Raw genomic sequence first — 111922 nt, forward strand, 5'->3', positions numbered from 1 at the left:
GGTGACGCGGCCCGAGCCCGCCTCCCATTTCGGCCGGGCGCCGATCAGCGCCAGCGCCTGGGCGATGTCGTCGCCGCCGGTGCGCATGTTGGCCGTGCCCCAGCAGGTCAGCACGACAGCGGCCGGATACTCGCCCTCGTCCTGGAAATGCCGCTCGACCAACCGCTCGGCGCTGGCCGCGCCGATGCGCCAGGAGGTTTCGGTCGGCACCGCGCGCACATCGACGGAGTAGAAGTTGCGGCCCGTCGGCAGCACGTCGGGGCGCCCGCGCGTTGGCGCGCCGGACGGGCCCGGCGGTACGAAGCGCCCGGCAAGACCGGCAAGAACGCCGGCGGTTTCCGCCTCGCCCGAGGCGGTGACGGCCGGGCGGATGCGGGTCTCGATCTCCTCCAGCACGGCGGCGGTCGCGTCAAAGCCGTCCGGTGCGGACCCCGTCTCCACCAGCCGGGCTGCCAGCAGTTCCAGCCGCTCCACGGTGTCGCCGCAGCTGCGCCAGGGGCTGCTTGCCACCTCTTCGAGCAGCACCGGGCGCGGGCCGTCGAAGGGCAGTTCGTAGGCGCAGGCGAGCGGGTCGAAGTCCTCCAGCCCGAGATCGCGGGCAAGCGCCCGGGTGATGCCCTCATTCGCCGGCCCCTCGCCGCGCGGCACCCGCACCAGCGCCACCAGAAGCGCGGTCAGCAGATCGCCCTCCGGCGCGGCACCCAGCACATGCAGCCCGTCGCGGATCTGCAGCTCTTTCAGGTCGCACAGATGCGCGTCGAGCCGCGCAAGCCGCGTCTCCTCGTCCATCTCGCTGGTCAGGCCGATGTCGCGGTCGAGGCCGTGCCGCTCCGCCGCCTCGAGAATGTCGCGGGTCAGCACCTTCAGCCGGCGCGGGTCGACGCCCTGCGCCAGGTAATACTCGTCGAGCAGCACTTCCAGCTCGGCGGCGACGCCATGACTTTCGGCCCGCGCCAGCGGCGGCGTCAGATGATCGACGATGACGGCGGAGGTGCGGCGCTTGGCCTGCGCCCCCTCGCCCGGATCGTTGACGATGAAGGGATAGATGTTGGGCAGCGGCCCCAGCACGGCTTCGGGGAAACAGTCTTCCGACAGCGCCAGCGCCTTGCCCGGCAGCCATTCGAGATTTCCGTGCTTGCCCAAGTGTACCACGGCGTGGACACCGAATGTCCCGCGCAGCCAGATGTAGAACGCGAAATAGTGGTGCGGCGGCACCAGGTCCGGGTCGTGATAGGTCGCCTTGGGATCGATGTTGTAGCCGCGCGCCGGCTGAATGCCGACAACCGCATTGCCGAAGCGCGTCACGGCGAGGCGGAATGCCCCCTCCTCCACATGCGGATCGTCTTGCGGCTCCCCCCAGCGCGCGGTGACCGCCTCGCGCACCGCCCGCGGCAGCCGGGCGAAGGCGGCGACATAGTCGGCGAGCGGCAGCTCAGCGCCGCCAAGGCGCACGCGGCGGGCGGCGATGTCGTTGGTCGGGCCGTCGCTGATCCGCGCCATCAGCTCGGCAGAGCCCTGCGGCGCGCCGTCGATGCGGTAGCCCTCGGCGGCAAGTGCCTGCAACAGGCGGGCGCAGGAAGCCGGCGTGTCGAGGCCGACGCCGTTGGCAAGGCGTCCGTCCTTGTTGGGATAGTTGGCAAGGATCAGCGCCACCTTACGCTCCGCCGCCGGGGTCGCGGCGAGACGGGCGATCCGCGCGGCCTGGGCGGCGACGAAGGCCACCCGGTCGGGTTTCGGCACGAAGCGCATGGTCGCGGACTGGGTGAGCGGATCGTGCGGCGCCTGCTCCTTGAACGACACGGCGCGCGTCAGAATGCGCCCGTCCACCTCCGGCATCACCACATGCATGGCGAGATCGCGGATCGACAGGCCCTGGTCGGCGTCGCGCCAGCCCTCTTCCGAGGACGAAGAGAACACCACCTGCAGCACGGGCACGCCAGGTGCGTCGAGCGGCGTTCCGCTGTGCACCTCGCCGGCCTTCGACACAGCGAAGGCGGTGGCGTTGAGCACCACGGCGGGCGGCGCGTCGGCAAAGAGCGCGGCCAGGACAGAGGCGGATTCGGCCTCCTTCAGTGAGGAAACGAAGATCGGCAGCGGGTTGATGCCCTCGCCCGCCAGCGCCTCGCACAGGGCCTCGACCGGCGCGGTCGCCGCGCTCTGCATCAAGGCCTTGTAGAAGACGATTGCCGCAACGGGGGCGGCAGGATCGGCCCAGGTCGCCCGCAGCTCGGCCAGCGTCGGGCGTGCCCGGCCGGGCAGCAGCAGGCCGGCGCGCGGCAGCGGGCGCGGGGGATCGGGCTCCTCCGCCCCATCCAGCAGATGCGCGGCGTAGCGCAGGAAGTTGCCGAGATTCTCCGCCCCGCCCTCGGCGAGGTAGCGCCACAGGTGCCTCACCTCGTCGACCGGCAGCGTGGAGCGGGCGGCAAGGTCCGCGTCCCAGCGGTCGTCGCCCGGCATCACCGCCAGGTGCAGGCCGTGGCCGCGCGCCGCCTCGGTCAGCCGCTCGACGCCATAGGGCCAGTATTCCGCCCCGCCGAGCAGACGCAGCACGACGAGCCGCGAGCCCGCCACCGTCTGCTCGGCATACATGTCGACCGAATAGGGGTGCGACAGGGCCATCAGGTTGGCAAGACGCAGGCTCGGCTGCTCCGCCCCGCCGCCCGCCGCCACGGCAGCGAGCGAGGCGAGTTCCGTATCGGCTGCCGACAGCACGACGACATCGGCCGGCGACTGGCCGAGATCGACCGCCTCGTCGCCCTGGTCGATGCGTCCGCTGCGTCCTGCGAGAATATGCATGCCGTCTCCTGCCCTGCGCCTAGCCTGTCGTCCGGATCAGGCCGCGAGCGCGCTGGCGAGCAGGCCCTCGACACGGGCAAGGTCGAAGCCGGCAAGGCCGATCACCACGACGCGGCCGGGACCGCGTGCATCGCGCGCGAACCACGCTTCGACGCGCGGGCCGACCGCCTGCACCATGGCAGGTGCCGCCTTGCCCTCGATGCCGACCGCTCCCTTGATGCGCAGGACGCCCGGCACCGCCATGGCGGCGGCAACGCGCGCTTCCAGGTCCTTCAGCGAGGCGAGCGGGGCGAGCTCGACCACATGGCTGACGAAGTCGTCGTGGTCGTGATGATGGTGGTGGTGGTGGTGGTGATCGTGGTCATGGTCGTGATCGTGATCGTGATCGTCGTGATCATGGTCATGGTCGTCGTGGTGGTGATGCTCGTGATGGCTCTCGCGGCCGTGCATGTCCTCTTCCGCGGCGCTGGCACGGCCGAGCAGCACGTCTGCGGCAAGCATGCCCTTTTCCGCCGCGACGATCTCCACCGCCGCGCGGACGCGGCCGGCGACTTCGGCGCGCACGCGCTCCAGCGTCGCCGCGTCGACGAGATCGGCCTTGTTCAGCACCACGAGATCGGCGCAGACGAGCTGGTCCTCGAACAGTTCCTCCACCGGGCTGTCATGGTCCAGCGCCTCGTCGGCGGCGCGCTGCGCGGCCAGCGCCACCTCATCGCCCGTCACGCGCCCTTCGGCGACGGCCGCCACGTCCACCACCGTCACCACCGCATCGACCGTCACACGGGTCTTGACGCTCGGCCAGGAGAAGGCGCGCACCAGCGGCTGCGGCAGGGCAAGGCCCGATGTCTCGATGACGATGTGGTCCGGCGCCTCGTCGCGGGCGATCAGCATTTCCATGGTGGGGAGAAAGTCGTCGGCGACGGTGCAGCAGATGCAGCCGTTGGTCAGCTCCACCACCTCTTCCGCCGCGCAGTCCGGATCGGCGCAGCCGTCGACCAGCGAGCCGTCGAAGCCCATGTCGCCGAATTCGTTGACGATGAGCGCGATGCGCTTGCCCTTCGCCTCGCGCAGGAGGTTGGAGAGCAGCGTCGTCTTTCCGGCCCCCAGGAAGCCGGTGACGATGGTGGCCGGGATCTTGCCGGCGGTGCGGGGCGTGGATGCGGTCATAGGCGAATCTCCGGCTGAAGGTGGGACGGCTTGAGAACGAGCGGCAGGCCGGCGGCGACGAGCACCGCGACATCGGCGACTTCCGCGATGCGGCGATTGAGGCGCCCCTGCTCGTCGCGAAAGCGGCGGGCGAGCGCATTGTCGGGAACGATGCCCGATCCGACCTCGTTGGTGACGAGAACGACGGGACCGGGCGCTGCGCGCAGCGCCTCGGCAAGCCGGGCCGTTTCCGCTTCCGGATCGGCCTCGGCGAAAATCAGGTTGCTGAGCCACAGCGTCAGGCAATCGACGAGGATGGCGCTTTGCGCCGTGCTTTCGGCGGCGATGACGCCGGCAAGGTCGCGCGGCTCCTCGATGGTGCGCCAGCCGCCGCCCCGCTGGTCGCGGTGGCGGTCGACGCGCTGGCGCATCTCGTCATCGAAGGGTGTGCAGGTGGCGACATAGATGCGCTCGCGCTGCGCTGCGCTCACCAGCCCTTCGGCATAAAGGCTCTTGCCCGAGCGTGCGCCGCCCGTCACCAGCACGGTGCGGGCCGCAACAGGGGCCGGGGCAGGCAGGGGATCGGATGCGGGAGCATGGCTCACGCGCAGGTCTCCCCGCGGCTGGATATGCCGGGAGAGCTGAAGCGGCGGGCGCCCTTCAACGGGAACATTCTGGCCTCCTGCCGTCCACCCGACGGCGCGTGACGTTTCGGGCCGGGCCCCGTGGGGGCCCGGATGATCCGGCTCGTCTCCTGGCTCGCGGGTCGTCGCCTTGTCCTGCCCTTCCCGGACCAAAAGGCCCAGTGGTTCATGCAGGAAGACTCGCCGCTCACAGTTGCGGGGGCAGCTGCGGATTCGGGAGCCCGACTTGGGTCCTCCCCCACCGCATTCCGACTTTCCCCTTTCATCGGACTTCGTCCGTCAGAAAGGACCGGAGGATGACGACTCATAGCCTGCCGAAGGGCCCCGCGTCCAGCAGCGAGGCGGAAAGGCCTTGCACGCCTTCCCTTGCGGAGTATTTGCCGGCGCACGCGAAAAAGCCCCGATAGCCGCGCCCCGCCCCGACTGTGGAAAAGTTTTGCGACAAAGGGCTTGGCAAGCGGCGGCGCAGTTTGCTATACGCCTGCCACCGACGCGGTGCATCTGCCCCGCGTGATTGGTGATCCCCGGTAGCTCAGTGGTAGAGCAAGCGGCTGTTAACCGCTTGGTCGCTGGTTCGAATCCGGCCCGGGGAGCCACTCTTTTTAGTTCCCTCAAAAATATCCGATCTTGCCGCCACCGCACGACGCAACGCGCCGCGCGGCAATTTGCGTTTGCCTCACCCCTCGCGGTTCAGCTGCCAGATCGAGAAGTTCAGCGCGGCGGCGAAGGTGACCCAGGCGAGATACGGCACGAGCAGCAGCGCCGCGAACATGTGCACCGGCCAGAACAGTAGAATCGTCGCGAGAATCGACAGCCACACCAGCACGATGTCGATCATGCCGAGGTCCGGGCGGTGCAGGCCGAAGAACAGCGGCGTCCACACGCCGTTGAGCGCCAGCTGAATGCCGTAGACGGTGAGCGGCAGGGCCGCGCCTGCAAAGCCCGCCTCGCGCCAGACCAGCCAGCCGGACACCGCGATCATCACGTAGAGCATCGTCCACACCGGGGCGAACAGCTTGTTGGGCGGGCGCCAGGACGGCTTCTTAAGGCGTTCGTACCATTCGCCGGGGCGGAACAGCGCCCCGGTCAGGGCGGCGAGAAAACAGGCTGCCAGAAACCCCAGAAGAGCCGGCAGGGTCGACGAATCCATCAGCTTTGCCTCGAACGTTCACGAACCATTGTGCTCGGGGGCGAGCCCCTCTTGCCAAGCCAACGCATCGCGGGCTGGCCAAGTTCCCCCTCATTTATCCTCGGCGAGCGTATGGGCAACCAGCGCGTTGGCATGACCATGGCCGAGCCCGTGGGTTTGCTTCAGCCAGGCCACCAGTTCCATGTGCTTGAGACCGGACTGCGAACGGATCAGGGCCTTCCATTCGGCGATGGGCCGGCCGTAGGTCTTCTCGATGGAGGGGAAGTAGGAGGCCGGCCCCTTCACCGGCGGCGTTTTTCCGGACAACGACATAGCTGGCTTCCTTGCCTAAAGATCCCGCTGGCGGATCGTGTCGGACGGGTGAATGCAGACCAGCTCCAGCTGATCCGTACCCACGTTGAGATAGCGATGCGGCACATCGGCCGGCGCAACGACGATATCCCCGGCAGAGGCGCGCAGCCGCTCGTCGCCGACCAGGAACTCCGCCTCGCCTTTCCGCACCACCCAGGTCTCGCGATAGGGGTGGACATGCAACTGCGATCCGGTTCCCGGCGCACTGTCGGTGGCGAACATGGACACCGGCGCGCCGTAGTCCTTGCCCTCGAACCGGACCGTCGGGCTTTCGCCCGGAGCCGGCGGGCGGTGGCGGCGGACGGAGATATCGGGCCGCCCGGCCTCTTTGGCCGAGGCGTGAGCACTGGCTGTCATGGCAATCCCTCCTGCATTTATCTTGACGCGAAGATACTTCTGGAGATTTGTCTTTGCGTCAAGATAAATATCTTGATATCGAGAGACCGAACTCGAAGCTGCCTTCGAGCAGCGGCAGGGACCGGGAACTGGAGCGGAGACTGCCATGGCGGATCATGTCGACAGGCTGAGGGCGCAGTGGGCGCGGGAACTGCCGGATCTCGACACCGAGCCGATGGCGATCCTCGGCCGCGCGCGGCGGCTGACGCTGCTGGCCGGTGCCAGCATCGAGAAAACCTTCTCAGGCTTCGGCCTCGACCGGGGCGAGTTCGACGTGATCTCCACCCTGCGCCGGTCAGGGCCTCCCTACCGGCTCACGCCGACGGACCTTTATTCGACGCTGATGATCTCCTCCGGCGGGCTGACGCATCGGCTCGGAAGGCTGGAGAAGGCGGGGCTGGTCGCGCGCGAGAAATCGGCGAGCGACGGGCGAAGTGTCGAGGTCGTGCTGACACCGGCCGGCATCTCGCTCGCGGAAGAGGCGTTCCGGGCGGACATGGCGAACGAGGCGCGGTTTCTCACAAGCCTCGCCCCGGCCGAGCGCGAGGCTCTGGCCGGGTTATTGCGCGCGCTTCTGGAAGAGCTGGAGGCCGCGGAAGCCAAGGCCTGAGCGACCCTGACCGGCGCCCTGCCCTCAAGCCGCGGTCAGGCGCAGGCGCGTTGCCCAGGGATCGGCAATAACGAGGCCCTCGCTCCCCTCCCCGGCAAGTTCCAGCCCGGCCTTGCGGGCCGCATCGGAGATCGCACCGATCCTGCCGGCGTCGCGCAGGACGATCTCCAGCTCGGCCAACCCGGTGCATCCGTCCTTTCGCGGTCCCGCGCCCCGGCTGTTCCAGATGTTGCCGGCCAGCTGATGGTGATAACCGCCCGAACCGTAGAAGCTCGCGCCGGGATAGCGCGCGGCGATGTCGAAGCCGAGCAGCCCGGCATAGAAGCCATCGGCCTTGTCGGTCGCCCCGACCTGCAGGTGCACATGGCCGACGATGGTGCCGGCCGGCGCACCCTGCCACTGCGTCCCTTCGGCGGCGTCGAGCAGCGAAGGCGCATCCAGCGGATCCGTCGACATGACGATGGCGCCCGACGCATCCGTCCATCTGGACGGGGCGCGGTCGGCGTAGATCTCGATGCCGTTGCCTTCCGGATCGGCGAGATAGATCGCCTCGCTCACCTTGTGGTCGGACGCGCCCTGCAGGCGCAGGCCGCGCGCGGCAGCAAAGGCGAGCCAGCGGCCAAGGTCTGCGCGCGTCGGCAGCAGGAATGCGGTGTGGAACAGGCCCGCCTCGGAGCGCGGCGCAATCTCGAGCCCCGCATCGCCGCGCAGGCGCAACAGCGGCACGCCGCCAGCGCCCAGCAGCATCTCCGCACCGTCCGTGCCGAGGTCTTCCAGACCCAGGATGTCGCGATAGAAGGCGGCAACGCGCGCGCTGTCGCGTACGGCCAGCGTGACGAGGCCGACGCGCAGGGGCGCTGCGGCCATGTCGAAACGGTCGGCTTGCGCGCCGGCCCGGATGTCGAGGGTGGTGGCGGACATGACTGTCTCCAGGTCTCAAGGCGGGCTATGGGCCCGCAGTCTGTGACCTGGAATGTGCGCTTCACATCGCGCAATTACAATCCGCCGTTTCCTTACAGTATCGTTCACGTATCGGAAACAGTCGCCCCCCCCCCCAATTCCGCTGCTGCGGCTTATGCCGCGTCGAAGCGGGCGAGGAAGTCGCGCACCGAGCTTCTCAGATTGCCGGCCTCGCGATGCACCGTGCGCGACAGCTCGCGCACCATCGCCGCCTCCTTGCTGGTCTCGCCGATGGCCGAGGACATCTCGCCCATCGTGTCCGCAACCTCGCTGGTCCGGGTCGAGGCCTGCTGCGCGTGCTGGCTGATATCACCGGTGGCCTGCCCCTGCTGGTCGACGGCCTCGGCGATCGAGCCGGTGAAGCCGTCCACGTCGTGCATGGTGCGGGTGATCTCGCCGATGGCGGCCACCGCCTCCTCGGTCGATCCCTGGATCGCGGCGATCTGCGCCCCGATCTCTTCGGTCGCCTTGGAGGTCTGCGTGGCCAGTTCCTTCACCTCTGCCGCAACGACCGCGAAGCCCTTGCCGGCCTCGCCGGCGCGCGCAGCCTCGATGGTCGCGTTGAGGGCCAGCAGGTTGGTCTGTTCGGCAATCGCCTGGATCAGCGAGACGACCTCGCCGATCTTGCTGGCACCGGCGGCAAGCCGCGACACCGTCTCGTTGGTGCGCTTGGCGTGGTCGCTCGCCCGCGACACGACCTCGGTGGTGGAGGTCACCTGCCGGGCGATTTCGGAAATCGAGGAGGACAGCTCCTCCGCGGCGGCCGCCACGGTCTGCACATTGTCCGAAGCGTGACGCGACGCGGCGGTCGTGCGCTCCGAAAGCTCGCCCGAGCGCACGCTCATGGTCTCCAGCGTGTCGACGGCCTTCATCAGATCGCCGGCCGCCCCTTCCAGGGAATCGAAGAACGCGCGGGTCGTCTCGTGGAAGGACTGCGCGGTGCGGCGCTCCAGCTCGCGCTGCTCGCCGGCGCGGCGCTGCTCCTGCTCGGCAGCCTCCTCGGCCAGGCGTCGCTGGTGGATCACGCCCTCGCGGAACCGGGCCAGAGCCTCGGACAGGCGCCCGAGTTCGTCGCCCGATCGCCACGTCGGTGCAGGAGCCTCGGTATCCCCATCGGCATAGGCGCGCGCCAGCCGGTCGAGATCGCGCAGACGCATCGCAACGGCCCGATGCACGAAGACGGTGCCGGCGAGAAACACGAGGATCATCGCGGCGACACCGCCGAGACTGACGGTGCGCGCCCACTCGGCTTCCGAACGCAGCTTCGCAAGGCTCACATCCATCGAATCGTGGATCAGCTCCTCGGCCTCGTCCGCGCGGGCGATGAAGCTCTCGAACGTTTCGTCGAAGATCTCGTCGGCCTTCGACCCGGCCGCCCCCGCAACCCCGGAGGCAAGGCCGGCATGGCGTTCTCGTGCGACCTCCTCGAACGTGTCGATCTTGGTGGCGACATCCTCGACGATCTCGCGGACCGCCGGATCGGTGGTCGCGATGAAAGTCCCCTCGTCGTTGCTGCCGCCTTCCAGGATGGCCCGGGCATAGAACCGGGCTTCGTCGATCAGCCGCCAGACCTCCTCGACGCTCTCGCCCTGGTCGCCGGACATGATCTCCTCGAACAGGAGATGGGCATGGGTGGCGGAGAGCTTGATCTCCATCGCCGCATCGGCGAGCGGCGCCTCGGCCTCGCCCAGGTCGACGCCGTTCTCGCCGACCCGCTGGGTGGCGTTGAAGGAGACAAGACTGCTGATGACCGCGACCCCGATCAACAGGGCCATCGTGGCACCGATCTTGTGAGCGACGCTGAGGCTGAACGTTCGGCTGCGCATTGCGCTCCTCCAGATGCGGACGTGACCTTGCGGCGATATTGGCGGGCCGACATGAACGCTAGGTAAATTTGCTGATACAGAAAAAAGAGGACTGATTTGACGGGAAGATTTATCGAATAGCCGCGACAGCCTTCGAATCTCTTCACAGAAACGCAGGTCCAGGGACGGCGAAATACGTCTTCGCGCCGCTGAAGGGACATGCGCAGACAAGGGTTGTGCCGGCCCCGTTTTCGCCGCTAATCCGGGAAAGGATCCAACCGAGCGCGCACCGCGACAAGGATGCGCGAACGACCTGGCAGGAAAGGCAGGACAGGCATGGCACGAACCACAAGAACAACCGCAGCAGTCCTTCTCGCCTGGAGCCTTGCCGGTACCGCGCTGACGCCGGCCCTTGCGCAGGACGAGACCTGGTCGGCGAAGGTCATCGGCAGCGCCGCCTACCGCGAGCGGATCGCCATCGGCAGCGATGCGGAGCTGGTGGTCGAACTGCGCGAGATGGGCGCGCTCGACCCGGCTGTCGATTCCGGCTCCGTGCGCCTGCTTGCGGAAAACCGTCAAAAGCTGGAAGGCCGGCAGGTGCCGCTCCCCTTCTATCTGAAGGCAGAAGGCGCCAGCCTCGTCCCCGGCACCAGCTATGCCCTGCGCCTGCAACTCACCAATGGCGATGGCCCGGGCTGGGTGTCGGCGCCGATCGCGGTCGAGATCCCGCAAGCGGCCACCGGCAAGGTCGAGATCGAGGCCGGCGACGTGCTGCTCGTGCGCAGCCTGCCCGTCCAGGCCACGGCACGCCTTGCCTGCGGCGACGAGACGGGCCGCCTGCAGCACAAGGGCGAGATCGCCGTTCTGGACTTCGGCGGCCAGACGCTGGCTCTCAGGCAGACGCCGGCCGCCAGCGGCGTGCGTTACGAAGCGGCGGACGACGCCACCACCGTGCTGTGGACCAAGGGGCCGGAGGCGAGCTTCACCTTGCGCGGACAGGAGCAGCCGCCCTGCACGCTGGAGATCGAGGCGCCCGAGATCGCCTCGGGCATGGATACCCTGCCGGGCGGCGAATGGGTGGTGGAGGACATTTCGAGCAGCGGCATCATCGACAATTCGCGCGCGACGCTGATCTTCGCCGCCGACGGCCAGCTCAGCGGGCGCGCCACCTGCAACAGCTACGGCACCCGCTTTGCCACCAATGGCGACCGGATCGCCATCGACCCGCGCGCGATCTCGACGATGATGGGCTGCGCCCCGGCCCTGATGAACCAGGAGCGCAAGTTCCTGGACACCCTGCCGAAGCTCACCGGCTGGCGCATCGACGAGACCGGCGCCCTGCTGCTGGAAGGCAGCGACGGCGCCTTGGTGAAGGCCCGCCGCGACGGCTGAACAGGCGCGGTTTACCTGCTGCTGGCGCGCCGCCGCGCGGACAGGCGCGCCCGCACCGCCTCGGCCGCAAGGCCCGCGGCAAAGCCGGGGAGCACGCCGAGGCCGAACGTACCGAGAGCCGTGGCGGCGATCACCGGGCGACAATCGGGCCGGGCATCGAACAGACGGCGGCTGAACGCAAGATCCCAGGCAGCGTAGAGCAGCAGCGCGCCGGCGACCGGCGCGGGGATGCGGGCCAGCAGCTCCACCACCGCATCGCCCGACAGCGCGGCGGCCGCACACAGCGCCGACAGCAGCAGCGGAGCGAGCATGCCGCGCGCGCCGAAGCGGTGATGGCCGGAAATGCCACCCGCACCGTGGCACATGGGCAAGGCGCCGAGCGGCGCCATCACCAGATTAACGAGGCCCGAGGTTGCCGCGAGCCGGCGCTCGCTCACATGCCGTGCCGCATCGCCATGCAGCGAACGCGCAACGGCTGCGGCCACGACGACCGCGTTGAGCAGCGTCAGCGGCAGTTGCGGCAGCACGCCGAACGTCACCGCATCCAACAGCGACGACGTCTGCCCGGCCCCGTCCGCCGATCCGCCGGCGGCAAGCAGCGTCAGGCCGGGCGCGGCAAGCCCATCGCCCAGCAGCGGGCCGAACGCAATGGCGGCGACCACAAGCATGAGGGCCCAGGGCCCGCGCGGCAGCACGAAGCTCAGCGCCAGCACGGCGACGGCCGCCGCCCCCAGCAACCACTGCCCGCCGATCATCCGCAAGGCCAGCGCCCCCAGCAGCAGGCCGAGGCCGGCCTGCAATCCCGTCACAACCGACTGCGGGATGGCGCGCGCCGCCCGCACCAGATGCGGCGTGCAGGCGAAACCGACCAGCAGCGCGCCGAGCAGCGCCCCGCCCCAGGCGATCTCGACGCCGGCGACAGTTCCCGTCAGGATCGCCACGCCGAATGCCTTCATCGGCTGCACCGCGATGGGCAGGCGATAAACCAGCGCCACCATCAGATAGGCGATGGCGAATCCGGCGAAGACCGGCGCCGGCGCAGCGAGGCCCGCGACCAGCACCAGAACCACATAGGGAAGGAACGTGCCGAGGTCGCCGCAGGCGCCCGAGGCCTCGGCCAGCACATGCGCCAGCCCCTCGCGCACGCGACCTCGCTGCGGCGCCATCGGCGCCACACCCACCTCAACTGCGCTTTTTTGTGCATTTTCGTGCATTATTTTCTTTTTTCTTGCGCGATCTCACAGCAACTGGCCAACAGCATCCCGAAGATTCCGCGGGAATGCAACGTTCTCCGCATTTTTGATCATGAGATTTGCCATAGGGCGTCGCTCGCCAGTGGATTTTTCGATCTTTTTGTGTATTTCTTCCCATGAGAGGGAGAAATCACAGGCATGCAGAACTTCGCGTCCGTTTTGGGCGACGCGGTTGCCCTGATCCTGTCGGGCGACGCGGACCTGATGGAAATCATCGCACTGTCCTTGCGCGTCACGATCACCGCGGTGATCGTCGCCTGCGTGATCGGCCTGCCGCTCGGCGCCGTCGTCGGCGCGTTCCGCTTTCCCGGGCGCATTCTCGCAACCGTCCTGCTCAATTCGCTGATGGGCCTGCCGCCGGTCGTGGTCGGCCTCATCGTCTATCTGGCGCTGTCCGCCTCCGGTCCGCTCGGCCCGCTCGGGCTGCTCTACACGCCTACGGCGATGGTGATCGCCCAGACCATCCTGGTGACGCCGATCGTCGCCGCCCTCACCCGCCAGGTGATCGAGGATCTCGACCGCGAATATTCCGAGCAGTTCCGCTCGCTCGGCGTCGGCCCCTTCACCCGTGTCAGTGCGCTGCTGTGGGACGCGCGCTACAGCCTGCTCACCGTGGCGCTGGCCGGCTTCGGCCGGGCGGTTGCGGAGGTCGGCGCGGTGATCATCGTCGGCGGCAACATCAACCACGTCACCCGGGTGATGACCACGACGATCGCGCTGGAAACCTCCAAGGGCAACCTGGAGCTGGCGCTGGCGCTCGGCGTGGTGCTGCTGGTGATCGCCGTGCTGGTGAATGCCGCCGTCATGGGCCTGCGGGCCTCCGCCGCGAGGGCTGCCTATGCGTGAGGCGGGAGCATTGGCACGCGCGGACGGCGTAGCCGGCCCGGACCTGCACGAAGCGCCCCCGGCGCCCGCCCTGCTGGACGCGCGCGGCCTGCGGCTGGAGGTCGGCGGAAAGCGGCTGATCGACGGTATCGACATCCGCATCGGCCAGGGCCGCAAAACCATGATCATGGGCGCCAACGGCGCCGGCAAGAGCCTGTTGCTGCGGCTTCTGCACGGGCTGATCGCACCCTCTGCCGGCCAGATGACCTGGCGCGGCGGCCCGCTCGACAAGAGCGCCCGGCGCGCTCAGGCGATGGTGTTCCAGCGCCCGGTCATGCTGCGCCGGTCGGTGCTGGCTAATCTCGCCTTCGCGCTCAAGGTGCGGGGCCTGCGCGGGGCGGCGCGCCAGGCGCGCATCGACGAGGCGCTGGACAAGGCACGGCTTTCCGACCTCGCCCGCAGCCCGGCGCGCGTCCTGTCCGGCGGCGAGCAGCAGCGCCTCGCCCTTGCCCGAGCGCTCGCCTGCGATCCCGAGCTTCTGTTTCTCGACGAGCCGACGGCGAGCCTCGACCCGGCCTCGACCCAGGCCATCGAAAGCCTGATCGCCGACGCCAGCCGGCGCGGCGTCACAGTCGTGATGGTGACCCATGACCTAGGCCAGGCCCGGCGGCTGGCAGACGACATCGTCTTCCTGCATGCCGGCCAGGTCGCGGAGAGCGGCCCGGCCTCGCGGGTGCTCTCCACCCCCCGTTCCGAAGCCGCCCGAGCGTGGCTGGAAGGGCGCCTTTTCCTCGACGGACAGGGCGCGCAAAGCTGACCAACAATACAGGGAGTTTCAACATGCTTCGTCGTCAGTTTCTGACACTCGCGGCAGCCGGCCTTCTGGCCACGAGCCTTGCCGCCCCGCTGCATGCGGAAGAGAAGTTCATCGTGGTGCAGTCCACGACCTCCACCCAGAACTCGGGCCTGTTCGAGTTCATGCTGCCGAAGTTCCAGGAGAAGACCGGCATCGAGGTCCGCGTCGTGGCCGTGGGCACCGGCCAGGCGATCAAGAACGCGGCCAATGGCGACGGCGACGTGCTGTTCGTCCATGCCAAGCCGGCGGAAGAGAAGTTCGTTGCCGACGGCGACGGCGTGAAGCGCTTCGACGTCATGTACAACGACTTCGTCATCGTCGGCCCGCCGTCCGATCCGGCCGGCGTCGCCGGCTCCAGCAATGTCACCGAGGCGCTGAAGAAGATCGCCGAGGCCAAGGCTCCGTTCGCCTCGCGCGGCGACGACAGCGGCACCCACAAGGCCGAGCTGCGCCTGTGGAAGGCGGCCGATGTCGACGTCAAGGCGGCGTCGGGCGGCTGGTATCGCGAGACCGGCTCGGGCATGGGCGCGACGCTCAACACCGGCACCGGCATGGGCGCCTACATCATGACCGACCGCGCCACCTGGATCTCCTTCGGCAACAAGGGCGAGTACAAGATCGCCGTCGAGGGCGACGAGAAGATGTTCAACCAGTACGGCATCATCCTTGTGAACAAGGAGAAGCACCCGAACGTGAAGGCCGATCTCGGCCAGCAGTTCGTCGACTGGGTGATCTCCGACGAGGGCCAGCAGGTCATCGCCGACTACAAGATCGACGGCCAGCAGCTGTTCTTCGCGAACGCCAAGCCCGGCAGCTGAGGCGGATCCCGCACAACGCCCCATCCCCGGCGCGGGGTCCGTCCCGCGCCGGTTTCGTTTCCCTCGGCCCGCCCTTGCGGTCAGGGCCCGGCCTTGAGGCTTTGCTTATGCGCCGCACCCTCGCCGCCACGGTTCTCGCCGTTTCCGCCACCCTCGCTTCCGGCACGCCCTCCATGGCAGACACCGCTCCCGTCCATCTGCATGCGGCCGGCAGCCTGAAGTCGGCCATGACCGACATTGCCGATGCCTTCGCCAAGGCATCCGGCACCGAAGTCGAACGGGCATTCGGTCCCTCGGGCCTGCTGCGCGAGCGGATCGAGGGCGGCGAGAAGGCAGAGGTCTTCGCCTCGGCCAACATGGCCCATCCCCGGCGCCTCGCCGAGGCGGGCAAGGCCGCCCCAGTGGTCCTATTCGCCCGCAACCGGCTGTGCGCCCTCGTCCAGCCCGACGTCGAGACCGACCGCGACGGGCTGCTCGCCACCATGCTGCGCGAGGACATCCGCGTCGGCACCTCCACGCCCAAGGCCGATCCCTCCGGCGACTACGCCTTCCAGGCCTTCGACAAGGCCGAGGCCGTTACGGCGGGTGCCACCGAAACGCTCAAGGCCAAGGCCCTGCAGCTGACCGGCGGCAAGGACAGCGAGCCGGCCCCCGAAGGGCGCAATCCCTATGGCTGGGTGATGGAAAGCGGCAAGGCCGACATCTTCCTCACCTATTGCACCAACGCGCTGCTCGCCCGCAACGAAGTGGAAGCGCTGAAGATCGTGCAGCTGCCGTCGACGCTGGCGGTCGGCGCGGATTACGGCCTGACGGTGATGGACGGGGCCTCTGGCGACGCCTGGAAACTTGCGCTCTATATACTGTCGCCGGCCGGTCAGCAGATTCTGGCCGACTACGGTTTCGACGCGCCGGGCACGCTCGACTGACACCGGGCGGGCGGCCATCGCCCGATGGAGGGCGCATGACCAGGGGCGAACGAGAGGGGAGCCCGAAATGACGCAGCCTGCCCGCTTCCCTGTCTTTGTCTTTGCCTCCGCCCTTACCCCTGTCCTGGCTCTGATGGCGGCGCTGCTGGCCGTCCTGATCGCGGACGCTCCTGCCTCGGCAAGAACCGTCGTCGATTCCGCCGGCCGCACCGTCGAGGTGCCCGACACGGTTTCGCGGGTCTTCGCCGCCGGCCCGCCCGCCTCCATCCTCGTCTATGCGCTGAAGCCCGAGGCGCTGCTCGGCTGGCCGCGGGCGCTGCGCCGCGAGGAGCGGCCCTATATCGCCGAGGCCTATCGCGACCTGCCGGAGACCGGCCGGCTGACCGGGCGCGGCGGCGAGGCGAACCTTGAACGGGTTCTGGCGCTGAAACCCGACCTGATCATCGACTTCGGCTCCGTCCGCGACACCTATGCCGACCTTGCCGACCGGGTGCAGGTGCAGACCGGCATTCCCTACATCCTGATCAACGGCCGGTTCGACGAGACCGCGAACTCCCTGCGCCTCGTCGGTGAGGCGCTCGGCGTGCCGGAGCGCGGCGAGGCTCTGGCGCGCGACGCGGAGAAGACCTTCGCTGCGCTCGATGCCGCGCTCGGCGCGGTGCCCGAGGCGGAGCGTCCGCGCGTTTACCTCGCACGCGGTCCCGACGGGCTCGAGACCGGCATGAAGGGCTCGATCAACACCGAGATCATCGAGCGGGTCGGCGGGCGCAACGTCGCCGAGGCGCCGGGCCAGTACGGGCTGGTGCAGGCCTCGCCCGAACAGGTGATCCTCGCCGACCCCGACACGATCATCACCTGGGACCGCACCTTCTTCGAGGCCGTGTGGTCGAGCCCGGTGTGGTCCGGCATCACGGCGGTGCGCGAGGGACGGGTCTATCTGTCGCCGACCGCGCCCTTCGGCTGGATCGACCGGCCGCCCTCCCTCAACCGGATGATGGGCCTGAAATGGCTCGCCGGCCTCTTCTACCCCGAGCGGTGGGCCGGGAACCTGCGCGAGGAAACCCGCGCCTTCTATCGGCTCTGGTATCATGTCGAGCTGTCGGACGCCGAACTCGACACGCTGCTGGAATGGGCGAACGGGCGCGCGCCTTGAGGCCCCGGTCCGGGCTTGCCGTTGCCCTGCTGGTCGCCGCGCTGCCGCTGCTGGCGCTTGCGGCCCTGCTGATCGGCCCCTTCCCGCTGTCGCCCGGCGAAGCGCTCGCCGTGCTGTGGCGCGGCGCGACCGGCACGCTTGCCGAGGGCGACCGGGCCGCGACCGTCCTCCTGTCGATCCGCCTGCCGCGCGTTGCTGCCGCGCTTCTCGTCGGTGCCGCCCTTGCCGCGGCCGGTGCCTGCTACCAGACCCTGTTCCGCAATCCGCTGGTCTCGCCAGACATTCTCGGCGTCTCGGCCGGCGCCGGGCTCGGCGCGGTGCTCGGCATCTTCCTGTCGCTGCCCGTCGCAGCGATCCAGCTGATGGGCTTTGCCGGCGGGCTTGCCGCCGTCGCCCTTGTCGGTTTCGTCGCCGCGGCCGTGCGCACGGGCGACCGGACGCTGGTGCTTGTGCTGGCCGGCGTCGTCGTCGGCGCGCTGACCGGTGCGGCGACCTCGCTGCTCAAGGTGCTGGCCGATCCTTACGACCAGCTGCCGGCCATCACCTTCTGGCTGCTCGGCTCGCTGGCCGACATCAAGGCCGAAGACGTCCTGCCGGCCGCGCCCGTCGTGCTGCTGGGGCTGGTGCCCCTGGCGCTGCTGCGTTGGCGCATCAACGTTTTGTCGCTCGGCGACGAAGAGGCCCGCTCGCTCGGCATCGAGGCGGGGCGCCTGCGCCTTGCCGTGATCTGCTGCGCCACGCTGGTGACCGCGAGCGCGGTTGCCATTGCCGGCGTCGTCGGCTGGGTCGGCCTGGTCATCCCGCATGTGGCGCGCATGCTGGTCGGCCCCGGTTTCGGCACGCTGCTGCCGGTCGCAGCCCTCCTCGGCGCGGCCTACATGCTGGTCGTCGACACGCTGGCGCGCACCGTCTCGGGCGCGGAAGTGCCGCTCGGCATTCTCACCGCCGTCGTCGGGGCGCCGTTCTTCCTGTGGCTGCTGGCGCGCGGGCGGAGGGCCTGGGCATGAGGCTGGCGACCCGCGCGCTCGCCACCGGCTATCGCGGCCGCTCCGTCGGGCGCGACATCACGCTTGCCGCCGGCCCCGGCGAGGTCCTGTGTCTGCTCGGCCCCAACGGCTCGGGCAAGACGACCTTGTTCAAGACGCTGCTCGGCCTCATCCCCTCACAGGGCGGCGAGGTGCTGCTCGACGGCACATCGCTTGGCCGGCTGCCGCGCGCGGAGATCGCCCGCAAGATCGCCTATGTGCCGCAGGCGCATGCGATCCCCTTCGCCTTCCCGGCGGAGGAGGTGGTGCTGATGGGCCGTACCGCCCGGCTCGGCACCTTCGCCCAGCCGGGGCCTCGCGACCGTGAGGCCGCACAGGCCGCGCTCGCCCGTCTGGGCATCGCCGACCTCGCCCCGCAGGATTACACGCGCCTGTCCGGCGGCCAGCGCCAGCTCGTGCTGATCGCCCGTGCCCTTGCCCAGGAAACACCGCTGCTGGTCATGGACGAGCCGACCGCCAGCCTCGACTTCGGCAACCAGGCGAAGGTGCTCGCCGAGATCGCCGGGCTCGCCGGCGGCGGACTGACGGTGATCCTGTCGACCCACGATCCCGACCACGCCTTTGCGGTGGGAACGCGGGTGGCGCTGTTGCACGAAGGCAACGTCCTGGCGGAGGGGGCTCCGCAGGAAACGCTGACCCCGCAGGCGCTGTCCACGGTCTACGGCGTCGAGGTCACGGTGGAGCGCACCGCCTCCGGGCGCACTGTCTGCCTGCCGAGCCTTGCCGGCCCGCAGGCGCGCCCCGGCGCGTGATCCGCCTGTTCAGCAGACGTGAAAGACCGCCCAGGCTTCGCCGAGCCTGAACTCACGGAAACGTGAGATTAACCTCGCCATCTTTTCGCCCGGCACCTGCCGCATTTGCGCCCGGTTTGAAACCCGTGCGATTCCAGCGCGTTGCCCTCGCGTCCTGTGAAAGTATGAAAAAAACGTTTCCGCGGGAACCGCACAGGTGTGATGCGCGTTACTGTTTTGTCAGGATGTTTGAGAGACGTTTGGCTACGCTTGGCCTAGAATATTTGGGCGATGAGTACCAAATCTCAAGCTTAGCAACATTCAGGCGGTTACCGACCAAAGAACTCGGGACCGCCCAGCCTTGGGAGGCGACGAATGTTTGAACTTGCAAAGAATATCGTTGCGGGAAAGTCACGCAGTGTGACTTCGCGGCACGGTGCTGCGCATGTTGGACTGGCCATTGCGGCGGTGATCGGTATCGCTGCGGCGGTGACCGCATCCGAACTGCGCGCTGAATCCGCGGAGACGGTCCTCCAGAAGAGCGACCGCGAGACTTTCCTCATTCCCGAGGACCGCCTGGCGGTCACGCTCGGCACGCCCCAGGGCACCGACGGCGAGAGCTCCTACGCGATCTGGGTCGGCGAGGTCGAGCGCAACGGCCGCAAGACCGCCTGGGTCGAGCTGATCGACGAGCACGGCGAAGTCATCTACGACAGCGAAGTCGCGCAGAACGAGACGCACCTCTTGCCCGATGGCCGCGCCGTCGTCGTGCGCGCCATGACGGACCCGCAGGACGGGGAGACGCGCGTCGCCAAGACCGACCAGTCCCGCGTTGCACCCGACGCCCGCCTGGTGGTGACCCGCCGCGTCGTCGACGACCCGAACCTGCAGACCACGATCGAGTTCATCGAGGAGACGCCCCGCTCGGAACCAACCGCGATGATGCGCATCGCCGCGTTCGGTAATGCCGTGTGGACCGCCCTCATCGCCAGCCTCGGCGCGGCTGCCGACAGTGTCGCCGTCGCCTGGAACTGGATCACCGAGCCGTTCCGCGCCTGAGGGAACCGCATCACGACCGACCGACTGACCGGCCCGAGCCAGAGCAATCCGCTTCCCCGCGTGTCCGGCTCCGGACCATGACTGCCACGACCCGAAAAACGGCTGCGTCCCCCGGCGCAGCCGTTTTTCGTTTCTGGCCGCCGGCCTGCTCGCATTTCCTGCCGGCCCAGCAAAAAGTGCTGATCCATCAGGCCCTGAAAGGCGTAACCAGGAGCACAGACCCGCTGAAGACGGAACATTCGCCATATGCCCTCAAAGGACAGTCCCTCCCCGATTGTCGTCTGGTTCCGCGATGACCTGCGCCTCGACGACAATCCTGCGCTTGCCGCAGCCGTTGGAGAGGGGCGCCCCGTCATTGCCCTTTACGTGCTCGACCAAGGCAAGGACGCGCCGCGCGCGCCGGGAGGCGCATCGCGCTGGTGGCTGAACCTGTCGCTGAAGGCGCTGGCCGAGGACCTTGCTAAGGTCGGCGTGCCCCTGGTCCTGCGCAAGGGACCCACCCCCAAGACCGTGCGCCAGGTGGTGTCCGAGGCCAGTGCCGGGCGCATCGTCTGGAACCGGCGTTACGACGCGCCCGGCATTGCCATCGACACGGAGCTGAAGTCCGCCTTGCGCGACGACGGTCTCGTCGCCGAGAGCTTCAACGGCGCGCTCTTGGCCGAGCCGTGGGACGTTCAGACCGGCGAGGGCCAGCCTTACCGCGTGTTCTCCCCGTTCTTCCGGGCGATGAACGCGCGCGGCGCCCCGGCCCAGCCGACGGAGTTCAAGGCCCCCTCCACGCCCCTGCCGCAGCCTCCCGCGCTTGAGGGCGAGGAGGTCGATGTGCTGCTTCCCCTGCCCTCGCGTCCGGACTGGGCTGGCGGCCTGCGCGAGACCTGGACGCCGGGCGAGGCCGGTGCGCGCAAGCGGCTGGAGGCGTTTCTCGACAACCGGCTGCGCCGCTATGCCGACGAGCGCGACATGCCGGGCGAGGACGCGACGTCCCTGCTGTCGCCGCATCTGCGCTTCGGCGAGATCTCGCCCCGGCGCATCTGGCATGCGGCCGGCGACCGCGCCGCCGCGCGCGAGGAGATCAGCGACAAGCAGCTGGACAAGTTCCGCGCAGAGCTCGGCTGGCGGGAGTTTTCCTACCATCTGCTGTTCCACTTCCCCGACATCGGCCACGCCAATTTCCAGCCGCGCTTCGACGCCTTTCCCTGGCGGTCGGATGCGGAGCAGTTCCGCCTTTGGACCAAGGGGCAGACCGGCTATCCGCTGGTCGATGCCGGCATGCGCGAGCTCTGGCACACCGGCTACATGCACAACCGGGTGCGGATGGTCGTCGCGTCGTTCCTGATCAAGCACCTGATGATCGACTGGCGCGAGGGCGAGGCCTGGTTCTGGGACACGCTGGTCGACGCGGACCCTGCCAACAACACCGCCAGCTGGCAGTGGGTCGCAGGCTCCGGCGCCGATGCAGCCCCTTACTTTCGCATCTTCAACCCCACCAGCCAGGGCGAGAAGTTCGACCCGGACGGCATCTATGTGAAGCGCTGGGTGCCGGAGCTCGCCCGCCTGCCCGCCTCCCACATCTACAAGCCCCATGAGGCCCCGCGCGAGATGCTGGAGCGCGCCGGCATCCGCCTCGGCGACACCTATCCCCGACCGATGGTCGAGCATGCCAAGGCGCGCCAGCGTGCCCTCGATGCCTTCCAGACCATAAAAAACGCTTCCTGAAGAAGAAGGATACGCAATGCGCATCGCCGTCATCGGTTCCGGCATCGCCGGCAACAGCGCCGCCTGGGCCCTGAGCGAGAGGCACGACGTCACGCTTTACGAAAAGCGGGCGCGCCCCGGCGGCCACAGCGCCACGGTGGACATCGACTATGACGGCACGCCGATGGCTGTGGACACCGGCTTCATCGTCTACAACGAGCTGAACTATCCCAACCTGACCGCGCTGTTCGAGCATCTCGGCGTCGCCACCGAGGCGAGCGACATGAGCTTCTCCTTCTCGCTCGATGGCGGCGTTCGGGAATGGTCGGGCTGCAATCTCGGCACCATCTTCGGCCAGCGGCGCAACATCGTCTCGCTGCGCTTCATGTGGATGCTGCGCGAGATCCTGCGCTTCAACCGCATGAGCGTCGCCGACCGCGCCTCCGGCTATCTCGCTGGCCTGTCGCTTGCCGACTACCTGGAGCGGCGCAAGTTCTCGCCGTGCTTTGCCAGCGACTACCTGCTGCCGATGGGCGCCGCGATCTGGTCGACGCCGCCGGCCCACATGCTCGCCTTCCCAGCGGAGAACTTCATCGCCTTCTTCGAGAACCACCGGCTGGTCAACCGCGACCGCCCGGTCTGGCGCACGGTCTCGGGCGGCAGCCGCAGCTATGTCGAGCGGCTACTGTCGCCGCTGCAGGGCCGGGTGCGGCTGGCAACGCCCGTCGCCGAGGTCACCCGCCGCGGCGGCCGCGTCCATGTGCGCGACACGTCCGGCCACGAGGATGTCTTCGACCATGTGGTGCTCGCCTCCCACACCGACCAGACGCTGGCGATGCTGGCAGATGCCTCGCCGGAGGAGCGCAACATCCTCGGCGCGGTGCGCTACCGGCCCAACCAGGTCTATTTGCACCGCGACCGCGCCCTGATGCCGCAACGGCGCCGGGTCTGGGCGTCGTGGAACTACATCGCCTCCAGCGATCCGGGCGCGCCCTACCGCGATGCCTCGGTCACCTACTGGATGAACCGGCTGCAGAACCTGCCCGGCGACAAGCCGGTCTTCGTCAGCCTCAATCCGGTGGAGCCGCCGAGCGAAGACCTTACTTTCGGCCGGTTCGAGTACGATCATCCGCAGTTCGACGCGGCCGCCATCGCCGCGCAGAAGGCACTCGGCCAGATCCAGGGCAACCGCAACACCTGGTTCTGCGGCGCCTGGTGCGGATACGGCTTCCACGAGGACGGCCTTGCCGCCGGCCTCTCGGTCGCCGAGGCGATCGGCTGCGAGATCCCCTGGCGCGTCGGCGCGGACGGCGTTGCGCGCACTGCGGAGGCCGCCGAATGACCACGCGCCCCATGGCGACGACCCAGGACGCCAACGGCCCGCCGCCGGAGGCTGCCGCCGTGCTCTATCCGGGCAAGGTCATGCATGCCCGGCTGAAGCCCTTCGGCCACCGCTTCGACTATTCGGTCTTCTCGCTGCTCGTCGATCTCGACCGGCTGGACGAGGCGGACCGGCAGTCGCGCCTGTTCTCTGTCGGCCGCTTCAACCTCGCCTCTTTCCACGAGGCCGATCACGGCCCGCGCGACGGCACCCCTTTGCGCGCCCATGTCGAGACGCTGCTGGCCGCGCGCGGGATCGACGAGCCGCCGGCGCGGATCCTGCTTTTGTGCTATCCGCGCATCCTCGGCTACGTGTTCAATCCGCTGTCGGTCTATTTCGCCTATGACGCAGCCGGCGAGCTTCTCGCCCTCGTCTACGAGGTGCGCAACACGTTCGGCGACATTCACACCTATGTCGAGCCGGTGCGCGAGAGCCAGCGGGGGCCGGAGGGCATCCGCCAGTCCCGCGCCAAGGCCTTCTACGTTTCTCCCTTCATCGACATGGCACAGACCTATGCGTTCCGCGTGCTGCCGCCGGGCAAGGCGGTGCGCATCCGCATCCTGGAAAGTGACGCAACGGGACCTCTTCTGTCCGCCGCCTTCGCGGGCACGGCGGTACCGGCGAGCAGCGGGGCGCTTCTCTCGCTCTGCTTGAAAATCCCGTTCATGACACTCAAAGTGGTGGGCGGAATCCACTGGGAGGCGCTCCGTTTGTGGCTGAAGGGCGCGCCTTTTCATTCGCCGTCTCAACGTCCGGGAACCATTCGACGCCACAACGCATATACGGGTAGCTGAAATGTCCCGGCTGTCCGACGAGGAGCGACCGACCATGTCGACTGCGATCGTTCTCACACCTGAAAATGCCCGCCAGGCCCTGGCCGGACTTCCCCGGCTCGCACGCCTGGGCCTTCGCATCGCCCTCAACCTCAAGGCCGGATCCCTGAGCATTGAGACCCCCGAGGGCAAGCGCTTCCTGATCCGCGGCGAGTTGCCCGGACCGGAGGCCGAGGTACGCATCCATTCCTGGCGCTTCATCCGCCGCCTGCTCAGCGGGTCGGATATCGGCGTCGGCGAAAGCTACATGGTCGGCGAGTGGACCAGTTCCGACGTCACCACGTTCCTGGAGCTGTTCTGCCGCAACCGCGATGCCACCGCCGATATGCTGCGCGGCAGCCCGATCTTCCGCATGATGGTGCGTTTCCGCCATTGGCTGAACCGCAACACTCGCTCCGGCTCGCGGCGGAACATCTCGGCCCACTACGATCTCGGCAATGCCTTCTACCGGGAGTGGCTCGATCCCACGATGACCTATTCCTCGGCGCTCTACGACGGCGGCGTCAACGACCTGGAACAGGCGCAAAAGCGCAAGTACCGGGCGCTGGCGGAGGAAAGCGGCATCACGCCCGATCACCATGTGCTGGAGATCGGCTGCGGCTGGGGCGGCTTTGCCGAATTCGTCGCGAGCGAGATCGGCGCCAAGGTCACCGGCCTCACCATCTCGCGCGAGCAGTTCGACTTCGCCTCCAAGCGCATTCAGGATGCAGGCCTTGCCGACCGGGTGACGCTCAAGCTGCAGGACTATCGCGACGAGCGCCAGCAGTACGACCGCGTCGCCTCCATCGAGATGTTCGAGGCGGTCGGCGAAGAATACTGGAGCACCTACTTCCAGACCGTGTCGAACTGCCTCAAGCCCGGCGGGCGCGCCGGCCTGCAGATCATCACCATCCAGGACAAGTTGTTCCACGACTACCGCCGCACGCCGGACTTCATCCAGCGCCACGTCTTTCCGGGCGGCATGCTGCCGCCGCCGGGCGAGCTGGAAGCGCTCGGCGACCGCAGCGGGCTGAAGCTCGCCGCCCAGCGTATCTTCGGCCACGACTATGCCCGCACGCTGGAGGAGTGGCGCCAGCGCTTCTGGGACGCCTGGCCGCGCATCCGCCCGCTCGGCTTCGACGACCGGTTCAAGCGGCTGTGGGAGTTCTACTTCCACTACTGCGAGGCCGGCTTCCGCTCGGGCAATATCGACGTGCGCCAGATGATCTACGAAAAGGCGCGCTGACACATGGCGCCAGCGCCGGGCCCGTCATGGGGGCAACTTGCGGCCTATGCGGGACCGGCGCTGCCGCTGGCAGCGCTCACCCTGCCGCTCTACGTCATCCTGCCCAGCTACTATGCCGGTGCCATCGGCATGCCCTTGGCGCAGGTCGGTTTCATCCTGCTGATCGTGCGGCTCGCGGATGCGATCTCCGATCCTCTCGTGGGGCTTGCCGCTGACCGCTTCCACCCGCCGCTCGGCCGGCGGCGCGGCTGGCTGGCGCTCGCCGCCCTTCCCGCCGCGCTCGCGGCCTTCATGATCCTGACGCCGCCGGCCGACGCCGGCTGGGCCTATCTGCTGGGCTGGGGCCTTGCGCTCTCGCTCGGCTATACGGCGGCGATCATCCCCTACACCGCCTGGGGGGCGGAGCTTGCCGACGACTATCACGGCCGCAGCCGTGTCGCCGGCGCGCGCGAGGGGATGGTGCTGGTCGGCACACTGGTCGCGATCTCGGTGCCGGCGCTGGTGGAGGCGAGCGGGGCCGGCAGCCAGGGCGATGCGCTTGCCGTGCTGGCCTGGCTCGTCGCGCTGTCGCTTCCCCTTGCGGTCGTTGTGGCGATCCGCGCCCTGCCGGAGCCGGCGGAGGCGACCCGTGCCCTGCCCGGCCTGCGTCAGGGCCTTGCCCATCTGGCTGCCAACCGGCCCTTCGTGCGCCTGCTCATTGCCTTCGTCGTCAACGGCTTTGCCAATGGCTTGCCGGCCACCCTCTTCCTGTTCTTCGTGGCGCGGGTGCTGGAAGCCCCGCAGATGCAGGGGCCGTTCCTGTTCCTCTACTTCTTCTGCGGCATTGCCGGGGTGCCGCTGTGGATCGCCGTCTCGAGGCGGCTCGGCAAGCATCGCAGCTGGTCGTTCGCCATGCTGGGCGCTTGCGCGATCTTCGCCCTGGTGCCGCTGCTCGGCCCGGGCGACCTTCTCGGTTTCGCGGCGATCTGCGTCCTCACCGGCCTTGCCCTCGGCGCCGATCTCGCCCTCCCTTCCGCGATCCAGGCGGACGTGATCGATGTCGACCGCCTTGCGACCGGCAGCCGGCGATCCGGGCTTTATTTCGCGCTGTGGGGGCTTGCGACCAAACTGTCGCTGGCGCTTGCCGTGGGCCTTGCCTTTCCGCTGCTCGACCTTGCCGGCTTTGTCGCGGAAGGCACCGGAGACAGCGGTCTCGGCATGCTGGTCGCGCTCTATGCGCTCGTACCTGTCGCCCTCAAGCTCGTCGCCATCGCCTTGATGTGGAACTTCCCGCTCGATGCGGGCGCGCATGCGGATCTTGCCCGCTCCCTCGCCGCGCGGGAGGCCGTGCCAAACCCGCCGGCATGACCTGCCGGCGCGACGACCGCCGGCCCTACGCCTTGTCCGTCGGCTCTGCCGCCGGATCTCCCTTGCGCGACCAGCCGGTGCTGCGGGCGATCAGGGGGAAATACAGCCGGTAGGGCAGCATGCGCAGCAGCTTCAGCTGCCGGGTAAAGCGCTTGGGGAACGAGATCTCGAAGTCGGCCGGGTCCTCCAGCCCCTTGATCAGCTCGGCGACGGCCGCCTCCACGCTCATCAAGTGCGGCATGGGAAAGGGATTGTCCTTCGTCGCCGGCGTATCGACAAAGCCCGGCGAGATCACCTGCAGGCAGATGCCGAGCCGGTCGAGGTCGAACTTCATCGACTCCGCCAGATTGATCAGGCCCGCCTTGGTCGCCCCATAGGCCGCCGAGGTCGGCAACCCGCTATAGCCCGCCACCGAGGCGACGATGGCGATCTGGCCGCGTCGGCGCGGCTTCATCGCGTTCACCAGCGGCACCAGGGCGTTGGCCGTGCCCTTGAGATTGACGTCGAAGGAGGTGTGGAAGGCGGAAAGGTCCGGATCGGTCCCGTCGACCGGCAGGTAGACACCGGCGTTCAGCACCGCGAGCGCGATGCCGCCATGGCGCTCTTCCAGCTCCGCAACGATCTCGGCCATGCGGGCTGCATCCGTCACGTCGCCCGGCATCGGCAGAATGGCACCCGGCAGCGCGCGTGCGGCAAGGTCGTGCAGCGCATCGGCCGAGCGCGCCGTCACCGCCACGGTCCAGCCGTGCCGCTGCAGCTCGAGCGCCAGTTCCGCCCCGATGCCGGAGCTTGCGCCGGTCACCCAGGCCACGCCGTCCTGCGGAGCAACGGCCCCGATCGCTCTCGCGCTCATCGTCTGCCTCCATCCTGTTGTTCAGGGTTTACGGCAGGCGGACGCCGACGGATCGCCTCGAAGGTTCGGAAAGACAAAGGAGATTTTTCCGGCCGGATCCCGTCTGGGTCCGGCCGGGACGGGGTCGCCCGGATTTGCGGCGGCTCAGCCGCGCATGAACGGTGCGAACAGCCGGCCGATCGGGCCGGTCAGGCGCAGGCTGCCTTCCGTGACGGCGAAGCAGATGCAGTCCTCGTCGTCGTCGGCCACCGGGCGATGATCGATATCATCGTCCGCATAGGCGACATCGCCGCGGATGTAGTGTCCGTGGAGATCGGAGAACCCGCCTTCCAGCACCAGGGTAAGCTCGGTGCCGTGATGGGTGTGCGAGGGCATCGCCATGCCGGCGCGGATCCACAGCAGGCTGGCGCTGCAGCCGTCCATCTCCGCGACCTTGTACTCCTTCAGCCCCGGAATCTTGGTCCTCCAGGGGATCTCCGCCACATCCTTGCCGATGAAGTCGAAGAGCGGCTGCGGCAGCCTCGTTCTGGTGACCATCTGCGGCACCGAGATCGGCTCCTCGGCAGGGGATGCGAAAATCGCCGCCAGCATGGCGTCGCGGTTGTCGATCCCTACCGGCGCGATATCTTCCAGCATCGCTCCGCCTGCAGCCTCAAGATCGCGGACGAAACCGCGATTGACCGGCGACAGGTCGAGATGGCTCCGCACAAGCAGTCTTGCAGGTTCGGCCAGCGTGCCGGCCACATATCCGGCCAGCAGCGCGTCGAACTGTTCGCGTGATGCGTCCATTCCAATCCAATCCCTGTCGCGGCACCCCCAAGGCCGCGTCTCATCGCTCATACTCCACGAACGGCTCCGCGCCAATACATCCCGAATGACGGTGCGGTCGTGTCCGGAGATCCTTTGCCAGTGATACGACGCCAGTCCCGCAGCGGATCATCGCAAGCATACGATTCCAAGCTTACGTGGACTGTGATGATTTATCGACCAACTTTGTAGAACAGGGCCGAAAGGATTATCAACGAAGGCCAGACAAATGGCACGGGTTCGCTTGAAGGCCCGGCCCCCTCCGGCCTACCCTGCCGGCCCACTTGATACGCGGCCCGCTCCTTCTGCAGGGAGTGCCGCCCCCTGGAACGGACGGAACGAGCGATGGACATCAAGACCTCCGTGATCGACGCAATCGGCAACACGCCGCTGATCCGCCTGAACCGGGCTTCCGAGCTGACCGGCTGCGAGATCTACGGCAAGGCCGAGTTCATGAACCCCGGCCAGTCGGTCAAGGACCGTGCCGCCCTCTACATCGTCCGCGATGCGGAGGCGCGCGGCGCCCTGCGGCCCGGCGGCGTCATCGTCGAGGGCACGGCCGGCAACACCGGCATCGGCCTGGCACTGGTCGGCAATGCGCTCGGCTACCGCTCGGTGATCGTCATCCCCGAGACCCAGAGCCAGGAAAAGAAGGACATGCTGCGGCTCGCCGGTGCGGAGCTGGTCGAGGTGCCGGCGGTGCCCTACCGCAATCCCAACAACTACGTGAAGCTGTCCGGCCGCCTTGCCGAGCAGCTGGCCAAGACGGAATCCAGCGGCGCGATCTGGGCCAACCAGTTCGACAATGTCGCCAACCGGCAGGCCCATATCGAGACGACAGGGCCGGAGATCTGGCGCCAGACGGACGGCAAGGTCGACGGCTTCGTCTGCGCCGTTGGCTCGGGCGGCACGCTGGCCGGCGTCGGCATGGCGCTGAAGCAGTTCAATCCGAAGATCCGCATCGGCCTTGCCGATCCGATGGGCGCGGCGCTCTACAACTATTACGCCCATGGCGAGCTGAAGGCGGAAGGTTCCTCGATCACCGAGGGCATCGGCCAGGGCCGCATCACCGCCAATCTGGAGGATGCGCCGGTCGACATGCCGTTCCAGATCCCGGATGCGGAGGCGGTTCAGGTCGTCTTCGACCTGCTGGAGCACGAGGGCCTGTGCCTTGGCGGCTCCTCCGGCATCAATGTCGCTGGCGCCATCCGCATGGCGCGTGAGATGGGCCCCGGGCACACCATCGTCACCATCCTGTGCGACTACGGCAACCGCTACCAGTCGAAGCTGTTCAACCCGGACTTCCTGCGCTCCAAGGACCTGCCGGTCCCGGGCTGGCTGGAAAAGCCGAGCACCATCGCCGCCCCGTTCGAGCAGGTCGCCTGAGAAGGTGACCTGAGCGGGACGCTGCGGAAGGCGGCGCAAGGGGGCGGGAAGCGGATCATAAGGGGTAGGCCTGCCTTGTATTCGGGCAGGTTCCTGCCTACCGTCTTCCCCCGACCCTTTTCACCTCCGAGTTGAGATGATCCGCGACTTCGATCTCGCCGAGGCGCTCGTCGCCAACCTTCCGATCATCGCCGCGCTCACCTTCGCGCTCTACACGCTTGCCGCCGTGTGCGCCGTGCGCGAGGTGCTGCATTCGCGCACCTCGCAGGGCTCGATCGCGTGGCTCCTGTCGCTGCTGTTCCTGCCCTTCCCCACCGCCTTCCTCTACCTCGTCTTCGGCTGGAAGCGCTTCGAGGATTACGGCGAGGTCCGCACCTATGCCGGCCGCACCACCCGCGCCGCGCGCGCCGGCGAGTTGCGCCTTGCCGATGCCACCACCAGCACCAGCTGGCCGGTGCTCACCCGCATCGCCCAGGTGCCGTTCCTGGCCGGCAACTCGGTGGAGCTGCTGGTCGACGGGCCGGACACGTTCGAGTCCATCTTCGCCGGCATTGCCAAGGCCCGCCACGAGGTACTGGTCCAGTTCTTCATCATCCGCGACGACGGCCTCGGCCAGCGCCTTGCCGAGGTGCTGACCGAGCGTGCCAGGGCGGGCGTGCGGGTCCATGTCCTCTACGATGATGTCGGCTCCAAGAGCCTGCCGCGCAGCTACCGCCGCCGGCTGCGCGAGGCCGGCGTCCAGATCGCCGGCTTCAACCAGCGCCACAAGTGGCTGCGCTTCACCGGGCCGATGCGGCTCAACTACCGCAACCACCGCAAGATCGTCGTGGTCGACGGCGAGGCCGCCTGGGTCGGCGGGCACAATGTGGGCGATGAATATGTCGGCCTGTCGAAGGAATTCGGCCACTGGCGCGACACCCATGTGAAGGTGGTGGGCCCGGCGGCCATCGCCTGCGCCCTCTCCTTCTGCGAGGACTGGCACTGGGCCACCGGCACGCCGATCCGTCCCTATCTGCCGGTGCCGATCCCCCAGCCGGGCGACGAGCCGGTGCTGGTGATGCCGACGGGTCCTGCGGACCGCTTCGACGACTGCGCCATCGCCTTTTCCGAGGCCATCGCCAGGGCGCGCGAGCGGCTGTGGATCGTCAGTCCCTATTTCGTGCCGGAAGAGGCGATGCAGACCGCGCTGATGGCCGCGTCCATGCGCGGCGTCGACGTGCGCATCCTGCTCCCCGAAAAGGCCGACCACCGGCTGGTCTGGCTGGCGAGCTATGCCCATGCCGACGACATGGTCGACTACGGCATCAAGGTCTATCGCTACTCCTCCGGCTTCCTGCACCAGAAGGTGATCCTGGTCGACGACGCGCTCGCCGGCATCGGCACGGTGAACTTCGATTCCCGCTCCTTCCACATCAATTTCGAGGTGACGCTGTGGTTCACCCACGAGCGTTCCGTGAACAAGGTGGAGCGGATGCTGGAGCGCGATTTCGCCAATTCCCGCCCGACGACGCCGGAGGATCTGGAGGTGCGCTCCTTCGCCTTCCGCCTCATTGCCCAGGCCGCGCGGCTGTTCTCGCCGATCCTTTGACCGCGCCGCGCCTTACCGCCGCGGATGGTTGATTGCCGGTGCCGATCGGATAGGCTGGCGCTCCTGCCTGAATCACGGCTGACCGACCGGGGACTTCTCATGACGGAACTGCTTTTTCGAGACGATGCCTATCTGCGCAGCTGCGATGCGCGGGTGACCGCCATCACCGATCGCGGCGGCATCGTACTCGACCGGACCGTCTTCTATGCGACCGGCGGCGGCCAGCCCGGCGACAGCGGCCGCATCGAGCTTGCCGACGGCCGCCAGATCGCCATCGCCACCACCGTCTATGGCGAGGACCGCAGCCAGATCGTCCATGTTCCGGCCGAAGGGGAGACGCTCCCTGCCGTCGGCGACGAGATCGTGCTGCATCTCGACTGGGACCGCCGCTACCGCATGATGCGCGTGCACACCGCGCTGCACCTGCTCTCCGTCGTCCTGCCCTTCCCCGTCACCGGCGGCCAGATCGGCGAGGGCGAAGGCCGTCTCGACTTCGACCTGCCCGAGGGCAGCCCGGACAAGGACGAGGTCGCGGCGAAGGTCAACGAGATCGCCGCCGCCGACCATGCGGTCACCACCGACTGGATCACCGACGAAGAGCTGCTGGCCAAGCCCGAGATGGTCAAGACCATGAGCGTCAAGCCGCCGATGGGCAGCGGGCGCGTGCGGCTGGTCCGCATCGGCGATGTCGACCTGCAGCCCTGCGGCGGCACCCATGTCAGCCGCACCTCGGAGATCGGCCCGCTCGCCGTCACCAAGATCGAGAAGAAGGGCCGTCAGAACCGGCGCGTGCGCATCCAGCTCGTCGACTGACGCTCTCCCGTTCCATCGCTCAAGCGAGGCTTTCAAGAATGGCGCTTTCCCCGCTCGTCTCGACCCAGTGGCTGGCCGACAAGATGGCCTCGCCGGATGTCGTCGTCGTCAATGCCTGGCTGCCGCCGGTGGGCCAGCCGGACGTGCCGCCTGAATATCCGCAAGGCCATATTCCCGGCGCGGTGTTCTTCGACGTCAACGCGGTCGCCGACAAGACCAGCGACCTGCCGCACATGCTGCCGCCTGCGCATGTCTTCTCCTCGATGATGCGGAGCATGGGCATCGGCGACGGCCAAACCATCGTCGTCTATGACGGCGTCGGGCTCTATTCGGCCGCCCGCGTATGGTGGATGTTCCGCGCCATGGGCGTCAGCCAGGTCTTCGTGCTCGACGGCGGCCTGCCCAAGTGGAAGGCGGAAGGCCGCCCGATCGAGGATGGCGCGCCCGCCCCGCGCGGCGAGCGCCACTTCACCGCCCGGCTCAACAACGGTCTCGTCGCCGATCTCGACAAGGTGGCCAAGGCGCTGCAGGGCGGCCAGCAGGTCCTCGACGCGCGCTCGCGCGGTCGTTTCGCCGGCCGCGATCCGGAGCCACGCGCAGGGCTTCGCAGCGGCCACATGCCCGGCGCGCTGAACCTGCCCTTCACCGAGCTGATGGAAGACGGCCGCCTGAAGCCGGCCGAGGATCTTGCCGCCGCCTTCGACGCGGCCGGCATCGACCGCTCGCGCCCCGTCATCACCAGCTGCGGCTCCGGCGTTACCGCCGCGATCCTGTCGCTGGCGCTCGCCATCACCGGTCACGACCGCTCCGCCGTCTATGACGGGTCCTGGACGGAATGGGGCGGACGCGAGGACATGCCGCTCGCCACCGGCGACGACTGATCGCAGCTTTTCACCCGCAGGACGACGATTGCGCGATGCCGCCATGTCGGTTCGCAAACAGTCGGCCCTGCCCTCAGCCTTTAGGATTGGCTTTCCAAATCGAACGATAGACGGCGGCAGATGAAACGACCGCCCGGGGAGAGGACAGTTTGCCATGGCCAGTGACATCGAGATTGCCCGCGCAGCCAGTCTGAAGCCGATCACCGAGATCGGCGCCAGGCTCGACATTCCGGCGGACGCGCTGGAAAGCTACGGATCGACCAAGGCAAAGGTCCGCTCCGACTTCATCAAGGGTCTGTCCGGCCGGCCGGACGGCAAGCTGGTGCTGGTCACCGCCATCAACCCGACGCCCGCCGGCGAGGGCAAGACCACGACCACGGTGGGCCTCGGCGACGGGCTCAACCGCATCGGCAAGCGCGCGGCGATCTGCCTGCGCGAACCCTCGCTCGGCCCCTGCTTCGGCATGAAGGGGGGAGCTGCCGGCGGCGGCCACGCCCAGGTGGTGCCGATGGAGGACATCAACCTCCACTTCACCGGCGACTTCCACGCCATCACCTCCGCCCACAACCTGCTCTCGGCGCTGATCGACAACCACATCTACTGGGGCAACGCGCTGCAGATCGACACTCGGCGCGTTACCTGGCGGCGGGTGATGGACATGAACGACCGGGCGCTGCGCCAGATCGTCTCCTCGCTCGGCGGCGTCGCCAACGGCTTCCCGCGCGAGGCCGGCTTCGACATCACCGTCGCCTCCGAGATCATGGCGATCCTCTGCCTCGCCAGCGATCTCGCCGACCTGCAGAAGCGCCTCGGCGACATCATCGTCGGCTATCGCCGCGACCGCAGCGCGGTCACCGCGCGCGACCTGGAGGCGGACGGCGCCATGACCGTCCTGCTCAAGGAGGCGATGCAGCCGAACCTCGTGCAGACGCTGGAGAACAACCCGGCCTTCGTGCATGGCGGCCCCTTCGCCAACATCGCCCATGGCTGCAACTCGGTGATTGCCACCAGAACCGCGCTGAAACTCGCCGACTATGTGGTCACCGAGGCCGGCTTCGGCGCCGATCTCGGCGCGGAAAAGTTCTTCGACATCAAGTGCCGCAAGGCGGGCCTCAAGCCCGACGCGGCGGTCATCGTCGCGACCGTCCGGGCGCTGAAGATGAACGGCGGCGTCGGCCGCGAGGCGCTGGGTGAGGAGAATGTCGAGGCGCTTGTGCGCGGCTGCGTCAATCTCGGCCGCCACATCGAGAACGTGAAGAGCTTCGGCCTGCCGGTGGTCGTCGCCATCAACCACTTCGTCAGCGACACGGATGCGGAGGTTGCCGCGCTCCAGGCCTATGCCGCCGAGCAGGGCGTCGAGGCGGTGCTGTGCCGCCACTGGGCGGACGGCTCGAAGGGAACCGAGGCGCTCGCCCGCAAGGTGGTCGAGATGGTCGAGGGCGGGTCGTCCAACTTCGCGCCGATCTATCCCGATGACATGCCGCTCCTGGCGAAGATCGAGACCATCGCCCGCAAGATCTACCGCGCCGACGGCGTTGCCGCCGACAAGTCGGTCGTCGACCAGCTGGAGCGCTGGGAGGCGGACGGCTTCGGCCATCTGCCGGTCTGCATGGCCAAGACGCAGTATTCCTTCTCCGCCGACCCGACCTTGCGCGGTGCGCCGACCGGCCACATCGTGCCGGTGCGCGAGGTACGCCTTTCGGCCGGTGCCGGCTTCGTCGTGGCGATCTGCGGCGAGATCATGACCATGCCCGGCCTGCCGAAGGTCCCCTCCGCCAACCACATCCGCCTGGATGCGGACGGCCAGATCGAAGGCCTGTTCTAGGCGCCGCCCCGGCGGGGCGGCCGAGGGGTGATCGGGCAACGCCAACGGGGTGGGGCGAATGCGCGATCACAACTACTATGTCTACATCCTGGCCAGCGGCGTCGGCGGGACCCTCTACACGGGGGTTACCAACGACGTTGCACGCCGGGTTTCGGAGCATCGCGACAAGATCGCGCGCTCCTTCACCTCCCGCCACGACGTCACCCACCTTGTCTATTTCGAACATCATACCGATGTCAAAGCCGCCATTCGGCGCGAAAAGCAGATCAAGCGCTGGAAACGAGCCTGGAAGATAAGGCTCATCGAAGAACATAACCCCGACTGGCGCGACCTCTTTCACGGCCTTCCGTAGCCGACCATAAAGACAGGCAGGCAGCACCCCGCCCTCCGCCTGTCGTCCCGGTTTCGGCGCAGCCGAAGACCGGGACCCAGTAACCCCGGACGTTTCCGCTCAAGCCGTAAACACCGCGAAGAAGCCCCCGACCCTTTCGCGTCACCACGGCCGCCAGCGGATACTGGATGCCTGCCTTCGCAGGCATGACAGCGGAGAAGGTGGCCGCCTCAACGGCGGGCCGGCAGGCGCACGCGCCAGATCCGGTCGTCGTCGATCCGCTCGCCGAGCTGGAACGTGCAGCGCCCGACTTCCCTGAACCCGTAGCGGGTGTAGAAGCGTTTCGCCCGCTCGTTGTGATCGAAGACGGTCAGGTAGACCTCTCCCGTCCCCTCTGCGGCGGCGGTCTCCAGCGCCCATGTCATCAGCCGGTCGGCGACGCCCCTGCCCTGCCAGTCGCGCAGGACGTAGAGCTGCTGCAGCTCCAGCGCGCCCGGCTCGGCGTCGAGCGCTGGCGCGCGAAGCGGCCTCAGCTTGGCATAGCCGATCGGCTGCCCCGCGCTCACCGCCACCAGCCAGCGTATGTCAGGTGCCTCGAAGTCCTGCGACATGGCCCCGCCGGGCCGATAGACCTCGTCGCAATACACCTCGAATGCAGCCGTGTCGTAGCGCTCAGCGAACGTGTCGGTGAAGATCTGCCGTGCGACCGGCAGCAGGCGCTCGAGCAATCCAGGATACGGCTCGACGAATGCGACAGACATTGCAATTCCCTTCAAGTCTGCGGTCGGAAAGGCCCCCCTGCGGTCCCTTACCGGGATCGCAGGGACGCCTGCCGGAACGATGCGCTGCGCATCGCGAGGATGCAGAGCAGCGGGGCGAGCGCCACGGTCACAAACAGCCAGCGTGCCGCATTGGCCACATCCATACCACCGGATGGCGCGCCCGCGCCGGCCAGATTGACCGCAAGCCCGGCGATGGCCGCACCGAAGGCGGTGGCGCAGAGCTGCACCGTCATGATCGACGAGGCCGCGTTGTCCGCCTCCTCGGGCGGCGCCACCTGCAGGACCATCGCCGACAGATGCGGATAGGCGAGCCCGACGCCCGCCCCGCCGGCAATCAGCGCGGCACAGATCAGGGCGAGCCGCAGCCAGTCGCCCGCCGGACCGGAGACAGGACCGGCTACAGGCAGAACGAGCGCCAGGGCGATCATCGCGGCGAGCGACAGGACCGGCCCGGCCCGCACCGCAAGGGTGCGGCGCGCGCCCTGAAACCCGGAGGCGAAGATCGCGGCAGCCGTCCAGCCCGCCGACATCACCGCCGCGATATAGCCGGCCTCCAGCGGCGAGCGGCCATGCAGCTCCTGCAGGAACAGCGGCAGGAAGATCTCCGTACAGGTGACGGTCATGGCCAGTAGCGCCGAGGTCGCATAGAGGCTCCCGAGCGCGCCGGGCAGCCTGAATGTCTCTGCCGGCAGCAGCTTTCTCGCCGATCTGCGCTCCACCACGACGAACAGCACCACCAGCACCAGGGCGGCCAGCATTCCCGTGACGGTCGACACGATAGTCTCGCCGATCCCACCCCACGAGGCGGCGAAGACGGCAATCGTCAGCAGCGCGAGCTGGACGAGAGGCAACGGCTCGGCGCCCTTTTCGTCCGCCGCACGCCGCGGCAGGACCAGAAACGCGGCACAAGCGATCAGGGCTGCGAAGGGGACCAGGATGAGAAAGGCCCCGCGCCACAGGTCGAGTTCGGCGAAGATGCCGCCCACCGCCGGCCCGAGCAGGGTGGCAATGCCCCACATGCTGGACAGCAGCGCCAGCGCGCGCGGCCAGAGCGGCTCGGGATAGACCCGCCGGACCATCGCATAGGCCAGCGCCAGCAGGATGCCGCCGCCCAGGCCCTGCACGAAGCGGCCGGCGAGCATCGCCGGCATCGATCCGGCCGCGGCGCAGGCCAGCGTCCCGACGATGAAGACCGCCGCCGCCACGACATAGCCGCCGCGCGGGCCGGTCTGCGCCAAAACCGGAGAGGACAGCGCCGCACCGAGGATCGAGGCGATCACGAACAGCGTCGTGTTCCAGGCATAGAAATCCAGCCCGCCGATCTCGCGCACCACGGTCGGCAGGATCGTCGTCGAAATGTAGAGATTGACGGCATGCAGGGCGACGCCGCCGCTCAGGGCGAGCGAGCGGACAAGATTGCCACCGGACAGCAAGTCCGCCCAGCCGGGCGAGGCTGTGACGACACGCGCATCGGTCATTGGATCGTCCTTTCGGCATCGCCGAGGCGCGCCAGCTTGTCCGGATTGCGCATGATGTAGATGCCGGTCAGGCGCCCCTCGGCATCGCAGGCAAGGCTCACCGACGCGACGATCTCCGGCCCGTCGAGGACCAGCGCCCCGCGCGCGCCGTTGATGTCGATGTGCCGCCACTCGTAGCGGGACCAGTATTCGCCGAGCGTTCCGCCGACGAAGGCCAGCACGTCGGCCTTGCCCGAAAGCGGCTGCAGCAGGGCCTGTACCTTGCCGCCGCCGTCCGTCTTCAGCTCGATGTCTTCGCGCATCAAACTGGCGAGCTGCGCCGTGCTTCCGGTCATGATGGCAGCCTGGAAGGCGGCAAGCAGCGCGTCCTGGCGGGCTTTCGGCACGGCGGCGCCGGGCTCTTCCCGGCCGATGCGGCTGCGCGCGCGGGACACCAGCTTGCGACAGGCCGCCTCGCTCACGTTCAGCGCGACCGCCACGTCCTCGTAGGGCTGGTCGAAGATCTCGCGCAGGAGATAGGCGGCCCGTTCCTTCGGGGCGAGCCGTTCCAGCACCAGCATGAAGGCGAGCGAGAGCGTCGACGACAGGTCTGCCGCCTCTTCCGGGCCATCTTCGGTCATCGTCTGGATCGGCTCCGGCAGCCACGCACCCACATAGTCCACCCGCGCGCGGCGGGCGGACCTCAGCATGTCGATGCACCGGCGCGTGCAGGCGGCGGTGAGCCAGCCGGCAGGGTTGGAGATGGTCGCGCGCTCGCTTGTCTGCCATTTCAGGTAGGTGTCCTGAACCGCATCCTCGGCTTCGGCGCGCGAGCCGAGGATGCGATAGGCCAGACCTGTCAGGAACGGTCGCCGTTCTTCGAACAAGGCTGTGTCGGAGGGCTGCATGTCAGTGCGTCGAGACCTGGATGCGGTTCCAAAGGTTGATCATCGCGACCGTCGCGGTCAATGCGCTGATCTCCGTGTCGCTGAAGTGCTCGCGCAGCTGGGCACGCAACACACCGTAGTCGGTCTTGCGGTCGAGCTGGGTCAGCGCCTCGGTCCAGGCGAGCGCGGCGCGCTCCTTGGCGGTGAAGTCGCCGACATGCTCCCACACGGTCAGTCGGTCCAGCCGCTCGTTGGTCTCGCCGTCGTCGCGCGCTTCCTTGGTATGCATCTTGACGCAATAGGCGCAGGCGTTGAGCTGCGAGGCCCGCAGCTGCACCAGATGGTGCAGCATCCGGTCGAGGCCGTGCACATCGATGGCCCCGTGGACATTCTCCAGCGCCCCGAAGACATCGGGAACGTTCTTGTAGTGATTTACCGGCTTGGTCGTCATCGTAAGCTCCATTGGCTTGGGCATACCCGCTTGACGATTGAGCCGGCCGGTTTGTGACGTGCCCGCCGGAAAATCTCCGGCAAGGCGTGCCCATGCGCTGCTAGCGGGCGGTGACGACGCTCAGGGCGAGCGCCGTCAGCACCGACGCCATCGCCCAGCGCTGCACCCGCATCCAGCCCGGACGGGTGGCAAACCAGCGCGCCACCCAGCCGGCGGCGAGCACGATTGCCGCGTTCACCGCAAAGCTCACCATGATCTGCACGCTCCCCAGCAGCACGCTCTGGGCCAGCAGGTTGCCCTTCTCCAGGTCGAGGAACTGCGGCAGCAGCGACATGTAGAGCAGCGCGATCTTCGGATTGAGCAGATTGGTGACGAAGCCCATGGTGAACAGGCGCAGCGGCGGATCGACGGGAAGGTCGGTGCGCGGCTGGAAGACCGAGCCCGCACCGGGCTTGACCGCGCGCCAGGCGAGATACAGCAGGTAGGCAGCGCCGGCGAACTGGATCGCCTTGAAGGCGAAGGGCACCGCCAGCACGATGGCCGTCACGCCGAAGGCCGCGCACAGCATGTAGAAGACGAAGCCCGCGATCACGCCGAACAGCGAGATGAAGCCCGCGACGCTGCCCTGCAGGATCGAGCGGCTGATCAGGTAGATCATGTTGGGTCCGGGGGTGATCACCATCCCGAACGAGACGAGAGCGAACGCTGCAAGATTGGTGCTCGTGGCCACGATATGCCTCCGGCCTGTTGCGAAGGCAGCCTCGTTCATTCACAATCTCGGTGCAATTTCAACATTGCACTCGGAGCAATATAGATGCACGGCTTCAGGGAAATCGCCGACGCGCTCAGCGCCCAGATCATGTCGGGCGAGCTGAAGCCGGGAGAGCGGCTGCCGCCGCAACGCGAATTCGCCTATCGGCGCGGCATTGCGGCATCGACCGCGGCACGCGTCTATTCCGAGCTTGCACGGCGCGGGCTGGTGACCGGCGAGACCGGCCGCGGCACCTTCGTCCGCCTGCCGACCTCGCGACAGGCCCCTGCGCTCACCGAGCCGGCAACGGCCGCGATAGACCTGGAGCTCAACTTCCCCATCGTCGACGAGCAAGCGGCGATGACGGGACGCGCCGTTGCCGCCTTGCTGCAGGGCAGCGCGATGGAGGACGTGTCGCGGCCGATCGGGGCGACGGGCACGCCGGCGGCGCGCGCCATCGTTGCCGATCATCTGCGCCGGGTCGCCTGGCGGGCGGATCCGGAGGCCATCGTCTTCGCCGGCAACGGCCGGCAGGCCATCGCCGCAACCCTCTCCGCCCTCGCACCACCGGGCAGCCGCTTCGGGGTGGAGGCGCTGACCTACCCGGTCTTCAAGGGGCTGGCCGCCCGCCTCGGGATCATCCTGGTGCCGATTGCCTGCGACAGGCAGGGCATGCTGCCGGATGCGATCCTGCGCACGCACGCGGCCGCCCCGCTCAGCGGCCTCTATGTGCAGCCGAGCCTGCAGAACCCGGTTGGCACGACGATGGATGCGGCACGCCGCCGGGAGATCGCGGCGGTTCTCGAGACCACGCGCCTCGTCGCCATCGAGGACGGCATCTACGGTTTTCTGACCGACGAAGAACCGCTCGCCCATTACGCGCCGGCGCATGCCGTGCTGGTCGACAGTCTCTCCAAGCGGATTGCCCCCGGCACCACCGCGGGCTTCATCGCAGCCCCGCTTCACATGCGCGGGCAGATCATCTCGAGCGTGCGCAGCGGCTGCTGGGGGCCGTCGGGCTTTCCCCTCGCCCTCGGCCTGCAGATGATGTCCGATGGCAGCGCACACCGGATCGGCGAGCTGAAGCGCGAGGACGCCATGTCCCGCAACACCCTCGCCCGCCGGCATCTCGGCAACCTGAGGATCGACGGCGATCCGCGCGCCTATCACGTCTGGGCCACCCTGCCCGACCATTGGCGCGCGGACACATTCGCGATGTTCGCGGCCCGGCGGGGCATCGCCGTCGTTCCCGGCAGCGCCTTCGCCGTCTCGCCGGGCCATGCGCCAAACGCCGTTCGCCTCGCCCTCGCCTCGCCGCCCCTGGGCGTTCTGGCCGACAGTCTCGACGTGCTGAACGCCCTTGCCGCGTCCTCGCCGGACCAGGTCGAGTGACCGGCTTCGGCGCCCCTTGGGGCCGGAGCCTCAGGGCTGCCAGCCGCCGCTGCCATAGGGCCGCGTGATCACCTCGAGCAGGTGCCCGTTGAGATCGTCGAAATAGAGCCCGCGCCCGCCGTCGTGCCGGTTCAGTCCCGGCTTGGTTCTGGCCGGGTCCGCCCAGTACGGCAGGCCGGCCGTTTCGATCCGCGCCAGGATCGCGTCGAAGCTCGCCTCGTCCACCAGAAAGGCGTAGTGCCGCGCGGCGACGTCTCCCGCCTGTTCCCCCTTCTGTTCCATGTAGTCGAGGTTGACGCCGTTGTCGGTGGTGACCACCCAGAACGGCCCCCATTCCCTCGGTTCCGGCAGCGACAGGATCTTTGCCAGGAACAGGGCCGAGGCCTTTGCGTCCTTCGCCGGCAGGATCGTGTGGTCGAGGTTGATGCTCATCGGGAGCCTCCCTTTCTTTCGGAATTCGGCACCGCGAGCCGATGCGCATAGGCGACCACCACGGCTGTTCCCATCAGGGCCGCGCCGGCAACGATGACCGCCGCCGAACTCCAGCCGAACCGCTCGATGGCGCTGCCGACGGCAACGGGGCCGAGGATCTGTCCCAGATTGTTGCCCTGAACGATCAGGCCGATCACCACGGGCACCAGGGCGGCCGAGGAGGCGACGATCGGAGCGGACGACAGGATGGTTGCCGGGATCAGGCCGCCGACGGCCGAGAACAGCACGCACAGGAGAAACGTCGCAGTTGCCGGCAGCAGGGGCAGGAAGATGCCGAGGCTTGCCGCTCCCATGACCAGGCAGGCCCCGATCAGCAGCGCCGGCCGGCTGACGCCCCGCGACAGCATCACGCCCGCCGCCAGGTTGCCGATCACGTTGACGGCGGAGGCCAGCGCGCCGAGCAGCCCGGCGGTGCGGTGGGACACGCCCATCTGCTCCATCAGCAGCACCGGCAGGAAGCTGAACAGCGCGAAGAACATCAGGCTGTAGAGCGCGAGGGAGACGGCGAGCCCGACCGCCCCGGCATTGCCGAAGACCGCCGCCGTCTCGTCCCGCAGGTGCCGCCATGACCAGGCGTGGCGCTCGCGGGAGACCGGCACAACGAGCGGCACCAGCAGGCAGAGCGCCAGGGCCAGCCCGCCGCTCGCCCACCACATCGCGCGCCAGTCGTCGAACATCGGCCCGACCAGCATCGCCGCCGCCAAGCCGAGCGGCATGAAACAGCTCCACAGCGCGAAGGCGAGATCCCGGTCGCCGGGCCGGGAGACGCGCCCGAGCAGCGACGGTGCGGCGACGATGATCAGCAGGAACCCCGCACCTTCGACGATCCGCGAGACCATGAGCATCGCAAGACCTGCGGACAGCGCCCCGGCTGCCGCGCCCGCCGCCGTGACCAGCAGCCCTGCGACCAGGACCCGGCGCGCGCCGAGACTGCCGACCAGCGCCCCGGTCGGGATGCCCCCGACCAGCCCGATCAGGGCGAAGACGCCGGTCAGCCAGCCCAGCGCCGCAAGGCTTATGCCGAGATCGCCTTCCAGCAAGGGCGCTGCGATGGGCGCCTTGCCCACCTGCAGCGCCGCGACGATCCCGGCCCCGACGATCAGGCCGACGGCCGCCCATCTGGTGACGGACGGCTCCGGCCTTGCTGCGGCGGTCGTCACGCCGCCCTGCCCTGCCGCCCGGCGGCAAGAGCCAGTGCGATCTCCGCGACATGCCGTCCCTGGAAGCGCGCGCCGTCGAGTTCGTTTTCGCTCGGGTCGCGATGCCCGCCGTTGCCGTCATCCGCCAGCGTCGAGGCGCCATAGGGCGAGCCGCCGGTGATCTCGTCCATCCGCATCTGCCCCTTGAAGCTGTAGGGCAGGCCCACGATGATCATTCCGAGGTGGAACAGCACTGTCTGGGTGGACTGGATGGTCGTCTCCTGCCCCCCGTGCTGACTGCCGGTCGAGGTGAAGACGCTGCCGACCTTGCCGACCAGCTTGTCCTCGAACCAGAGACCGCCGGTCTGGTCGAGGAAGTTCTTCATCTGCGAGGCCATGTTGCCGAACCGCGTCGGCGTTCCAACGATGATCGCATCGTAGTCGGCCAGCTCCGCGACGGTGGCGACCGGCGCCCCCTGGTCGACCTTGTAGCCGGACTTCTCGGCGACCGCCTCGGGCACCAGCTCGGGCACCCGGCGAATGGCGACGGACGCGCCGGCCTGGCGGACGCCGTCGGCCACCGCTTCGGCCATCGTCTCGATGTGACCGTAGGAGGAGTAGTAGAGCACGAGAACCTTGGCCATCGTTTCAACCTCACGTCTGATTGCGAATGAGGTCGAAGTTGCCCCCAAATCTCGAACGGTTTAAGTGATATAAAATCTATCAACCCGATCATCTGGATTGATCATGCTCGATGCCCTGACCCTCGACCAGATGCGCACCTTCGTGACGATCGCCGAAAGCGGCAGCTTCCGTGCCGCCGCCAGAAAGCTCTCGCGCGTGCAGTCGGGGGTGAGCGTTGCCATCGCCAACCTCGAGGCCCAGCTCGGCGTCGAGCTGTTCGACCGTTCGGGGCACCGACCCGTCCTGACGGCCCAGGGCCGGGCGCTGCTCGGCAATGCGCGGGACATCATCGTGCGCGTCGATGCCTTGCGGGCGAAGGCGCGCGGCTATGCGGACGGGGTGGAAACCGAGCTCGCGGTCGCGGTCGACACGCTTTATCCGCTGCAGCAGGTCGGCCGGGCGATCTCGCGGATGCGCCAGGACTTCCCGTCCGTGTCCGTGCGGGTGCGGGTCGAGCCTCTCGGCGGCCCGCTCGACGCGCTGAGGCAGAAACGCTGCGCCCTGTCCGTCATGGTCGGCGAGGATTTCCGCGATCCCCGCATCCGCTTCGACGCGCTCTCGTCCATCACCCAGGTTGCCGTCGTCGCCGCGACGCATCCGCTCGCGGACGGAGAGCCCGGCCGCCCCCTGGAGGTGCTGGATCTTGCCGACCATCTCCAGATCGTGCTGTCGGACCCTTCCGCCATTTCGGAAGGGCGCGACTTCGGCGTGCTCTCGCCGCAGACCTGCCGGGTCAACACCCAGGACGCCAAGCACAGCCTGATCCTCGGCGGCGCGGGATGGGGGCGCCTGCCGTTCTGGCTGGTGGAGCGGGACATCGAGCAGGGCCGGCTGGCGCGGCTCAACATCGGCGCGCTGGGGCGCGGCGGCGAAACCGCGTCGGAGGCCTATGTCGCCCACCGGCTGGACGAGGCGATGGGCCCGGCGGCCCGCCGCCTTGCCGATCTTCTCATCGAACTGGACACCGGCAGCGCCTGAGGCCGGCACCGGGCACAGGCCGGGGCCGCCTGCCCCGGCCTTGCGGCCCGCCTGCCGTCACTCTGCGATCAGTCGCTCGAACACCGGCGCCGGGTCGTCGACCTCAATCAGCCGTCTGCCCGAAATCACCCAGACCCGCGTCGCCACCGAGCTGACGAAGGTCCGGTCGTGGCTGACCAGAAGGCAGGCGGCGCCGTGCTCGATCAGTTCGCCCTCCAGCATGGTCTGTCCGTCGATGTCGAGATGATTGGTCGGCTCGTCCAGCAGATAGAAATTCGGCCGCGACAAGCGCAGGAGCAGCATGGCGAGCCGCGCCCGCTGGCCGCCCGAAAGCCGGGCAAGGGGCGCGTTCTGCGCGTCGATGTCGATCCCGGCCCCGGCAAGCTGCGCCCGCGCCTGGTGGTCGGTCAGCTTGTCGCTCCGCTTGACCGCATCCCAGGGCGTTGCAAACGCAGTGAGCTGGGACAGTGCCTGATCGCTGTAGCCGAGCTTCAGGCTCGCCGCTCCCCGGATGTCCGGGTCCTCGCCCGCCAGGGCCGACCGCACCCTGTCGACCATGCGCGTCTTGCCGGTGCCGTTGGCGCCGAGCAGCGCGATCCGGTCGCCATTGCCGATCCACAGCTTTCCCGTGCGGAACAGCAGCCGGCCGTCCGGCGCCGTGATCGCGGTATCGCCGATCGCCACCAGCGCCTTGGCATGGGTTCCGCTGTTGGTCAGCCGGATCGCCCCCGACGTCCCCTCGTGATGCGCCGGGCGCGCGCTTTCCTCCAGCTTGTCGGCCCGCTCGGACAGCTGCTTCGTCTTGACGACCAGCAGGTCGGAGCCGGAGTTGATGCCGATGTTCTTGAGCTTGGCCGCCTGCTGGCGCAGCGCCTTGACCTTGCGCATGTCGTTCCTGAACTGCCTGTCGCGCGCCGCATCGCGCTCCTCCAGGGCCTCCAGGGCGCGGGAATAGGGCAAGGAGAAATCCTCGCTCTCGGCCGGTCGCAGAAACAGCGTGCGGGTGCTCGTATCGTCCAGGAAGGCGCGATCATGGCTCGCCGCGATCACTGCGCAATCGCGCGGCAGGCTGGCAAGAAACCGCTCCAGCGTACCGATCCGCCCGATGTCGAGATGGTTCGTCGGCTCGTCCAGCAGCAGCAGGTCGGGCTCGATCACCGCGGCCCTGGCGAGCAGCATGGTGCGCTGCCAGCCGCCGGACAGCTCGCCGACGGCGCGCCCGCGCAGCTCCTCCGGAACGCTGAGATCATCGAGCAGGATATCGACCCGCCAGCTCTCGGTTTCCGCGACCTCCGCGGCAAGCGCATCGCGCACCGCGTCGTAGAAGCTCAGCGGCAGCAGGTGCTCCGGCGGATCCTGCGGCGCCAGGGCGGCGACCAGTCCGCGGGCACGGACAACGGTTCCCGAGGTCGCGTCCTCCTCGCCAGCCAGAATGCGCAGGAGCGAGGACTTGCCGCGCCCGTTCGCGGCGACAAGGCCGAGGCGGTCGCCCTTGGAAATGGAGAGATCGAGCCCGGCAAAAAGGGTCTCGCTGCGGGTCAGGGAAAGGTCTTTGGCAGAGATAAGGGACATGGCAGTCTCATCGGATCAGGCAGGCACACGCTAGGGTGCCGAAAAGGCTGACGATGAGACGGCGATGCGGTCCTTTGTCAGCCCCGCGGGAAGAAGCGCGGGGCGGAGACAGGTCCGCGTTTGTTGTGATGGAAGTGATCGTAAGGCATCGACTTCCCCTCTCTGGCGTGATTCCTGAGCGGAATAACAGCACCTAACGGGCCGCACGGCAACCCGGTCCGGCGTGCCTGCGGCCAGACCTGCGGCAAACGGCCTAGGCCAGCTGCTCCGCACTGGCGAAGGCCGTAGCGAGAACATCGCCCCCGCCATGTTTGGCGATGGCCGCCTCCAGCGCCTTTTCGTAATCGGGCCGGGCCGCCGTCAGATGCGCGCGGCCCTTGTCGGTCAGCACCGTGTAGACGCCGCGCTTGTCGTCCGGGCACAGGTCCCGAATGGTGAGGCCGCTGCGTTCCAGCCGCTCGACCATCCGCGAAACCGAGCTCTGGTTGAGCTGCAGATGGGCCGCCAGCTCCTGCATGCGCAGCTCGCTTTTCGGCGCCCTTTCGAGCGCCTCCAGCGCGCGATAGTCCGACAGGCCGATGCCGTACTGGTCTTGCAGGATCCTGCCCAGCTCGGCCTCGACAGTCGCAACCGACTGGACCAGCCGGAGCCAGAGATCGCCTCTTGCGGACATGCGCAATTCTCCCGGACGAAGGGTGACGGATCTGAAGCATGTATGCTCATGCAACAACGCTTTCAAGCTTCGTTCCCATCCATGCCCCCCGCCCAGGCCTCGGCCCCCTGCCTCAACCTAGCTCTTGTGCGGCCGGTTGCCGAAGCTTGCGAAGGGCAACAGGCTGTCGCCGACAGTGAGCTTGCTCGCCGCCGGCACGCGCCAGGTCAGCGGGTCCTGGGCGAACAGCCGATAGGTCCCGCGATAGTCGAAGCCGTGGGCTGCCGCCTCCTCGCGGTCGGCGGCAAAGAGCACCTGCGCGATGCCGGAATAGTGGGCGCTCATGTAGCACAGCGCGCAAGGCTCTCCGGAGGCCAGCAGCGTCGTCCCGTGCAGGTGAGTCGTGCCATGCCGGCGGCAGGCGTCGCGGATCGCCTCCACCTCGGCATGGGCGGTCGGGTCGTGATGCTCCCGGACGCGGTTGACACCGCGTCCGAGAACCACGCCGTCCCGGTCGACGACAAGGGCCGTGAAGGGAATGCCGCCGTCGTGGACATGCTGCACGGAGAAGGCGACCGCCTCCTCCATGAGCTCGGTGAGGCGTGCGGGGGTCATGCCGCCTCGCCCTGCAGCTTGGCGCTGTCGGCGAGCTTCAACCAGACGACGCCGACGATGATCACCGCCAGCCAGAAGGTCTGGATCAGCGTCAGCGGCTGGTCGAGCAGTGCGCTGCCGAAGCCCGCCGCGCCGACCGAGCCGATGCCGGCCCAGACCGCATAGCCGATGCCGACGTCGATGGTCCGCAGGGCGGCGCTGAGGAAATACAGCGTCAGCAGGAAGAAGACGACGGCCGCCACCGACCAGCTCAGTACGGTGAAGGCCTGGCTGCCGCCGACGCTGAGCGCGTAGCCGATCTCGAAGATGCTGGCCAGCAGGAGCATGCCCCATGCCGCGCCGACGCTCTGGGTGTTCTTGTTCGTATCCATGGTGTTCGGTTCCTTTGATCGGGAGAAACTGTTCGGGAGGACGTGCCGCGCCTTATGCCGCGCCGCTGAGGCGCAGGCCGACGACGCCGCCGATGACGAGGATCATGCCCAGCGCCTTCTTTGCGTTCAGCGTCTGGCCGAAGAACATCGCTCCGAGGATGACGATCCCGACCCCGGAAACCGACGTCCAGATGGCGTATCCGACGCCCACGTCGAAGGTGAGCAGCGCAAGGCTCAGGAAGAAGGTGGCGATGGCGCCGCTGACCAGCGTCGCGATGGTCCACCACAGGCGGGTGAAGCCCTTCGCGTTGCCGGCGCTGATTGCGACCGCGATCTCGAAGACGACGGCGATTCCAAGATAAAGCCAGCTCATTTCATGCATCCTTTGATGAGTGAGGAATGGTGTTTGGTGGGTTGGGGAGGGCAAAACCCGGTCAGAGCGGCAGCTCCGCCTGGCTGGAGCGGTCCGGGGTGCCGGCACCGCGTTCGAGCTCGTCCAGTGCCTGAACCAGCTCGTCCATGGGCGGCGTTCCCCGGAACACCCGGTCGCCGACGACGATGGTGGGGACGGAGGTGATCTCCATGTCCTCGCGGGCATGGCGCAGCGCCTCGCGGTGACGCTCCGCATAGGCGCCGCTGTCGAGCGCCCGGCGCGCCTCGGCGGGATCCAGCCCCGCCTGCCCGGCCAGCTCGACCAGCACGTCGGGATCGCCGATGTCGCGGTTGTCCTGGAAGAAGGCCCGCAGGACCTCCATCGAATAGGCGTGATCCGCCCCGCGGTCCTGGGCCAGCGCCAGCAGCTCGAAGGCCTTGCCCGTCCGCGGCTGCGGCGAGATCGTCGGCAGCCGGATCGGCACCCCGAGCCTTTCGGCCTGCGGATAGACCGCGGCCTTCCAGATCGCCGGCAGATAGGGATCCTCCGGCCGCAAGGTCGGCACCGGCTCGGGCCGCAGCTCGAAGGCCCGCCAGGAGATGCGCCAGGAGGCAGGGACGTCCCTGCCCTTGATGGCCTTCGACAGCACCTGTTCCGCCAGCAGGCAGAACGGACAAACATAGTCGGAATAGACGGTTACGGTGTTCACTTCACACCCCTCCATTTGCTTGCATGTACATGCATTAAACTGGAAGCATCCTCACTGTCAATATATATGCATGCGCAAGCATATTTTTTTGAGCGGCCCTCCGGTGAACCGGCCGCGCCCCGTGAAGCGCCGGACGTGGGTGCGCGCGGTGCGCGACTGGCGGCCAGGGCGGCAGCGCTTAGCGCCCCTTGCGTCAGACGTGACCGGGATCGCACCTATCGGGGATGCGTTGAAGTGAGGGAATTTTCATCGTCTTGATCACCGCAGGTGATCAGGCCTGCCGGCAGGAACCGCCGGCGGCCGGCGCCGCCCGACAGCGTGGCAGGCTCAGAGCCTTTGCCTGAGCTGCCCGTCCTCGCCGAGGAACTCCAGGACCTTGCGCACCCGTGCCACGTCCTTCAGGTCCGGATGGATCAGGATCCAGAGCGGGATTCCCAGCTCCTCGACCACCGGCCCGCAGCGGCGCAGGCCCTCGTCGGCATCGCCGAGATAGCAGGGCAGCACCGCCCGCCCCGCGCCGGCTCGCACCGCCGCGTGGATGCCGAGCGTCCCCTCGACCTCCATTGCTGCCTCCCTGGCGCCCTGCCGGCGCAGCCAGCGCTCGTACTGGGCGTAGTTCATGGAGGCGGCCGGGCCGATCCACGGCAGCCCGGCATCGTCCTCGATATGCGCGGGCGCATACACCGCCTGCCGGATCGTGCCGAGATTGCGCCCGAACAGGTGCGGCTCCGGAGCGGTGGTCGGACGCACGGCGATATCCGCCTCGCGCCTTGCCAGATCGTGCAGGTCGTTCGACAGCCTGACCTCCAGCGAGATGGCCGGGGTCTCCTGGCGAAACCGGGTAAGCGCACCCGCGATCAGCCCGGAAAACAACGCATCGGTCGTTGTCAGGGTGACCAGTCCCTCCGCCCGGCGGTCGAGATCAGCAAGCTCGCGCTCGGTCGTGACGGCCAGCTCCTCGAAGGCCTTTGCCGCGGCCACGACCGCCTCCCCGGCCTTGGTCAGCGCATATCCGTTGCGGTGCCGGTCGAACAGCCGCGTTCCCAGCCGTTCCTCTATCGCGTTGAGCCGGCGGAACAGCGTCGCATGGCTGCGCCCGGACTGGCGGCCGGCCAGCGTCAGCGACCCGGCGCGGGCGATCTCCAGCACCAGGCGATAGTCGCTCCAGTCGAGCCGATCTTGCAAAACTGCAAACTCTGTCTGCGATATCGACCGTAACCCTATCATTTTCGCAAGGTAAGCTGAAGCGACCGTCCATTGTCAGAGGAAGCCCACATGCATGTTCGCATCATCCAGGCCCATCCCGATCCGGGATCCTTCAACGGCGCCCTGTCCCGCGCGGCCACACAGGCGCTGAGCCGCGACGGCCACACGGTCAGCCTTCAGGACCTCTACGCCTCCGGCTTCGATCCGGTCGAAAAGGGCGCGCATTACACCAACAGGCATAATGCAGCCGCGTTCGTCCCGCTCGCCGAGCAGCGCCACGCCTGGCAGAGCGGCAGCGTCCCGGCGGACGTCCTCACCGAGATTGCCGAGCTGGAGCGCGCCGACCTGCTCGTGCTCCAGTTTCCGCTGTGGTGGCACGGCCCGCCGGCAATGCTGAAGGGCTGGTTCGACCGGGTGTTCCTGAGCGGTGGCCTCTACACCAGCCGCATGCGCTACGACGCCGGCTATTTCCGTGGCCGCCGCGCCCTGCTCAGCGTCACAACCGGCGCGCCGGAGAGCGCTTTCGGGCCGGGCGCACGCGGCGGCAACTTCGCCACGATGCTCTGGCCGCTGCACTACTCGCTGCACTATCTCGGCTTCACGGTCCTGCCGCCCTTCACCGCCTGCGGGGTGCAGGGGCACGGCTATTCCTACGAGGACGAGAGCACCCAGAAACAGCGCCTAGGCTCGGTTCTTGAGGCCTGGGGAGCACATGTCGCAAGCGCGGAAACCCTCCCCGCGCTCCCCTTTCCCGGCTGGCAGGACTGGGACGCGGCCGGCCAGCCGCTGCGCACTGAGCACGCGGCGCGCGGCTGACGAGGCTTCTCCCCCTACCCGCCGAGGCTTGCGGCGACCACCAGGTCCGCGGCCGCCGGAGAGCAGGCGATGGGCGTGTCGTGCAGGATCGCCAGCCGGGTCAGCGCCATCAGGTCGACATCGCTGGTGTGGTGGCCGTGCGGATCGGCGAAGAAGATCACCGCGTCCAGCTCGCCGGTGGCGATCAGCGCACCGAGCTGCTGGTCGCCGCCATGCGAGCCGCGCTGCAGCCGCTGGATGGCAAGGCCGGGCACGGCGTCCAGCAGCATGGCGCCGGTGCCGCCGGTCGCCACCAGCTTCTGCCGGCGCAGCACCTCCGCATGCCGCCCCACCCAGGCGCGCAGATGCGCCTTGCGGGCATTGTGGGCGACCAGCGCGATACGGCGCGGCGCGGTGGAGCGGCGGCGCGCCTCCAGCGTCAGCGACAGGATCGCCCGCACCTGCGCGGCCAGGTCGCCTTCGGGGGCCGCGAACTGGCCCTTCAGCGCCGCCGTGCCGACGGTGAAGCCGGCGGCGCCCGCCTCCGCCACCTCGACGATGCGCGCCGCCCGGTCAATGCTGCCGGCCATGATCACCGGCTTGTCGCAGGCGGCGCACACGCTGCGCATCAAGGCCGGCACGTCGCCGGCGAAACGGTAGGCGAGCAAGTCCAGCCCGTGCACGCTCTCCAGCTCGGCCAGCGCCCGGGCGCTTGCCGTTATGCTCTCGATGGTTCCGGCCAGCACGCTCGGATGGCCGACGATCTCGCCGGGAAACGGGTAGTAGCGGATCGGATGCGCCTTCAGGAGCGGGGCCACCTCGGCCGGCCGGGTGCCGCCGAGCAGGCAGTCGACTTCGAGGCCGATGGCCGCGCGCGCCGAACGCAGCTCGCTCTGCGCATCGAGGCTCACCACCTCCAGATAGACCCGCCCGCCGGCGGCGCGAATGTCGCGGGCGAGCCCCTGCAGCTCCTCGAAAGGCAGGCCCACATCCTTGAACCCGATATGCCTTGCGCCGCCCGCCAGCACCTCGTCCAGCCGGCGGCGGGCATCGGGGACGGTGCTGTCGTCCTCCGTCAGCATGAAGATGAAATCGAAGGCCATCGACGCACCTGTCCCCTTGAAGTCTGCGGCCGGCGCCCGCCGGGCGCCGGTGCTGTCGCTCCCGCGACTCCGCATGTCGCTTTGAAGATATCGACGGGAGGCGGCGCGAACCAGTGTACTGGGAGCAGGCCCGTAAGCGAGCCCTGTCCCCCGAACGCGCAAACGGAGCGCCCGCGATGTCCCAGGAAGACGATCTCGATCTCAGGTCGCTGTCCGACGAGGAACTCGTCGAGCAGATGCATGACGATCTCTATGACGGCCTCAAGGACGAAATCGTCGAGGGCGTGGAGATCCTGCTGGAGCGCGGCTGGACGCCCTACGCGATCCTCACCGAGGCTCTGGTCGAAGGCATGCGGATCGTCGGCGTCGATTTCCGCGACGGTATTCTCTTCGTGCCGGAAGTGCTGATGTCGGCCAATGCCATGAAGGCGGGCATGGGGCTGCTGCGCCCGCTGCTGGCCGAGACCGGCGCACCGAAGGTCGGCAAGATGGTCATCGGCACCGTCAAGGGCGACATCCACGACATCGGCAAGAACCTCGTCTCGATGATGATGGAGGGCGCCGGCTTCGAGGTGATCGACATCGGCATCAACAACCCGGTCGAGAACTACCTGGCGGCCATCGAGGAGCACAAGCCGGACATTCTTGGCATGTCGGCCCTCCTGACCACCACCATGCCCTACATGAAGGTGGTCATCGACACGATGGTCGAGAAGGGCATCCGCGACGACTACATCGTCATGGTCGGCGGTGCGCCGCTGAACGAGGAGTTCAGCCAGGCCATCGGCGCCGATGCCTACGGGCGCGATGCCGCCGTCACCGTGGAACTCGCCAAGGACCTGATCGCGCGCAAGCACAACCAGCTGGCGGCGCGGGCGGGCTGAGCCATGCAGGCGGTGCTTCCGGGCGCGGGCGGAACCGGGACGGCAGCAGCCGCCCCGCTCCTTCCTGATGCGCCCGGCATCGCCCGCGAAAAGGTGCTGGTCATCGCCTGCGGCGCGCTCGCGAGGGAAATCCTCGCCATCATTGATGCCAACGGCCTTGCCCATGTGGAGCTGCAATGCCTGCCGGCGCAGCTGCACAACCGCCCGGAGAAGATCCCCGCCGCCGTGCGCGCCGAGATCCGCAAGGCGAAGCGCGACCACACCCGCATTCTCGTCGGCTATGGCGATTGCGGCACCGGCGGCCTGCTCGACAAGGTTCTGGCCGAGGAAGGGGTGGAGCGGATCGAGGGCGCCCATTGCTACGCCTTCTTCGCCGGCCTCGATGTCTTCGACGCGGAAGCCGAGGCCGAGCCCGGCACCTTCTACCTCACCGATTTCCTCGCCCGCCATTTCGAGACGCTGGTGATCCGCCCGCTCGGGCTCGACACCTATCCCGAGCTGCGCGACGCCTATTTCGGCCACTACACCCGCCTGCTCTATCTGGAACAGGCGGCGGATCCGGAAATCGAGGCGCGCGCCCGCGCGGCAGCCGAGCGGCTCGGCCTTGCCTATGCCAAGCGGGTCACCGGCTACGGCCTGCTGGAAACCCGCCTCACCACGATTGGCACCTGATCCCGCGCACCCGTCGCCGCTTTGCACGCATCTGTTGCATCCGTGTCATTGCGCGCTAGCCAGCGCGTGCTAGAAGCGCTGTCCCGGCGGCACGGACGGGTCTGCGTGGCATGAGCCGCAGGACCGGTCCCCTCATCTCATCCAACGGGCCGGAAAGGGCCCAGCCTCGCGACAGAGGACGACCTCCCGTGAGCAATTTTTTCGAAAGCCCCTTCAAGGGCAAGCTGCTGAGCGAGCAGGTGACCAACCCCAACATTTCGGTCGGCCGCTACAGCTACTACTCCGGCTATTACCACGGCCATTCCTTCGACGACTGCGCCCGCTACCTGATGCCCGACCGCGACGATGTCGACCGGCTGGTCATCGGCAGCTTCTGCTCCATCGGCACCGGCGCCTGCTTCATGATGGCGGGCAACCAGGGCCATCGGATGGACTGGATCTCCACCTTCCCGTTCTTCTTCATGTCCGAGGAGCCAGCCTTCGCGGATGCGGAGACCGGCTACCGTCCGTCCGGCGACACGGTCGTCGGCAATGACGTGTGGATCGGGGCGGAAGCGATGATCATGCCCGGCATCCGCATCGGCCACGGCGCGATGATCGGCAGCCGAGCCGTCGTCACCAAGGATGTCGCCCCCTACACCATCGTCGCCGGCAACCCGGCGCGCGAGATCCGCAAGCGCTTCTCCGACGAGGAGATCGCCATGCTGCTCGAGATGGCGTGGTGGGACTGGCCGATCGAGCGGATCGGCCGCGAGATGCGCACCCTGTGCTCGGGCGACATCGCCGCCCTGCATGCCCGGTGGAAGGCGGACCCGGACGGCACAGCCAAGGCCTGAGTCTCCGCGCATCGCGCATGCCCTGCACACCGACAGGCACGCCCGCCGGGAGCGAAAGCCCCCGGCGGGCGTGTCGCTTTCGAGCGCCCGTCTGCCGCTTTCCTCGTGCCCGCCGAAAGCCCGTGTTTCCGCGCGTCCCGCCGCTGTCGCTTTCTGACTTTCCGGTGTCGTCTGTGCACCGATGAGATGGCCGGCCGAAGGCATCATGATGCTTGAAAGCGCGGGAACGAGAGGCGTTCCCGACCCGGTTTGCAGGGCTTTTCCGTGGCGCAAAAAACCATCGTCTACTGGCGTGACATCCCGGCCCAGGTGCTGGTCCGGGCCGGCCGCGCCAGCGCCCGCCGAGAGCTGCCCGAACGTTTCATCCAGGCTGTCGACCGCTGCGCCATGCGCGTCGGCGCCAAGGACAGCGATGCCTATCTGGCCGAGTGGCGGCGGGGCGATCCCGTCGCGGTCGGCGACGATCTCGAGGCCGAAGCGGAGGCGGCGCTTGCCGCGCTTGTCGAGGCCTATCCGCCGGAGCGGCTTGCGGCGCTCGTCGCAGCCGAAGGCTTTGATGCAGCCGCCTCCCCCTCTCCCGACCACGCCAGCACGGGACCGGCGACATGACCGACCACCGCCTCAACGATTTCGGGCGCCTTGCCGCCTCCACGGAAATGTCGCCCCGCCAGGTGGTGGAGAAGCCGGAGCTGCTCCGTCTTGTCCCCGCCGGCACGCGCCTTTACCTCACCGATCTCGGCAATGTCGGGGAGGACGACATCGTCCGCGCCGCCCGCACGGTCACCGATGCCGGTCTCGTCCCGGTGCCGCACATGGCCGCGCGCCGCTATCCCTCGCTCGTCGCCTTCGAGTACCGGCTGACCCGCCTCGTCGCCGAAGCCGGCGTGCGGGAGGTGCTGGCCATTGCCGGCGAGGCGCCGACGCCCGGTCCCCTCACCTCCTCCGTCGCGATGATCGAAACCGGGTTGTTCGACCGGCTCGGCATTACCCGCATCGCGGTCGCCGGCCATCCGGAGGGCGCGCCGGAGATCTCGCGCGAGACCATCCGTGCCTTCCTGCTGCGCAAGCACGAGCTCGCGGCTAAGAGCGACGCCGAATTCCACATCGTCACCCAGTTCGGCTTCGATCCGCAGAAGGTCAGCCTCTGGCTCGACGAGATCGCCGCCTGGGGCAACCGCTTCCCCGTGCATATCGGCGTCGCCGGCCCGGCCAAGATGACCACGCTGCTGAAATACGCCGCCTTTGCCGGGGTGGAGAACTCGCTCTCCTTCCTGAAGAAGCGGGGCGGCGCCGTCGTCTCCATGCTGTCGGGCTACGATCCGGAGACCATGGTCGGCCCGCTGGAGTTGCGCATCCAGACCCAGCCCGAGACCCGGCTGCAGCAGATCCATGTCTTTCCCTTCGGCGGCCTGACCAAGACGGCCGACTGGCTGGGCGCCCGCGGGAGCTGGACGTTTCCCGCCGCTGGCACCGCGACTTACCCCGCAGAGGTAGCTCAATGACCCGTACCATCGTTGCCTCGGCCACCCGCGAGATCGTCATCGGCTTCGACCAGCCGTTCTGCGTGATCGGCGAGCGGATCAACCCGACGGGCCGCAAGAAGCTCGCCGCCGAGATGATTGCCGGCGACTTCTCCACCGTCGAGAAGGATGCGCTCGCGCAGGTCGCCGCCGGCGCCACCATGCTCGACGTCAATGCCGGCGTCACCGCCGTCAATCCCAATGAGACCGAGCCGCCGCTGCTGGTCAGGACGCTGGAGATCGTCCAGAGCCTCGTCGACGTGCCGCTGTCCATCGACAGTTCGGTGACCGCCGCCATCGAGGCGGGGCTCAAGGTCGCCAAGGGCCGCCCCCTGGTGAACTCTGTCACCGGCGAGGAGGAAAAGCTCGAGGCGATCCTGCCGCTCGTCAAGAAATACAACGTCCCCGTCGTCGCCATTTCCAACGACGAGACCGGCATTTCCGAAGACCCGGACGTGCGCTTCGCGGTGGCGAAGAAGATCGTCGAGCGCGCCGCCGACTACGGCATTCCCGCCCATGACATCGTCGTCGATCCGCTGGTCATGCCGATCGGCGCCATGGGCAGCGCCGGCCAGCAGGTCTTCCGCCTGCTCCGCCGGTTGCGCGAGGAGCTGAAGGTCAACACGACCTGCGGCCTCTCCAACATCTCGTTCGGCCTGCCCCACCGGCACGGCATCAATGCCGGCTTCATCCCGATGGTGATCGGCGCCGGCATGACCAGCGCCATCATGAACCCCTGCCGCCCGCAGGAGATGGAGGCGGTGCGCGCCGCCAACGTCCTGACCGGCAACGACCCCAACTGTTCCGACTGGATCATGACCTATCGCGACTACAAGCCGGGCGCGGAAGGTGGCCCGGCCGCCGCCCCCGCCGCCTCGGGCAGCTCGGGACGGCGCGGCGGACGCGAGGGACGACGGCGGGCCAGCGCTTGAACCAACGAGCGACAGCGAGGACGGGCGAGGCCATGAGCGAGACGCCCGAAACGGCGAAGGTTGTTTTCCAGCCGAGCGGCCGGCGGGGCACGTTCCCGCTCGGCACGCCGCTGCTGGATGCCGCGCGCGCGCTCGGCGTCTATGTGGAATCCGTGTGCGGCGGGCGCGGCATATGCGGCCGCTGCCAGGTCTCCGTCTCCGAAGGCGCCTTCGCCAAGGAACAGATCGTCAGCACGGCGGACCATCTCGGCCCGGTGACCGACGCGGAAGCGCGTTACGTCTCCCTGCGCAGCCTGCCGGAAGGCCGGCGCCTATCCTGCCAGGCCGCGATCCTCGGCGACATGGTGGTCGACGTGCCGATGGAGGCGCAGACCAACCGTCAGGTGGTGCGCAAGCGCGCCGAGAATGTCACCGTCGCCCCCGACAGCGCCATCCGCCTTGTGACCGTCGAGGTCAGCGAGCCGGACATGGAGCAGCCGCTGGGCGACGGCGACCGGCTGCTCGCCGCCGTTGCCGAAGCGTCCGGACTTTCCGGCCTCAGCCTCGACCCGCCGCTCTTGCCGAAGGTTCAGAAGGTGCTGCGCGCCGGCCACTGGCGCGTTACCGCCGCCATCTGGCAGGACGACGGCTTTCCGCCGCGCGTTACCGCCCTGTGGCCGGGCGAGAAGACGACCGTCTACGGCCTTGCCGTCGATATCGGCTCCACCACCATTGCCGCGCATCTCTGCGATCTCGCCAACGGGCGCACGGTCACCTCGGCCGGCACCTCGAACCCGCAGATCCGCTTCGGCGAAGACCTGATGTCGCGCGTCTCCTATGTGCAGATGAACCCGGCGCGCCTGCCCGATCTCGTCTCGGCGGTGCGCGCCGCCGTCGATGCGCTGGTCGCCAAGCTGGTCAATGATGTCGGCGCGACCCGCGAGGACGTCATGGACGCCGTCTTCGTCGGCAACCCGATCATGCATCACCTCTTCCTCGGCATCGATCCGACGGAGCTGGGCGGCGCGCCCTTCGCCCTTGCCGTGTCGGGCGCCGTGCATGTCCCCGCCTCCGAGCTCGGGCTGGAGCTCAATCCCGGCGCGCGCGCCTATATCCTGCCCTGCATCGCAGGCCATGTCGGCGCGGATGCCGCCGCCGCCGCGCTCTCCACCCGCCCGTTCGAGGCCGAAGCCCTGACCCTCGTCGTCGACATCGGCACCAATGCCGAGATCGTGCTCGGCAACCGCGACCGGCTGCTTGCGGCCAGTTCCCCCACGGGTCCGGCCTTCGAGGGCGCGGAGATTTCCTGCGGCCAGCGCGCGGCGCCCGGCGCCATCGAGCGCATCCGCATCGATCCGGTCACGCTCGAGCCGCGCTTCAAGGTGATCGGCCTCGACGAATGGTCGGACGATCCGGAGTTCGCGGAAAAGAAGGACCAGGTCGGCGTCACCGGCATTTGCGGCTCCGGCATCATCGAGGCGGTTGCCGAGCTCTATCTTGCCGGCGTCATCACCGTGGACGGGCTGATCGACGGCGCGCTCGCCGAGCGGTCGTCGCGCGTGGTGCAAAAGGGGCGGACCTTCGCCTATGTGGTGGCGAGCGAGGGCATCGAGCTCACCATCACCCAGACCGACATCCGCGCCATCCAGCTGGCCAAGGCCGCGCTCTATGCCGGCATCCAGCTGCTCTCCGACAAGCTCGGCAATCCTCCAATAGAGCGCATTCGCCTTGCCGGCGCCTTCGGCAGCTATATCGACACCAAATACGCGATGATCCTCGGGCTGATCCCCGATTGCGACCTTGCCCATGTCTCCAGCGTCGGCAATGCCGCCGGCACGGGCGCGCGCATGGCGCTGGTCAATCGCGGCGAGCGGCGCACGGTCGAGCGCGTCGTGCGCGAGATCGAGAAGATCGAGACCGCGCTGGAGCCGCGCTTCCAGGAGCATTTCGTCAACGCGATGGCGATCCCCAACAAGGTGGATCCCTTCGTCAAGCTGCGCGAGGCGGTGACCTTGCCCGAGCCGCGCGCGGCCGGCGAAGGCTCGGAGGAAGACGGTGATGGCGGGCGCAGGCGGCGCCGGCGGCGCGGCTAAACCACGCATCGAGCGCCGCCGGCAGCGGCGGCGTTCCAGTTCGCCGAACTAGCGGTAGCCGTCGTCGAACAGGTTCCGGCGGTTCTGCCAGATCTTCTCGCCGATCAGGCAGTCATAGGGCGCGGGCGCGGCAAACTGCGCCGGCACCACCGGCGGGCGGGCGTCCTGCAGCGGGTGCTGCCAGAGATCGAGCCAGGGATCATCGGGCGGCGCCAGTCCGCCGATCTCCAGCACCAGCTTGCGGCGCACCGCCTCGGGGAACTGATCCCAGCCGTTGACCGGCACCACGAAGGCGCCCGGCCCGCCGATCACGCAGCGCCGATAGTATTCGTCGAGATCGGGGATGCCGAAGATGTGGGCGAACCCGTCGGTCGTCATCATCGGCAGGCCGTTGATGGTGATGCCCCGGCTCACCGCCGCATCGCGCAACTCGGTCACCGGCGGGCCCTGGTTGTTCGGCCCGTCGCCGGACACATCGATCACCAGCCGCTCGGCGCTGTAGGGCACCGCCTGCAGCATCGCCATGCCGCGCATCAGCGCGCCGGAAATCGAGGTGCGCCGCTCGGCGATGCTCTCCTGTTCCAGCAGCCGCGCGGCAACGCCCTGCGCGTCCGCCTCGCTCTCGATGATCGTCCAGGACACGACCTCGCGTCCGTGAAAGTCCCCGGCCCATTCGAAGATCGCGATGCCGATGCGCCCGTGCGGGCCTTGCGAGATCGCCCGCAGCACCTCGCGGCTGGCGATCGCTTCGGCATAGCCCCTGCGCTGGATGGCCAGTTCCTCGCGGGACATGGATCGGGACACGTCGATGGCCAGCACCAGCGCGACATCGACAGGCTCGCCGGTCGCCGTCGCCGGCTGTGCCCGTGCCGGCTGGGCAGCGGCGAGCGCCAGCCCCGCGGCCAGCAGCAGCGCCGCGGCAGGTATCGATCGGACAACGGCGCCTGCTCTCCACCTCATTGCAAAAGCCTAACGGAAGATCGCGGCAACGCCAGCGCACAGTCGCGTGATCGCGGGAACAGGCAGACCGGCATTCTCGCCTGCCGCAGCAAGGCTTGCCGGGCTTTTGCGGTGCCGTCCCCAGTCGTCCACTGCCGATGCGGCTGCCCTTGCAGGTTGCACTGGCACCCCGTGCAGCACAGTCCTAGGATCGCCGCATGACCCGTTCAGCTCGCATCTACATCACCGGCGCCTCCTGCGCCGGCGTCACCACGCTCGGTGCGGCACTCGCCGCCCGTCTCGGCGTCTCCCAGTTCGATGTCGACGACTATTACTGGCTGCCGACCGATCCGCCCTTCACGCAGAAACGCCCGCCGCAGGACCGCGTGCGCCTGATCGCCGCCGACATGGCGGAAGTCGAGCAGGCAAAGGGCCGCGGCTGGGTGCTGACCGGCTCGTTCGACGGCTGGGGCGATGCCCTGATCGAGGAGGTCGACCTCATCGTCTTCGTGGCGACGCCGACGCCCCTGCGGCTGGAGCGGCTGATGGCGCGCGAGCGCCAGCGCTACGGCACCCGCATCGATCCGGGCGGCGACATGCACGAGATCCACACCGCTTTTGCCGCATGGGCCGCCGGCTACGACACGCCCGGCTTTTCGGGCCGCAACCGCGCCCGCCACGAGGACTGGCTTAGCGCCCAAACCGCCCCCGTCCTGCGCCTCGACGGCAGCCGGAGTGTCGAGGAGCTGGTGGAGAGCGTTGTGGGGCAGCTTGAGGGGTGAGAACTGAGCCTCAACACCCGCGTTCGGAGGAAGGTGCGAACTCGATATGGTCGAAGGCGGCGCGGGCGCCGCAGTGATAGGCCTTGCAGGTCCAGTCGCGGTCGACCATGCGGACGCTGCGGTCCTCACCGATCAGGATATCCAGCTGGCACTCCCCGACACCGTCGATCCTTTCGGTGTAGCGCCACCCGCCGGACATCACTTCCGCCATGCCGCTGAGATTGCACATATGCGCGCCCCGGCTCTGCACCGAGCTCACCACGATCTCCGCCTGCGAAGGCGAAACCATCCTGATCGTCAGCGACGAGTTGCCGTCGTCGTAACAGGCCCCGGCGGGTACGGCCGGCGCGGCGGCGGCCGACGCATCGCCCCGGCACGGGGCGTAATGAACCCTCGAAAGATCCCGGTCCAGCCAATCGAGCGACAGGACCGCACCGCTCTCCGTCTTTCGCCAGGTCCAGGCCTGACGGTCCCGCCATTCCTCGCCTTCTCCCCGGCAGGACAGCTCGATCTCGGCTTTCGTCCTGTCGGCATTCGCTCTTACCGAGACGAAATCGCACTTGCCTTCATGGAACTCGGTCCGGTCGCGGAACACCCGCATCCTGATATCGGCGTCGGCGGGCGAACAGGAGGGCCTCTCGCCCGGCTTGACGATTTGCCATAGCCCCAGGAACTGCGGCGGCAAGGTGTCCTGGGCAAGCGCGGAACCTGCAACGGCGGCCAGCGCCGCACCGCCGAGAATGGCCGCCGCAAAGCGATGTGCTGGTGTCACCGTGCCCCTCCCCGGCCAGATCTCCCCTCGCCGGCCATATTGGCGGAGACCGGCCATCCGGCACAAGTCCAGTCCCGAGCAGCCTGCCCGCCTGCCGCTTACCCCCTTCTGCGCCGCCGCCTGCCGCCCTCGCCGTCACCGCCCTCCGCGGGAGCAGAGGCCGGCGGGGAGACCAGCGGGCCGATGCGGGCGACGACCTCCTCGACACTCGGGCGCGTGCCCTTCTCATACCCGTCGAGCGCCTGGCGCATCGCCGCCAGATGGGCGTAGGACGTGCCGCAGCAGCCGCCGATGATGCGGGCGCCGGCATCGACCGCCAGCCGCGCATAGTCGGCCATCAGCTCGGGCGTGCCGGTATAGACCACCTCGTCGCCGCGAATGACCGGGATGCCGCAATTCGCCTTGGCGATGACGATGGCGTCCGGATGATCGCGGGTGATCTCCAGCACGGCGGCGAGAAGGTCGGAGGCGCCGACGCCGCAATTCGAGCCATAGGCGACGGGCGCGCAGGAAAACTGGCCGGCAAGATCGCCCAGGCCGCTCGGCGGCAGGCCCATCATCGTGCGCCCCGCCGTATCGAAGCTTGCCGTCACCACGAAGGGCATGCCGACCTTGGCGGCGGCTTCCGCGGCCGCGCGCATTTCCTCCGGCGCCGACATGGTCTCGATCCAGGCGACATCGGCGCCGCCCGCCTTCAGCCCTTCCGCCTGCTCGGCGAAGGCCTCGACCGCCTCCTCATAGGTGAGCGCGCCGAGCGGGGCGAAGAGCTCGCCCGTCGGGCCGATGGAACCGCCGACGATCACCTCGCGCCCGGCCTCCGTCGCCACCTCGCGGGCCAGCTCCGCCGCCGCCTTGTTCAGCTCGTGCACACGCCCTTCCAGCTTGTGCAGCTTCAGCCGGTGGCGGTTGGCGCCGAACGTGTTGGTCAGGATGATATCGGCGCCGGCTTCCACGAACTTGCGGTGCAGGGTGCGGATCTTCTCCGGCTGGGTGACGTTCCACTCCTCCGGCGGATCGCCGGAGGTCAGCCCCATGTCGAAGAGGTTGGTGCCCGTCGCGCCGTCGGCAAGCAGCGTGCCCTTTTTCGCGAGGAGTTCGTCAAGCTTGCTCATGGTTCTGCCCTGTTGCCGTCATGGCGTGTTGCTGTTGCGCAAAGTGTACCGCGCTGCGTCTGTTTTCGGCCTCGCATCAACGTACCTCTGCGGCGCGCCCCGGCGACTGTTTTCGTCATCCCGGGCAAGGCGGAGCCGCGACCCGGGACCGGAGAGGCACCATGGTCGTGGGGACCTCCCGGAGCGCACCCCATACGCTCCCGACTCCCCGATCCCGGCTCTGCGGCCGGGATGACGCCCGAGAGGCCGGAGCGCGGACCCGCGCGCCTCAACTCCGCGGCTTGAGGTTCTGCGGGTCGTAGAGCGGCGCGTAACCGACGCCTGCGACCTCGACCGGAAACTCTTGCGAAAAATACTCCACGCTGAGCTTCTGACCTAGCCTGGCATAGTCGTGCGGCAGGTAGGCGAGCGCGATGTTCTTGCCCACTGTCGGGCCAAAGGCGATCGAGGTCGTGTAGGAGAGCCGGCCCAGCGCATCGACTAGGGTCTTGCCGGTCGCCGGGTCGATCACCGGCAGCGAGCCGACCGGATAGCGCGGCGTGCCGCTCGCATCCACATTGTCGGTCATCACCAGCGTGCACAGCATCGCCGGCTGATGCTCCCGCGCCCGGTATTCCAGGTGCTTCGCCTTGCCGCGGAAGTCGGCCTCCTTGACCTTGGGACGGGCAAGATCCGCCTCGTAGAGGTTGTACTGGGTCAGCAGGTCGGCGTTCTGCAGGCGCAGCGACTTCTCCATCCGCCGCGAATTGGCGTAGGTCTCCACGCCCGCCGCCATGACGCCGAGCGCCCGCAGCGCGTCCCAGACGGCCAGCCCGTCCTCGTAAGGCATGTGCAGCTCCCAGCCCTGCTCGCCGACATAGGAGAGCCGCAGCGCTGTCACCTTGCGCCCGGCGATATCGATCTCGCGGATCGCCGCGAAGGGGAAGTTTTCCGGCTCGAGGCCTGCCGGATCAGCGACTGCCTGCTTCAGCTTCTCGCGCGCATTCGGGCCCCAGATGCCGATGGTGGTGTAGCGCTCGCTGACATCGGTCACCGTCACGTCGAGCCCGCGGTCCTGCGCCGTCCTTCGGACATAGTGGAGGTCGCGCGGGCCGGCATCGGCGCCGTCGATGATGCGGCAACGGTCGGCCAGGCGGATCACGGTGAGGTCCGCCCGCACCATGCCCTCGTCGTCGAGGAAGTGGGTGTAGATGCCCTTGCCGATATTGCCGTCGCCACCGATCTTCGCCGCGCACAGCCATTCCAGCAGCTCCACATGGTCCGGGCCCTCGACCTCGAACATGTAGAAATGCGAGAGGTTGATGAGCGCGCAGTCCTCGCTCATGGCGAGGTGCTCGGCATTCGACACGCGCCAGAAGTGCCTGTTGTCCCACTCGTTTTTCCGCTCGGGCACGCGGTCGCCGTATTTTTCAAGCAAGTGCTCGTTGGCCGCGTAGCCATGGGCGCGCTCCCAGCCGCCGAGCTCCATGAAGTGGCCGCCGAGCTCCACTTCGCGCTCGTAGAACGGCGAGCGTTTGACGTTTCGTCCGGTCGCGTAGGGCTCGCGCGGATGGATCGCGGGGAAGTAGATCTTCTGCGCCGCCTCGCGGCAGCGCCCCTCGATGAAATCCTCGGTCAGCTGGTGCGCATAGAAGCGGGAATAGTCGATGGAGGCATGGTCGATGCCGGTGCGCCCGTCGGTGATCCAGTCGGCGAGCAGCTTGCCGTAGCCCGGCCCGTCCTTCACCCAGATCGCGACGCAGTACCACAGGCCGCGCACCTTCTGGCTCTCGCCGCAGGACGGCCCGCCGGCGGCGGAGACCTGCAGCAGCCCGTTGAACGAGTGGCTCTCGTTGTAGCCGAGCTCGCCGAGGATCGGCGTCAGCTCCATCGCCCGTTCCAGCGGGCCGATCACCTGCTCCATCTCCAGGTCGCGCTGCGAGGGCGACAGGCGCGCCTCGTGCTTTTCCAGCAGCTCGCGCGGGTGGCACAGGCGCGGCTCGTCGGTCTCGTAATAGCCCCACTCGATCTGGCCGCCTTCGGTGGTCTTCGGGTCGCCCGTGTCGCGCATATAGGCGGAGTTGCCCTGGTCGCGCAGCAGCGGGTAGCCGATCTCCTTGCCGGTGCCCTCGAACTCGGTATAGGGCCCGAAGAAGGTCAGCGGATGATCGACCGGCATGACGGGAAGGTCCTCGCCGACCATCTCGGCGATCAGACGCCCCCACAGGCCCGCGCAGACGATGACGTGGTCGGCGCGGATCGTGCCGCGATGGGTGACGACGCCGGCGATCCGCCCGTCCTCAACGATCAGCGATTGCGCCGGCGTGTTGGCGAAGGCCTTCAGCCGGCCGGTCTTCTCGCCCTCGTCGACCAGCTTGCCGGCGACCGTCTGCGAGCGCGGCACGACAAGGCCCGCATCCGGGTCGAACAGCCCGCCCTGGACCATGTCCTCCTCGATCAGGGGGAACTTCTGCTTGATCTCGGCCGGCGTCACCAGATGGGCGCGGGTGCCGAAGGCCTTGGCGGAGCTCGCCTTGCGCCGGATTTCCTCCATCCAGGTGTCGTCGCCGGTGCGCGCCACTTCCAGCCCGCCAATGCGCGCGTAGTGGCCCATCTTCTCGAAGAAATCGATGGAATACTGCGTCGTCCAGACCGACAGGTAGTCGTGGCTGGTCGTGTAGCAGAAGTCGGAGGCATGGGCCGTCGAGCCGATATCGGTCGGGATGCCGGACTTGTCGATGCCCACGACATCGCTCCAGCCGCGCTCCAGCAGATGATGCGCCACCGACGCACCGACGATGCCGCCGAGGCCGACGATGACGATTTGTGCCTTGTCCGGGAACGCCGACATTGTCCACCCTTTTCGCAATCGAATCCGCAAGCCGGCGGCCCGCCGGCGCGCCATTTGCGGGCAGTATCGCCACGATTTGCGGCCCCCGATGGCCTGATTGCGTCATGCCACCATCCCCGCGACGACACGCGGGCGCAAAGATGAGGCGACTTCCCCCTCCCCGGTTGCATGACGCTTTTAGAGAAACCGACGACGCTTTCGCGCCGCAGACGCGCCGCCCCCCGTCGCACAGTGGCAGTCGGAAAACGGCCAACGGCAGTTATGCACAAAGGGCTTGCAGCGCATGAGTGACCAGGAAGCGCGCGCCGGACGGCGCGGCCGGGCGGCGAGAACGGAAAAGCGGCGCGGATCGCAGGCGGCCGGCGCCCTGCCCTACATTTCCCGCAACCTGCCGGTCTACGACATCCTCAGCGACGAGGGCGCCGAGCTGATCGAGGCCAATGCCGACCGGCTGCTGGCCGAGATCGGCCTTGAGTTCCGCGACGATCCCGAGACCATCGCGATCTGGAAGGCGGCCGGCGCCGACGTTGCCGGCGAGCGTGTGCGCTTTCCCAAGGGAATGCTGCGCGAGCTGATCAAGACCGCGCCCTCGCAATTCGTCCAGCATGCGCGCAACCCGGAGCGCAACGTCGTCATCGGCGGCAACAATACCGTGTTCGCGCCGGTCTACGGCCCGCCCTTCGTCACCGATCTCGACAGCGGCCGGCGCTACGGTACGATCGAGGACTTCCGCAATTTCGTGAAGCTGTCCTACGCCTCGCCCTGGCTGCACCATTCGGGCGGCACGGTGTGCGAGCCTGTCGACCTGCCGGTCAACAAGCGGCATTTCGACATGGTCTACGCGCACCTGAAATACTCGGACAAGCCGTTCATGGGCTCGGTCACCGCGCCGGAGCGGGCGCGCGATTCCGTCGCCATGGCGGAGCTGGTCTTCGGCAAGGAGTTCGTCGACCAGAACTGCGTGATGATCCAGCTGATCAACGCCAACTCGCCGCTGGTCTACGACGCGACCATGCTCGGCGCGTTGAAGGTCTATGCGGCGGCCAACCAGGCCTGCATCGTCTCGCCGTTCATCCTGGCCGGCGCCATGAGCCCGGTCACGGTCGCCGGCACCCTGGCGCAGGTGCTGGCCGAGGCGCTGGCCGGCTGTGCGCTGACCCAGCTCGTGCGCCCGGGCGCGCCCGTCGTCTTCGGCGCCTTCGTCTCATCGATCTCGATGCAGTCCGGCGCCCCCACCTTCGGCTCGCCGGAGGGCAGCCTCCTGCTCAACGGCGCGGCGAAGCTTGCGCGCCGCGCCGGCCTGCCCTTCCGCTCCGGCGGCTCGTTCACCTCGTCGAAGACCCCGGACGCCCAGTCGGCGCAGGAGTCCGCGCAGACCATCCTGGCAACGCTGGTGTCGGGGGTGAACTTCTGCCTGCATGCGGCCGGCTGGCTGGAGGGAGGCCTGTGCTCCTCCTACGAGAAGTTCGTCATGGATGCCGACCAGCTCGGCATGATGCACGTGCTGGCCAAGGGCATCGACCTGTCGGAGGAAGCCCAGGCGATGGACGCGCTGGCCGAGGTCGGCCCCGGCGGCCACTTCCTCGGCGCCATGCACACGCAGCGCAATTTCGAGACCGCCTTCTACCGTTCGGAGATCGCCGACAACAACTCCTACGAACAGTGGAGCGCCGATGGCGGGCTCGACGCCGCCTGGCGGGCGAACCGGAAGTGGAAGCAGATGCTCGCATCCTACGAGGCTCCGCCGCTCGATCCGTCTATCGACGAATCTCTGATCAGCTTCATGGCTAATCGAAAAGCTGAATTCCCGGACAGCAACGTCTAATCACAGTCTATCTTGCGAATACGAAACGGGGTCTGGCTATTTCCGCCAGACCCCTCGAAAATAGAGCAAATCTCTGACTTTCTCGGGCGCTCTTCGGCACGGCATTCTTCGCTGCGCTGCAAGAGCGCTTTGTTTTTTCACTCAGATTTTAATATTTTTTCCACAGATGCCCTTCCCATCCCTGTCATTTTTTGCTTATGTACGGTCACCAACAGGGCAAAACAGCGGACCAAAAGAGTTCGCGAGAGGGGAAAAGGAGCGAACGCGCCGTTAACTCGGCGCGAATGCATTCCCCTTGCCTGCATTTTGCTTAGGGGCAACAATGACAGAATCAAGGGGCGCTGCCGTCCGCTACGAAAATGTTCAAAAGAGCTATGATGGCGAGACGCTCGTCGTAAAAAATCTCAATCTAGATATTCCGCCTGGCGAGTTCCTGACCATGCTGGGCCCGTCGGGCTCGGGAAAGACCACCTGCCTGATGATGCTGGCGGGGTTCGAACCTGCCACCCATGGCGAGATCTTCCTGAACGACAACCCGATCAACAACGTGCCGCCCCACAAGCGCGGCATCGGCATGGTGTTCCAGAACTATGCGCTGTTCCCGCATATGAGCGTTGCGGAGAACCTCGCCTTCCCCCTGCAGGTGCGCGGCATCGGCAAGGCGGAGCAGGAAGAGAAGGTGAAGCGCGCGCTCGACATGGTCGAGCTCGGCGACTTCGGCTCGCGGCGCCCGGCACAGTTGTCCGGTGGCCAGCAGCAGCGCGTTGCCGTGGCCCGCGCCCTCGTCTTCGAGCCGGAGCTGGTGCTGATGGACGAGCCGCTGGGTGCGCTCGACAAGCAGCTGCGCGAGCAGATGCAGTACGAGATCAAGCACATCCACGAGAATATCGGCGTCTCCATCGTCTACGTGACGCACGACCAGACCGAGGCGCTGACCATGTCGGACCGGGTCGCCGTGTTCAACGACGGGGTGATCCAGCAGCTTTCGACGCCGGATGAGCTCTACGAGAACCCGCAGAATTCCTTCGTGGCGCAGTTTATCGGCGAGAACAACAAGCTCTCGGGCACCGTGACCGAGGTTTCCGGCTCCGATTGCAAGGTGCGGCTGGACGACGGGACCGAACTGGCCGCCGAGGCGGTCAATATCGAAGGCGTAGGCTCACGCACCACCATCTCTCTGCGCCCCGAGCGCGTCGAATTCGACACCGACCAGTCGATGGACAACCTCGTGAAGGGCCGCATTGAGGAAATGATCTATCTCGGCGACCACATCCGCGTGCGGATGAACGTCGCCGGCAACACGGAATTCATTGTCAAGGTTCGCAACCGCGGCCAGAGGCGCGACCTGCGAACCGGCCAGACAGTGGAGATCGGCTGGGCAGCGTCCGACTGCAAGGCGCTCGACGCCGTCGGCTGACGCAGCCCGATCGACCAGCTGTGGCGCCCGTCAGGGCCGCCGCGACCAAAGCCGGGACCCCATGTCCCGCACCCAACTCAAAACAAGGGGAACTACATGACCTTCAAGACGCTTCTTCTAGCAAGCGCTGCAACGGCGATGATGACGACCGGCGCCAGCGCCATCGACCTCACCATCGTCTCCTGGGGCGGGGCCTATTCCAACTCGCAGAACGAGGCCTATCACAAGCCCTACATGGCCGAAAATCCGGACGTGACGATCATCAACGACGAGAGCTCGAACGAGGCGGTCGCCAAGCTGCGCGCCATGAACGAGGCCGGCAACCTGACCTGGGACCTCGTCGACGTGCTCGCCTCCGATGCCATCCGTCTGTGCGACGAGGGCCTCGCCATGGAGGTCAACCACGACGAGGTGCTGGCCCCGGCGCCCGACGGCACGCCGGCTTCCAAGGACTTCGGCGACCTGATCGTCGCCGACTGCTTCATCCCGCAGATCGTCTATTCCACGACCTTCGGCTACCGCACCGACGTCGAGGCGTGGAACGGCAAGGAGCCGGACGACATCTGCGACGTCTTCGACCTGGAGACCTTCCCGGGCAAGCGCGCGCTGGAAAAGCGCCCGATCAACAACATGGAATGGGCCCTTCTGTGCGACGGTGTCGCCAAGGAAGACGTCTATGAGATGCTGGAGACCGAGGAAGGCGTGAACCGCGCCCTCGCCAAGCTGGACACGATCAAGGACCAGACCGTGTGGTGGTCGGCCGGCGCCGAGACGCCGCAGCTGCTCGCCGACGGCGAAGTGGTGATCGGCTCCACCTACAATGGCCGCCTGTTCTCGCTGATCGAGGAGCAGGACCAGCCGGTCAAGATGCTCTGGGATGCGCAGGTCTTCGACCTCGACGGCTGGATCGTGCCGGCCGGCCTGCCGAAGGAGCGCCTCGACGCGGTGATGGAGTATCTGCGCTTCGCCACCGACACCCAGCGTCTCGCCGACCAGGCCAAGTACATCTCCTACGGCCCGGCCCGCGACTCCTCGGCGCCGCTCGTCGGCAAGCATGCCGAGCTCGGCATCGAGATGGCTCCGCACATGCCGACCGACCCGGCCAACTCCAAGAACACCTTCCTGTTCAACTACGAGTGGTGGGCCGATTACCGCGATGACCTGGACGCCAAGTTCCAGGCCTGGCTCGCCAGCTAAGGCGGCTTGAGGCGGGTGGCGGTGCAGCTGCCGCCCGCCGACGCGATTGCCGCGGCGGATGTTCCGCCGCGGCGCCGATGGGGCGATCCGCCGCCCTGCCTGCCTCCCGACAAGCCTGCAGACGCGCTCCGGCGTGCTCCCTCGCGTGCTTGTCCGGATACAGGCCGCTTCTTCCGGTGACCACGGAAGGCGCCTTCGCGGCCGCTTCTTGCGGCTCTGTCCCGGCCCCTGGGCCGCCCGCCTGCTGCCCGGCCGCTTTCGGCCGGCCGCAGGGCCGAGGCCCCTCCATTGCCGGATGACCCAACACGGACGACACGTCCCGAACGGACAGCGAGCATGACGACAACCGACACAGTCTCCAGGGCCGCCCCGCCGGCCGACCCGCCGCCGCAGCCGCAGGTGCTCACCACCCGCGACGGCACCCCGCTCAAGGTCAGCCTGATGCGAGCCCTGCGGCGAGAGAAGATGCGGGCGCTGCTGCTGATCGCGCCGCTCCTGCTGTTCATCGTGCTGACCTTCGCCGCGCCGATCGCCGACATGCTGTTCCGCTCGGTCGAGAACGGCATCGTCGCCGACACGCTGCCGAGGACCGTCGAGGCGCTGGCCGACTGGGACGAGACCTCCGGCGAGGCGCCCGGCGAGCCGGTCTTCGCGGCCCTTCATGCGGACCTCCTGATCGCCACTGAGGAAAAGACCCACACGCGGCTCGGCTCGCGGCTCAACTACGAATCCTCCGGCATGTCGAGCCTGTTCCGCAAGACCGGCCGGCGCGCCGACCGGATGGACGATGCCGAGCCTTACAAGGCCCAGTTCATCGACATCGACAAGGACTGGGGCGATGTCGCCACCTGGCGGGTGCTCAAGCGCTTCTCGCCCGAGCTGACCTCCGGCTACTTCCTCAATGCGGTCGACATGCAGATGACGACCGACGGCGTCGAGCTGAAGCCCGAGAACGAGCGGATCTACCTGTTCCTGTTCGCCCGCACGCTGTTCCTGTCGCTGACCATCATGGCCTGCTGCCTGCTGCTCGGCTATCCGATCGCCTATCTGCTGGCGGCACTGCCGGCGCGCACGTCGAACCTCTTGATGATCCTGGTTCTGCTGCCGTTCTGGACCTCGCTGCTGGTGCGCACCTCCGCCTGGAAGGTGCTGCTGCAGCAGCAGGGCGTCATCAACGACTTCCTGGTGTGGACCGGCCTTGTCAGCGATGCCGGCCGCCTCGTCATGATCAACAACCAGACGGGCACCATCATCGCGATGACGCACATCCTGCTGCCCTTCATGATCCTGCCGCTCTATTCGGTGATGAAGACCATCTCGCCCACCTATGTGCGGGCGGCCAAGAGCCTTGGGGCGACGGACTGGACCGCGTTCTGGCGGGTCTACTTCCCGCAGACCGTGCCTGGCATCGGCGCCGGGTCGATCCTCGTCTTCATCCTGTCGATCGGCTACTACATCACGCCGGAGCTGGTCGGCGGTACCAGCGGCATCTTCATCTCCAACCGCATCGCCTATCACATCTCGTCGTCGCTCAACTGGGGTCTGGCGGCCGCGCTCGGCGTGCTCCTGCTCGCCGCGGTGATGCTGCTCTTCTACGTCTACGACAAGATCGTCGGCATCGACAACGTGAAGCTCGGATAAGGAGAAGACCACACATGAGCGCCCTTCCCTCCTATGCTTCCGCCGGCCAGCGCGCCTGGTACTACGGCTTTCGCGCGATCTGCGGGATGATCTTCTTCTTCCTGATCTTCCCGATCCTGATCATCGTGCCGCTGTCGTTCAATGCGGAGAACTTCTTCACCTTCACGCCGCAGATGCTGGCGCTGGATCCGGCCGGCTATTCTCTGAAGCACTACGAAGACTTCTTCACCAACCCGGACTGGCAGCAGGCGTTGCGCAATTCCTTCGCCATCGCGCCGGTGGCGACGCTGCTCGCCACCGTGCTCGGTACGCTCGCCGCCATCGGCCTGTCCCAGAGCCATGTGCCCTGGCGCTCGGCGATCATGGCGGTGCTGATCTCGCCGATGATCGTGCCGCTGATCATCTCGGCCGCCGGCATGTACTTCTTCTACTCGCGCATCGGCCTGCAGGGCACCTATCTCGGCGTCGTGCTCGCCCATGCCGCCCTCGGCACGCCGTTCGTCATTATCACGGTGACGGCGACGCTGGTCGGCTTCGACCGCAGCCTCGTGCGCGCGGCGGCGAGCCTTGGCGCAAATCCGGTGACAACTTTTTTCAAGGTGCAGATGCCGCTGATCGTGCCCGGCGTCGTCTCCGGCGCGCTCTTCGCCTTCATCACCTCCTTCGACGAGGTGGTCGTGGTCCTGTTCCTCGGCTCGGCCGGCCAGAAGACCCTGCCCTGGCAGATGTTCACCGGCCTGCGCGAACAGATCTCGCCGACCATCCTCGCCGTCGCCTCCCTGATGGTCGCGATCTCCATCGCCCTGCTGACCGTTCTGGAGCTCTTGCGGCGGCGTTCGGAGCGATTGCGCGGGCTGACGCCCTCCTGACGCGATTTCGAGACGGCGCTCTCGAAAATCAGGCGAATTGAGACGGAATTTCGCAAAATCCGTCTCGAAACGAAAAACCCCGCAGCTTCAAAAGGTTGCGGGGTTTTTCGTGTATTTACGGTCGTTTTCGGTGTGCTTACAGGATCGTGCCGGGCTCCCCGACCCGGTAGCCGAATTCCAGCGCCGCATCCGTGATCCAGTCGATCAGCGCATCGGCAAGGCTCGACGGTGCCAGCACGTCGAAGGCCATTTCGCTCCGGCGCAGGATCACCACCGGGATCTGGTGGATCACCGACTGGGCCAGCGCTCCGGCCGGAAACGCGGCCGGGTCGAAGTCGATGGCGACCGCCTTGTTGAGCAGCGCCGGCGCCGCCCCGCCCTCGATCCGCACGATCCGGCGCGCACCGGCGAGATCGACGACGGCGGCGTCCTCCGTGTCGAGTGCGGTGTCGACGCGGGCCGTGTCCTCGGCTGCCGCACCCACATAGATGAACCGCCCGAAAGCGATCCAGCAGACCAGCGCGGAGGCGCTTTCGGTGAAGCGGCCCGGGCGGCCCGGCAGCGTCACACCGGCGAGCTCGCCGAGGCGATTCGCAACAGTTTCCAATCGGTTGGGCCAGGCGCCGACTTCCAGAAGAGCGCCGGCGGACAGCTCGCTCAAGGTCAGCGACGGGTCTTCGGCGCCCGCCGCCTCGCCGGGCACCAGCCGGCCGACCACCGGCCGGGCAACGGCGGTTTCCGGCGTCGTGCCGGCAGTCCTTTCGGCGGTGGTGGGCGGTGCGTTGCTGGCGTCAGACATGCATTCGGCTCCCGTCGGGGTCATAGAAGCAGGGATCGGTGACCGTCACCGCCACCCGCTCGTCCTTCAGCGGGAAGGCCGCCTCCAGCGGCTCGCCGTGTCGGTCACGGCCACCGGACAGGAAGGCGAGCGCTATGTTGGCGCCGAGGGCCGGCGACCACGTCACGGCGGTGACATGCCCCAGACTCGCCCCTCCACCGGGCAGGGTCAAGTGGCTGCCGGAGCGGATCGCCTGCCCGTCCCGCGATATCAGCCCCACCAGAACCGGCCTTTCCGGATCGACGAAAGCGGGACGCTGCGTCATCGTCGAGCCGACATACGGCTTCTTCCGCGACGCCATGCCGCCAAGCCCGACATCGGCCAGCGTGGTCCGACCGTCCATTTCAGCACCCGTTATATGTCCCTTCTCGATGCGCAGCGTGCCGAGCGCCTCCATGCCGTAAGGCATGATTCCATTGGGTTTTTCAGCCTCGATCAGCGCTTGCCAGACGGCAAGGCCGGCCGGCCAGTCGCAATAGACCTCGTAGGCCAGCTCGCCCGAGAAGGAAAGCCGCGCGATCATCACCGCCGCCCCGGCGATGCGTCCGCGCACGATTCCCATATGCGGGCACGCCTCGGCCGACACGTCACCCTCATCGAGCGCGGCCTGCAGCACCTTGCGCGCCTGCGGTCCCGCCACCGCCATGCCGGCGTAACGGTCGGTCACCGAGGTGACGTGGACGTTCAGGTCGGGCCAGACCACCTCCAGATAGTGCTCCATATGGGCCAGCACCGCGCCCGCATTCGCCGTCGTGGTGGTGACGAGGAAGCGGTTCGGCGCCAGCCGCCAGGCCGTCCCATCGTCGAACATGATGCCGTCCTCGCGCAGCATGACGCCGTAGCGCGCCTTGCCGACCGGCAGTTTGGCAAAGCCGCCGGTGTAAAGCCGGTTGAGGAATTCGGCGGCGTCCGGGCCCTGCACGTCGATCTTGCCCAGCGTCGAAACGTCAACAATGCCAACGCGGTGGCGCACGGCCGTCGCCTCGCGGATATAGGCATCTCGCAGGGTCTCGCCTGGCCCGATATAGGCGCGCGGGCGCATCCACAGGCCCGCCGCCATCATCTCGGCGCCCTTGGCCACATGCCAGTCATGCATCGGCGTGCGCCGCACCGGCGCGAAGTGGTGGCCGGTCTCGCGGCCGGCCAGCGCGCCGATGGTCACCGCCGTCCACGGCATGCGGAAGCGGGTCGTTCCGACCTGCGGCGCGCTCAGGCCGCGTGCCCGGGCCATCAGCGAGATCGCATTGACGTTGGAGGTCTTGCCCTGGTCGGCGGCCATGCCGAGCGTCGTGTAGCGCTTCAGGTGCTCGACCGAGCGGAAGCCCTCGCGATTGGCAAGCTCCACGTCATCCGCCGTGACGTCGTGCTGGAAGTCGACGAAGCGCTTGCCCCGGCCGGTCGCCGGAACATCGAAGAGCGGGAACGGCAGGTCGGTACCCGCCAGCGTCCCCGACAGGTCGGGCAGCGGAATTCCGCCGTTTTCCGCCGTTTTTCCGCAAGCCTCGGCTGCCTTCTGTCCGGCCTCAAGGCCAGCGGCAAGGCAGCCGACAAGGTCCAGCGTACCCGCGCAGGCACCTGCCGCCGTCCAGGCCTCGCGGGCGGTGCCCGGCACGAAGGAGTGCAGCGCCTCGTCGAAGACCGGCGCGCTGCCCGCCTGGCTCGCCAGATGCACGCTCGGCGTCCAGCCGCCGGAGACGAGAAGCGCGTCGCATCCGGGCTGCATCACATTGGCGCCGAGCACGCCGGAAACAGGGTCGAAGCCGCGAATGTCGACGCCGGCCAAGGCCTTGCGCCCTCTGGTGGCAGCGACGACCGCTCCGGTTTCGAGGCGGATGCCCCGCTCACCGAGCGCTGCGGCAAGAGCGGGAGCGATCTCGCGGCGCGGGTCGACCACCGCCTTGATCGACATGCCGAGGTCAGCAAGGCGGATCGCCGTGCGTGCGCCGCCGTCATTGTTGGCGAAGACGACGACAGAGGAGCCGACGGCAACACCGTAGCGCGTCGCATGGGCAAGCCCGGCGGAGGCCAGCATGACGCCAGGCGCATCGTTGCCGGAGAAGACCAGCGGCCGCTCGATGGCGCCGGTTGCCAGCACCACATGGCGGGCGTGGATGGTCCAGTGACGCTGGCGCGGCTCGAACGAGGCCGGCTTGCGCTTATGGTCGGCGACCCGCTCGACCGCGCCGAGCACGTTGCCGTCGAAATAGCCGTAGACGCTGGTGCGCGGCAGGATGCGGCCGCCGCCTGCCTCGATCTCGCGCAAGGCGCCGTAGACCCAATCGGCCGGCGCAAGCCCGTCGAGATGCACGCCGTCATCGAAGAGGCGCCCGCCGGGCCTTGCATTCTCGTCCGCCAGAATGACGCGCAGGCCGGCGGCAACCGCCGCGCGCGCCGCCATCAGTCCGGCCGGACCGGCACCTACCACGAGCACGTCACAGAAGGCGTTGGTCTTCTCATAGCGATCGGGATCGGCAAGATGGGTGCCGCGGCCGAGGCCCGCCGCCTTGCGGATGAAGCGCTCGCAGAAATGCCAAGTCGCCTGGCCCGTTCCCATGAAGGTCTTGTAGTAGAAACCGGCGGAAAACAGCGGCGAAAGCAGGTCGTTGACCGCCATCATGTCGAAGGAAAGCGACGGCCAGCGGTTCTGGCTCGCCGCTTCCAGCCCGCCGTACAGCTCCGTCATCGTGGCGCGGGTGTTGGGCTCCTGACGGGCGCCGTCGCGCAGCTCCACCAGTGCGTTGGCCTCTTCGGGGCCGGCGCCCATCACCCCGCGCGGGCGATGGTACTTGAAGCTGCGGCCGACCAGCACCCGGCCGGAGGCGAGCAGCGCCGAGGCCAGCGTGTCGCCGGCAAAGCCCTGCATCGGCTCGCCGTCGAAGCGGAAGGCGAGCGGCCGCGAGCGGTCGAGATGGCTGCCGCCATGGGGAAGCCGGTAGCCGCTCATGCGCCCGCTCCCGAGATGCGCGCAGCAGCCTCGCCGGCAAAGCGCCCGGCCATCTCGACGCTGCTGATCTCGTGGGTCAGCGTATCCCGCGTCACCCGCAGCCAGTGGCGGCAGCCGCCGATATGGTGCCAGAGCTCGACATGGGGCCCTCGCGGGTTTTCCCGCTCATAGACATAGGCGGCATGGGCGTCGGTGTCGGTATCGGCAAGATCCGGCCGACGAATGGTGCCGTCGCCGCCATAGGAGAACTCGGCGACGCCGCGCGGCCCGCAGCAGGGACAATGGATGCGCATGGGCGGGCGTCCTCTCAGTGCATCTTCGGATAGGGGCCGGCGCCGCGCTCGTCGAGAACGTAGCCGCGCTGGAACCGGTCGAGCGTGAAGGGGGCGTTGAGCGGGTGCGGCTCGTCCCTGGCCATGGTCCAGGCGAAGCACCAGCCGGAGGCCGGTGTCGCCTTGAAGCCGCCATAGCACCAGCCGGCATTGAGGTAGAGGCCGGGCAGCGGGCCGGTGGTGATGATCGGGCTGCCGTCCATGCTCATGTCCATGATGCCGCCCCAGTTGCGCAGCAGCCGCAGGCGCGAGACGAAGGGCAGCATCACGCTCACCTCCGACATGACATGCTCGACTACCGGCAGATTGCCCCGCTGGGCGTAGGAATTGTACTTGTCGATGTCGCCGCCGAAGACCAGCCCGCCCTTGTCGGACTGAGAGATGTAGAGATGGCCGGCGCCGAAGGTGACGACGCAGTCGAGGATCGGTTTGACCGGCTCGGAGACGAAGGCCTGCAGGACGTGGCTTTCGATCGGCAGGCGCTCGATGCCGGCGAGGCGCAGCACCTGCGAGGTGCTGCCGGCCACGGCAACGCCGACCTTGGGCGCGCGGATCTCGCCGCGCGTCGTCTCGACGCCGACGATACGCCCGCCCTCGCGCAGGAAGCCCGTGACCTCGCAGTTCTCGATGATATCGACGCCGCGCGCATCGGCAGCGCGTGCGTAGCCCCAGGCGACCGCGTCGTGGCGGGCGGTGCCGGCGCGCGGCTGCAGCAAGCCGCCGAGCACCGGGAAGCGCGCGCTCGGCGACATGTCGAGGCCCGGCACCATGCGCGCGACCTCCTCCCGGCCGAGCAGTTCCGCGTCGATGCCCTCCAGCCGCATGGAGTTTCCGCGCCGGGCGTAGTCGTCCAGCTGGGACGGCGTGTGCGCCAGGTTGAGGACGCCGCGCTGGGAGAACATCACATTGTAGTTGAGGTCGAGCGACAGGCCCTCCCACAGCTTCATCGACCACTCGTAGAAGCGGTTGTTGCCCGGCAGCATGTAGTTGGAGCGCACGATCGTCGTGTTGCGGCCGATATTGCCGGAGCCGAGCCAACCCTTTTCCAGCACGGCGATATTGGTGAGGCCGTGCTCCTTGGCGAGGTAATAGGCGGTCGAAAGACCATGGCCGCCGCCGCCGACGATGATCGCATCGTAGGCGGGTTTGGGATCGGGCTTGCGCCAGGCGGGCTGCCAGTCGCGGTGTCCGGACAGGGCGTTGCGCAGCAGCGAGAGGGCCGAATATTTCTGCAAGGGCAAGACGTCCTTCCTGATGGGCAGGCCCGGTTAAAAAAACGGAGGGCGGAGCCAGCCTACCCCGCCGACAAGAAAGGCCCAATGGCCGATATCCGTCCCGCCGCTGTCGCATATGCGACCCGCACGACAACCGGCGTTCAAGCAGCCCCTTGCGCCCGCTCGCTGCCCGCCGGCAGGCGCTCCAGCGAGGGCGCGAACTCGGTCAGCATGCGGCGGCGGAAGATCTGCACCGCCTCGCGCTGCAGGTCGTCCGGGCGGAACAGCATGAAATAGCCGAAGCCGGAGGCGGCAGTGACGGAAAGCGGAGCGGCAAGACGCCCTTCGGCGATGTCGCGCGCGGCAAGCCGGCGGTCGGCGACGACCAGCCCGCCCTCGCGGGCGGCGAAGTCCAGCGCCATATGCGCGGTGTCGAAGACGATGCCCTGCGGCAAGGTGGCGGTAACGCCGGCGGCGCGCAACAATTCCACCCAGGCGGTGTGGCGGCCCGCCTCGTTGCGGATGTGGATGACGGTCTCGCGGGCAAGCGCTGCGGCGATCCCCTCCTCCCGCACGCGCGGCGCCATGTCCGGCCGGCACAAAAGGGTCAGCTCCTCCATCCACAACAGGTCCATCACCTGGTCGGTGACACGCGGACGGGAGAAGACGACGGCCGCGTCGTGCACCGTGCTGTCGAGGCTTTCCAGCACGTAGGGCGTGTCGATCTCGATGGCGACGCCGCCTTGCGCCCGGCAGGTCTCGATGATCGGCGCGGCCATGCGGATGGCGAAGGACGGCGGCAGGGCAAGGCGCAGCGTGCCGCCGCGGTCGATCTCGCAGATGGCGTTGAGCCCGGCCTGCAGCCGGTCGAGCGCCGGGGTCACGTTGCCGATGAGGTCCTGCCCGGCGGCGGTAAGAGCCAGCGAGGAGCCGCGCCGCTCGAACAGCTGGGCGCCGATCACCTCCTCGAGGTTGAGCACATGGCGGCTGACGGCGCTCTGGGTGACACCGAGGCTCTCGGCCGCGCGGGTGAAGCTCATCTGCCGCGCGGCGGCCTCGAAGGCGCGCAGCGAGTTGAGCGGCAGACGGCGGCGGTCGATCGGGCTTGCGGTCATGCTCACGGGTTCCGGGCGGCGCGTATCCTCCCGCCGCTCGGTGAAGGCTACGACGGCAGCGTCCGGCTGCAAAGGGTTCATCGGCAGCCCTTTCCCTGTCTTCAACCGAAGCCGAGCGCGCGCTCGGCCAGCAGCAGCAGGTCCTCGTCGGTGACGAGGCGGCGGCTGGCGGCGCGCATCGGGGCGTTCTCCGGCGCGGCCATGCGCGCGGCAAGGCGTTCCGGGCTCAGCCGGTTGATGTCGGCTGCGAGCGACAGGCGGATGCCGAGACGGCGGACGAGACCGGAAAACGCCATCGGCAACTCGCCGTAATGGGCGCAGCCGAAGGCGCGGGCGACCTCCGTATAGGCCTCCTCCTCCCCTTCCATCGACCAGCCGAGCGAGGCGGCCATGCCGATGGCGACGGCGCGGCCGTGATGGATCGGCACGAGGCTTGCCAGCGCATGGGCGATGTTGTGGGCCATGCCCGTTCCGGCATTGTCGATGCCGATGCCGGCCCAGGTGGCGGCAAGCAGCATGGCGCCGCGCGCTTCCAGGTCGTTCGGCTCCGCGACGGCGCGGTCGATATGGGAGGTGGCGAGGCGGATCGCCTCATGGCAGATGCGAGAGTTCTCGGCAAAGGCGGCCCGGCCCGTCGCCGCCTCCATGGCATGGACGATGGCGTCGACGCCGCAGGCCGCCGTGAGCTGGGGCGGCAGGCCGGTGGTCAGCCGCGCATCGAGCAGGGCGACATCGGGCTTCAGCGCCGGCGCCCAGTACCAGTATTTGGTGCCGCCGGCATCGGAAATGACCGAGACGGCGGTCGCCTCGGAGCCGGTGCCGGCGGTGGTCGGCACGCAGACCAACGGCACCCGCGCCACGGGCAGCGCGGCGACGGCAAGGCGGTAGTCCTCGAGCTTTCCGCACGCGCCGATCATCGCGGCGACAAGCTTGCCCGCATCGAGGGCCGAGCCGCCGCCAAGGCAGACGACGGCGCCGACGCCCTCCTGGCGGGCGACGCGCACCGCCTCAGCCACGGCCGGCTCCTTCGGATCGCTGAAGATGGCGTCATGGGTGACGACGCGGTGGCCGCCATCCTTGAGCACGTCGGCGATGCGCTGCGTCAGCCCGATGCCGGTCAGGCCGTTGTCGGCGACCAGCAGCACGCAGGCCCCCGCCCCGGCAAGCTCGGTGACGATGGCGCCGATCTCGCTGCTGCGCCCCGGGCCCGCAACGATGCGCGGCACCTGATTGGTGGTGAAAGGCTGCATCTCCCCTCCCTGCAAAGGGTACAAAGCCGGCCCGGACGCTGCCCGCATGGGCCGCGACGGAAACCGGACGAAGGAGAAAATGCTAGGGCCGCAATGCCCTTGCACGGAAATGCAAAAAAACCATCGGCCAATGACATTATGTCGGGGGCCGGAATGGCCGTCAGGGCCTCGACACCACCTCCTCGGCACGCCTAAAGTGGAAACGCAGATATTCCAGCCCGCCGGTTCTCCACTTGGATGCCAGCGGGCGGCGACATCGGTTCGTGACGTGACTTGAGCGGCGACGCCGCGAACGGGGCTTTTTCGACGAGATGGACGACGCTCACTCCGACCAGCGGCAGGCCGGCGCGCTCGAACGGTTCTCCAAGCACCCGATCTGGGCTCCCATCGGCGCGCTGGGTACGGTCGCGGGCGTCGGTATTGCCATTTACACCTATGTCGCCACCCAGCAACAGCCCGCCCCGCCCGCAGCAACACATGTGGCAACGCCGGCAGCAGCGCCGCCGCCGGAAACGAAGGCCGCACCGCTCACAGCACCTCCGGCTGAGCAGCCGCCGAGCACGACCGCGCCGGCGCAGGTCGCACAGACAGCCCCTCCCGCCGCCGTCAAGACCACGCAGAGCCCAGCCGAGCCACCGCAGGCGGGGGCCGCAAAGGCCGATACCCGGCAGGCAGAACCTCCGCTGGCCGCCACCCCGGAGCCACTGCCCCAACCGAAAGCGGCCGCGCGTGAGCCGGCCCACGACATGCCGCTGCGGCCGCTGGAGACGCCGGCCCTGAAGACCGACGAACAGGACGCCCCTCAGGACATCGAGCTCGCCTCCCGCAGCGACCCGGGCGTTGCCGTACCGATGCACCGGACACCACAGAGCGAGGTGCAGGCGGCCGCGCCGGCGACGCCGCGCAGCATCAACGTGCTGGCATCGGAGACGTTCAGCCTGTGCGGCCATGGCGCATTCCAGGCAAGGCCGAGCGCGCTCGGCATCCTGCTGGAAAACCAGGATCGCACCTTCCCCTTCAGGCGGCAGGGAACGCTGGCGCCGTGGACCTACCGCGTGACCTCGGCCGCGCCGACACAGGTGTTTCCCGGCTGCGTCGCCACCTTCAATGTGCAGACTTCGCACGGCGTGCAATACGTCGCGATCACCGAACAACCGAACCAGACGGGGCAATAGGGCAGATGAAAAAACTCCTGGCACTCGCCATTCCGGCCTTGCTGGCCATGACGACGTCCGGATGGGCCTGCGACGAATACAAGACGATGTCGCAGGACGAACTGAAGCAGTATCGCGACGTGCTGTCGGACGCGAATGCGGACCCGATCGACCGCTTCTTCGCCTATCAGGGGCTGGCCTGCTCCGACCAGCCGGTGATGCGCGCCTACGCAACGCGCGCGGGACTGGCGAGTGCCCGCGACCCGATCCTGCGCCAGCAGATCGCCTTCGACGCGCTGATGGCGCTGCCGCGGATCGACCTGGAGCTGGCGCCGAACGGAGCCAACGAGAAGGTTCAGAGGTTTCTCAAGGACAACGGCACGGTGTTCTCCTACGAGGTGCGCTACCGCAGCCGGCAACAGGGCTGTATCGATTTCTACAACAGAGGCGCCTGCTATGAAGGCAAGTCGCTGACGCTCAAGGGCGATACGATGCTGTTCAACGTCGGCGATCTTGTCGGCACGCTGACCTTGACCGATGCGGGCGAGTATATCGGCGCGGTCCGGTTCAAGGGCAATCCGATCCCGGCGCGCATCCGCGTCTACTGAGAACGCGCAGACCGCAAGAAAACGGGCCGGCGTGCGAAAGCGCGCCGGCCCGTTCGTTCATATTGGATCCGAAGCAACGGACCTTACGCGAGACCGGCCTTGGTCAGCGGCAGGACCGCCGGCAGTTCGCCGGTGGCGGCAAGGATCGCGTTCGCCACAGCAGGACCGACCGGCGGGGTGCCCGGCTCGCCGGCGCCCGACGGGGCCTCGGCGGAGGCCAGAACCTCGACCTCGACCTTCGGCATCTCCTCGATGCGCAGCGGACGGTAGGTGTCGAAGTTCAGCTGATCCACGTGGCCGTCGGTCAGGGTGATCTCGCTGAACAGCACCGCCGCAAGGCCGTAGCCGATGCCGCCTTCCATCTGGGCCTTGACGTTGTCCGGGTTGACCGCAACGCCGCAGTCGACGGCACACCACACGTTCTCGATCCTGAAGGTTCCGTCCTCGCGGCGGCTGACCTCCGCGACCTCGGCCACATAGGTGTTGAACGACTTGTGCACGGCGATGCCGCGGAACCGCTCGCCATTCTGCGAACCAGACCAGCCGGACATCTGCGCGACCTTTTCCAGGACGCCGAGCTTGCGGGCATTGTCCTTGTCGCGCTCGGCAATGCCGGAAGGCTGGGACAGGTGACGGCGGCGGAACTCGAGCGGATCGACGCCGGCAGCGCGCGCCGCCTTGTCCATCATCGCTTCCACCACATAGCCCGTCTGGGTGTGGCCGACCGAGCGCCACCACAGCACCGGCACGCCGACCTTCGGCGAATGCAGCTCGGCATGGAAGGCCGGGATCGCGTAGCTGGCATCCTTGACGCCCTCGACCGAGGTCTCGTCGATGCCGTCATGGACCATGAACTGCTCCATGAACGTGCCGGACATCAGCGACTGCTGGACGATGCGGTGATGCCAGCCGACGAGATTGCCGTCGGCATCGAGCCCCGCACGCACCTTGTGGACGCCCATCGGCCGATAGTAGCCGGCGCGGGTGTCGTCCTCTCGGGTGTAGACCAGCTTGATCGGCTGCGACTTGCCCCAGATCTTGGCGATGCTCGCCGCCTCGAGGATGTGGCGGGCATCGGGCGATGTGCGCCGGCCGAACGAGCCGCCGCCGTAGAGCGTGTTGATCGTCACGTTCTGCACCGGGATGCCGAGCACCGTCGCCGCCGTCTGCTGGTCGACCGTCTGGAACTGCGAGGGATACCAGAGCGTTGCCCGGTCGCCCTCGACATGGATGGTAAGCACCATCGGCTCCATCATGCCATGGGCGAGATACGGGAACTCAAAGACCTGCTCGACCACCGTCGCAGCGCCCGCAATCGCAGCCTCCGCATCGCCGTCGTTGCGGAACACGGGCCCCGCCGTTTCGGCCAGTTCACGATACTCCGCGAACAGGGCATCGCTCGAACGGGTCTCGGCGCCAGCCTCGTCCCACTCGATCTCCAGCGCTTCGCGGCCCTTGATCGCCGGCCAGGTGGAGGTCGCGAGCACCGCGACGCCGTGACCCGGCACCTCCATGACATCGACGACACCCTTTACCGCCTTGGCGGCATCGGCGTTGAAGGACTTCACCTTCGCCCCGAAAGCCAGCGGACGGGTGAGCACGGCGACCAGCATGTTCTCGCGCTGGACGTCCATGCCGTAGGTGTTCGGCGCACCGACCGTCTTGTTCGGCACATCGAGCCGCGGGAAGGACTTGCCGATATAGACCCACTGGTCGGGGGACTTCAGCGTCACCTCGGCCGGAGCCTCCATCTTCGCCGCCGCCTCGGCGAATTCGCCGAACGTGCCGGATTTGCCCGAACTGTGCGACAGCGTGCCGCCCGAGACGGTGATCTCGCCGGCCGGAACGCCCCAGGCCTTTGCCGCCGCCGCAACCAGCATGGCGCGGGCCGTGGCGCCGGCCTTGCGGTACTGCTCGAAAGAGTTGGCGATGGCGGTGGAGCCGCCCGTGCCCTGCATGCCGAAGGCAAGGTTCTTGTAGCGCTCGACATCGGCCGGAGCGAACTCGGCCCGCATCTGCTCGGGGGCCGCGTCAAGTTCCTCGGCAACGAGCGTCGCAAGGCCGGTGGCGTTGCCCTGCCCCATGTCGAGATGCTTGTTCAGCACCGTGACGAGGCCGTCCGGCGAGATCCGGATGAAGGGCGTGAACGCATCTTCCGCCGCAGCCCCTTCGGCCAGTGCCGCGCCGGGCAGTGCGAGCCGCGAGCCGACGACGAGACCGCCGGCGGCGACCGCCGACATCTTCAGGAAGTTGCGGCGGGTGGGACGCGCGGCGGCATCCTGCATTCGCTTCATGACATGAAACATGAGCTCAGCCCTCCATCGTCTCGGCAGCGCGATGGATCGCCGCGCGGATACGGGTGTAGGTGGCACAGCGACAGACATTGCCGCTCATCGCCATGTCGATGTCCTCGTCGGACGGCTTCGGCGTCTCGGCCAAAAGCGCAGTGGCGGCCAGGATCTGGCCGGACTGGCAGTAGCCGCATTGCGGCACTTCGAGTTCGCGCCAGGCGTCCTGGACGGCCTTGGCCGCCTTGCCGTCGACACCCTCGATGGTGACGATGGACATGCCTTCCGCATCGCTCGCCATGGTCTGGCAGGAGCGCACGGCCATGCCGTCGAGATGGACGGTACAAGCCCCGCAAGCGGCGATGCCGCAGCCGTATTTGGTGCCGGTCATGCCGAGCTCGTCACGCAGGACCCAGAGCAGCGGCGTATCGGGATCGACATCGATCTCGCGATCCTGGCCATTGATGTTCAATCGGATCATCCGTCCCTCCTGATGAACGGTATTGACTGGATCGCACAAGTCGCCTCTCCCTGCCTTCTTCCGCCCGAAGAAGCGCAAAAAGCCGGCAGACGGGACTTGCGCGATTGCTACGCGACCTTAAGTGGGTCACGATCCATCCATCGTCCAATTGATTTTGGATATCCGGGAACATTGACGAAATGAATATATCCTCGGTCGACCTCAACCTGCTGGTGGCGTTCGACGCGCTCATGAGCGAGCGCAACGTGACGCGCGCCGCGCGGCGCATCGGCCTGTCGCAACCGGCGATGTCGAACGCACTGTCGCGGCTGCGCGCGCTCCTCGACGACGAGCTGTTCGTGCGCTCGGGGCGGGGCATGGAGCCGACCGCGCGGGCACAGTCGCTGGCCATGCCGGTGTCGGAGGCGCTGCGGCGGATCGAAGAGGCCATCGCGCCGGCGCTCACCTTCGACCCGTGCAACCTCGACCGGTCGGTGCGCATCGCGATGACCGACAATTCGATGGCGGTGCTGCTGGAGGCCCTGATCCTGCGGTTCCGCAATGCAGCGCCCAAGCTCGACCTGCACATCAAGAACTCCCGCGCCGCTGGCATGACACCGATGCTGGACGACGGCGAGATCGACATGGCCATCGGCGTTGCCGGCGAGCTGGAGGCGCGCCACCGGGCGATGCCGCTCTATTCGGACCGGCTGGTGGGAATCGCCCGGCGCGGGCGGTTCGGCCCGCAGGGGCCGACGCTGGAACAGTTCGTGGCGGCCGAGCACGTGGTGGTGACGCCGCGCCACGCCACCGGCGGCTCACTGGACCGGGAGCTTGCCAATCGCGGCCTGACGCGCCGGGTGTTCCTGACGCTGCCGCAGTTCATCATGGCGCCCTATGCGGTCGCCAAGGCCGACCTGGTCTCCTGCCTGCCGGCGCGTATCGCGCTGGCCAAGGCGGAAATGCTGGACCTGGAAATCTTCGAACCGCCGGTGGAGCTGGACGACTTCACCGTGTCGCTGATCTGGCACGGGCGCGACGATGCCGAGCCGGCCCATCGCTGGCTGCGCGAGACCGTGGCCGACGTGGTGCGTGAGGTCACGACGCTCAGCGACACCGACCGCTGGCCGGTCTGCCAGACGCTGGCCGGCATGTGCCGCCCCAATCCCGCTCCCGCCGGCGAGATGGCCGCCGAGGCGGCAGCGCAGGAGCACCCGGCCGAAACCGAGCGCGTTCCCGCGTCCGCCTGAAGCCCTGCCGGTCAGGCGCCTCTGGCGTCGACCGGGCCGTCTTCGGTGAGTTCGATGCCGGTCAACCGTCGGTCGAGATGGCGCGCGCGCCAGGACAGCATCTTTTCCGCATAGTGCAGCCGCAGCGAGGCATAAGCCGGGTCGTCCGCGACATTGCGCGTCTCGTGAGGATCGGCGGCAAGGTCGAAGAGCAGCGGCGGCAGGCCGGCGAAATGGACGTATTTCACGTCCGCATCGCGGATCACGCTCATGGAGCAGGCATCGAGCGACAGACCGAGCGCGGTCTGCGCCTCGCCGGTCGCGACCTCGCGGAAGTCGTATTCCCAGTGCGCCGCATCGCGCCATTCGGCCGGAACGCCCCCTTCTAGGAAGGCGGTCAGAGGCGCTCCGTCGAGCCATGGCGGACAGGTCGCACCGATCGCTTCCAGCACCGTCGGCATGATGTCGACGGACTCAGTGAAGGCCTCGACCGTCCGGCCATGCCCCTCCCCCTTGCGTGGATCGCGGACGATCAGCGGGATGTGATAGGCCTGATCGTAGAAGCCGAGCTTGGAGAAGAGCTGATGGTCGCCCATCATCTCGCCATGGTCGGCGGTGAGCACGACCAGGGTGTTGTCCCATTCCCCGCGCGCCTTCAGCTCGGCGACGATGCGGCCGATCTGCGCATCGACCTCGGAGACCATGCCCCAGTAGGTGGCGCGCATCTGCCGGCGCACGCTCTCGTCCCAGTCGCGCACCTTGCCCGTCGCGCCCCAGACGAAATGCGACTTGTCCTGCTGCTCGACCGCATAGCCGAGGAAGGGATGCAGGCGCGCCGCTGCCTCGGGCGTTGCCGCGCCGAGGAAGCCGGGCCCATCGGCCGGATCGTACATGGAGGCATAGGGCTCCGGCACGATGAACGGCGGGTGGGGGCGGATGAAGCTCAGATGCGCAAACCAGGGGCGCCCGCCGGCCTTGGCGCGCGCGGGCGGAGCGCTCTCCACCTCTCCGAGCCAGCGCAGGAACTCGTCGACCAGGAACGCAGTCTCGGTCTCCTCGGCCGAATAGCGCGCCGGACGGCCCGTCGGCGGATCGGCGGGACCGTCCACAGGCAGCCACATGTCCTGCGGCGGATCGGGCAGCTCGTGCCCGCGCGATGCCAGCCAGGAGAGCCAGGGGCCGTGATCCTCCGGCACGCGCACACGCACGCTCATGCCCGGCAGAATGCCCTCATAGGTGCGCAGCCAGGGATCGTCGCCAGTGACCGTGCGCGGGTCGACGGACTGGTCCGTATAGCCGAACAGCGTCGGGTCGTAGCCGGATCGGCGGGCGGCAAGCGCGATGGTGTCGTGCCGCGCATCGAGCGGCGTACCGTTGCGCACCACCCGGTTGGTCATCTGGTAGAGACCGGTATAGAGGCAGGCACGTGCAGGCGCGCAGGGCGCGGCCTGGCAGTAATGGCGGGAGAAATACACCGCTTCCCGTGCCAGGGCGTCGATATTGGGCGTGCGCACGACCGGGTGGCCGGCAATCCCGAGACAGTCGCCGCGCCACTGGTCGGCGGTGATGAGAAGCACGTTGAGAGACATCGCCAGACCTTCAAGACCAAGTTTTCGGCTGGTTAGCAGCGGAGCATTGCAGCGCGGTGACGGGACCCGAAGCTTAGGAAAAACCCTTTTGCTTTCCAACACAAACGCGCATTGCGGTCGCAATCTTCGAAGAAATAATCGCCGGCGGAGCCCGTGGCCGCGGGTCGACCCGCAAACCGGCCGGCGGGATGGTGGCGGCTGGTTCCGCAAACGGGAACGCTGTGTCGCGCCGGCCGCATCTAGCGCGAGATCCTGCAAGGGTTATCTCCCTGTCATTGCCTTGCCTTCCGCGCGGAATGGCGAGACCCTGAGGGACGGTCGCCGAACCCGGCGGCCCGTCTCATGACCAGCCGCTTGTCCCGACGCGGACAAGGCCGCCAGAGGGAGACCTGCCGATGACCTGGATGCCCGACCTCGACCCCACGCCCGGCGATGCCGGCGCCTGCGACCTGATCGACACGGTGATCGTGCCGCGTGCCCGCGACCTCGGCGGCTTCGAGGTGCGACGTGCCCTGCCCTCGCCGAAGCGGCAGATGGTCGGCCCCTTCATCTTCTTCGACCAGATGGGACCGGCCGAATTCCTCGAGACCGGCGGCATCGACGTGCGGCCGCACCCGCATATCGGCCTTGCGACCGTGACCTACCTGTTCGAGGGCGAGATCCACCACCGCGACAGCCTAGGGTCGGACCTGGCTATCCGTCCGGGCGAGCTGAACTGGATGACCGCCGGCAGCGGCATCGTCCATTCCGAGCGCGAGGACCCGCAAGTGAAGGGCCACCGGCGCAAGCTCTTCGGCATCCAGAGCTGGGTGGCGCTGCCCAAGCATGCGGAGGAAAGCGCGCCGGCCTTCGAGCATGTCGGCCGCGACGGCCTGCCGGTTCTGGAGGACCACGGCGTCAATGTGCGGGTGATCGCGGGCGACATGTTCGGCGCCCGCTCGCCGGTCAAGACCGCTTCGGAGACGATCTATGCGGACGTGACGCTGGAGCCGGGCCGCACCATGCCGGTCGACGCAACCCACGAGGAGCGCGCCATCTATACGGTCGGCGGCACCATCGAGATCGCCGGCGAGAGCTTCGAGGAAGGCCAGTTGCTGGTGTTCAAGCCCGGCGACAACATCACGGTGCGGGCGACCGGCAGCCTGCCCGCGCGCTTCCTGCTGCTGGGCGGCGAGCCGATGGACGGGCCGCGCTACATCTGGTGGAACTTCGTCTCTTCCTCGAAGGAGCGGATCGACCAGGCCAAGGAAGACTGGAAGCAGATGCGCTTCGACACCGTGCCGGGCGACGCGGAAGAGTTCATTCCGCTTCCCGGCCGCTGAGCGGCGGGCGTTCGCCCTCCGTCTCCTCCTCCGGCGCGCTGAAGATGATGTCGCCGGAGGGCGGCGTGCGCAGCGTCGCTCCGCCGACCGGGCGGTTGCGGCGGCGCCCGCTCGCCTCCTCCTCCCAGGCAAAGGGCGCGAACAGCTCCGCCGGAGCAACAAGGTCGACGACCGGAAAATCGAGGATGACGTTGAGACGGACGACGGACGCCTCGTCGCCCGTCAGTTGCGCGTCTTCCGGCAGCACGCGCAGGCGCATGCCGAACTGCTCCAGCTCCACCTCTCCGCCCTGCTCGATGGCCGCCCGGAACTCCGCCGGCCAGGGCCAGCCGTAGCGCTCGCCGACCGCATCCAGCACACGCAAGAGCGCGGCGCGGGCCGCCGGCGCCGTCTGCGGGTTGTCGCCGTTCAGCTTGATCCGCACCGTGTTGAGCGTCTGTTCCGACTGGCCGCGCAGGTTGACGAACAAGGACGAGCGCGCCCCGTCCGGCGTGGCGCGGCCGATCACCGCGAGATCGCTGACGCAGTACCAGAAGCCGGCGACGAAGGGATCGAGCCGCCATTCCGACATGGGCACGCCGAGCTCGGAGATCGCCTTGCACAGGTCGCGCGGATCGCCGCCGAAGACCCGCTTGAAGGCGGCGGGACGCTCGAGCGCGGTATCTGGCGCCTCGTCGAGAAGCCGTGCCCGCAGGCGCGGCGGCAAACCGGCGAAGGGGTCGGGCGGCGCGACCTCCACAGGGACCGGCGGTTCGACCGGCGGACGCAGGAACAGCAGCGCCCCGGCGGCCACGCCGCTGCCGATCGCCAGCAGAATCAGGGTCCTGGCGAAAATCCGGCGACGGTTCAACGCGGCGAGCGCGGACGCGCCCGGTCCCGCCACCCCGCGCAAGAGCGGAGGCAGGATCGATTTTTCCGGCCGCCCTCCACCGCGTGACGCAGCGTCTTTCGCCATTACCGCTCCCGACGGGCGTCGTGCCCGAAAATCCCGCAAGGTCTGCCTTGCGGATGCGCTGGAAACCGGTTCCGGCCTGAGGCACGATGCCGTCCCGACACCACCGGTTGCGCAGTTCAAGTCCTATCACGGGAGACCACATGCTGGAGGCGCTTTTTAGACGCGTCGAGGACAAGCGGGACGACGTCGTCGCGCTGACGCAGGACCTCATCCGTATTCCGACCATCAACCCGCCGGGCGAGGCCTATACCCCTTGCGCCGAGCTGATCGGCAACCGGCTGGCGCGGCGCGGGTTTCAGGTTCGCTACATCCGCGCAGAAGATACGCCGGGCGACAGTGCCCGCTATCCGCGGACCAATGTGGTCGCCCGCATCGAGGGTCGCCGGCCCGGACCTTGCGTGCATTTCAACTCGCATATCGACGTGGTCGAGGCCGGCCAGGGATGGACCTTCGATCCGTTCGGCGGCGAGGTGAAGGACGGCAAGGTCTACGGACGCGGCGCCTGCGACATGAAAGGCGGCCTCGCCGCCTCGATCATCGCGGTGGAGGCCTTGCTGGAAGCGGTGCCGGACTTTCCCGGCGCCATCGAGATCTCGGGCACGGTGGATGAGGAGTCCGGCGGCTTCGGCGGGGTTGCCTATCTCGCCCGGCTCGGCATGTTCTCCAAGCCGCGCGTCGACCACGTGATCATCCCCGAGCCGCTGAACAAGGACCGCATCTGCCTCGGCCATCGCGGCGTGTGGTGGGCGGAGATCGAGACGAAGGGTTCCATCGCCCACGGATCGATGCCGTTCCTGGGCGACTGCGCCGTGCGCCACATGGGGGCGGTGCTCGACCGGTTCGAGACCGAGCTGTTCCCCAAGCTTGCCGCCAAGCACACCGATATGCCGGTGGTGCCGGAAGGGGCGCGCTCCTCGACGCTGAACATCAACTCGGTCCATGGCGGCCAGCCCGAAGGCTTCGACGGATTGCCCTCCCCTTGCGTGCCCGACAGCTGCCGCATGGTCATCGACCGGCGCTACCTGATCGAGGAGAGCCTGGACGAGGTCAAGGACGAGGTGATGTCGATCCTCGACGACCTGACGCGCACGCGCCAGAACTTCGACTATCGCATCCGCGACCTGATGGAAGTGATCCCGACCATGACGGATCGCGACGCGCCGGTGGTGCGGGCGGTGGCGGACGGCATCCGCGAGGTGCTGGCCAAGAGCCCCGACTATGTGATCTCGCCCGGCTCCTACGACCAGAAGCACATCGCGCGTATCGGCCACCTGCACGACTGCATCGCCTATGGCCCCGGCATTCTCGACATGGCCCACCGGCCGGACGAGTTCGTGGGCATCGACGACATGGTCGACAGCGCGAAGGTGATGGCCCAGGCGACCATGGCGCTGCTGGGAATGGCGCGGTAGTGTGCACCGCACACGCGGGAAGAGAACCCGCCCCTCCGGTGGCCGGACGGGCGAAGGACGTGCAAAAGAACGGGAGGCCTCAGGCATGACTGGACGTTTCACCCGGCGCGGCGTGCTCGCCACCGCCCTCACGGCGATGCTGGCGGCGACCGCCCCCATCACCTCGGCGGGCGCGCAGACGATCCGCACCGACGTCAATATCGGCGTCCGGCTCGAGCCGCCGCATCTCGACCCGACTGCGGGCGCGGCAGCGGCCATCGACGAGATCACCTATGCCAACATCTTCGAGGGTCTGACGCGCATCGACGCGGAGGGAGCTGTGAAGCCCTGGCTCGCGAAGAGCTGGGAGATTTCCGAAGACGGGCTGACCTACACGTTCCACCTGCAGGCGGACGTGAAGTATCACGACGGCACCGACTTCGACGCCAACGACGCCAAGTTCTCGCTTGACCGGGCACGCGGCGAGTTCAGCACCAATGCGCAGAAGCCGCTGTTCGAGGGCATCGAGGAGGTCGAGGTCGTCGATCCGCTGACGCTCAAGGTCACGCTGAAGAAGCCGAACGGCGCGTTCCTGTTCAATCTGGGCTGGGGCGATGCCGCGATGGTGGCGGAGGAGACCGCCTCCTCCAACACCTCCAAGCCCATCGGCACCGGACCGTTCAAGCTGGTTCAGTGGGTGCAGGGTGACCGTATCGAGCTGGCCAAGAACGCCGAATACTGGGGCGAGCCGGCGCAGCTCGACCGGGCGACCTTCCGCATCATCGCCGATCCGGCGGCGGAGCTCGCCGCGCTGATGGCCGGCGATATCGACGCCTTCCCGAACTTCCAGGCGACCGAGAACCTGCCGATGCTGGCGGCCGACCCGCGCTTTACCGTGGCCGTCGGCTCGACCGAGGGCGAGACCATCCTCGCCATGAACAACAAGAAGGGGCCGCTTTCCGATGTGCGGGTGCGCCGGGCGATCTCTCATGCGGTCGACCGTCAGGCGGTGATCGACGGCGCGATGTTCGGCAACGGCACGCCGATCGGCAGCCATTTTGCTCCGCATCACCCGGCCTATGTGGACCTGACGGGCACCTATCCGCTCGATCTCGACAAGGCGAAGGCGCTGCTTGCCGAGGCCGGCTATCCGGACGGGTTCAAGGCGACCTTGAAGCTGCCGCCGCCGACCTATGCCCGCCGCGGCGGCGAGCTGATCGCCTCGGACCTGAAGAAGATCGGCGTCGAGATGGAGATAGTGCCGCTGGAATGGGCGCAGTGGCTGTCTGAAGTCTTCAAGGGCAAGGACTTCGACTTCACCATCATCTCCCATACCGAGCCGATGGACATCAACATCTACGGCCGCAAGGACTACTATTTCCAGTATGACAGCGAGGCCTTCGACAAGGTGATGGCCGAGCTGGAGACGACGACCGAAGAACAGGCGCGCTACAAGCTGCTGGGCGATGCCCAGCGGATCATCGCCGAGGACGCGGTCAACGTGTTCCTGTTCCAGCTGGCCAAGGCCGGCGTGTGGAGCGCAAACCTGAAGGGCATGTGGGTCAACTCGCCGATCCAGGCGAACGACCTGACCGGCGTCCACTGGGAGTAATTCCGGCCGGACGGCAGGCAGACACGACGAGGGGCGGCGGCCGGAAGGCCCCGCCCCTTTTCCTTGTTCAAATGCCGGTTGTCGTCAGACGAAGAGCAGCACGCCGCCGCCGGCAACGAGCCCGGCGCGCAGCAGCGGATTGATCGGGGCGATGACGCCGAAGGAGATGGCCGAGAGGGCCGCGCCGACTTTCAGAGCGGCGAGCAGTGCCATGGCCGGGTCAGCAGCGAGCGTGATCAGGTCCGGATTGGCGATCATGCCGAGCGGCACGAGATAGAGCCCGAGGCCGAGCGCCATGGCCGAGGCCGCGACCTTCAGCCAGTTCTCCCCGACCATGCCAGCGGCGATGAAGACCGCGCCGCAGACCGGCGGCGTGATGGTCGACAGCAGCGCGTACCAGAACACGAAGAGATGCGCCTGCAGCACCGGCACGCCGAGCGCGGTGAGCGCAGGGCCCGCGACGGAGACGCAGATCACATAGGCGGCCGTCGTCGGCACCTCCATGCCGAGGATGAGGCAGGCGAGCGCGGTGAGCAGCAGCGCCGGCCACAGCAGCCCGCCCGAGCCGGACAGGATCAGCGAGGTGATCTTGACCCCAAGACCGGTCAGCCCGAGCACGCCGATGATGATGGAGGCGCACAGGATGATCGCCGCGATGGTGGCGATCTGCCGGCCGGAATTCACCGCCGCCTCCTCCAGCCGCAACAGGGTGCGGCGCCAGTCGAAACTCAGGCGAGCATCGAGGACCAGGAGCAAGGCACCAACGAGGATCGCCAGCGAGGCGGCGTATTGCGGCGTCACCTTGAGGCCGAACATGCCCCACAGCAGGATCGAGAACGGCACGAGGAAGAAGGCGGAGGTGATGACGACCGCACGCAGGGCCGGCCGGTCCTCCGGCGCGATGCCTTTCAGCACATGGCGGAAGGAGAAGGCATCAATGCCCACCCACACGGCAAGGAAATAGAGAAAGGCCGGCAGGAGCGCGGCCATCATGATGTCCGAATAGGGCGTGCCGGTCAGCTCCACCATCACGAAGGCGCCTGCCCCCATCAGCGGCGGCATGATCTGACCGCCCGAGGAGGCGACCGCCTCGACCGCGCCGGCGAGCGAGCGTGGATAGCCGAGCCGGGTCATCGCCGGCAGGGTGATGGCGCCGGTGGAAGCGACATTGGCCGAGGCCGAGCCCGAGATCGAGCCGAACAGCGCGGAGGAGATCACCGAGACCTTGGCCGCACCGCCGCGCAGGCGGCCTGCGGCGGCGGCCGCGACATTCATGAACCCCTGCCCCGCCTCACCGGCATTCAGCACCGCGCCGAAGATGACGAAGATGGCGACGACCGAGACCGAGACGCCGGTCAGCTTGCCCCACAGGGCACCCTCGGCAATCGTCAGCGTGCCGAAGAGGCTAGCCATCGGCAGGCCGGGATGGCCGAACTCGCCGGGGATCGCCTCGCCCCAGACCGCATAGGCGAGCGCAATCGCGGCGACAAGCGGCAGCGGCCAGCCGATGGCCCGGCGCGCCATCTCCAGCGTGACGAAAAGCAGGGCAAGGGCGATGGCGAGCTGTCCGTCATCCACCAGGAAGCCGTACTGGTCGCCCAGCATGTCGTGGTTCCAGGCGACCCACAGGCACGCGGCGATGCCGACGGCGGCCAGCGGCAAGCCGGTCCAGCGCTGGAACGGAGTACGCGCCATCAGCACGAAGACGAAAGGAACTGCAAGTGCCATGTGCAACGGCCGGCTTACCAGGTTGGGCACCAGGCCGGTGAAGACCAGCCAGAGGTGAAAGCCGATGGACAGCGCGCCGAGCGCTGCCCAGAAGAGCCGGGCCGAAAGAGACATGAACGCCGTCCTGGTGAACCGCCGGCACCGAGCCGGAAACGAAAGCTGCAAGGGAAAAGGCATCGGCCCGGACAGATGCCCGGGCCGGAACCGCGTAAGTCTGGCAGACGGCCGCTTGGAGGCCGACCCCAGACACTGGCTGTTGTGCGCTTACTTCTGCGCGTCGGTCAGGGCAACGCCCTTTTCCGAATAGTAGCGCTGCGCACCCGGATGGATCTTGCCGGAAATGCTGGCGAGCATGTCGGTCGTCACGCCCTTCCACCACGGCGCATCGGCGCTCATCTTTTCCTTCTGCTCCCAGAAGGTCTTGGTCATCTGATACGCAGTCTCGTCATCCATCGCGGTGGTGGCGAAGGCGACCACGTCCAGCGAGGTGGTGACGACGTCCTTGTCCTGACCGGCATAGGTGCCGGCCGGGATCACCGTGCGGGTGCGCTTGGTCGCCGCGACCTGCTCATCGGAAAGCGAGAGCAGCGTCACGCCGGTGCCGGCGGCCGCCTCGATGACGTTCGGCGCCGGCCAGGAGCCGGCGGTCACGAAGCCGTCGATCTGGCCATTCTTGAGCGCAGCGCCCGCATTGGACAGCTCGACGTCGGCGAGGTTGACCTTGTCCTTCAGCCCGAAGAGATCGAGATACTTGGCGCCTTCCGTCGCACCGAAGGAGCCCTTGCCGATCAGGATGTTCTTGCCTTCCATGCCGGCGAAATCGGTCACGCCGCTCTCCGTCGACATGACAAAGTGCATCGTCAGCGAGGGAATCGGGAAGAGCGCGCGGATCTCGTCGAACTTCGGATTGCCCTTGCCGTCGAACGGGCCCTTGGCGCCCTGCGCCAGGCCGACAAGGCCGGGAGGCGTGGTGAAGACGTAGTTGCCGGGGCGGACGGCCGCTTCCATCACGTTCTGAACCGAGCCCTGGCTCTCTTCCAGCGTGACGATGATGCCGCCGTCGGTGCCGGCCTTGATCGCCTCGGCGATCTGAACGCCCATCTGGTAGTAGGACGTGCCGGCGGAGGCCGACTTGTAGGTCACGCGCGTCTCGGCGGATGCGGACAGCGGCACGAGCGCGGCGAGGCCGGCGATGGCGAGTTTGCTCCAGATCGTCATGTATCCTCCCAGGGGATCGTTCGTTGCATTGTTCTCGGGCGGGCCGCCCGCAAGCAGGACGACCGGGCCGGCAAGCGGTTCGGGAGGCCGAGATTAGTCCGCGCGCGCGCGCCATGCACCCCTGAAATCGCGGAAAATGACGAGGGTTGGGATGGCTGCACAGTGCATTGCCCAACCGCGTCCCCCTTTTCCGCCGGGCCCATCCCCTATAGCGTTGGCGCGTCGACAGATTCTCGCCCGGAGCCGCTTCGCCCGATGCTGGTCCACGCCGCTAAACGCTTTGCCGGACTGTTCGCGACGTTGATCGTCGCGACCGTGGTCGTGTTCCTGGTGCTGGAGGTGGTGCCGGGCGACCCTGCGCAGGTGATGCTGGGCATCAACGCGCAGGACGACACACTCGCCGCGCTGCGCGGCCAGCTCGGCCTCGACCGCCCGGCGTGGGAGCGCTACGTGAGCTGGGTCGCGGGCTTTGCCACCGGCGATCTCGGCACCAGCTACACCTATTCCGTACCAGTGGCCGATCTGGTCGCCGCGCGCATTACCGTCTCGCTGCCGCTGGCACTGCTGGCGCTGGCGCTGTCCACGGTGATAGCGATCCCCGTCGGCGTCTATGCCGCCTCCAAGCGCGGCCGCTGGCAGGACGGCGGTATCATGGCCCTGACGCAGGTCGGCATCGCCGTTCCGAACTTCTGGTTCGCGATGCTGCTGGTCTTCATCTTCGCGGTGACGCTGCGGCTGGTACCCTCCGGCGGCTTTCCCGGATGGGAGGCCGGGCTGTGGCCCGCGCTGAAGGCACTGCTGCTGCCGGCCATCGCGCTGGCGCTGCCGCAGGCGGCGATCCTTGCCCGTGTCATGCGCTCCTCTCTCATCGACGCGCTGCACGAGGACTATGTCCGCACGGCGCGCGCCAAGGGCCTGACGCGGCGCGCCGTGCTGTGGAAGCACGCAGTGCGCAACGCCTTGATCCCGGTTCTGACGATCCTCGGCCTGCAGTTCTCGTTCCTCATCGCCGGCACGATCATCATCGAGAACGTGTTCTACCTGCCCGGTCTCGGGCGGCTGATCTTCCAGGCGATCACCCAGCGCGACCTGATCGTGGTGAAGAGCGTCGTCGTGCTGCTGGTCGCCTGCGTGATCCTGGTGACTTTCCTCGTCGACCTCGCCTATGCGCTGGTCGACCCCCGGCTGAGGAGGCGCTGAGCGATGGCAGGATCAGGGGCACTGCGCATGGCCGCGCAGCACAAGACGCTGATCACTGGCGCGGCCATCGTCGCGTTCGTCCTGGCAGCGGCGCTGATCTCGCTGGTCTGGACGCCCTATCCGATCGACGTTCTGTCGGTCGCCAACCGGCTCAAGGGCCCCTCGCTGACGCATCTCCTGGGCACCGACCAGTTCGGCCGCGACATGGTGTCGATGCTGATGGTGGGCGCGCGCACATCCATCGCCGTGGCCCTGGTGGCGGTGGGGATCGGCATTCTCGTTGGCGTGCCGCTGGGGCTGCTGGCGGCAGCCCGCGGCGGCTGGCTGGACGAGACCTTGATGCGGGCGAACGATCTCGTCTTCGCCTTCCCCGCGCTTCTGTCTGCTGTGATGATCACCGCGATCCTGGGACCGGGCGCGATCAACGCGATCCTGGCCATCGGCATCTTCAACATTCCCGTCTTCGCACGGGTGGCGCGCGGCGGTGCGCTGTCGCTGAAATCGCGCGAATTCGTGCTCGCCGCCCGCGTCTCCGGCAAAGGCGAGGTACGGATCATCGCCGAGCATGTGCTGCCGAACATCGCCAACCTGCTGATCGTTCAGGGCACGATCCAGTTCTCGCTCGGCATCCTGGCCGAAGCGGGCCTGTCCTATGTCGGCCTCGGCGCGCAGCCGCCGCTCGCCTCCTGGGGACGCATGCTGAACGAGGCGCAGACGATGATGGCGCTGGCGCCGAGCCTTGCCCTCTATCCGGGTCTTGCCATTGTCGTCACCGTGCTCGGTCTCAACCTTCTGGGCGATGGATTGCGCGACCTGCTCGACCCGCGACTGAAGAGGCGCACGACATGAGCGGCTTCTTCGCGGTCGAGGGGCTGGACGTCGACATTCACGGCAAGCGGATCCTCAAGGGTGTCTCGCTGGAGATCGGCCGCGGCGAGACCTTCGGCCTGGTGGGCGAATCCGGTTCCGGCAAGTCGATGACCGCACTGGCCGCCATGCAGCTGCTGCCGCACGGGGCAGAGGCGCGCGGGCGCATCCTGCTGGACGGGGCGGACGTGCTGTCGGTGAGCGAGGCGGCGATGTGCCGGCTGCGCGGACGGCGGATCGGCATGGTGTTCCAGGAGCCGATGACCGCGCTCAATCCGGTGAAGACCATCGGCGAGCAGATCGCCGAAGGGCTGGTCCTGCACATGCGGATGACGCGGGCTACGGCGATGGAGCGGGTCCGGGTGTTGCTCGACCGGGTGGGTCTGGCGCGCGCCCGGGTGACGCCCGAGCGCTTTCCCCATCAGCTGTCCGGCGGGCAGCGGCAGCGGGTCGTGATCGCCATGGCGATCGCCTGCCAACCGGACCTGCTGATCGCCGACGAGCCGACGACCGCGCTCGACGTCACCATCCAGGCGCAGATCCTCGCCCTGGTGCGCGAGATCGTCGAGGCGGAGAAGATGGGCTGCCTGCTGATCAGCCACGACCTTGCCGTAGTGGCGGAGATGGCCGATCGGGTGGCGATCATGAAGGACGGCGAGATCGTCGAGAGCGGGCGCACGGCCGCGCTGTTCGCAAACCTGCGCCATCCCTATTCGAAGGCGCTGATGGCGGCCTCGAACCATGTGCCGAAGCGCAGCAAGGGCCCCGCGCATAGCCCGGCCAATCACGGCATGCAGCCGATCCTCTCGGTCCGGGAGCTGGTGCGCGCCTATCCGCAGTCGCGCGCGGGCCTGTTCCGGAAAAGCCCGCCGGTGGTCGCCGTCAATCGCGTCAGTTTCGACATCCGCCCCGGTCAGAGCGTCGGCCTTGTCGGGGAATCGGGCTGCGGAAAATCGACCCTTGCCCGCGCCCTGCTGGGGCTGGAGGCGCCGGACGGGGGAGCCATCTCCGTGCTGGGCCAGGATCCGCATTCGGCGCGCGGAGCAACGCGCGAGGCAGTGCACCGGGCCGTGCAGGTGGTGTTTCAGGACCCTTACGGCAGCTTCAACCCGCGCCACCGCATCGGACGCGTGGTGGCCGAACCGCTCTATCTGCTGCGCGGCGAGATCGACGGGCGCGAGGCAAAGGAGCGGGTTGCCGGCGCCCTGACTGAGGTCGGCCTGTCGGAAGCCGACATGGCGAAATATCCGCACGAGTTCTCCGGCGGGCAGCGCCAGCGCATCGCCATCGCCAGGGCGCTGGTCACGCGGCCGAAGCTGATCATCGCCGACGAGCCGGTGTCCGCGCTCGACGTGTCGATCCGCGCGCAGATCCTCGACCTCTTCGCCGATCTCCGGGCCCGGCACGGCCTTGCCTATCTGTTCATCTCGCACGACCTCAGCGTGGTGCGTGCCATCACCGACGAGGTGATGGTGATGAACGGCGGCCAGATCGTCGAACGCGGGCGCACGGCCAGGGTGTTCGACCATCCCCGACACCCCTACACGCGGCTCTTGGTCGCCGCCGCACCGCGCCTCGACACGGCGCTGGCGGCCCGGCGCCAGATCGAGGAGGCGAGCACGAACTGAGATGAGCACGACAGCAAGCGACCCGCTGCGCCTCGGCATCGACTGGGGCGGCACGAAGATGGAGATCATCGCGCTGGAGCGCGACGGTACGGAGCGATTTCGCCTGCGGGTGCCGACGCCGCGCGACGATTATCAGGGCTGCATCCGCGCTGTTGTCGGTCTCGTGGAGGCTGCCGAGAGCGCGACCGGCCAGCGCGGCACCGTGGGCTTCGGCATCCCCGGTTCGCTGTCGCCGGCAACCGGCCTCGTCAAGAACGCCAATTCCACCTGGATGAACGGCATGCCGCTCGACCGCGACCTGGAGGCCGCGCTTGCGCGGCCGGTCCGCATCGAGAACGACGCCAACTGCCTTGCGGTCTCGGAGGCGACGGACGGTGCCGGCAAGGGCGCGCATGTGGTGCATGCGATCATCATCGGCACGGGCTGCGGTTCAGGGATCGCAATCGACGGACGGGCGCATCGCGGCCGCAACGGCATTGGCGGCGAATGGGGCAACATTTCCGTGCCGTGGATGACCGACGAGGAGTTTCCCGGGCCCGACTGCTGGACGGGCAAGCGCGGCACCATCGACCGCTGGTGTTCGGGCACGGGCTTCCAGTGGGACTACAAGCAGGCGACGGGACGCGCGCTCTCGGGTCACGAGATCATGGAGCGTGCCCGCACGGGAGAGGCGGACGCGCTCGCCAATCTGGAGCGCTACGTCTCCCGACTGGCACGCGCCATGGCAATGGTTGCCAACATCCTCGACCCGGATGTCTTCGTGCTGGGCGGCGGAATGTCGAACATCGCGGAGCTCTACGACCTGCTGCCCCGGGAAATCGGCCGGCATGTCTTCTCGGACCAGTATGACGTGCCGATCCGCAAGGCGGTGCACGGCGACAGTTCCGGCGTGCGGGGCGCCGCCTGGCTGTGGAACGACTGAGCCGGGCAGCTCGTCGCAACTGCACACGCCGGTTCGCCCCCTCCCAGTATCGGTCAGCCTGCCTATATGGTTCTTGAGGATCACCAGGGAGGAGGGTCTCACATGGTTTCACTCAAGCCTGTCCGTATCGCCGCCTGCAGCGCTCTTGTTGCGGTGCTCACGGCCGCTGCCCTGCCCGCGCAGGCCGAGCCGCGTGCTTACCGGATCGATCCCAGCCACTTTTCCGTCGTCTTCAACGCCATGCATATCGGCTACGCCCCCACTTGGGGCCTGTTCCTGAAGGGCGAAGGCAGCTTCACCTATGACGAGGAAACGCGTGAACTCTCCGATCTCTCCGTCGCAATCGAGGCCGGGAGCGTCTTTTCCAACGACGAGCGTCGCGACGGACACCTGCGCTCGGGCGACTTCCTGAGTGCGGAAGCACATCCTCGCACAACCTTCCAGATGACGGATGCACGCCCGCAAACGGACACGAGCGGGACCGTGACCGGCGACCTGACGCTGCGCGGCGTGACGCGGCCGGTAACGCTTGATGTCACGCTCAACAAGATCGGCCCCTACCCGTTCGGCGGAACCTATGTGATCGGCATCAGCGCCAGCACCGTGCTGAAACGCTCCGATTTCGGCATGACCTATGCCGTGGCGGATGGGCTGGTCGGCGACGAGGTCTCCATCCGCATCGACCTGGAAGCGATCCGGCAATAGCCGCTGCCATAGAGGCACCTCCCCCGCGCCCCAACAACGACCGGCAACAACTTTAGGAAATTGCCATGGCGGATCACAATCATCGAGAAACGACAGCGACTGATCGGATCCCATAAGAAATCGGCAAAGATCCCGATGATTAAGTCGATGGTAACGCGCCCCCTATAGGCACTTAGACGGAGATATTCGCGGCTGGCCTTCAGGGGGTTCGAAATGCGTTTTTCCGATCTGTCGATCAGAAACAAACTGCTGGTCAGTGCCGGCGCACTGTTTTCCGTTTCCATCATCGGCGTAAGCCTTGTCGGCTCGATGGTCATGTCCTCGGCAGCGGAGAGCGCCGCCGAACGGGAAGCCAAGGCGCTTCTGACATCCTATGCCAACGAGGTGTCCGGCAGCCTCACGCGTTCGCTGACCGTCGCCAAGAGCGTTGCCGCTGCCGCGGAAGGGCTGATCGCCAACGGCATGACCGATCGCGACCGGCTCGGCGACCTGATGATCAAGACAGTGGAGAACAATCCGCACCTTGTCGGCATGACGCTGGCCTTCGAGCCGAACGGGCTGGACGGCCGCGATGCCGATTTCAAGGATCACAAGTATTCGGACGCCAACGGCCGCTTCGTCCCCTATTTCTATTTCGGCGAGGACAAGAAGGTCGCCGTCGAACAGCTCGTGATGACCAAGGAGGCCGGCACCGAAGGCTGGTACGACATGCCGGTGCGCGAAAACCGGTCTCTGCTCACCCCGCCTTACGCCTATCCGATCGACGGCAAGGACGTGCTGCTGACCACCATCAGCTGGGTCGTGCGCAAGGACAACAAGCCGATCGGCATCGCCACGTCCGACCTCGCCCTTTCGGGCATCGCCGACCGCATGGCCGCCAATCACCCGTTCGGCGCTGGCGAAGTTAAGCTGATCGGCGGCGACAACCTTTGGGTCGCAACATCCGATACCGCCACCCTCGGCAAGACCGTCGAGGATGGGAACGTCCTTGAAGTGCTTCAGAAAGTGGGAACGGAAGCCGCCGCCTCCCTCTTCGGTGAGCGGTACGTCGCCATTCAGCCCGTGACATTCCCGGACGTTCAGGAGCGGTGGTACGTCGTGCTGGACGTGCCCCATTCGGCGATGATCGCCGGTGCCGTGACCGCGCGCAACACGATGCTGGCCATCGGTCTCGGCCTGCTGGGAGCCGTGCTGGTACTTGTCTGGTTCGGCGCAGGCGCGCTCGCCCGCCCGGTCGCACGCCTCACCGATGTGATGGGCCGACTGGCCGCCGGCGACACCTCTGTCGATGCCGGCATGGACGAGCGCCGCGACGAGATCGGCGACATGGCCCGTGCGGTCGAAACCTTCCGCGAAAACGCCATCGAGCGCCAGCGGCTGGAAGAAGCGCAGTCGGAGGACGCGCATGCCCGCGCCGCCCGCCAGGCCCGCACCGAACAGCTCATCGCGGATTTCCGGGACAAGGTGCAGTCGCTGATCGGCACGGTGAGCGAAACGGCCAGCGGGCTGGACGAAACCGCCCGCGCCCTGTCCGCCTCCGCCCAGGAAAGCGCCGAGCGCGCCAGCGAGACCTCGCAGGCCAGCTCCGCCGCCACCGGCAACGTCCAGACCGTGGCCAGCGCCGCCGAGGAGCTCTCCGCCTCCATCGCCGAGATCTCCCGCCAGGTCGGCCAGACCACCCAGGTCGTCAACCAGGCCACCCAGGGCACCCACTCCACCAACGAGAAGGTCGCGGGCCTTGCCGCCGCCGCCCACAAGATCGGCGAGGTCGTCTCGCTGATCCAGGCCATCGCCGAGCAGACCAACCTTCTCGCGCTGAACGCCACCATCGAGGCGGCCCGTGCCGGCGAGGCCGGCAAGGGCTTTGCCGTCGTCGCCGCCGAGGTCAAGGAGCTGGCCAACCAGACCTCCAAGGCGACCGAGGAGATCGGCGCCCAGATCGCCGCGATCCAGGGCTCGACCGGCGAGGCGGTCGCCGCCATCGGCGAGATCGCCCAGATCATGCAGGAAGTGAACGGCTACACCGCCTCCATCGCCTCCGCCGTCGAGCAGCAGGGTGCCGCCACCAACGACATCTCCCGCTCGGTGCAGCAGGCAGCCGAAGGCACCGGCTCGGTGACGCGCAACATGGAGATGCTGGCCCACACCGTCGACAGCACGTCGGCAGCCGCCGACAACGTCCTCGACGCCTCCGGCGCCATGAGCCGCAACACCGACGCCCTGCGCGGTGAAATCGACCGGTTCCTGAAGGACGTCGCGGCGGCCTGACATCGCAGCGTCCGGCCCAAGACAGGGAGCACGCTCCCTTTGCGCAAAAAATTGCCCCCGGTTCGCGCCACGAACCGGGGGCTTTTTCTTTCGCGTTGCGGCAAAGCGGGGCTAGGTTTGAATCTGTAACCTCGCGATTCCGCAACGAGACAGGAGATATCGCCCGTGAGCGACCAGGAGACCATCGAAACCCCGAACGGCGAACTGACGCTGCGGACGATGGCCATGCCCGCCGACACCAACGCGGCCGGAGACATCTTCGGCGGCTGGGTGCTGTCGCAGATGGACCTTGCCGGCGGCATCGCGGCAGGCCAGCGGGCGCGCCGGCGCGTGGTGACGATCTCCGTCGAGCGGATGACCTTCATCCGCCCCGTGCATGTGGGCGATGTGCTTTGCGTCTATTGCCGGGTGACGGGCGTCGGCCGGACCTCGATGAAGATCGGCATCGAGGCCTGGGCCCTGCGCCATCGGCACGGCCAGCGCGAGAAGGTGACCGATGCGACCTTCACCTTCGTCGCGGTCGACGATCAGGGGCGCCCGATCCCGGTGCCGGCGGAAGACGAGGACTGACGCCGACGCAGGCGGGCACGCAGCGCCACGGCGAGCTGCGGATGGCGGGCGGCGATGTCGCGAAACAGCACTTCGTCGACCGCCCTGCGGCACCCGCCGGTCCACAGGCGCTCGAGATCGGCAAGGCGCCGCGCGCGCTCGGCATCGTCGAGAACAGCCTGCTCCCCGCCCCGGCCAAGGCCGATACAGGTGGCACGCATCCGCAGGCCGGCAGCCAGAACACGAATTTCGGAAAGACGCAGCGGTGCTGAGGCTGCAAAGGCACAGCGCGCTTCGAGGGGCGCGGCTGCGGGGTCAAGGCTCGTCGGCGCGGCGAACGCGGCTCTGGACATAAAAAATCCTCCATCGGTTTCCCGAGGAGGACTGGCGCGGATCAAACGACCGTTTCGTTGCCGCTATTCTGCGGCCACATCCCCAAAACGCAAACCGGTTGACCCGGTCCTTTGTGTCAGGGAGACCACCTTGCCCGGTCGGGCAGGTTGGCGAGGGCGCCAGCCCTTCTCTTGATGACGAGCGATCTATGCCACGGGGCACGCGCCAGTGCAAGTGGCCCGGTACAAGTGGCAAGGCGCAAGCGGCAAGACCGCCCGCCCCTTGCCAGGGTCAGGCAGCGTCGCGCGACGTCTCTTCTTCTTCCTCGGCGCGCGGGTCGAGCGCGAGGGTCTCCGGCGTGGAGAAGCGAACCCCCGAGGCCATGGCGACGAAGTCCTCCTTCTCGCCCTGCGCGACCGGTGCACGCTGGGTCATCCGCCAAATCGCGAAGGCGATGATGAAGGCGTGAGCGGCGGAAGTGACAGCGAACAGCCCTTGCGGGCGCGTCATCGTCATCATCACGGCCGCAAGCAGCGGGCCGACCACTGAACCGACACCGAACAGCAGCAGCAGACCGCCGCTGGTCTTTAGGAATTCGCCCGGCGGCGAGTGGTCGTTCGCGTGGGCGACGATGACCGGATACATCGAATAGATCATGCCGCCGAAGGCCCCGACCAACGCAATGATGGCGATGGGCGACAAGGCGCCGCCGAACGTCAGCCCGGCCCCGAGCAGACAGCCGACCACCGCGATGCCGATCAGCACCATGCGCCGGTCGATGCGGTCGGACAGGACGCCGATCGGGATCTGGATCAGGGCGCCGGCCAGCAGCGCCACCGACATCATGGTGGCGATAGACGAGACGGATAGCCCCACCTGGCGGCCATAGACGGCCCCGAGCGTGCCGAAGGCGCTGTTGGAGATGCCCACGAGAAAGACACCGATCACGGCAACCGGAGAATTGCGCCAGAGCGAGCGGATATCCAGACGCACCTGGGACAGCGGCTGGGGAGCTGCGGCGGTCGACAAGGCGGTGGGAAGCAGCGCGCAGGAATAGACCATCGCACCGACCACGAAAAACAGGAAGCCGGCGGGATCCCCCAAGGTGAGCAGCATCTGCCCGGCGGTCGTCGCACCGAGATTGATCATCGTGTAGATGCCGAAGATGCGGCCGCGCGTTTCCGGATTGGCCCGCTCGTTGAGCCAGCTCTCCACCACCATGGCCGCACCGGCGAAGCAGAAGCCGGAGAGCGCACGCAGCGGGATCCAGGCCCAGGGCGTCATGAAGACGAGATTCAGCAGCACGACGATGGAGGCGAGCGAGCAGAACACGCCGAAGGAGCGGATGTGGCCGACGCGACTCACGATCACCGGCGTCAGCAGGCAGCCGCCGATATAGCCGATGGCCCAGCCGGTACCCAGAAGACCAAGGGAGCCGTCGGAAAAGCCCTCGAACGAGCCCCTGAGCGGCAGCAGCAGCCCCTGAAGACCGCCCGCGAGCAACAGCAACGCGGAACCGACGAGAAGGGCAGCGATGGGAAGTATCTGGGTCATGCGGGCCGTTTGGCTGGCGAACGGGAGTGCCTGCAATCGCAGGAGGGCGGGGCTGTGAGGCCTTCGCCCAACCTATCTTGCGGGCCTGCGTCGGAATTGAGGCAGGCGGCGGCGAAAGGCCGGCCGCACGAAGCAGCCGGCACCTGACGCGAAGCCTAACAAATTCCCGTTCAAGAACAACCGCCCCCGACCGGATCGGGCGACGTTGCCCGATCAGACCCGGTTCAGCAGGCGAGCCCGGATTGTGCCCGACAGGAGGCGGATCTCCTCCAGGATCTCCACCGCATTCGCCACCGGCCCATCGGCGTCGAGAACGACATAACCGATCTCGCCATCGGTCTGGTAATGCTGCGCCGCGATGTTGATCTTGTAGCGGGCGAAGAGGTCGTTGAGCTTGCCGAGCTCGCCCGGCAGGTTGCGCTGGACCTGGATGAAGCGGGTGTTGTTGGTGCCCTTGGGGAGCTGCACCTGGGGGAAATTCACCGCACCGATGGTGGAGCCGACGTCCGAATACTCGATCAGGCGGCGGGCGACTTCCTCGCCGATCCGCTCCTGGGCCTCTTCCGTCGAACCGCCGACATGCGGGGTCAGAATGACGTTCTCGAGCCCGCGCAGGGCCGAGACGAATTCCTCGTCGTTGGACTTCGGCTCGCTGGGGAAGACGTCGACGGCGGCACCGGCAAGGTGACCGGAGCGAAGCGCCTGGGCCAGGGCATCGATGTCGAGCACCGTGCCGCGCGCGTTATTGATCAGGTAGGCGCCCTTCTTCATCGACGCGATTTCGGCAGCGCCGATCATGCCGCGGGTCTCCGGCGTCTGCGGCAGGTGCAACGAGACGACATCGGCAACGGCGAGAAGTTCACCGAGCGAGGAAACCGGCTCGACATTGCCGTGGCGGAGCTTGTCGGTGTGATCGAAATAGACCACCCGCATGCCCATCGCTTCGGCGAGCACCGCGAGCTGGGAGCCGATATTGCCGTAACCGACGATGCCGAGCGTCTTGCCGCGAACCTCGTTGCTGCCCGCGGCCGTCTTCAGCCAGCGCCCCTCATGGGCGGCCATCGACTTGGTGAAGGCGCCGCGCATCAGCATGACGATTTCGGCGATGGTCAGCTCGGCGACGCTGCGGGTGTTGGAGAACGGCGCGTTGAAGACCGGGACGCCGCGCCGGTTCGAGCCGACGAGATCGACCTGGTTGGTGCCGACGGAGAAACAGCCGATCGCTACAAGGGTGCCGGCGGCCTTCAGGATCTCCTCGTCGATCTGCGTGCGCGAGCGGATGCCGACGATGTGGACGCCCTGCAGCGCCTCGATCAGCGCATCGCGGTCAAGCGCCGTCTTGAGCTGGGTGACATTGGTGTAGCCCGCCTGCTCCAGCAGGACGGGGGCGGTCGGGCTGATGCCTTCCAGCAGGAGCCAGCGGATTTGGTGCTTCGGGCGCGACAGACCGGTCTTCATGAAACGGCGTTCCGTATGCGGTGCAAGGGAGGGGCGGCGATTGCCGCCGCTGCGCTCTGGTGCCCTGTCTGCCGTAAAAATTCAACCGCCGCTTTTTGCAGCCCAGTCACGCAGCGAGGCCAGGAAGGCGGAAAACCGCGCTCGCGTGTCGCGAAAGCGCGCGATTTTGCCATAGGTCTCAACATCCATGTAGAGCGCGCGATTGACCTCGATCTGCAGGGAGTGGACGCCTCGTGCCGGATTGCCGTGGCGACGCAGAATCTCTGCTCCCTTGAAAGGATCGTTGACCGTCACCGAGAAGCCGAGTTCGATCAACAGGGCGCGCGCGGCCTCCAGATAGCCGGCACCGGCACTCGTGCCCTCGCGATCGGACAGCACGATATCGGGCCGCAACGATCCGGTTGCGTCCTCGTGCATGGCATTCGCCACCGGCTGCATGGAGTGCAGGTCGAGATGGAAGACGCGGCCATGCACCGCGCGAGCACTCTCCAGCAGTTCGCCAAGCGCCGCATGATAGGGACGCCAGCAGCGCTCCAGCCGGTCGAGATATTCTGCCCGGCGTACCGGGCCGGCGAGAAGCGGCGCTCCGTCGGGCGGCGTTGCCGTCCACACGACGCCCTTGCCGAGGCGCGCCTTGGCCGAAGGGGCAAGCTCCAGACCCTCGGCATCATCCAGCGAAGCCGGATCGAGATCGTCGAAGGCCCGATTGACGTCGCAGTAAATACGCCCGAACCGTGCCGTCAGAAGCTGCAGGCCCAGGGTGGGAGCGGAGGAAAAGAGCTCGTCGACATACATGTCCTCCGCCCGGCGATAACGCTCGGGCGGCTGGGCCGGCCTAAAGTCCGGCGGATAGAGCGTGCCGGAGTGCGGGCTGTCGAGGACGAGCGGCACCGCCGAGCCGGCAGGTCGCAGGATGTCGAACACCTCCCCCTCCCCGCCCTTCGGCACCGCGCTCATGCCCTATGCCTCGTTGAGGTGACAGGCGGAGATGCGACCCGGCGCAATCTCGCGCAGGGCCGGCGCTTCCTCGCGGCAGCGCGGCTTTGCATGCGGGCATCGCGGGTGGAAATGGCAACCGGTCGGCGGGGCGAGCGGCGACGGGATCTCGCCCTTCACCGGCTGGAACACCCGCTTGCGCGTATCGATCCGCGGCACCTCTTCCAGCAGCGCCCTGGCGTAGGGATGATTGGGGTCGGCGAAGAGCTCCGCCGCCGGCGCGCTTTCCACCACCCGGCCGAGATACATGATCACCACCCGGTCGGCGAGATGCTCGACCACGCCGAGATCGTGGGAGATGAAAAGGTAGGTGAGCCCCAGATCCTCGCGCAGGTCCATGAAGAGATTGAGCACCTGCGCCTGGATCGAGACGTCGAGCGCGGCGATGCTTTCATCGCAGACCAGGAAGTCGGGCTGCACGGCAAGCGCCCGGGCGATGCCGATCCGCTGGCGCTGACCGCCGGAAAACTGGTGCGGATAGCGGCTCTTGTAGCTGGGGTCGAGGCCCACCCGCAGCAACATGCGGTCGACATAATCGGCGACCTCGCCGCCCGACACCAGACCATGCACCCTCGGCGCCTCGCCGACGATGTCGCGCACGCGCATGCGCGGATTGAGCGAGGACATGGGGTCCTGGAAGATCATCTGGATTTTCAGCGCCGCATCGCGGCGCTCGGCCCCGGACAGGCTTTCGATATCCTGCCCGCGCCACAGGACTCGGCCGGCACTAGGGGCATGAACCCCGGCAACCACGCGCCCGAGCGTGGACTTGCCGCAACCGCTCTCGCCGACAAGGCCGACCACCTCGCCTTCGGCGATCTGCAGGGAGACATTGTCGACGGCGTGGACGACCTCCTCCTGCCGGTTGCCGCCGAACAGGTTGACGATCTTCTCGGCGGCGTCGAGACGGCGCACGAAGCGCTTCGACACGGCATCGAGGGCAAGAAGCGGCGCGGCGCTCATGCGGCACCTCCCCTGGCGGTTTCGAGAGTTCGGTGCGGATGGTGGCAGCGCGAGAAGCGGCCTGCCTCCAGCTCGGCCAGATCCGGCATGACCGTGCAGGCGGCATCGGCGCGCGGACAGCGGGCGGCAAAGCTGCAGCCCTCAGGCAGGGACAACAGCGACGGCGCCATGCCGGGGATCTGGGTCAGGCGCGCGCCGCGCCGGTTCTGGCTGGGCACGGACCCGATCAGCCCGTGCGTATAGGGATGGAAGGGCGCATCGAGAACGGCATCGACCGGCCCCTGCTCGACGATCCGGCCGGCATACATCACCGCCACCCGGTCCGCGAGCCCGCCGACGACGGCGAGATCATGGGTGATCCAGATCATCGCAAGCCCCGTGTCGGCGCACAGCTTCTGCACCTCATAGAGGATCTGCGCCTGGATGGTGACGTCGAGCGCCGTGGTCGGCTCGTCGGCAACGATCACCTCCGGTTCGTTGAGGAGGGCAATGGCGATGGCGACGCGCTGGCGCATGCCGCCGGAGAACTGGTGCGGATAGGCGGCGAGCCGCTCGTCCGGTGAGGGAATGCCGACACGGGCAAGCGCCTCGCGGGCCCGCTCGCGGGCCGCCTCGTGCGACACGCCGGCATGGGCGCGGATCGCCTCGATCATCTGCGTATCGATGCGCAGGACCGGATTGAGCGTCATCATCGGGTCCTGGAAGATCATGGCGATGCGCCGGCCCCGGAGCCGTCGCCACCCCTCCTCCGGCAGGCCGGCCAGTTCCTCTCCGCCCAGGCGGATCGAGCCCGAGACCAGGCGTCCCGGGGGATCGACAAGGCCCATCAGCGAGAAGCCGGTGACGGTCTTGCCCGAGCCGCTTTCGCCGACTAGGCCGAGCACCTCGCCGCGGGCAAGCGAGAACGAGACGCCATCGACGGCGCGAGCGACGCCTGCCTTGGTGAAGAAATGGGTCCGCAGATCCTGGACCTCGAGAATGGTTTCACGGGTCATGCGGCCCTCACTTCTGCAGCCGCGGGTTCAGCACGTCGCGGAGCTGGTCGCCGACAATGTTGATGGTGACGATGGTGATCAGAAGTGCAACGCCCGGGAAAACGGCGATCCAGTACTTGCCGGACAGCATGTATTCGAAGCCGTTGGAGATCAGCAGACCAAGGGAAGGCTCGGTCTGCGGCAGGCCGACGCCGAGGAAGGAGAGCGTCGCCTCCAGCGCGATGGCATGGGCGGTCTGCACGGTGCCGACGACGATCAGCGGAGCGATGCAGTTCGGCAGGATATGCCGGAAGACGATGCGCGCATGGGACAGGCCGAGACAGGCTGCCGCCTCGACATATTCGCGCCGACGCTCGACCAGCGCCGAGGCCCGCACGGTGCGCGCGTAATAGGCCCACTGCGCGATCACGAGCGCGATGATGATCTTGTCGATGCCCTTGCCGAGGATGGCGAGAAGGATCAGCGCGATCAGCACGGCCGGCAGCGACAGCTGAATGTCGACGATGCGCATGATCAGCCCCTCGGTCCGGCCACCGGCATAGGCCGCAAGCAGACCGACGATCATGCCGACCGTGAGCGCGATGATGGCCGAGGCGACGCCGACCGACAGCGAGATGCGCAACCCGTAGATGATGGCGGAGAGCAGGTCGCGGCCGGCCCCGTCCGTGCCCAGCCAGAAGGTGACGCCGTCCATGCTCTGCGAGCCCGGCGGCAGACGGGCGTCGAAGATCGAGACGACGGCGAGATCATAGGGGTCCTGCGGTGCGATCCAGGGTGCGAAGACCGCGAGAAAAATGATGATTACGAGCAGGACCGCCGCGAGAACCGCAAGCCGGCTGTCGGTGAAGTCCGACAGGAAGCGGCGGAACGGCGTATCGGCCGCGCGTCGGGCGGGAGGCGCGCCGCCGGCCGGAGTGTGCGTGGATGCCATGGGGTCCGCCTTCACTGGCCGCGGTCGCCGAGCCGCACCCGCGGATCGAGGACCGAATAGAGGATGTCGACCACCAGGTTGATGACGACGAACAGGAAGACGATCATCATCAGGTAGGCGACGATGATCGGCCGGTCGAGTTGCTGGATCGACTCGATCAGCAGCTTGCCCATGCCTGGCCATGCGAAGATCGTCTCCGTCACCACCGAGAAGGCGATCAGCGAGCCGAACTCCAGGCCGAGAACGGTGACGACCGGGATCATGATGTTCTTCAGCAGGTGCACGCCGACGATGCGCGAGCGCGAAAGGCCCTTGGCGCGGGCGAACTTGATGTAGTCCTGCAGCATCGCCTCGCGCGTGCCGGCCCGGGTCAGGCGGATCACCAGCGAGATCTTCAGCAGCGCAAGATTGAGCGCTGGAAGCGCCAGATGCCGCAATCCGTCCAGGGTGAGGAACGACAGGTGGATGCCGAAGACCTGCACGGTATCGCCCCGCCCGGTCGAGGGAAGCCAGCCGAGCATCACGGCGAAGACCATGATCATCATGATCCCGACCCAGAAGGTGGGCAGCGAGAAGCCGACGATCGAGCCGGCCATGATGGCCCGTGAGGAGAAACTGTCGGGATAGAGCCCGGCGTAAAGGCCGAGCGGAATGCCGATCACCACCGCCAGCAGCAGGGCGGCGAAGGCGAGCTCCAGCGTCGCGGGCATGCGCTGGATGATGAGGCCGAGAGCCGGCTCACCAAAGATGAAGGACTGGCCGAGATTGCCGCTGAGGGCGTTGACGATGAACAGCCAGAACTGTTCCCAGATCGGCCTGTCGAGACCGAGCGCCCGTGTGACGTTCTCGATGTCCTGCTGGTCCATGTCCGGCGTGACGAACATGTAGACGGGATCGCCGACGAGATGGACGCCGAAGAAAACGATCATGGCCATGGCGACCATGACCAGCGCGCTCTGCAGGAGGCGGCGAAGAATGAAGACGCTCATCAAGCGGTCTCCCGGCGTTGCGGCATGAACTGGAAAAGCGATGTCAATGACCGGCAATGGCGGGACACCGCCATTGCCGGCCAGTTCATCGCGACGGAAAACCGAGGGAGCCCCTGCCCCCGGCACGAGGCCGGAAACAGGAGCATGGCCCGGTCAGTCCTTCAGCACGCCATAGGCGACCGTGTACTCGTCCGTGCGCGGGATGTACTTGAGGCCCTTGCGGCTCGCCCAGGTGTTGACCTGGTAGTGGATCGGAATGATCGCGAGATCACCGATGGCCACTTCCGTCGCCTTGGCCAGCAAGCCTGCACGCTTCTCGTCGTCCACCTCGGACAGCGCATCCTCGATCAGCTTGTCGACTTCCGGGTTGGAGTAGCGGCCACGGTTGGCCGTACCCATACCCTTGTCATTGTCGAACGTGGCGATGAGAGCGCGCAGCGGCGAAGAGGCCTCGCCGGAACCGGCGCCCCAGCCGACAAGGATAAGCGAGAACTCGGGCAGGCCGTCCGCACCCGTGGAGGCACGGGTGAAGTAGACCGACCGAGGCATCGTCTCGACTGCCGTCTTGATGCCGGCCCGCGTCAGCATCTGCGCGATGGCCTCGGCGATCTTGGCATCGTTCAGATAGCGGTCGTTCGGCCCGTGGATGGTCAGTTCGAAGCCATCCGGCAATCCTGCCTCGGCGAGAAGCGCCTTCGCACCCTCCACGTCGTAGGCTTCGGCCTT

The 111922-nt window shown here is 67.7% G+C and carries 102 protein-coding genes, 1 tRNA gene and 2 riboswitches (2 of these 105 only partly in view); of the genes, 52 read left to right on the forward strand and 51 right to left on the reverse strand.

The window, feature by feature from the left end:
* The 3 genes in view from cobN to cobU are tightly spaced (at most 36 nt apart) and all read right to left on the reverse strand, a layout consistent with a single transcriptional unit that may run on beyond the window.
* Nucleotides 1–2796 carry the 5' portion of a cobaltochelatase subunit CobN gene (gene cobN / locus ACVJ6E_RS01070; RefSeq protein WP_120270839.1) on the reverse strand. Its footprint begins 978 nt before the window's first position, so only the first 2796 of its 3774 coding nucleotides appear in the window; it begins with the start codon at nucleotides 2794–2796; its stop codon lies beyond the left edge, outside the window.
* Nucleotides 2797–2832: 36 nt separating this feature from the next.
* Nucleotides 2833–3963, reverse strand: a complete 1131-nt coding sequence (cobW, locus tag ACVJ6E_RS01075; protein WP_120270838.1) for a cobalamin biosynthesis protein CobW — start codon at nucleotides 3961–3963, stop codon at nucleotides 2833–2835.
* A complete protein-coding gene (gene cobU / locus ACVJ6E_RS01080) occupies nucleotides 3960–4547 on the reverse strand; it encodes a bifunctional adenosylcobinamide kinase/adenosylcobinamide-phosphate guanylyltransferase (RefSeq protein WP_491676385.1) in 588 nt (195 codons plus the stop codon). Before cobU ends, cobW begins: the two co-directional genes overlap by 4 nt.
* A gap of 122 nt (nucleotides 4548–4669) precedes the next feature.
* A riboswitch (cobalamin riboswitch) is annotated at nucleotides 4670–4895 on the reverse strand.
* 212 nt (nucleotides 4896–5107) lie between these two features.
* On the opposite strand from cobU, the gene ACVJ6E_RS01085 reads away from it, so the two are divergent.
* A tRNA-Asn gene (locus ACVJ6E_RS01085) sits at nucleotides 5108–5182 on the forward strand.
* 80 nt (nucleotides 5183–5262) lie between these two features.
* On the opposite strand, the gene ACVJ6E_RS01090 is transcribed toward ACVJ6E_RS01085, so the two are convergent.
* From ACVJ6E_RS01090 to ACVJ6E_RS01100, 3 genes are all read right to left on the reverse strand, one after another.
* Nucleotides 5263–5736 carry a TspO/MBR family protein gene (locus tag ACVJ6E_RS01090; protein ID WP_120270837.1) on the reverse strand — a complete coding sequence of 158 codons (474 nt, stop codon included), beginning with the start codon at nucleotides 5734–5736 and terminating at the stop codon, nucleotides 5263–5265.
* A gap of 90 nt (nucleotides 5737–5826) precedes the next feature.
* Entirely contained in the window at nucleotides 5827–6048 is a 222-nt protein-coding gene (locus tag ACVJ6E_RS01095; RefSeq protein ID WP_120270836.1) for a DUF4287 domain-containing protein, read from the reverse strand.
* A 15-nt stretch (nucleotides 6049–6063) separates the two neighbouring features.
* The gene (locus ACVJ6E_RS01100; RefSeq protein WP_120270835.1) at nucleotides 6064–6444 is read right to left on the reverse strand and encodes a cupin domain-containing protein; all 381 of its coding nucleotides are present in this window, start codon (nucleotides 6442–6444) and stop codon (nucleotides 6064–6066) included.
* 145 nt (nucleotides 6445–6589) lie between these two features.
* On the opposite strand from ACVJ6E_RS01100, the gene ACVJ6E_RS01105 reads away from it, so the two are divergent.
* On the forward strand, nucleotides 6590–7093 hold the full coding sequence (locus ACVJ6E_RS01105; protein WP_120270834.1) for a MarR family transcriptional regulator: 504 nt from the start codon (nucleotides 6590–6592) through the stop codon (nucleotides 7091–7093).
* A gap of 24 nt (nucleotides 7094–7117) precedes the next feature.
* On the opposite strand, the gene ACVJ6E_RS01110 is transcribed toward ACVJ6E_RS01105, so the two are convergent.
* The gene (locus ACVJ6E_RS01110; RefSeq protein ID WP_120270833.1) at nucleotides 7118–8014 is read right to left on the reverse strand and encodes a VOC family protein; all 897 of its coding nucleotides are present in this window, start codon (nucleotides 8012–8014) and stop codon (nucleotides 7118–7120) included.
* 152 nt (nucleotides 8015–8166) lie between these two features.
* On the reverse strand, nucleotides 8167–9879 hold the full coding sequence (locus tag ACVJ6E_RS01115; protein ID WP_120270832.1) for a methyl-accepting chemotaxis protein: 1713 nt from the start codon (nucleotides 9877–9879) through the stop codon (nucleotides 8167–8169).
* 315 nt (nucleotides 9880–10194) lie between these two features.
* Here ACVJ6E_RS01115 and ACVJ6E_RS01120 point away from each other — a divergent pair, with 315 nt between their 5' ends.
* Nucleotides 10195–11250 carry an META domain-containing protein gene (locus ACVJ6E_RS01120; protein WP_158592762.1) on the forward strand — a complete coding sequence of 352 codons (1056 nt, stop codon included), beginning with the start codon at nucleotides 10195–10197 and terminating at the stop codon, nucleotides 11248–11250.
* 11 nt (nucleotides 11251–11261) lie between these two features.
* On the opposite strand, the gene ACVJ6E_RS01125 is transcribed toward ACVJ6E_RS01120, so the two are convergent.
* The gene (locus ACVJ6E_RS01125) at nucleotides 11262–12416 is read right to left on the reverse strand and encodes a putative sulfate/molybdate transporter (protein WP_158592761.1); all 1155 of its coding nucleotides are present in this window, start codon (nucleotides 12414–12416) and stop codon (nucleotides 11262–11264) included.
* A gap of 225 nt (nucleotides 12417–12641) precedes the next feature.
* Between ACVJ6E_RS01125 and ACVJ6E_RS01130 the strand changes: the two genes are divergently transcribed.
* The 13 genes from ACVJ6E_RS01130 to ACVJ6E_RS01190 all read left to right on the forward strand — a co-directional run bounded on the left by ACVJ6E_RS01130 (nucleotide 12642) and on the right by ACVJ6E_RS01190 (nucleotide 26398).
* Nucleotides 12642–13349, forward strand: coding sequence for an ABC transporter permease (locus ACVJ6E_RS01130; protein ID WP_120270829.1), 708 nt, complete (start codon nucleotides 12642–12644; stop codon nucleotides 13347–13349).
* A gap of 10 nt (nucleotides 13350–13359) precedes the next feature.
* A complete protein-coding gene (locus tag ACVJ6E_RS01135) occupies nucleotides 13360–14145 on the forward strand; it encodes an ATP-binding cassette domain-containing protein (protein WP_491676386.1) in 786 nt (261 codons plus the stop codon).
* A 23-nt stretch (nucleotides 14146–14168) separates the two neighbouring features.
* Complete coding sequence (locus tag ACVJ6E_RS01140; RefSeq protein ID WP_120270827.1) at nucleotides 14169–15002, forward strand: ABC transporter substrate-binding protein; 834 nt, start codon at nucleotides 14169–14171, stop codon at nucleotides 15000–15002.
* Nucleotides 15003–15109: 107 nt separating this feature from the next.
* Nucleotides 15110–15928: a molybdate ABC transporter substrate-binding protein gene (locus tag ACVJ6E_RS01145; protein WP_120270826.1), complete on the forward strand. Its 819-nt coding sequence runs from the start codon at nucleotides 15110–15112 to the stop codon at nucleotides 15926–15928.
* Between the two features lie 67 nt (nucleotides 15929–15995).
* Nucleotides 15996–17081, forward strand: coding sequence for an iron ABC transporter substrate-binding protein (locus ACVJ6E_RS01150; protein WP_208996899.1), 1086 nt, complete (start codon nucleotides 15996–15998; stop codon nucleotides 17079–17081).
* A complete protein-coding gene (locus tag ACVJ6E_RS01155) occupies nucleotides 17057–18088 on the forward strand; it encodes an iron ABC transporter permease (RefSeq protein WP_120270825.1) in 1032 nt (343 codons plus the stop codon). The genes ACVJ6E_RS01150 and ACVJ6E_RS01155 overlap by 25 nt, the downstream gene beginning before the upstream one ends.
* Entirely contained in the window at nucleotides 18085–18879 is a 795-nt protein-coding gene (locus tag ACVJ6E_RS01160) for an ABC transporter ATP-binding protein (protein ID WP_120270824.1), read from the forward strand. The genes ACVJ6E_RS01155 and ACVJ6E_RS01160 overlap by 4 nt, the downstream gene beginning before the upstream one ends.
* A gap of 354 nt (nucleotides 18880–19233) precedes the next feature.
* Nucleotides 19234–19917: a single stranded DNA-binding domain-containing protein gene (locus ACVJ6E_RS01165; protein WP_208996897.1), complete on the forward strand. Its 684-nt coding sequence runs from the start codon at nucleotides 19234–19236 to the stop codon at nucleotides 19915–19917.
* Between the two features lie 246 nt (nucleotides 19918–20163).
* Complete coding sequence (locus ACVJ6E_RS01170) at nucleotides 20164–21633, forward strand: cryptochrome/photolyase family protein (protein ID WP_120270823.1); 1470 nt, start codon at nucleotides 20164–20166, stop codon at nucleotides 21631–21633.
* A 16-nt stretch (nucleotides 21634–21649) separates the two neighbouring features.
* A complete protein-coding gene (locus ACVJ6E_RS01175) occupies nucleotides 21650–22954 on the forward strand; it encodes an FAD-dependent oxidoreductase (protein WP_120270822.1) in 1305 nt (434 codons plus the stop codon).
* On the forward strand, nucleotides 22951–23787 hold the full coding sequence (locus tag ACVJ6E_RS01180) for a DUF1365 domain-containing protein (RefSeq protein ID WP_120270821.1): 837 nt from the start codon (nucleotides 22951–22953) through the stop codon (nucleotides 23785–23787). Before ACVJ6E_RS01175 ends, ACVJ6E_RS01180 begins: the two co-directional genes overlap by 4 nt.
* Nucleotides 23788–23821: 34 nt before the next feature.
* Nucleotides 23822–25051, forward strand: coding sequence for an SAM-dependent methyltransferase (locus ACVJ6E_RS01185; RefSeq protein ID WP_120270908.1), 1230 nt, complete (start codon nucleotides 23822–23824; stop codon nucleotides 25049–25051).
* Nucleotides 25052–25054: 3 nt separating this feature from the next.
* A complete protein-coding gene (locus ACVJ6E_RS01190) occupies nucleotides 25055–26398 on the forward strand; it encodes an MFS transporter (protein ID WP_120270820.1) in 1344 nt (447 codons plus the stop codon).
* 25 nt (nucleotides 26399–26423) lie between these two features.
* On the opposite strand, the gene ACVJ6E_RS01195 is transcribed toward ACVJ6E_RS01190, so the two are convergent.
* Both ACVJ6E_RS01195 and ACVJ6E_RS01200 read right to left on the reverse strand, forming a co-directional pair.
* The gene (locus ACVJ6E_RS01195; protein WP_120270819.1) at nucleotides 26424–27251 is read right to left on the reverse strand and encodes an SDR family NAD(P)-dependent oxidoreductase; all 828 of its coding nucleotides are present in this window, start codon (nucleotides 27249–27251) and stop codon (nucleotides 26424–26426) included.
* A 144-nt stretch (nucleotides 27252–27395) separates the two neighbouring features.
* Nucleotides 27396–28040 carry a ChrR family anti-sigma-E factor gene (locus tag ACVJ6E_RS01200; protein WP_120270818.1) on the reverse strand — a complete coding sequence of 215 codons (645 nt, stop codon included), beginning with the start codon at nucleotides 28038–28040 and terminating at the stop codon, nucleotides 27396–27398.
* A gap of 363 nt (nucleotides 28041–28403) precedes the next feature.
* Between ACVJ6E_RS01200 and ACVJ6E_RS01205 the strand changes: the two genes are divergently transcribed.
* The 6 genes from ACVJ6E_RS01205 to ACVJ6E_RS01230 all read left to right on the forward strand — a co-directional run bounded on the left by ACVJ6E_RS01205 (nucleotide 28404) and on the right by ACVJ6E_RS01230 (nucleotide 34903).
* On the forward strand, nucleotides 28404–29444 hold the full coding sequence (locus ACVJ6E_RS01205; protein WP_120270817.1) for a cysteine synthase A: 1041 nt from the start codon (nucleotides 28404–28406) through the stop codon (nucleotides 29442–29444).
* Between the two features lie 136 nt (nucleotides 29445–29580).
* Entirely contained in the window at nucleotides 29581–31032 is a 1452-nt protein-coding gene (gene cls / locus ACVJ6E_RS01210; RefSeq protein WP_120270816.1) for a cardiolipin synthase, read from the forward strand.
* Between the two features lie 99 nt (nucleotides 31033–31131).
* The gene (locus ACVJ6E_RS01215) at nucleotides 31132–31845 is read left to right on the forward strand and encodes an alanyl-tRNA editing protein (RefSeq protein ID WP_120270815.1); all 714 of its coding nucleotides are present in this window, start codon (nucleotides 31132–31134) and stop codon (nucleotides 31843–31845) included.
* Between the two features lie 38 nt (nucleotides 31846–31883).
* Nucleotides 31884–32726 carry a 3-mercaptopyruvate sulfurtransferase gene (sseA, locus tag ACVJ6E_RS01220; RefSeq protein WP_120270814.1) on the forward strand — a complete coding sequence of 281 codons (843 nt, stop codon included), beginning with the start codon at nucleotides 31884–31886 and terminating at the stop codon, nucleotides 32724–32726.
* A 154-nt stretch (nucleotides 32727–32880) separates the two neighbouring features.
* Nucleotides 32881–34551 (forward strand): formate--tetrahydrofolate ligase, encoded by a 1671-nt coding sequence (locus tag ACVJ6E_RS01225; protein WP_120270813.1) that lies wholly within the window; start codon nucleotides 32881–32883, stop codon nucleotides 34549–34551.
* A 58-nt stretch (nucleotides 34552–34609) separates the two neighbouring features.
* Nucleotides 34610–34903 carry a GIY-YIG nuclease family protein gene (locus tag ACVJ6E_RS01230; protein WP_120270812.1) on the forward strand — a complete coding sequence of 98 codons (294 nt, stop codon included), beginning with the start codon at nucleotides 34610–34612 and terminating at the stop codon, nucleotides 34901–34903.
* A 209-nt stretch (nucleotides 34904–35112) separates the two neighbouring features.
* On the opposite strand, the gene ACVJ6E_RS01235 is transcribed toward ACVJ6E_RS01230, so the two are convergent.
* The 5 genes from ACVJ6E_RS01235 to ACVJ6E_RS01255 form a co-directional block, all read right to left on the reverse strand.
* Nucleotides 35113–35643, reverse strand: coding sequence for a GNAT family N-acetyltransferase (locus ACVJ6E_RS01235; RefSeq protein ID WP_120270811.1), 531 nt, complete (start codon nucleotides 35641–35643; stop codon nucleotides 35113–35115).
* A gap of 47 nt (nucleotides 35644–35690) precedes the next feature.
* The gene (locus tag ACVJ6E_RS01240; RefSeq protein WP_120270810.1) at nucleotides 35691–37142 is read right to left on the reverse strand and encodes an MFS transporter; all 1452 of its coding nucleotides are present in this window, start codon (nucleotides 37140–37142) and stop codon (nucleotides 35691–35693) included.
* On the reverse strand, nucleotides 37139–38008 hold the full coding sequence (gene sigJ, locus ACVJ6E_RS01245; RefSeq protein WP_120270907.1) for an RNA polymerase sigma factor SigJ: 870 nt from the start codon (nucleotides 38006–38008) through the stop codon (nucleotides 37139–37141). The genes ACVJ6E_RS01240 and sigJ overlap by 4 nt, the downstream gene beginning before the upstream one ends.
* A 22-nt stretch (nucleotides 38009–38030) precedes the next feature.
* Nucleotides 38031–38459: a carboxymuconolactone decarboxylase family protein gene (locus ACVJ6E_RS01250; RefSeq protein ID WP_199681563.1), complete on the reverse strand. Its 429-nt coding sequence runs from the start codon at nucleotides 38457–38459 to the stop codon at nucleotides 38031–38033.
* A 100-nt stretch (nucleotides 38460–38559) separates the two neighbouring features.
* Nucleotides 38560–39189 carry a LysE family translocator gene (locus tag ACVJ6E_RS01255; RefSeq protein ID WP_120270906.1) on the reverse strand — a complete coding sequence of 210 codons (630 nt, stop codon included), beginning with the start codon at nucleotides 39187–39189 and terminating at the stop codon, nucleotides 38560–38562.
* An 84-nt stretch (nucleotides 39190–39273) separates the two neighbouring features.
* On the opposite strand from ACVJ6E_RS01255, the gene ACVJ6E_RS01260 reads away from it, so the two are divergent.
* Nucleotides 39274–40602, forward strand: coding sequence for an aminotransferase-like domain-containing protein (locus ACVJ6E_RS01260; protein WP_120270808.1), 1329 nt, complete (start codon nucleotides 39274–39276; stop codon nucleotides 40600–40602).
* Nucleotides 40603–40632: 30 nt separating this feature from the next.
* On the opposite strand, the gene ACVJ6E_RS01265 is transcribed toward ACVJ6E_RS01260, so the two are convergent.
* The 3 genes from ACVJ6E_RS01265 to wrbA are packed head-to-tail and all read right to left on the reverse strand — an operon-like array spanning nucleotide 40633 to nucleotide 42877.
* A complete protein-coding gene (locus tag ACVJ6E_RS01265) occupies nucleotides 40633–41034 on the reverse strand; it encodes a VOC family protein (RefSeq protein WP_120270807.1) in 402 nt (133 codons plus the stop codon).
* Nucleotides 41031–42254 carry an MFS transporter gene (locus ACVJ6E_RS01270; RefSeq protein WP_120270806.1) on the reverse strand — a complete coding sequence of 408 codons (1224 nt, stop codon included), beginning with the start codon at nucleotides 42252–42254 and terminating at the stop codon, nucleotides 41031–41033. Before ACVJ6E_RS01270 ends, ACVJ6E_RS01265 begins: the two co-directional genes overlap by 4 nt.
* The gene (gene wrbA, locus ACVJ6E_RS01275) at nucleotides 42251–42877 is read right to left on the reverse strand and encodes an NAD(P)H:quinone oxidoreductase (protein ID WP_067340278.1); all 627 of its coding nucleotides are present in this window, start codon (nucleotides 42875–42877) and stop codon (nucleotides 42251–42253) included. The genes ACVJ6E_RS01270 and wrbA overlap by 4 nt, the downstream gene beginning before the upstream one ends.
* Before the next feature lie 103 nt (nucleotides 42878–42980).
* Between wrbA and ACVJ6E_RS01280 the strand changes: the two genes are divergently transcribed.
* The gene (locus tag ACVJ6E_RS01280) at nucleotides 42981–43895 is read left to right on the forward strand and encodes a LysR family transcriptional regulator (protein WP_120270805.1); all 915 of its coding nucleotides are present in this window, start codon (nucleotides 42981–42983) and stop codon (nucleotides 43893–43895) included.
* A 57-nt stretch (nucleotides 43896–43952) separates the two neighbouring features.
* Here the strand turns inward: ACVJ6E_RS01280 and ACVJ6E_RS01285 are convergent, their stop codons facing one another.
* The 7 genes from ACVJ6E_RS01285 to ACVJ6E_RS01315 form a co-directional block, all read right to left on the reverse strand.
* On the reverse strand, nucleotides 43953–45467 hold the full coding sequence (locus ACVJ6E_RS01285; protein WP_120270804.1) for an ABC-F family ATP-binding cassette domain-containing protein: 1515 nt from the start codon (nucleotides 45465–45467) through the stop codon (nucleotides 43953–43955).
* 253 nt (nucleotides 45468–45720) lie between these two features.
* Entirely contained in the window at nucleotides 45721–46140 is a 420-nt protein-coding gene (locus ACVJ6E_RS01290; protein ID WP_120270803.1) for a MarR family transcriptional regulator, read from the reverse strand.
* Between the two features lie 117 nt (nucleotides 46141–46257).
* A complete protein-coding gene (locus ACVJ6E_RS01295) occupies nucleotides 46258–46734 on the reverse strand; it encodes a nucleoside deaminase (protein ID WP_208996895.1) in 477 nt (158 codons plus the stop codon).
* Complete coding sequence (locus ACVJ6E_RS01300; RefSeq protein ID WP_120270802.1) at nucleotides 46731–47105, reverse strand: DMT family transporter; 375 nt, start codon at nucleotides 47103–47105, stop codon at nucleotides 46731–46733. Before ACVJ6E_RS01300 ends, ACVJ6E_RS01295 begins: the two co-directional genes overlap by 4 nt.
* A 52-nt stretch (nucleotides 47106–47157) precedes the next feature.
* Nucleotides 47158–47478, reverse strand: coding sequence for a DMT family transporter (locus ACVJ6E_RS01305; RefSeq protein ID WP_097174015.1), 321 nt, complete (start codon nucleotides 47476–47478; stop codon nucleotides 47158–47160).
* Between the two features lie 61 nt (nucleotides 47479–47539).
* Nucleotides 47540–48187 carry a DsbA family oxidoreductase gene (locus tag ACVJ6E_RS01310; protein WP_120270801.1) on the reverse strand — a complete coding sequence of 216 codons (648 nt, stop codon included), beginning with the start codon at nucleotides 48185–48187 and terminating at the stop codon, nucleotides 47540–47542.
* Between the two features lie 327 nt (nucleotides 48188–48514).
* A complete protein-coding gene (locus tag ACVJ6E_RS01315; protein ID WP_199681559.1) occupies nucleotides 48515–49372 on the reverse strand; it encodes a LysR family transcriptional regulator in 858 nt (285 codons plus the stop codon).
* A 90-nt stretch (nucleotides 49373–49462) separates the two neighbouring features.
* Between ACVJ6E_RS01315 and ACVJ6E_RS01320 the strand changes: the two genes are divergently transcribed.
* A complete protein-coding gene (locus ACVJ6E_RS01320) occupies nucleotides 49463–50209 on the forward strand; it encodes an NAD(P)H-dependent oxidoreductase (protein ID WP_120270799.1) in 747 nt (248 codons plus the stop codon).
* A gap of 14 nt (nucleotides 50210–50223) precedes the next feature.
* Here ACVJ6E_RS01320 and ACVJ6E_RS01325 read toward each other — a convergent pair whose 3' ends face one another.
* On the reverse strand, nucleotides 50224–51291 hold the full coding sequence (locus ACVJ6E_RS01325) for a methylglyoxal synthase (RefSeq protein WP_120270798.1): 1068 nt from the start codon (nucleotides 51289–51291) through the stop codon (nucleotides 50224–50226).
* Between the two features lie 176 nt (nucleotides 51292–51467).
* Between ACVJ6E_RS01325 and ACVJ6E_RS01330 the strand changes: the two genes are divergently transcribed.
* From ACVJ6E_RS01330 to ACVJ6E_RS01360, 7 genes are all read left to right on the forward strand, one after another.
* Complete coding sequence (locus ACVJ6E_RS01330; protein WP_120270797.1) at nucleotides 51468–52175, forward strand: cobalamin B12-binding domain-containing protein; 708 nt, start codon at nucleotides 51468–51470, stop codon at nucleotides 52173–52175.
* A 3-nt stretch (nucleotides 52176–52178) separates the two neighbouring features.
* On the forward strand, nucleotides 52179–52847 hold the full coding sequence (locus ACVJ6E_RS01335; RefSeq protein ID WP_120270796.1) for a DUF1638 domain-containing protein: 669 nt from the start codon (nucleotides 52179–52181) through the stop codon (nucleotides 52845–52847).
* A 188-nt stretch (nucleotides 52848–53035) separates the two neighbouring features.
* Complete coding sequence (gene catB, locus ACVJ6E_RS01340) at nucleotides 53036–53683, forward strand: type B chloramphenicol O-acetyltransferase (protein ID WP_120270795.1); 648 nt, start codon at nucleotides 53036–53038, stop codon at nucleotides 53681–53683.
* A gap of 264 nt (nucleotides 53684–53947) precedes the next feature.
* Entirely contained in the window at nucleotides 53948–54292 is a 345-nt protein-coding gene (locus tag ACVJ6E_RS01345; protein ID WP_067340388.1) for a virulence factor, read from the forward strand.
* A complete protein-coding gene (locus tag ACVJ6E_RS01350; protein ID WP_120270794.1) occupies nucleotides 54289–55185 on the forward strand; it encodes a methylenetetrahydrofolate reductase in 897 nt (298 codons plus the stop codon). Before ACVJ6E_RS01345 ends, ACVJ6E_RS01350 begins: the two co-directional genes overlap by 4 nt.
* A complete protein-coding gene (locus ACVJ6E_RS01355; RefSeq protein WP_120270793.1) occupies nucleotides 55182–56135 on the forward strand; it encodes a methyltetrahydrofolate cobalamin methyltransferase in 954 nt (317 codons plus the stop codon). Before ACVJ6E_RS01350 ends, ACVJ6E_RS01355 begins: the two co-directional genes overlap by 4 nt.
* A gap of 32 nt (nucleotides 56136–56167) precedes the next feature.
* Nucleotides 56168–58207, forward strand: a complete 2040-nt coding sequence (locus tag ACVJ6E_RS01360; protein ID WP_120270792.1) for an ASKHA domain-containing protein — start codon at nucleotides 56168–56170, stop codon at nucleotides 58205–58207.
* Nucleotides 58208–58255: 48 nt separating this feature from the next.
* On the opposite strand, the gene ACVJ6E_RS01365 is transcribed toward ACVJ6E_RS01360, so the two are convergent.
* Nucleotides 58256–59167: a DUF1194 domain-containing protein gene (locus ACVJ6E_RS01365; RefSeq protein WP_120270791.1), complete on the reverse strand. Its 912-nt coding sequence runs from the start codon at nucleotides 59165–59167 to the stop codon at nucleotides 58256–58258.
* 197 nt (nucleotides 59168–59364) lie between these two features.
* Between ACVJ6E_RS01365 and ACVJ6E_RS01370 the strand changes: the two genes are divergently transcribed.
* Nucleotides 59365–59928 carry an ATP-binding protein gene (locus tag ACVJ6E_RS01370; RefSeq protein ID WP_491676387.1) on the forward strand — a complete coding sequence of 188 codons (564 nt, stop codon included), beginning with the start codon at nucleotides 59365–59367 and terminating at the stop codon, nucleotides 59926–59928.
* Nucleotides 59929–59938: 10 nt separating this feature from the next.
* Here the strand turns inward: ACVJ6E_RS01370 and ACVJ6E_RS01375 are convergent, their stop codons facing one another.
* From ACVJ6E_RS01375 to ACVJ6E_RS01385, 3 genes are all read right to left on the reverse strand, one after another.
* The gene (locus ACVJ6E_RS01375; RefSeq protein ID WP_120270789.1) at nucleotides 59939–60700 is read right to left on the reverse strand and encodes a hypothetical protein; all 762 of its coding nucleotides are present in this window, start codon (nucleotides 60698–60700) and stop codon (nucleotides 59939–59941) included.
* A gap of 98 nt (nucleotides 60701–60798) precedes the next feature.
* Entirely contained in the window at nucleotides 60799–61812 is a 1014-nt protein-coding gene (bmt, locus tag ACVJ6E_RS01380) for a betaine--homocysteine S-methyltransferase (protein WP_120270788.1), read from the reverse strand.
* A gap of 268 nt (nucleotides 61813–62080) precedes the next feature.
* On the reverse strand, nucleotides 62081–64642 hold the full coding sequence (locus ACVJ6E_RS01385; RefSeq protein WP_120270787.1) for an FAD-dependent oxidoreductase: 2562 nt from the start codon (nucleotides 64640–64642) through the stop codon (nucleotides 62081–62083).
* A gap of 283 nt (nucleotides 64643–64925) precedes the next feature.
* Between ACVJ6E_RS01385 and ACVJ6E_RS01390 the strand changes: the two genes are divergently transcribed.
* From ACVJ6E_RS01390 to ACVJ6E_RS01410, 5 genes are all read left to right on the forward strand, one after another.
* Nucleotides 64926–66467 carry a trimethylamine methyltransferase family protein gene (locus tag ACVJ6E_RS01390; protein WP_120270786.1) on the forward strand — a complete coding sequence of 514 codons (1542 nt, stop codon included), beginning with the start codon at nucleotides 64926–64928 and terminating at the stop codon, nucleotides 66465–66467.
* 322 nt (nucleotides 66468–66789) lie between these two features.
* Nucleotides 66790–67884: an ABC transporter ATP-binding protein gene (locus ACVJ6E_RS01395; protein ID WP_120270785.1), complete on the forward strand. Its 1095-nt coding sequence runs from the start codon at nucleotides 66790–66792 to the stop codon at nucleotides 67882–67884.
* A gap of 96 nt (nucleotides 67885–67980) precedes the next feature.
* Nucleotides 67981–69081, forward strand: a complete 1101-nt coding sequence (locus ACVJ6E_RS01400; RefSeq protein ID WP_120270784.1) for an extracellular solute-binding protein — start codon at nucleotides 67981–67983, stop codon at nucleotides 69079–69081.
* Nucleotides 69082–69417: 336 nt separating this feature from the next.
* Entirely contained in the window at nucleotides 69418–70722 is a 1305-nt protein-coding gene (locus ACVJ6E_RS01405) for an ABC transporter permease (protein ID WP_120270783.1), read from the forward strand.
* A 14-nt stretch (nucleotides 70723–70736) separates the two neighbouring features.
* Nucleotides 70737–71591: an ABC transporter permease gene (locus tag ACVJ6E_RS01410; RefSeq protein ID WP_120270782.1), complete on the forward strand. Its 855-nt coding sequence runs from the start codon at nucleotides 70737–70739 to the stop codon at nucleotides 71589–71591.
* A gap of 136 nt (nucleotides 71592–71727) precedes the next feature.
* Here ACVJ6E_RS01410 and ACVJ6E_RS01415 read toward each other — a convergent pair whose 3' ends face one another.
* From ACVJ6E_RS01415 to ACVJ6E_RS01440, 6 genes are all read right to left on the reverse strand, one after another.
* Nucleotides 71728–72390 (reverse strand): sarcosine oxidase subunit gamma, encoded by a 663-nt coding sequence (locus tag ACVJ6E_RS01415; protein ID WP_158592760.1) that lies wholly within the window; start codon nucleotides 72388–72390, stop codon nucleotides 71728–71730.
* Complete coding sequence (locus ACVJ6E_RS01420; protein ID WP_120270780.1) at nucleotides 72383–75373, reverse strand: sarcosine oxidase subunit alpha family protein; 2991 nt, start codon at nucleotides 75371–75373, stop codon at nucleotides 72383–72385. Before ACVJ6E_RS01420 ends, ACVJ6E_RS01415 begins: the two co-directional genes overlap by 8 nt.
* Nucleotides 75370–75666 carry a sarcosine oxidase subunit delta gene (locus tag ACVJ6E_RS01425; protein WP_120270779.1) on the reverse strand — a complete coding sequence of 99 codons (297 nt, stop codon included), beginning with the start codon at nucleotides 75664–75666 and terminating at the stop codon, nucleotides 75370–75372. Before ACVJ6E_RS01425 ends, ACVJ6E_RS01420 begins: the two co-directional genes overlap by 4 nt.
* Before the next feature lie 14 nt (nucleotides 75667–75680).
* Nucleotides 75681–76940 (reverse strand): sarcosine oxidase subunit beta, encoded by a 1260-nt coding sequence (locus ACVJ6E_RS01430; RefSeq protein WP_120270778.1) that lies wholly within the window; start codon nucleotides 76938–76940, stop codon nucleotides 75681–75683.
* A 140-nt stretch (nucleotides 76941–77080) separates the two neighbouring features.
* Complete coding sequence (locus ACVJ6E_RS01435) at nucleotides 77081–78034, reverse strand: LysR substrate-binding domain-containing protein (protein WP_158592759.1); 954 nt, start codon at nucleotides 78032–78034, stop codon at nucleotides 77081–77083.
* Between the two features lie 101 nt (nucleotides 78035–78135).
* The gene (locus tag ACVJ6E_RS01440) at nucleotides 78136–79284 is read right to left on the reverse strand and encodes an iron-containing alcohol dehydrogenase (RefSeq protein ID WP_158592758.1); all 1149 of its coding nucleotides are present in this window, start codon (nucleotides 79282–79284) and stop codon (nucleotides 78136–78138) included.
* A gap of 311 nt (nucleotides 79285–79595) precedes the next feature.
* Between ACVJ6E_RS01440 and ACVJ6E_RS01445 the strand changes: the two genes are divergently transcribed.
* Together ACVJ6E_RS01445 and ACVJ6E_RS01450 are read left to right on the forward strand one after the other, a co-directional pair.
* The gene (locus tag ACVJ6E_RS01445; protein ID WP_147421918.1) at nucleotides 79596–80459 is read left to right on the forward strand and encodes a hypothetical protein; all 864 of its coding nucleotides are present in this window, start codon (nucleotides 79596–79598) and stop codon (nucleotides 80457–80459) included.
* Between the two features lie 5 nt (nucleotides 80460–80464).
* Nucleotides 80465–81046, forward strand: a complete 582-nt coding sequence (locus ACVJ6E_RS01450; protein WP_120270774.1) for a hypothetical protein — start codon at nucleotides 80465–80467, stop codon at nucleotides 81044–81046.
* A gap of 83 nt (nucleotides 81047–81129) precedes the next feature.
* Here ACVJ6E_RS01450 and ACVJ6E_RS01455 read toward each other — a convergent pair whose 3' ends face one another.
* Together ACVJ6E_RS01455 and ACVJ6E_RS01460 are read right to left on the reverse strand one after the other, a co-directional pair.
* The gene (locus ACVJ6E_RS01455; RefSeq protein WP_120270773.1) at nucleotides 81130–83352 is read right to left on the reverse strand and encodes a xanthine dehydrogenase family protein molybdopterin-binding subunit; all 2223 of its coding nucleotides are present in this window, start codon (nucleotides 83350–83352) and stop codon (nucleotides 81130–81132) included.
* A 4-nt stretch (nucleotides 83353–83356) separates the two neighbouring features.
* Entirely contained in the window at nucleotides 83357–83815 is a 459-nt protein-coding gene (locus ACVJ6E_RS01460; RefSeq protein ID WP_067222081.1) for a (2Fe-2S)-binding protein, read from the reverse strand.
* 179 nt (nucleotides 83816–83994) lie between these two features.
* On the opposite strand from ACVJ6E_RS01460, the gene ACVJ6E_RS01465 reads away from it, so the two are divergent.
* Nucleotides 83995–85044 (forward strand): LysR family transcriptional regulator, encoded by a 1050-nt coding sequence (locus ACVJ6E_RS01465; RefSeq protein ID WP_120270772.1) that lies wholly within the window; start codon nucleotides 83995–83997, stop codon nucleotides 85042–85044.
* Between the two features lie 11 nt (nucleotides 85045–85055).
* Here the strand turns inward: ACVJ6E_RS01465 and ACVJ6E_RS01470 are convergent, their stop codons facing one another.
* Nucleotides 85056–86612, reverse strand: a complete 1557-nt coding sequence (locus ACVJ6E_RS01470; RefSeq protein ID WP_120270771.1) for an alkaline phosphatase family protein — start codon at nucleotides 86610–86612, stop codon at nucleotides 85056–85058.
* Between the two features lie 395 nt (nucleotides 86613–87007).
* Here ACVJ6E_RS01470 and ACVJ6E_RS01475 point away from each other — a divergent pair, with 395 nt between their 5' ends.
* Complete coding sequence (locus ACVJ6E_RS01475) at nucleotides 87008–87934, forward strand: pirin family protein (protein WP_120270770.1); 927 nt, start codon at nucleotides 87008–87010, stop codon at nucleotides 87932–87934.
* Here ACVJ6E_RS01475 and ACVJ6E_RS01480 read toward each other — a convergent pair.
* A complete protein-coding gene (locus tag ACVJ6E_RS01480) occupies nucleotides 87912–88889 on the reverse strand; it encodes a DUF6030 family protein (RefSeq protein ID WP_147421917.1) in 978 nt (325 codons plus the stop codon). The genes ACVJ6E_RS01475 and ACVJ6E_RS01480 overlap by 23 nt on opposite strands.
* A 140-nt stretch (nucleotides 88890–89029) precedes the next feature.
* On the opposite strand from ACVJ6E_RS01480, the gene ACVJ6E_RS01485 reads away from it, so the two are divergent.
* Together ACVJ6E_RS01485 and ACVJ6E_RS01490 are read left to right on the forward strand one after the other, a co-directional pair.
* A complete protein-coding gene (locus ACVJ6E_RS01485) occupies nucleotides 89030–90301 on the forward strand; it encodes an acetylornithine deacetylase/succinyl-diaminopimelate desuccinylase family protein (protein ID WP_120270768.1) in 1272 nt (423 codons plus the stop codon).
* Nucleotides 90302–90386: 85 nt separating this feature from the next.
* On the forward strand, nucleotides 90387–91892 hold the full coding sequence (locus ACVJ6E_RS01490; RefSeq protein WP_120270767.1) for an ABC transporter substrate-binding protein: 1506 nt from the start codon (nucleotides 90387–90389) through the stop codon (nucleotides 91890–91892).
* 84 nt (nucleotides 91893–91976) lie between these two features.
* Here the strand turns inward: ACVJ6E_RS01490 and ACVJ6E_RS01495 are convergent, their stop codons facing one another.
* The gene (locus ACVJ6E_RS01495) at nucleotides 91977–93734 is read right to left on the reverse strand and encodes a TRAP transporter fused permease subunit (RefSeq protein WP_120270766.1); all 1758 of its coding nucleotides are present in this window, start codon (nucleotides 93732–93734) and stop codon (nucleotides 91977–91979) included.
* 150 nt (nucleotides 93735–93884) lie between these two features.
* Entirely contained in the window at nucleotides 93885–94838 is a 954-nt protein-coding gene (locus ACVJ6E_RS01500; RefSeq protein ID WP_120270765.1) for a TAXI family TRAP transporter solute-binding subunit, read from the reverse strand.
* 255 nt (nucleotides 94839–95093) lie between these two features.
* On the opposite strand from ACVJ6E_RS01500, the gene ACVJ6E_RS01505 reads away from it, so the two are divergent.
* From ACVJ6E_RS01505 to ACVJ6E_RS01540, 8 genes are all read left to right on the forward strand, one after another.
* A complete protein-coding gene (locus ACVJ6E_RS01505) occupies nucleotides 95094–96038 on the forward strand; it encodes an ABC transporter permease (RefSeq protein WP_120270764.1) in 945 nt (314 codons plus the stop codon).
* 27 nt (nucleotides 96039–96065) lie between these two features.
* On the forward strand, nucleotides 96066–96887 hold the full coding sequence (locus ACVJ6E_RS01510; RefSeq protein ID WP_120270763.1) for an ABC transporter permease: 822 nt from the start codon (nucleotides 96066–96068) through the stop codon (nucleotides 96885–96887).
* On the forward strand, nucleotides 96884–98533 hold the full coding sequence (locus tag ACVJ6E_RS01515; protein ID WP_120270762.1) for an ABC transporter ATP-binding protein: 1650 nt from the start codon (nucleotides 96884–96886) through the stop codon (nucleotides 98531–98533). Before ACVJ6E_RS01510 ends, ACVJ6E_RS01515 begins: the two co-directional genes overlap by 4 nt.
* Nucleotides 98534–98558: 25 nt before the next feature.
* Entirely contained in the window at nucleotides 98559–99455 is an 897-nt protein-coding gene (locus ACVJ6E_RS01520; RefSeq protein ID WP_120270904.1) for an ROK family protein, read from the forward strand.
* A 102-nt stretch (nucleotides 99456–99557) separates the two neighbouring features.
* Nucleotides 99558–100160, forward strand: coding sequence for a YceI family protein (locus tag ACVJ6E_RS01525; RefSeq protein ID WP_120270761.1), 603 nt, complete (start codon nucleotides 99558–99560; stop codon nucleotides 100158–100160).
* A 213-nt stretch (nucleotides 100161–100373) separates the two neighbouring features.
* Nucleotides 100374–102428: a methyl-accepting chemotaxis protein gene (locus tag ACVJ6E_RS01530; protein ID WP_185924803.1), complete on the forward strand. Its 2055-nt coding sequence runs from the start codon at nucleotides 100374–100376 to the stop codon at nucleotides 102426–102428.
* A gap of 219 nt (nucleotides 102429–102647) precedes the next feature.
* A complete protein-coding gene (locus tag ACVJ6E_RS01535) occupies nucleotides 102648–102998 on the forward strand; it encodes an acyl-CoA thioesterase (protein ID WP_067222700.1) in 351 nt (116 codons plus the stop codon).
* Nucleotides 102999–103039: 41 nt separating this feature from the next.
* Nucleotides 103040–103249, forward strand: a complete 210-nt coding sequence (locus ACVJ6E_RS01540; RefSeq protein WP_120269202.1) for a hypothetical protein — start codon at nucleotides 103040–103042, stop codon at nucleotides 103247–103249.
* Between the two features lie 124 nt (nucleotides 103250–103373).
* A riboswitch (SAM-I-IV-variant riboswitch) is annotated at nucleotides 103374–103513 on the reverse strand.
* Nucleotides 103514–103601: 88 nt separating this feature from the next.
* On the opposite strand, the gene ACVJ6E_RS01545 is transcribed toward ACVJ6E_RS01540, so the two are convergent.
* From ACVJ6E_RS01545 to ACVJ6E_RS01580, 8 genes are all read right to left on the reverse strand, one after another.
* Complete coding sequence (locus tag ACVJ6E_RS01545; protein ID WP_120269201.1) at nucleotides 103602–104864, reverse strand: MFS transporter; 1263 nt, start codon at nucleotides 104862–104864, stop codon at nucleotides 103602–103604.
* A gap of 213 nt (nucleotides 104865–105077) precedes the next feature.
* Entirely contained in the window at nucleotides 105078–106322 is a 1245-nt protein-coding gene (gene serA / locus ACVJ6E_RS01550) for a phosphoglycerate dehydrogenase (RefSeq protein WP_120269200.1), read from the reverse strand.
* An 81-nt stretch (nucleotides 106323–106403) separates the two neighbouring features.
* Nucleotides 106404–107279, reverse strand: coding sequence for an N-formylglutamate amidohydrolase (locus tag ACVJ6E_RS01555; RefSeq protein WP_120269199.1), 876 nt, complete (start codon nucleotides 107277–107279; stop codon nucleotides 106404–106406).
* Nucleotides 107280–107282: 3 nt separating this feature from the next.
* On the reverse strand, nucleotides 107283–108281 hold the full coding sequence (locus ACVJ6E_RS01560; protein WP_120269198.1) for an ABC transporter ATP-binding protein: 999 nt from the start codon (nucleotides 108279–108281) through the stop codon (nucleotides 107283–107285).
* Nucleotides 108278–109276, reverse strand: coding sequence for an ABC transporter ATP-binding protein (locus tag ACVJ6E_RS01565; RefSeq protein ID WP_120269197.1), 999 nt, complete (start codon nucleotides 109274–109276; stop codon nucleotides 108278–108280). The genes ACVJ6E_RS01560 and ACVJ6E_RS01565 overlap by 4 nt, the downstream gene beginning before the upstream one ends.
* A gap of 7 nt (nucleotides 109277–109283) precedes the next feature.
* Complete coding sequence (locus tag ACVJ6E_RS01570; protein WP_120269196.1) at nucleotides 109284–110207, reverse strand: ABC transporter permease; 924 nt, start codon at nucleotides 110205–110207, stop codon at nucleotides 109284–109286.
* Between the two features lie 11 nt (nucleotides 110208–110218).
* The gene (locus tag ACVJ6E_RS01575; RefSeq protein ID WP_120269195.1) at nucleotides 110219–111196 is read right to left on the reverse strand and encodes an ABC transporter permease; all 978 of its coding nucleotides are present in this window, start codon (nucleotides 111194–111196) and stop codon (nucleotides 110219–110221) included.
* Between the two features lie 153 nt (nucleotides 111197–111349).
* On the reverse strand, nucleotides 111350–111922 hold the end of the coding sequence (locus ACVJ6E_RS01580; RefSeq protein ID WP_208996706.1) for an ABC transporter substrate-binding protein. It continues 1020 nt past the right edge of the window; the window shows 573 of its 1593 coding nt (coding positions 1021–1593); its start codon lies off the right edge, out of view — the gene reads right to left on this strand; it ends in the stop codon at nucleotides 111350–111352.

This window comes from Stappia sp. G46H5W (assembly GCF_058448995.1).

Excerpts from the sequence above, each read along its gene's own strand:
- cobW (WP_120270838.1), bottom strand. The coding sequence starts at position 3,963 with ATGACCGCATCCACGCCCCGCACCGCCGGCAAGATCCCGGCCACCATC.
- ACVJ6E_RS01090 (WP_120270837.1), bottom strand. The coding sequence starts at position 5,736 with ATGGATTCGTCGACCCTGCCGGCTCTTCTGGGGTTTCTGGCAGCCTGT.
- ACVJ6E_RS01095 (WP_120270836.1), bottom strand. The coding sequence starts at position 6,048 with ATGTCGTTGTCCGGAAAAACGCCGCCGGTGAAGGGGCCGGCCTCCTAC.
- ACVJ6E_RS01100 (WP_120270835.1), bottom strand. The coding sequence starts at position 6,444 with ATGACAGCCAGTGCTCACGCCTCGGCCAAAGAGGCCGGGCGGCCCGAT.
- ACVJ6E_RS01105 (WP_120270834.1), top strand. The coding sequence starts at position 6,590 with ATGGCGGATCATGTCGACAGGCTGAGGGCGCAGTGGGCGCGGGAACTG.
- ACVJ6E_RS01110 (WP_120270833.1), bottom strand. The coding sequence starts at position 8,014 with ATGTCCGCCACCACCCTCGACATCCGGGCCGGCGCGCAAGCCGACCGT.
- ACVJ6E_RS01115 (WP_120270832.1), bottom strand. The coding sequence starts at position 9,879 with ATGCGCAGCCGAACGTTCAGCCTCAGCGTCGCTCACAAGATCGGTGCC.
- ACVJ6E_RS01120 (WP_158592762.1), top strand. The coding sequence starts at position 10,195 with ATGGCACGAACCACAAGAACAACCGCAGCAGTCCTTCTCGCCTGGAGC.
- ACVJ6E_RS01125 (WP_158592761.1), bottom strand. The coding sequence starts at position 12,416 with ATGGCGCCGCAGCGAGGTCGCGTGCGCGAGGGGCTGGCGCATGTGCTG.
- ACVJ6E_RS01130 (WP_120270829.1), top strand. The coding sequence starts at position 12,642 with ATGCAGAACTTCGCGTCCGTTTTGGGCGACGCGGTTGCCCTGATCCTG.
- ACVJ6E_RS01140 (WP_120270827.1), top strand. The coding sequence starts at position 14,169 with ATGCTTCGTCGTCAGTTTCTGACACTCGCGGCAGCCGGCCTTCTGGCC.
- ACVJ6E_RS01145 (WP_120270826.1), top strand. The coding sequence starts at position 15,110 with ATGCGCCGCACCCTCGCCGCCACGGTTCTCGCCGTTTCCGCCACCCTC.
- ACVJ6E_RS01150 (WP_208996899.1), top strand. The coding sequence starts at position 15,996 with ATGACGCAGCCTGCCCGCTTCCCTGTCTTTGTCTTTGCCTCCGCCCTT.
- ACVJ6E_RS01155 (WP_120270825.1), top strand. The coding sequence starts at position 17,057 with ATGGGCGAACGGGCGCGCGCCTTGAGGCCCCGGTCCGGGCTTGCCGTT.
- ACVJ6E_RS01160 (WP_120270824.1), top strand. The coding sequence starts at position 18,085 with ATGAGGCTGGCGACCCGCGCGCTCGCCACCGGCTATCGCGGCCGCTCC.
- ACVJ6E_RS01165 (WP_208996897.1), top strand. The coding sequence starts at position 19,234 with ATGTTTGAACTTGCAAAGAATATCGTTGCGGGAAAGTCACGCAGTGTG.
- ACVJ6E_RS01170 (WP_120270823.1), top strand. The coding sequence starts at position 20,164 with ATGCCCTCAAAGGACAGTCCCTCCCCGATTGTCGTCTGGTTCCGCGAT.
- ACVJ6E_RS01175 (WP_120270822.1), top strand. The coding sequence starts at position 21,650 with ATGCGCATCGCCGTCATCGGTTCCGGCATCGCCGGCAACAGCGCCGCC.
- ACVJ6E_RS01180 (WP_120270821.1), top strand. The coding sequence starts at position 22,951 with ATGACCACGCGCCCCATGGCGACGACCCAGGACGCCAACGGCCCGCCG.
- ACVJ6E_RS01185 (WP_120270908.1), top strand. The coding sequence starts at position 23,822 with ATGTCGACTGCGATCGTTCTCACACCTGAAAATGCCCGCCAGGCCCTG.
- ACVJ6E_RS01190 (WP_120270820.1), top strand. The coding sequence starts at position 25,055 with ATGGCGCCAGCGCCGGGCCCGTCATGGGGGCAACTTGCGGCCTATGCG.
- ACVJ6E_RS01195 (WP_120270819.1), bottom strand. The coding sequence starts at position 27,251 with ATGAGCGCGAGAGCGATCGGGGCCGTTGCTCCGCAGGACGGCGTGGCC.
- ACVJ6E_RS01200 (WP_120270818.1), bottom strand. The coding sequence starts at position 28,040 with ATGGACGCATCACGCGAACAGTTCGACGCGCTGCTGGCCGGATATGTG.
- ACVJ6E_RS01205 (WP_120270817.1), top strand. The coding sequence starts at position 28,404 with ATGGACATCAAGACCTCCGTGATCGACGCAATCGGCAACACGCCGCTG.
- cls (WP_120270816.1), top strand. The coding sequence starts at position 29,581 with ATGATCCGCGACTTCGATCTCGCCGAGGCGCTCGTCGCCAACCTTCCG.
- ACVJ6E_RS01215 (WP_120270815.1), top strand. The coding sequence starts at position 31,132 with ATGACGGAACTGCTTTTTCGAGACGATGCCTATCTGCGCAGCTGCGAT.
- sseA (WP_120270814.1), top strand. The coding sequence starts at position 31,884 with ATGGCGCTTTCCCCGCTCGTCTCGACCCAGTGGCTGGCCGACAAGATG.
- ACVJ6E_RS01225 (WP_120270813.1), top strand. The coding sequence starts at position 32,881 with ATGGCCAGTGACATCGAGATTGCCCGCGCAGCCAGTCTGAAGCCGATC.
- ACVJ6E_RS01230 (WP_120270812.1), top strand. The coding sequence starts at position 34,610 with ATGCGCGATCACAACTACTATGTCTACATCCTGGCCAGCGGCGTCGGC.
- ACVJ6E_RS01235 (WP_120270811.1), bottom strand. The coding sequence starts at position 35,643 with ATGTCTGTCGCATTCGTCGAGCCGTATCCTGGATTGCTCGAGCGCCTG.
- ACVJ6E_RS01240 (WP_120270810.1), bottom strand. The coding sequence starts at position 37,142 with ATGACCGATGCGCGTGTCGTCACAGCCTCGCCCGGCTGGGCGGACTTG.
- ACVJ6E_RS01250 (WP_199681563.1), bottom strand. The coding sequence starts at position 38,459 with ATGACGACCAAGCCGGTAAATCACTACAAGAACGTTCCCGATGTCTTC.
- ACVJ6E_RS01260 (WP_120270808.1), top strand. The coding sequence starts at position 39,274 with ATGCACGGCTTCAGGGAAATCGCCGACGCGCTCAGCGCCCAGATCATG.
- ACVJ6E_RS01265 (WP_120270807.1), bottom strand. The coding sequence starts at position 41,034 with ATGAGCATCAACCTCGACCACACGATCCTGCCGGCGAAGGACGCAAAG.
- wrbA (WP_067340278.1), bottom strand. The coding sequence starts at position 42,877 with ATGGCCAAGGTTCTCGTGCTCTACTACTCCTCCTACGGTCACATCGAG.
- ACVJ6E_RS01280 (WP_120270805.1), top strand. The coding sequence starts at position 42,981 with ATGCTCGATGCCCTGACCCTCGACCAGATGCGCACCTTCGTGACGATC.
- ACVJ6E_RS01285 (WP_120270804.1), bottom strand. The coding sequence starts at position 45,467 with ATGTCCCTTATCTCTGCCAAAGACCTTTCCCTGACCCGCAGCGAGACC.
- ACVJ6E_RS01290 (WP_120270803.1), bottom strand. The coding sequence starts at position 46,140 with ATGTCCGCAAGAGGCGATCTCTGGCTCCGGCTGGTCCAGTCGGTTGCG.
- ACVJ6E_RS01295 (WP_208996895.1), bottom strand. The coding sequence starts at position 46,734 with ATGACCCCCGCACGCCTCACCGAGCTCATGGAGGAGGCGGTCGCCTTC.
- ACVJ6E_RS01300 (WP_120270802.1), bottom strand. The coding sequence starts at position 47,105 with ATGGATACGAACAAGAACACCCAGAGCGTCGGCGCGGCATGGGGCATG.
- ACVJ6E_RS01305 (WP_097174015.1), bottom strand. The coding sequence starts at position 47,478 with ATGAGCTGGCTTTATCTTGGAATCGCCGTCGTCTTCGAGATCGCGGTC.
- ACVJ6E_RS01320 (WP_120270799.1), top strand. The coding sequence starts at position 49,463 with ATGCATGTTCGCATCATCCAGGCCCATCCCGATCCGGGATCCTTCAAC.
- ACVJ6E_RS01325 (WP_120270798.1), bottom strand. The coding sequence starts at position 51,291 with ATGGCCTTCGATTTCATCTTCATGCTGACGGAGGACGACAGCACCGTC.
- ACVJ6E_RS01330 (WP_120270797.1), top strand. The coding sequence starts at position 51,468 with ATGTCCCAGGAAGACGATCTCGATCTCAGGTCGCTGTCCGACGAGGAA.
- ACVJ6E_RS01335 (WP_120270796.1), top strand. The coding sequence starts at position 52,179 with ATGCAGGCGGTGCTTCCGGGCGCGGGCGGAACCGGGACGGCAGCAGCC.
- ACVJ6E_RS01350 (WP_120270794.1), top strand. The coding sequence starts at position 54,289 with ATGACCGACCACCGCCTCAACGATTTCGGGCGCCTTGCCGCCTCCACG.
- ACVJ6E_RS01355 (WP_120270793.1), top strand. The coding sequence starts at position 55,182 with ATGACCCGTACCATCGTTGCCTCGGCCACCCGCGAGATCGTCATCGGC.
- ACVJ6E_RS01360 (WP_120270792.1), top strand. The coding sequence starts at position 56,168 with ATGAGCGAGACGCCCGAAACGGCGAAGGTTGTTTTCCAGCCGAGCGGC.
- ACVJ6E_RS01365 (WP_120270791.1), bottom strand. The coding sequence starts at position 59,167 with ATGAGGTGGAGAGCAGGCGCCGTTGTCCGATCGATACCTGCCGCGGCG.
- ACVJ6E_RS01370 (WP_491676387.1), top strand. The coding sequence starts at position 59,365 with ATGACCCGTTCAGCTCGCATCTACATCACCGGCGCCTCCTGCGCCGGC.
- bmt (WP_120270788.1), bottom strand. The coding sequence starts at position 61,812 with ATGAGCAAGCTTGACGAACTCCTCGCGAAAAAGGGCACGCTGCTTGCC.
- ACVJ6E_RS01385 (WP_120270787.1), bottom strand. The coding sequence starts at position 64,642 with ATGTCGGCGTTCCCGGACAAGGCACAAATCGTCATCGTCGGCCTCGGC.
- ACVJ6E_RS01390 (WP_120270786.1), top strand. The coding sequence starts at position 64,926 with ATGAGTGACCAGGAAGCGCGCGCCGGACGGCGCGGCCGGGCGGCGAGA.
- ACVJ6E_RS01395 (WP_120270785.1), top strand. The coding sequence starts at position 66,790 with ATGACAGAATCAAGGGGCGCTGCCGTCCGCTACGAAAATGTTCAAAAG.
- ACVJ6E_RS01400 (WP_120270784.1), top strand. The coding sequence starts at position 67,981 with ATGACCTTCAAGACGCTTCTTCTAGCAAGCGCTGCAACGGCGATGATG.
- ACVJ6E_RS01405 (WP_120270783.1), top strand. The coding sequence starts at position 69,418 with ATGACGACAACCGACACAGTCTCCAGGGCCGCCCCGCCGGCCGACCCG.
- ACVJ6E_RS01410 (WP_120270782.1), top strand. The coding sequence starts at position 70,737 with ATGAGCGCCCTTCCCTCCTATGCTTCCGCCGGCCAGCGCGCCTGGTAC.
- ACVJ6E_RS01415 (WP_158592760.1), bottom strand. The coding sequence starts at position 72,390 with ATGTCTGACGCCAGCAACGCACCGCCCACCACCGCCGAAAGGACTGCC.
- ACVJ6E_RS01420 (WP_120270780.1), bottom strand. The coding sequence starts at position 75,373 with ATGAGCGGCTACCGGCTTCCCCATGGCGGCAGCCATCTCGACCGCTCG.
- ACVJ6E_RS01425 (WP_120270779.1), bottom strand. The coding sequence starts at position 75,666 with ATGCGCATCCATTGTCCCTGCTGCGGGCCGCGCGGCGTCGCCGAGTTC.
- ACVJ6E_RS01435 (WP_158592759.1), bottom strand. The coding sequence starts at position 78,034 with ATGACCGCAAGCCCGATCGACCGCCGCCGTCTGCCGCTCAACTCGCTG.
- ACVJ6E_RS01440 (WP_158592758.1), bottom strand. The coding sequence starts at position 79,284 with ATGCAGCCTTTCACCACCAATCAGGTGCCGCGCATCGTTGCGGGCCCG.
- ACVJ6E_RS01445 (WP_147421918.1), top strand. The coding sequence starts at position 79,596 with ATGGACGACGCTCACTCCGACCAGCGGCAGGCCGGCGCGCTCGAACGG.
- ACVJ6E_RS01450 (WP_120270774.1), top strand. The coding sequence starts at position 80,465 with ATGAAAAAACTCCTGGCACTCGCCATTCCGGCCTTGCTGGCCATGACG.
- ACVJ6E_RS01455 (WP_120270773.1), bottom strand. The coding sequence starts at position 83,352 with ATGTTTCATGTCATGAAGCGAATGCAGGATGCCGCCGCGCGTCCCACC.
- ACVJ6E_RS01460 (WP_067222081.1), bottom strand. The coding sequence starts at position 83,815 with ATGATCCGATTGAACATCAATGGCCAGGATCGCGAGATCGATGTCGAT.
- ACVJ6E_RS01465 (WP_120270772.1), top strand. The coding sequence starts at position 83,995 with ATGAATATATCCTCGGTCGACCTCAACCTGCTGGTGGCGTTCGACGCG.
- ACVJ6E_RS01470 (WP_120270771.1), bottom strand. The coding sequence starts at position 86,612 with ATGTCTCTCAACGTGCTTCTCATCACCGCCGACCAGTGGCGCGGCGAC.
- ACVJ6E_RS01475 (WP_120270770.1), top strand. The coding sequence starts at position 87,008 with ATGACCTGGATGCCCGACCTCGACCCCACGCCCGGCGATGCCGGCGCC.
- ACVJ6E_RS01480 (WP_147421917.1), bottom strand. The coding sequence starts at position 88,889 with ATGGCGAAAGACGCTGCGTCACGCGGTGGAGGGCGGCCGGAAAAATCG.
- ACVJ6E_RS01485 (WP_120270768.1), top strand. The coding sequence starts at position 89,030 with ATGCTGGAGGCGCTTTTTAGACGCGTCGAGGACAAGCGGGACGACGTC.
- ACVJ6E_RS01490 (WP_120270767.1), top strand. The coding sequence starts at position 90,387 with ATGACTGGACGTTTCACCCGGCGCGGCGTGCTCGCCACCGCCCTCACG.
- ACVJ6E_RS01495 (WP_120270766.1), bottom strand. The coding sequence starts at position 93,734 with ATGTCTCTTTCGGCCCGGCTCTTCTGGGCAGCGCTCGGCGCGCTGTCC.
- ACVJ6E_RS01500 (WP_120270765.1), bottom strand. The coding sequence starts at position 94,838 with ATGACGATCTGGAGCAAACTCGCCATCGCCGGCCTCGCCGCGCTCGTG.
- ACVJ6E_RS01505 (WP_120270764.1), top strand. The coding sequence starts at position 95,094 with ATGCTGGTCCACGCCGCTAAACGCTTTGCCGGACTGTTCGCGACGTTG.
- ACVJ6E_RS01510 (WP_120270763.1), top strand. The coding sequence starts at position 96,066 with ATGGCCGCGCAGCACAAGACGCTGATCACTGGCGCGGCCATCGTCGCG.
- ACVJ6E_RS01515 (WP_120270762.1), top strand. The coding sequence starts at position 96,884 with ATGAGCGGCTTCTTCGCGGTCGAGGGGCTGGACGTCGACATTCACGGC.
- ACVJ6E_RS01525 (WP_120270761.1), top strand. The coding sequence starts at position 99,558 with ATGGTTTCACTCAAGCCTGTCCGTATCGCCGCCTGCAGCGCTCTTGTT.
- ACVJ6E_RS01530 (WP_185924803.1), top strand. The coding sequence starts at position 100,374 with ATGCGTTTTTCCGATCTGTCGATCAGAAACAAACTGCTGGTCAGTGCC.
- ACVJ6E_RS01535 (WP_067222700.1), top strand. The coding sequence starts at position 102,648 with ATGGCCATGCCCGCCGACACCAACGCGGCCGGAGACATCTTCGGCGGC.
- ACVJ6E_RS01540 (WP_120269202.1), top strand. The coding sequence starts at position 103,040 with ATGGCGGGCGGCGATGTCGCGAAACAGCACTTCGTCGACCGCCCTGCG.
- ACVJ6E_RS01545 (WP_120269201.1), bottom strand. The coding sequence starts at position 104,864 with ATGACCCAGATACTTCCCATCGCTGCCCTTCTCGTCGGTTCCGCGTTG.
- serA (WP_120269200.1), bottom strand. The coding sequence starts at position 106,322 with ATGAAGACCGGTCTGTCGCGCCCGAAGCACCAAATCCGCTGGCTCCTG.
- ACVJ6E_RS01555 (WP_120269199.1), bottom strand. The coding sequence starts at position 107,279 with ATGAGCGCGGTGCCGAAGGGCGGGGAGGGGGAGGTGTTCGACATCCTG.
- ACVJ6E_RS01560 (WP_120269198.1), bottom strand. The coding sequence starts at position 108,281 with ATGAGCGCCGCGCCGCTTCTTGCCCTCGATGCCGTGTCGAAGCGCTTC.
- ACVJ6E_RS01565 (WP_120269197.1), bottom strand. The coding sequence starts at position 109,276 with ATGACCCGTGAAACCATTCTCGAGGTCCAGGATCTGCGGACCCATTTC.
- ACVJ6E_RS01570 (WP_120269196.1), bottom strand. The coding sequence starts at position 110,207 with ATGGCATCCACGCACACTCCGGCCGGCGGCGCGCCTCCCGCCCGACGC.
- ACVJ6E_RS01575 (WP_120269195.1), bottom strand. The coding sequence starts at position 111,196 with ATGAGCGTCTTCATTCTTCGCCGCCTCCTGCAGAGCGCGCTGGTCATG.